This window comes from Streptomyces sp. NPDC058335 (genome assembly GCF_042723915.1).
GTDB lineage: Bacteria > Actinomycetota > Actinomycetes > Streptomycetales > Streptomycetaceae > Streptomyces.
The window spans coordinates 1-112,169 of record NZ_JBHXHX010000019.1 but is presented as its reverse complement, the minus strand read 5'-3'; the positions used below and the strand labels follow the sequence as shown (position 1 = coordinate 112,169).

103 protein-coding genes and 1 rRNA gene (1 of these 104 running past the window's edge) are annotated in these 112,169 nt (G+C 72.2%); 38 read left to right on the top strand and 66 right to left on the bottom strand.

The genetic code is table 11. The features are described from left to right. Window positions 1-247, top strand: partial view of a MaoC family dehydratase gene (locus tag ACFWJX_RS31560; protein WP_383249736.1) — the 3' portion only. 215 nt of this gene lie to the left of the window's left edge; the window shows 247 of its 462 coding nt (coding positions 216-462); the start codon falls outside the window, past its left edge; its stop codon occupies window positions 245-247. A 19-nt stretch (window positions 248-266) separates the two neighbouring features. Here ACFWJX_RS31560 and ACFWJX_RS31555 read toward each other — a convergent pair whose 3' ends face one another. From ACFWJX_RS31555 to ACFWJX_RS31545, 3 genes are all read right to left on the bottom strand, one after another. Next, window positions 267-893 carry a TetR/AcrR family transcriptional regulator gene (locus tag ACFWJX_RS31555; protein ID WP_383249735.1) on the bottom strand — a complete coding sequence of 209 codons (627 nt, stop codon included), beginning with the start codon at window positions 891-893 and terminating at the stop codon, window positions 267-269. Between the two features lie 109 nt (window positions 894-1,002). Further along, window positions 1,003-1,245, bottom strand: a complete 243-nt coding sequence (locus ACFWJX_RS31550) for a YiaA/YiaB family inner membrane protein (RefSeq protein ID WP_252553397.1) — start codon at window positions 1,243-1,245, stop codon at window positions 1,003-1,005. Window positions 1,246-1,303: 58 nt separating this feature from the next. Further along, on the bottom strand, window positions 1,304-2,455 hold the full coding sequence (locus ACFWJX_RS31545; protein WP_383249734.1) for an acyl-CoA dehydrogenase family protein: 1,152 nt from the start codon (window positions 2,453-2,455) through the stop codon (window positions 1,304-1,306). Between the two features lie 80 nt (window positions 2,456-2,535). Here ACFWJX_RS31545 and ACFWJX_RS31540 point away from each other — a divergent pair, with 80 nt between their 5' ends. The 3 genes from ACFWJX_RS31540 to ACFWJX_RS31530 all read left to right on the top strand — a co-directional run bounded on the left by ACFWJX_RS31540 (window position 2,536) and on the right by ACFWJX_RS31530 (window position 4,991). Next, on the top strand, window positions 2,536-3,177 hold the full coding sequence (locus tag ACFWJX_RS31540; protein ID WP_383249733.1) for a TetR/AcrR family transcriptional regulator: 642 nt from the start codon (window positions 2,536-2,538) through the stop codon (window positions 3,175-3,177). Window positions 3,178-3,231: 54 nt separating this feature from the next. Continuing rightward, a complete protein-coding gene (locus ACFWJX_RS31535) occupies window positions 3,232-3,954 on the top strand; it encodes an ArsR/SmtB family transcription factor (protein WP_383249732.1) in 723 nt (240 codons plus the stop codon). A 71-nt stretch (window positions 3,955-4,025) separates the two neighbouring features. Next, complete coding sequence (locus ACFWJX_RS31530; protein ID WP_383249731.1) at window positions 4,026-4,991, top strand: DMT family transporter; 966 nt, start codon at window positions 4,026-4,028, stop codon at window positions 4,989-4,991. 245 nt (window positions 4,992-5,236) lie between these two features. On the opposite strand, the gene ACFWJX_RS31525 is transcribed toward ACFWJX_RS31530, so the two are convergent. From ACFWJX_RS31525 to ACFWJX_RS31480, 10 genes are all read right to left on the bottom strand, one after another. After that, window positions 5,237-6,316: a Zn-dependent alcohol dehydrogenase gene (locus tag ACFWJX_RS31525; RefSeq protein WP_383249730.1), complete on the bottom strand. Its 1,080-nt coding sequence runs from the start codon at window positions 6,314-6,316 to the stop codon at window positions 5,237-5,239. Between the two features lie 10 nt (window positions 6,317-6,326). Then, window positions 6,327-7,715: an aldehyde dehydrogenase family protein gene (locus ACFWJX_RS31520; protein ID WP_383249729.1), complete on the bottom strand. Its 1,389-nt coding sequence runs from the start codon at window positions 7,713-7,715 to the stop codon at window positions 6,327-6,329. Window positions 7,716-7,829: 114 nt separating this feature from the next. After that, window positions 7,830-9,170, bottom strand: coding sequence for an ABC transporter ATP-binding protein (locus ACFWJX_RS31515; RefSeq protein WP_383249728.1), 1,341 nt, complete (start codon window positions 9,168-9,170; stop codon window positions 7,830-7,832). 193 nt (window positions 9,171-9,363) lie between these two features. Continuing rightward, window positions 9,364-9,999: a class F sortase gene (locus ACFWJX_RS31510; protein ID WP_383249785.1), complete on the bottom strand. Its 636-nt coding sequence runs from the start codon at window positions 9,997-9,999 to the stop codon at window positions 9,364-9,366. Between the two features lie 292 nt (window positions 10,000-10,291). Then, a complete protein-coding gene (locus ACFWJX_RS31505) occupies window positions 10,292-10,951 on the bottom strand; it encodes a hypothetical protein (protein WP_383249727.1) in 660 nt (219 codons plus the stop codon). 102 nt (window positions 10,952-11,053) lie between these two features. Next, a complete protein-coding gene (locus ACFWJX_RS31500) occupies window positions 11,054-12,298 on the bottom strand; it encodes an MFS transporter (protein WP_383249726.1) in 1,245 nt (414 codons plus the stop codon). A 43-nt stretch (window positions 12,299-12,341) separates the two neighbouring features. Further along, window positions 12,342-13,808, bottom strand: a complete 1,467-nt coding sequence (locus tag ACFWJX_RS31495; protein ID WP_383249725.1) for a CitMHS family transporter — start codon at window positions 13,806-13,808, stop codon at window positions 12,342-12,344. Window positions 13,809-13,932: 124 nt separating this feature from the next. Then, entirely contained in the window at window positions 13,933-16,164 is a 2,232-nt protein-coding gene (locus ACFWJX_RS31490) for a molybdopterin oxidoreductase family protein (RefSeq protein ID WP_383249724.1), read from the bottom strand. A gap of 102 nt (window positions 16,165-16,266) precedes the next feature. Then, window positions 16,267-16,881, bottom strand: coding sequence for a TetR family transcriptional regulator (locus ACFWJX_RS31485; protein WP_383249723.1), 615 nt, complete (start codon window positions 16,879-16,881; stop codon window positions 16,267-16,269). Further along, window positions 16,878-17,519 carry a hypothetical protein gene (locus ACFWJX_RS31480; protein ID WP_383249722.1) on the bottom strand — a complete coding sequence of 214 codons (642 nt, stop codon included), beginning with the start codon at window positions 17,517-17,519 and terminating at the stop codon, window positions 16,878-16,880. The genes ACFWJX_RS31485 and ACFWJX_RS31480 overlap by 4 nt, the downstream gene beginning before the upstream one ends. Window positions 17,520-17,679: 160 nt before the next feature. On the opposite strand from ACFWJX_RS31480, the gene hmgA reads away from it, so the two are divergent. Genes hmgA through ACFWJX_RS31465 form a run of 3 tightly spaced genes read left to right on the top strand, consistent with a single transcriptional unit; the run spans window position 17,680 to window position 20,937 of the window. Then, window positions 17,680-19,008 (top strand): homogentisate 1,2-dioxygenase, encoded by a 1,329-nt coding sequence (gene hmgA, locus ACFWJX_RS31475; RefSeq protein WP_383249721.1) that lies wholly within the window; start codon window positions 17,680-17,682, stop codon window positions 19,006-19,008. Between the two features lie 27 nt (window positions 19,009-19,035). After that, window positions 19,036-19,785: a GntR family transcriptional regulator gene (locus tag ACFWJX_RS31470; protein ID WP_383249720.1), complete on the top strand. Its 750-nt coding sequence runs from the start codon at window positions 19,036-19,038 to the stop codon at window positions 19,783-19,785. Window positions 19,786-19,797: 12 nt separating this feature from the next. Next, window positions 19,798-20,937, top strand: a complete 1,140-nt coding sequence (locus ACFWJX_RS31465; RefSeq protein WP_383249719.1) for a type ISP restriction/modification enzyme — start codon at window positions 19,798-19,800, stop codon at window positions 20,935-20,937. A 27-nt stretch (window positions 20,938-20,964) separates the two neighbouring features. On the opposite strand, the gene ACFWJX_RS31460 is transcribed toward ACFWJX_RS31465, so the two are convergent. Beyond that, on the bottom strand, window positions 20,965-21,678 hold the full coding sequence (locus ACFWJX_RS31460) for a TetR/AcrR family transcriptional regulator C-terminal domain-containing protein (RefSeq protein WP_383249718.1): 714 nt from the start codon (window positions 21,676-21,678) through the stop codon (window positions 20,965-20,967). Between the two features lie 63 nt (window positions 21,679-21,741). On the opposite strand from ACFWJX_RS31460, the gene ACFWJX_RS31455 reads away from it, so the two are divergent. From ACFWJX_RS31455 to ACFWJX_RS31445, 3 genes are read left to right on the top strand one after another with little or no spacing between them, the layout of a single operon-like run. After that, a complete protein-coding gene (locus ACFWJX_RS31455; protein ID WP_383249717.1) occupies window positions 21,742-22,746 on the top strand; it encodes an ATP-binding cassette domain-containing protein in 1,005 nt (334 codons plus the stop codon). Continuing rightward, entirely contained in the window at window positions 22,743-23,519 is a 777-nt protein-coding gene (locus ACFWJX_RS31450; protein WP_383249716.1) for an ABC transporter permease, read from the top strand. Before ACFWJX_RS31455 ends, ACFWJX_RS31450 begins: the two co-directional genes overlap by 4 nt. A 33-nt stretch (window positions 23,520-23,552) precedes the next feature. Beyond that, window positions 23,553-24,773 (top strand): CaiB/BaiF CoA transferase family protein, encoded by a 1,221-nt coding sequence (locus ACFWJX_RS31445; protein WP_383249715.1) that lies wholly within the window; start codon window positions 23,553-23,555, stop codon window positions 24,771-24,773. Window positions 24,774-24,782: 9 nt separating this feature from the next. Here ACFWJX_RS31445 and ACFWJX_RS31440 read toward each other — a convergent pair whose 3' ends face one another. From ACFWJX_RS31440 to ACFWJX_RS31430, 3 genes are all read right to left on the bottom strand, one after another. Continuing rightward, entirely contained in the window at window positions 24,783-25,058 is a 276-nt protein-coding gene (locus ACFWJX_RS31440; RefSeq protein ID WP_383249714.1) for a hypothetical protein, read from the bottom strand. 126 nt (window positions 25,059-25,184) lie between these two features. Next, window positions 25,185-26,003 carry an anti-sigma factor domain-containing protein gene (locus tag ACFWJX_RS31435; protein ID WP_383249713.1) on the bottom strand — a complete coding sequence of 273 codons (819 nt, stop codon included), beginning with the start codon at window positions 26,001-26,003 and terminating at the stop codon, window positions 25,185-25,187. After that, window positions 26,000-26,542: a sigma-70 family RNA polymerase sigma factor gene (locus ACFWJX_RS31430; RefSeq protein ID WP_383249712.1), complete on the bottom strand. Its 543-nt coding sequence runs from the start codon at window positions 26,540-26,542 to the stop codon at window positions 26,000-26,002. The genes ACFWJX_RS31435 and ACFWJX_RS31430 overlap by 4 nt, the downstream gene beginning before the upstream one ends. A 205-nt stretch (window positions 26,543-26,747) precedes the next feature. Here ACFWJX_RS31430 and ACFWJX_RS31425 point away from each other — a divergent pair, with 205 nt between their 5' ends. The 4 genes from ACFWJX_RS31425 to ACFWJX_RS31410 all read left to right on the top strand — a co-directional run bounded on the left by ACFWJX_RS31425 (window position 26,748) and on the right by ACFWJX_RS31410 (window position 33,337). Continuing rightward, window positions 26,748-28,301 carry a DUF4331 domain-containing protein gene (locus tag ACFWJX_RS31425; protein WP_383249711.1) on the top strand — a complete coding sequence of 518 codons (1,554 nt, stop codon included), beginning with the start codon at window positions 26,748-26,750 and terminating at the stop codon, window positions 28,299-28,301. 177 nt (window positions 28,302-28,478) lie between these two features. Next, window positions 28,479-30,056 (top strand): tetratricopeptide repeat protein, encoded by a 1,578-nt coding sequence (locus tag ACFWJX_RS31420; RefSeq protein ID WP_383249710.1) that lies wholly within the window; start codon window positions 28,479-28,481, stop codon window positions 30,054-30,056. Further along, window positions 30,053-31,663, top strand: a complete 1,611-nt coding sequence (locus tag ACFWJX_RS31415) for a nickel transporter (protein WP_383249709.1) — start codon at window positions 30,053-30,055, stop codon at window positions 31,661-31,663. The genes ACFWJX_RS31420 and ACFWJX_RS31415 overlap by 4 nt, the downstream gene beginning before the upstream one ends. 51 nt (window positions 31,664-31,714) lie before the next feature. Further along, the gene (locus ACFWJX_RS31410; protein WP_383249708.1) at window positions 31,715-33,337 is read left to right on the top strand and encodes a serine/threonine-protein kinase; all 1,623 of its coding nucleotides are present in this window, start codon (window positions 31,715-31,717) and stop codon (window positions 33,335-33,337) included. 4 nt (window positions 33,338-33,341) lie between these two features. Here ACFWJX_RS31410 and ACFWJX_RS31405 read toward each other — a convergent pair whose 3' ends face one another. Next, entirely contained in the window at window positions 33,342-34,148 is an 807-nt protein-coding gene (locus tag ACFWJX_RS31405; RefSeq protein WP_383249707.1) for an SGNH/GDSL hydrolase family protein, read from the bottom strand. Window positions 34,149-34,454: 306 nt separating this feature from the next. Between ACFWJX_RS31405 and ACFWJX_RS31400 the strand changes: the two genes are divergently transcribed. From ACFWJX_RS31400 to ACFWJX_RS31375, 6 genes are all read left to right on the top strand, one after another. Further along, on the top strand, window positions 34,455-35,660 hold the full coding sequence (locus ACFWJX_RS31400; protein ID WP_383249706.1) for a S8 family peptidase: 1,206 nt from the start codon (window positions 34,455-34,457) through the stop codon (window positions 35,658-35,660). Window positions 35,661-36,210: 550 nt separating this feature from the next. Then, window positions 36,211-37,041 (top strand): glycosyltransferase family 2 protein, encoded by an 831-nt coding sequence (locus ACFWJX_RS31395; RefSeq protein WP_383249705.1) that lies wholly within the window; start codon window positions 36,211-36,213, stop codon window positions 37,039-37,041. A 47-nt stretch (window positions 37,042-37,088) separates the two neighbouring features. Beyond that, a complete protein-coding gene (locus ACFWJX_RS31390) occupies window positions 37,089-38,093 on the top strand; it encodes a glycosyltransferase family 2 protein (RefSeq protein WP_383249784.1) in 1,005 nt (334 codons plus the stop codon). Then, a complete protein-coding gene (locus tag ACFWJX_RS31385) occupies window positions 38,090-38,890 on the top strand; it encodes a polysaccharide deacetylase family protein (protein ID WP_383249704.1) in 801 nt (266 codons plus the stop codon). The genes ACFWJX_RS31390 and ACFWJX_RS31385 overlap by 4 nt, the downstream gene beginning before the upstream one ends. Window positions 38,891-39,042: 152 nt before the next feature. Next, window positions 39,043-40,137, top strand: a complete 1,095-nt coding sequence (locus tag ACFWJX_RS31380; RefSeq protein ID WP_383249703.1) for a DUF5925 domain-containing protein — start codon at window positions 39,043-39,045, stop codon at window positions 40,135-40,137. A 15-nt stretch (window positions 40,138-40,152) separates the two neighbouring features. Next, window positions 40,153-40,920 carry a DUF72 domain-containing protein gene (locus ACFWJX_RS31375; protein ID WP_383249702.1) on the top strand — a complete coding sequence of 256 codons (768 nt, stop codon included), beginning with the start codon at window positions 40,153-40,155 and terminating at the stop codon, window positions 40,918-40,920. Between the two features lie 174 nt (window positions 40,921-41,094). Here ACFWJX_RS31375 and ACFWJX_RS31370 read toward each other — a convergent pair whose 3' ends face one another. Further along, complete coding sequence (locus tag ACFWJX_RS31370) at window positions 41,095-41,460, bottom strand: GntR family transcriptional regulator (protein WP_383249701.1); 366 nt, start codon at window positions 41,458-41,460, stop codon at window positions 41,095-41,097. A 70-nt stretch (window positions 41,461-41,530) separates the two neighbouring features. On the opposite strand from ACFWJX_RS31370, the gene ACFWJX_RS31365 reads away from it, so the two are divergent. Together ACFWJX_RS31365 and ACFWJX_RS31360 are read left to right on the top strand one after the other, a co-directional pair. Continuing rightward, entirely contained in the window at window positions 41,531-42,460 is a 930-nt protein-coding gene (locus ACFWJX_RS31365) for a GNAT family N-acetyltransferase (RefSeq protein ID WP_383249700.1), read from the top strand. Beyond that, window positions 42,441-42,941, top strand: coding sequence for a DUF402 domain-containing protein (locus ACFWJX_RS31360; protein ID WP_383249699.1), 501 nt, complete (start codon window positions 42,441-42,443; stop codon window positions 42,939-42,941). Before ACFWJX_RS31365 ends, ACFWJX_RS31360 begins: the two co-directional genes overlap by 20 nt. Here the strand turns inward: ACFWJX_RS31360 and ACFWJX_RS31355 are convergent. After that, window positions 42,938-43,558 (bottom strand): class I SAM-dependent methyltransferase, encoded by a 621-nt coding sequence (locus tag ACFWJX_RS31355; RefSeq protein ID WP_383249698.1) that lies wholly within the window; start codon window positions 43,556-43,558, stop codon window positions 42,938-42,940. The two genes, ACFWJX_RS31360 and ACFWJX_RS31355, sit on opposite strands and share 4 nt — an antisense overlap. A 140-nt stretch (window positions 43,559-43,698) precedes the next feature. Between ACFWJX_RS31355 and ACFWJX_RS31350 the strand changes: the two genes are divergently transcribed. Further along, window positions 43,699-43,833, top strand: coding sequence for a hypothetical protein (locus ACFWJX_RS31350; protein WP_086772750.1), 135 nt, complete (start codon window positions 43,699-43,701; stop codon window positions 43,831-43,833). Between the two features lie 19 nt (window positions 43,834-43,852). Here the strand turns inward: ACFWJX_RS31350 and ACFWJX_RS31345 are convergent, their stop codons facing one another. Beyond that, entirely contained in the window at window positions 43,853-44,332 is a 480-nt protein-coding gene (locus ACFWJX_RS31345) for a GNAT family N-acetyltransferase (protein ID WP_383249697.1), read from the bottom strand. Window positions 44,333-44,473: 141 nt separating this feature from the next. Between ACFWJX_RS31345 and ACFWJX_RS31340 the strand changes: the two genes are divergently transcribed. Further along, window positions 44,474-45,514 (top strand): lytic polysaccharide monooxygenase, encoded by a 1,041-nt coding sequence (locus ACFWJX_RS31340; protein ID WP_383249696.1) that lies wholly within the window; start codon window positions 44,474-44,476, stop codon window positions 45,512-45,514. 64 nt (window positions 45,515-45,578) lie between these two features. Here ACFWJX_RS31340 and ACFWJX_RS31335 read toward each other — a convergent pair whose 3' ends face one another. Both ACFWJX_RS31335 and ACFWJX_RS31330 read right to left on the bottom strand, forming a co-directional pair. Next, entirely contained in the window at window positions 45,579-46,481 is a 903-nt protein-coding gene (locus ACFWJX_RS31335) for an esterase/lipase family protein (RefSeq protein ID WP_383249695.1), read from the bottom strand. Window positions 46,482-46,653: 172 nt separating this feature from the next. Beyond that, a complete protein-coding gene (locus tag ACFWJX_RS31330) occupies window positions 46,654-47,097 on the bottom strand; it encodes a MarR family winged helix-turn-helix transcriptional regulator (protein WP_383249694.1) in 444 nt (147 codons plus the stop codon). A gap of 103 nt (window positions 47,098-47,200) precedes the next feature. Here ACFWJX_RS31330 and ACFWJX_RS31325 point away from each other — a divergent pair, with 103 nt between their 5' ends. After that, window positions 47,201-47,575, top strand: coding sequence for a cupin domain-containing protein (locus ACFWJX_RS31325; protein ID WP_383249693.1), 375 nt, complete (start codon window positions 47,201-47,203; stop codon window positions 47,573-47,575). Here the strand turns inward: ACFWJX_RS31325 and ACFWJX_RS31320 are convergent. From ACFWJX_RS31320 to ACFWJX_RS31310, 3 genes are all read right to left on the bottom strand, one after another. Next, window positions 47,553-48,692, bottom strand: coding sequence for an NADAR family protein (locus ACFWJX_RS31320; RefSeq protein ID WP_383249692.1), 1,140 nt, complete (start codon window positions 48,690-48,692; stop codon window positions 47,553-47,555). The two genes, ACFWJX_RS31325 and ACFWJX_RS31320, sit on opposite strands and share 23 nt — an antisense overlap. A gap of 74 nt (window positions 48,693-48,766) precedes the next feature. Further along, window positions 48,767-49,735, bottom strand: coding sequence for a hypothetical protein (locus tag ACFWJX_RS31315; RefSeq protein ID WP_383249691.1), 969 nt, complete (start codon window positions 49,733-49,735; stop codon window positions 48,767-48,769). Further along, complete coding sequence (locus tag ACFWJX_RS31310; RefSeq protein ID WP_383249690.1) at window positions 49,732-53,199, bottom strand: DNA polymerase III subunit alpha; 3,468 nt, start codon at window positions 53,197-53,199, stop codon at window positions 49,732-49,734. Before ACFWJX_RS31310 ends, ACFWJX_RS31315 begins: the two co-directional genes overlap by 4 nt. A gap of 189 nt (window positions 53,200-53,388) precedes the next feature. On the opposite strand from ACFWJX_RS31310, the gene ACFWJX_RS31305 reads away from it, so the two are divergent. Further along, window positions 53,389-54,420, top strand: a complete 1,032-nt coding sequence (locus ACFWJX_RS31305) for a DUF3533 domain-containing protein (protein ID WP_383249689.1) — start codon at window positions 53,389-53,391, stop codon at window positions 54,418-54,420. Window positions 54,421-54,513: 93 nt separating this feature from the next. Here ACFWJX_RS31305 and ACFWJX_RS31300 read toward each other — a convergent pair whose 3' ends face one another. The 6 genes from ACFWJX_RS31300 to ACFWJX_RS31275 form a co-directional block, all read right to left on the bottom strand. Then, a complete protein-coding gene (locus ACFWJX_RS31300; RefSeq protein ID WP_383249688.1) occupies window positions 54,514-55,560 on the bottom strand; it encodes a S1 family peptidase in 1,047 nt (348 codons plus the stop codon). 338 nt (window positions 55,561-55,898) lie between these two features. Next, window positions 55,899-56,801, bottom strand: a complete 903-nt coding sequence (locus ACFWJX_RS31295; RefSeq protein WP_383249687.1) for a S1 family peptidase — start codon at window positions 56,799-56,801, stop codon at window positions 55,899-55,901. A gap of 395 nt (window positions 56,802-57,196) precedes the next feature. Next, a complete protein-coding gene (locus tag ACFWJX_RS31290) occupies window positions 57,197-58,087 on the bottom strand; it encodes an LLM class flavin-dependent oxidoreductase (RefSeq protein ID WP_383249686.1) in 891 nt (296 codons plus the stop codon). A 52-nt stretch (window positions 58,088-58,139) separates the two neighbouring features. After that, window positions 58,140-58,901, bottom strand: coding sequence for an amino acid ABC transporter ATP-binding protein (locus ACFWJX_RS31285; RefSeq protein ID WP_383249685.1), 762 nt, complete (start codon window positions 58,899-58,901; stop codon window positions 58,140-58,142). Between the two features lie 42 nt (window positions 58,902-58,943). Then, window positions 58,944-60,701 (bottom strand): FAD/NAD(P)-binding protein, encoded by a 1,758-nt coding sequence (locus ACFWJX_RS31280; RefSeq protein WP_383249684.1) that lies wholly within the window; start codon window positions 60,699-60,701, stop codon window positions 58,944-58,946. Continuing rightward, window positions 60,698-61,555: an amino acid ABC transporter permease gene (locus ACFWJX_RS31275; RefSeq protein ID WP_383249683.1), complete on the bottom strand. Its 858-nt coding sequence runs from the start codon at window positions 61,553-61,555 to the stop codon at window positions 60,698-60,700. The genes ACFWJX_RS31280 and ACFWJX_RS31275 overlap by 4 nt, the downstream gene beginning before the upstream one ends. Window positions 61,556-61,967: 412 nt before the next feature. Here ACFWJX_RS31275 and ACFWJX_RS31270 point away from each other — a divergent pair, with 412 nt between their 5' ends. Beyond that, window positions 61,968-62,924 carry an ABC transporter substrate-binding protein gene (locus ACFWJX_RS31270; RefSeq protein WP_383249682.1) on the top strand — a complete coding sequence of 319 codons (957 nt, stop codon included), beginning with the start codon at window positions 61,968-61,970 and terminating at the stop codon, window positions 62,922-62,924. 25 nt (window positions 62,925-62,949) lie between these two features. Here the strand turns inward: ACFWJX_RS31270 and ACFWJX_RS31265 are convergent, their stop codons facing one another. Further along, window positions 62,950-64,140 carry a DUF5685 family protein gene (locus ACFWJX_RS31265; RefSeq protein ID WP_383249681.1) on the bottom strand — a complete coding sequence of 397 codons (1,191 nt, stop codon included), beginning with the start codon at window positions 64,138-64,140 and terminating at the stop codon, window positions 62,950-62,952. A 347-nt stretch (window positions 64,141-64,487) separates the two neighbouring features. Here ACFWJX_RS31265 and ACFWJX_RS31260 point away from each other — a divergent pair, with 347 nt between their 5' ends. Next, entirely contained in the window at window positions 64,488-64,928 is a 441-nt protein-coding gene (locus tag ACFWJX_RS31260) for a cell division protein SepF (RefSeq protein WP_383249680.1), read from the top strand. A 35-nt stretch (window positions 64,929-64,963) separates the two neighbouring features. Here ACFWJX_RS31260 and ACFWJX_RS31255 read toward each other — a convergent pair whose 3' ends face one another. Continuing rightward, window positions 64,964-66,160, bottom strand: coding sequence for an acyl-CoA dehydrogenase family protein (locus ACFWJX_RS31255; RefSeq protein ID WP_383249679.1), 1,197 nt, complete (start codon window positions 66,158-66,160; stop codon window positions 64,964-64,966). 173 nt (window positions 66,161-66,333) lie between these two features. Continuing rightward, on the bottom strand, window positions 66,334-67,929 hold the full coding sequence (locus ACFWJX_RS31250) for an MFS transporter (RefSeq protein WP_383249678.1): 1,596 nt from the start codon (window positions 67,927-67,929) through the stop codon (window positions 66,334-66,336). A 257-nt stretch (window positions 67,930-68,186) separates the two neighbouring features. Here ACFWJX_RS31250 and ACFWJX_RS31245 point away from each other — a divergent pair, with 257 nt between their 5' ends. Continuing rightward, window positions 68,187-69,353: a mannosyltransferase family protein gene (locus tag ACFWJX_RS31245; RefSeq protein WP_383249677.1), complete on the top strand. Its 1,167-nt coding sequence runs from the start codon at window positions 68,187-68,189 to the stop codon at window positions 69,351-69,353. A 238-nt stretch (window positions 69,354-69,591) separates the two neighbouring features. Further along, the gene (locus ACFWJX_RS31240; protein ID WP_383249676.1) at window positions 69,592-70,623 is read left to right on the top strand and encodes a phosphatase PAP2 family protein; all 1,032 of its coding nucleotides are present in this window, start codon (window positions 69,592-69,594) and stop codon (window positions 70,621-70,623) included. A gap of 48 nt (window positions 70,624-70,671) precedes the next feature. Here ACFWJX_RS31240 and ACFWJX_RS31235 read toward each other — a convergent pair whose 3' ends face one another. After that, window positions 70,672-70,887, bottom strand: a complete 216-nt coding sequence (locus tag ACFWJX_RS31235; protein WP_073497842.1) for an I78 family peptidase inhibitor — start codon at window positions 70,885-70,887, stop codon at window positions 70,672-70,674. Between the two features lie 422 nt (window positions 70,888-71,309). Here ACFWJX_RS31235 and ctaD point away from each other — a divergent pair, with 422 nt between their 5' ends. After that, on the top strand, window positions 71,310-72,989 hold the full coding sequence (gene ctaD / locus ACFWJX_RS31230; protein ID WP_383249675.1) for a cytochrome c oxidase subunit I: 1,680 nt from the start codon (window positions 71,310-71,312) through the stop codon (window positions 72,987-72,989). 57 nt (window positions 72,990-73,046) lie between these two features. Here ctaD and ACFWJX_RS31225 read toward each other — a convergent pair whose 3' ends face one another. After that, window positions 73,047-73,760, bottom strand: a complete 714-nt coding sequence (locus ACFWJX_RS31225) for a transglycosylase family protein (protein ID WP_383249674.1) — start codon at window positions 73,758-73,760, stop codon at window positions 73,047-73,049. A gap of 517 nt (window positions 73,761-74,277) precedes the next feature. Here ACFWJX_RS31225 and ACFWJX_RS31220 point away from each other — a divergent pair. Together ACFWJX_RS31220 and ACFWJX_RS31215 are read left to right on the top strand one after the other, a co-directional pair. Then, window positions 74,278-75,060 (top strand): hypothetical protein, encoded by a 783-nt coding sequence (locus tag ACFWJX_RS31220; RefSeq protein ID WP_383249673.1) that lies wholly within the window; start codon window positions 74,278-74,280, stop codon window positions 75,058-75,060. Between the two features lie 92 nt (window positions 75,061-75,152). Then, entirely contained in the window at window positions 75,153-75,626 is a 474-nt protein-coding gene (locus ACFWJX_RS31215; protein WP_383249672.1) for a hypothetical protein, read from the top strand. An 83-nt stretch (window positions 75,627-75,709) separates the two neighbouring features. Here ACFWJX_RS31215 and der read toward each other — a convergent pair whose 3' ends face one another. The 5 genes from der to aroH all read right to left on the bottom strand — a co-directional run bounded on the left by der (window position 75,710) and on the right by aroH (window position 80,261). Beyond that, window positions 75,710-77,188, bottom strand: a complete 1,479-nt coding sequence (gene der / locus ACFWJX_RS31210; RefSeq protein WP_383249671.1) for a ribosome biogenesis GTPase Der — start codon at window positions 77,186-77,188, stop codon at window positions 75,710-75,712. A gap of 124 nt (window positions 77,189-77,312) precedes the next feature. After that, window positions 77,313-77,975: a lysophospholipid acyltransferase family protein gene (locus ACFWJX_RS31205; RefSeq protein WP_383249670.1), complete on the bottom strand. Its 663-nt coding sequence runs from the start codon at window positions 77,973-77,975 to the stop codon at window positions 77,313-77,315. Then, entirely contained in the window at window positions 77,972-78,658 is a 687-nt protein-coding gene (gene cmk / locus ACFWJX_RS31200) for a (d)CMP kinase (RefSeq protein WP_383249669.1), read from the bottom strand. Before cmk ends, ACFWJX_RS31205 begins: the two co-directional genes overlap by 4 nt. 158 nt (window positions 78,659-78,816) lie before the next feature. After that, window positions 78,817-79,902, bottom strand: a complete 1,086-nt coding sequence (locus ACFWJX_RS31195) for a prephenate dehydrogenase (RefSeq protein WP_383249668.1) — start codon at window positions 79,900-79,902, stop codon at window positions 78,817-78,819. Then, window positions 79,899-80,261 carry a chorismate mutase gene (gene aroH, locus ACFWJX_RS31190; protein ID WP_383249667.1) on the bottom strand — a complete coding sequence of 121 codons (363 nt, stop codon included), beginning with the start codon at window positions 80,259-80,261 and terminating at the stop codon, window positions 79,899-79,901. The genes ACFWJX_RS31195 and aroH overlap by 4 nt, the downstream gene beginning before the upstream one ends. A gap of 210 nt (window positions 80,262-80,471) precedes the next feature. Here aroH and ACFWJX_RS31185 point away from each other — a divergent pair, with 210 nt between their 5' ends. Beyond that, window positions 80,472-80,876 carry a Rieske (2Fe-2S) protein gene (locus ACFWJX_RS31185; protein WP_383249666.1) on the top strand — a complete coding sequence of 135 codons (405 nt, stop codon included), beginning with the start codon at window positions 80,472-80,474 and terminating at the stop codon, window positions 80,874-80,876. A gap of 6 nt (window positions 80,877-80,882) precedes the next feature. On the opposite strand, the gene ACFWJX_RS31180 is transcribed toward ACFWJX_RS31185, so the two are convergent. The 11 genes from ACFWJX_RS31180 to ACFWJX_RS31130 form a co-directional block, all read right to left on the bottom strand. Continuing rightward, window positions 80,883-81,905: an ADP-ribosylglycohydrolase family protein gene (locus tag ACFWJX_RS31180; RefSeq protein WP_383249665.1), complete on the bottom strand. Its 1,023-nt coding sequence runs from the start codon at window positions 81,903-81,905 to the stop codon at window positions 80,883-80,885. After that, complete coding sequence (locus ACFWJX_RS31175) at window positions 81,902-82,624, bottom strand: NUDIX domain-containing protein (protein ID WP_383249664.1); 723 nt, start codon at window positions 82,622-82,624, stop codon at window positions 81,902-81,904. Before ACFWJX_RS31175 ends, ACFWJX_RS31180 begins: the two co-directional genes overlap by 4 nt. Before the next feature lie 141 nt (window positions 82,625-82,765). Continuing rightward, on the bottom strand, window positions 82,766-83,893 hold the full coding sequence (locus tag ACFWJX_RS31170; protein WP_383249663.1) for a pseudouridine synthase: 1,128 nt from the start codon (window positions 83,891-83,893) through the stop codon (window positions 82,766-82,768). Further along, window positions 83,893-84,558 (bottom strand): SMC-Scp complex subunit ScpB, encoded by a 666-nt coding sequence (scpB, locus tag ACFWJX_RS31165; RefSeq protein WP_383249662.1) that lies wholly within the window; start codon window positions 84,556-84,558, stop codon window positions 83,893-83,895. The genes ACFWJX_RS31170 and scpB overlap by 1 nt, the downstream gene beginning before the upstream one ends. Continuing rightward, a complete protein-coding gene (locus ACFWJX_RS31160) occupies window positions 84,555-85,544 on the bottom strand; it encodes a segregation and condensation protein A (protein ID WP_383249661.1) in 990 nt (329 codons plus the stop codon). Before ACFWJX_RS31160 ends, scpB begins: the two co-directional genes overlap by 4 nt. 18 nt (window positions 85,545-85,562) lie before the next feature. Next, complete coding sequence (locus ACFWJX_RS31155; protein WP_383249660.1) at window positions 85,563-86,126, bottom strand: hypothetical protein; 564 nt, start codon at window positions 86,124-86,126, stop codon at window positions 85,563-85,565. Further along, window positions 86,111-87,247, bottom strand: coding sequence for a ParA family protein (locus ACFWJX_RS31150; RefSeq protein WP_383249659.1), 1,137 nt, complete (start codon window positions 87,245-87,247; stop codon window positions 86,111-86,113). The genes ACFWJX_RS31155 and ACFWJX_RS31150 overlap by 16 nt, the downstream gene beginning before the upstream one ends. Window positions 87,248-87,648: 401 nt before the next feature. Further along, window positions 87,649-88,773, bottom strand: coding sequence for an alanine dehydrogenase (ald, locus tag ACFWJX_RS31145; protein WP_383249658.1), 1,125 nt, complete (start codon window positions 88,771-88,773; stop codon window positions 87,649-87,651). 133 nt (window positions 88,774-88,906) lie between these two features. Then, window positions 88,907-90,964 carry a tetratricopeptide repeat protein gene (locus ACFWJX_RS31140; protein ID WP_383249657.1) on the bottom strand — a complete coding sequence of 686 codons (2,058 nt, stop codon included), beginning with the start codon at window positions 90,962-90,964 and terminating at the stop codon, window positions 88,907-88,909. Window positions 90,965-91,137: 173 nt separating this feature from the next. Next, window positions 91,138-91,764, bottom strand: coding sequence for an NUDIX domain-containing protein (locus tag ACFWJX_RS31135; protein WP_383249656.1), 627 nt, complete (start codon window positions 91,762-91,764; stop codon window positions 91,138-91,140). Window positions 91,765-91,890: 126 nt separating this feature from the next. Beyond that, window positions 91,891-93,558: a CTP synthase gene (locus tag ACFWJX_RS31130; protein WP_383249655.1), complete on the bottom strand. Its 1,668-nt coding sequence runs from the start codon at window positions 93,556-93,558 to the stop codon at window positions 91,891-91,893. 533 nt (window positions 93,559-94,091) lie between these two features. Between ACFWJX_RS31130 and ACFWJX_RS31125 the strand changes: the two genes are divergently transcribed. Next, window positions 94,092-95,894: a glycoside hydrolase family 15 protein gene (locus ACFWJX_RS31125; protein WP_319252410.1), complete on the top strand. Its 1,803-nt coding sequence runs from the start codon at window positions 94,092-94,094 to the stop codon at window positions 95,892-95,894. Window positions 95,895-95,955: 61 nt separating this feature from the next. After that, window positions 95,956-97,593 carry a PucR family transcriptional regulator gene (locus tag ACFWJX_RS31120; RefSeq protein WP_383249654.1) on the top strand — a complete coding sequence of 546 codons (1,638 nt, stop codon included), beginning with the start codon at window positions 95,956-95,958 and terminating at the stop codon, window positions 97,591-97,593. 47 nt (window positions 97,594-97,640) lie between these two features. Here the strand turns inward: ACFWJX_RS31120 and ACFWJX_RS31115 are convergent, their stop codons facing one another. The 6 genes from ACFWJX_RS31115 to ACFWJX_RS31090 all read right to left on the bottom strand — a co-directional run bounded on the left by ACFWJX_RS31115 (window position 97,641) and on the right by ACFWJX_RS31090 (window position 103,871). Beyond that, window positions 97,641-98,762, bottom strand: coding sequence for a glycosyltransferase family 4 protein (locus ACFWJX_RS31115; RefSeq protein ID WP_383249653.1), 1,122 nt, complete (start codon window positions 98,760-98,762; stop codon window positions 97,641-97,643). A 417-nt stretch (window positions 98,763-99,179) separates the two neighbouring features. Next, a complete protein-coding gene (locus tag ACFWJX_RS31110; protein WP_383249652.1) occupies window positions 99,180-99,944 on the bottom strand; it encodes a hypothetical protein in 765 nt (254 codons plus the stop codon). A gap of 107 nt (window positions 99,945-100,051) precedes the next feature. Then, a complete protein-coding gene (recN, locus tag ACFWJX_RS31105; RefSeq protein ID WP_383249783.1) occupies window positions 100,052-101,770 on the bottom strand; it encodes a DNA repair protein RecN in 1,719 nt (572 codons plus the stop codon). Between the two features lie 103 nt (window positions 101,771-101,873). Next, on the bottom strand, window positions 101,874-102,779 hold the full coding sequence (locus ACFWJX_RS31100; protein ID WP_073498319.1) for an NAD kinase: 906 nt from the start codon (window positions 102,777-102,779) through the stop codon (window positions 101,874-101,876). Then, window positions 102,776-103,591, bottom strand: coding sequence for a TlyA family RNA methyltransferase (locus ACFWJX_RS31095; protein ID WP_383249651.1), 816 nt, complete (start codon window positions 103,589-103,591; stop codon window positions 102,776-102,778). Before ACFWJX_RS31095 ends, ACFWJX_RS31100 begins: the two co-directional genes overlap by 4 nt. A gap of 7 nt (window positions 103,592-103,598) precedes the next feature. Beyond that, window positions 103,599-103,871: a hypothetical protein gene (locus ACFWJX_RS31090; protein WP_383249650.1), complete on the bottom strand. Its 273-nt coding sequence runs from the start codon at window positions 103,869-103,871 to the stop codon at window positions 103,599-103,601. A 42-nt stretch (window positions 103,872-103,913) separates the two neighbouring features. Here ACFWJX_RS31090 and ACFWJX_RS31085 point away from each other — a divergent pair, with 42 nt between their 5' ends. Then, window positions 103,914-104,261, top strand: coding sequence for a sterol-binding protein (locus tag ACFWJX_RS31085; protein ID WP_383249649.1), 348 nt, complete (start codon window positions 103,914-103,916; stop codon window positions 104,259-104,261). Between the two features lie 60 nt (window positions 104,262-104,321). Here the strand turns inward: ACFWJX_RS31085 and ACFWJX_RS31080 are convergent, their stop codons facing one another. From ACFWJX_RS31080 to ACFWJX_RS31065, 4 genes are all read right to left on the bottom strand, one after another. Further along, a complete protein-coding gene (locus tag ACFWJX_RS31080) occupies window positions 104,322-105,191 on the bottom strand; it encodes an ABC transporter ATP-binding protein (protein WP_383249648.1) in 870 nt (289 codons plus the stop codon). Continuing rightward, window positions 105,188-106,207: a FecCD family ABC transporter permease gene (locus ACFWJX_RS31075; protein WP_383249782.1), complete on the bottom strand. Its 1,020-nt coding sequence runs from the start codon at window positions 106,205-106,207 to the stop codon at window positions 105,188-105,190. The genes ACFWJX_RS31080 and ACFWJX_RS31075 overlap by 4 nt, the downstream gene beginning before the upstream one ends. A gap of 77 nt (window positions 106,208-106,284) precedes the next feature. Beyond that, window positions 106,285-107,328, bottom strand: coding sequence for a FecCD family ABC transporter permease (locus tag ACFWJX_RS31070; RefSeq protein ID WP_383249647.1), 1,044 nt, complete (start codon window positions 107,326-107,328; stop codon window positions 106,285-106,287). Window positions 107,329-107,452: 124 nt separating this feature from the next. After that, window positions 107,453-108,487 carry an HAD-IIA family hydrolase gene (locus tag ACFWJX_RS31065; protein ID WP_383249646.1) on the bottom strand — a complete coding sequence of 345 codons (1,035 nt, stop codon included), beginning with the start codon at window positions 108,485-108,487 and terminating at the stop codon, window positions 107,453-107,455. Window positions 108,488-108,558: 71 nt separating this feature from the next. Between ACFWJX_RS31065 and ACFWJX_RS31060 the strand changes: the two genes are divergently transcribed. Beyond that, complete coding sequence (locus ACFWJX_RS31060; protein ID WP_383249645.1) at window positions 108,559-109,842, top strand: DUF1015 domain-containing protein; 1,284 nt, start codon at window positions 108,559-108,561, stop codon at window positions 109,840-109,842. An 85-nt stretch (window positions 109,843-109,927) separates the two neighbouring features. Here the strand turns inward: ACFWJX_RS31060 and ACFWJX_RS31055 are convergent, their stop codons facing one another. The 3 genes from ACFWJX_RS31055 to rrf form a co-directional block, all read right to left on the bottom strand. Then, window positions 109,928-110,677, bottom strand: a complete 750-nt coding sequence (locus ACFWJX_RS31055; protein ID WP_383249781.1) for a hypothetical protein — start codon at window positions 110,675-110,677, stop codon at window positions 109,928-109,930. Beyond that, window positions 110,569-112,077: a hypothetical protein gene (locus ACFWJX_RS31050; protein ID WP_383249780.1), complete on the bottom strand. Its 1,509-nt coding sequence runs from the start codon at window positions 112,075-112,077 to the stop codon at window positions 110,569-110,571. Before ACFWJX_RS31050 ends, ACFWJX_RS31055 begins: the two co-directional genes overlap by 109 nt. A 5-nt stretch (window positions 112,078-112,082) precedes the next feature. Then, window positions 112,083-112,169 (bottom strand): 5S ribosomal RNA (gene rrf, locus ACFWJX_RS31045); the annotation flags it as partial.

The following is a 112,169-nucleotide window of genomic DNA, read 5'->3' as shown; positions in this document are numbered from 1 at the left end:
GCTGCCGCTGTTCGGTCCCCAGCTGATCGCGGTCGAGGGCGTGAAGATGGGCGTCAACTACGGGTCGAACAAGGTCCGTTTCCCCGCGCCCGTCCCGGTCGGCTCGCGGCTGCGCGCCACCGCGGCCATCTCCGCCGTCGACGACGTTCCCGGCGGCGTCCAGGTCACCGTCGCGTTCACCGTGGAGCGCGAGGGCGGGGACAAGCCGGTGTGCGTGGCGGAGTCGGTGTCCCGCTACTACCTCTGAGCGGCAGGCCGCGGCACGGCTACTTCGCCGCGCCCACCATCCGCAGTACGAGGTCGGCGTACAGCGCGCCGACCTCGTCGGGGGTGCGCGGGCCGCCCACGTTGAACCAGCGGGCCACGTCGATGCACAGGGACAGCACCGCGAGGGTCGTCCCGTGCACGTCGATCACGTCGAACTCGCCGCTCGCCACGCCCTCCTCGATGATGCCGCGCACCTCGCCGTCGACCTGGCGGCGCAGCGCGAGGATCTCGGCGCGGGCTTCGGGTCCGAGGGCGTCCAGCTCGTACTGGACGACCCGTGCGGTGGTGCGCCTGCCCGCGTGCCAGCGGACGAAGGAGCTGACGGCCTCCGCGAGCCGGTCCGTCGCACTGCCCTCGGTGCGCGCGGCCGTGCGCAGGATGTCCAGCGCGCGGTCGTGGCCGATCCGGCTGATGCGGTGGAGCAGCTCTTCCTTGGTCTTGTAGTGGATGTAGAGAGCGGCCGGGCTCATCCCCGCGCGGCCCGCGATGTCGCGGGTCGTCGTCGCGTGGTACCCGCGCTCGGCGAAGGCCTCCACGGCGGCGACGAGCAGTCGCCGGGCCGCGTCAGGGGTGACCTCTTCCCACGGCTCGATCTCGCCGCCGGCCGTCTCCTCCGCCGTACTCATCGCTCGTTCGCCCCTCTCGGTACCCGGAGCACCACCATACCGCCGAAGGTGAGCGCCCGCTTAGGGTGCCCGTTCAGGACTTTCCGGCTGGGAACTTCCGGACGGGTTCTCAGAGCTTCTCGAAGGGGCTGTACACCCGGGCCGTGGCGTCCTGCCGGTCCCTGATCACCTTGGCCAGGGTGAAGGCGGAGGTGACGAGGTAGAGGACGGCGATGCCGAGGAAGGCGCGCACCCAGGAGTCGGCGTCCAGCCGGTAGATGCCGATGGCGGTCGCCGCCATGGCGACGGCGAAGGACGCGACCGCCTGACCGTAGAAGGCGGCGGTGTTCTGCTTGACCGGTGTCTCACTCATGGGAGAAGGGTCCGTCAGGTAGGCCCGCGCCACATCCGTCCGGCTACTCAGGACGTACTCAGAACGCCGAAACTCCCGTGAGCGCGCGCCCGATGACGAGTTTCTGGATCTGGCTCGTGCCCTCGTACAGGGTCATCACGCGTGCGTCGCGCAGCAGCTTGCCCGCCGGGTACTCGTCGATGTAGCCGTAGCCGCCGTAGACCTGGAGGGCGTTGTTGGCGGCGCGGACGGCCGCCTCCGAGGCGAAGAGCTTGGCCTTGGAGGACTCGACGGCGAAGGGCAGCCCGCGGTCGACGAGGTCCGCGACCCGCCAGGTCAGCAGGCGGGCGGCGTCCACGTCGACCGCGATGTCGCTGATCAGTTCCTGGACGAGCTGGTGGTGGGCGATGGTCCTGCCGAACTGCTCGCGCTCCCCCGCGTACCGCACGGCCGCGTCCAGAGCGGCCTGGGCTATCCCGACGCAGCCCGCCGCGACCGACATCCGGCCCTTGGCCAGGGCCGACATCGCGACGGAGAACCCCTTGCCCTCCGCTCCGAGCAGCGCGGACGCGGGCACCCGGACGTCCTCCAGCACCAGTTCGGCGGTGGCCTGGCCGCGCAGGCCGAGCTTGCCGTGGAGGGTGCGGCGGGTCAGTCCGGGGGTGCTGGTGGGGACGAGGAAGGCGGAGACACCCTTGTGGCCTGGGGCGTCCGTGGAGCGGGCGAAGAGCAGCACGACGTCGGCCCAGGTGCCGTTGGTGATGAACATCTTCGTGCCGCTGATGACGTACTCGTCGCCGTCGCGGACCGCGCGGGTGGTGAGGTTCCCGGCGTCGGAGCCGGTGCCGGGCTCGGTGAGGCCGAAGCAGCCGAGGTACGCGCCGGAGGTCAGCCCCGGCAGCCAGCGCCGCTTCTGCTCCTCGTCCCCCCAGGCCGCGATCGTCTTGGCGACCAGGCCGAGGGAGACGGAGACGATGCCGCGCACGGAGGAGTCGCCGCGGCCCAGCTCCTCCGTGACCAGGCAGTACGCGAGATGGTCCCCGCCGGAGCCGCCGTACTCCTCGTCGATCGTCAGGCCCAGGAAGCCGACCTCGCCGAGCTTCTTCACGAGGGACCGGTCGACCTCCTCGGCGCGGTCCCAGGCGACGGCGTGCGGGGTGATCTCGCGGTCGACGAAGTCCCGGGCCAGCCGCCGTACGGCTTCCTGCTCCTCGCTGAGTCCCAGATGCATGGCGCGTCACCCCACAGAGAATTGAATCCGGTTTAAATTAGCACTGCTAGTTTCCTGGTCGCAGCCCTACTATGTGCGCCATGGCCCGACCGCGCAAGCCCTTGCTGAGCATCGACCGCATCGTCGCGACGGCCCGCGCGCTCGTGGACGCGGAGGGCCTCGCGGCGCTCTCCACCCGGCGGCTCGCCGCCGAACTCGGGGTCAGCGGGCCCTCCCTGTACAACCACTTCCGCACGAAGGACGAGATCCTGGAGGCGGTCGCCGACTCGGTGAGCGCCCAGGTCGACCTGTCGATGTTCGAGGACGGCCGGCCGTGGCGGACCGCGCTGCACGACTGGGCGGTCTCCTACCGGGCCGCCCTGCGCGACCATCCGAACATCGTCCCGGTCCTCGCCCGCGGCCCCGGCCGCCGCCCGGCCGCGCTGCGGCTCGCGGACGCGGTCTACGGCGCGATGGTGGAGGCGGGCTGGCCGCCCGCGCAGGCCACCTCGATCGGCGCGCTGATGCGGTACTTCATCATGGGCTCCGCGCTCGGCTCGTTCGCCGGGGGTTTCGTGGACGACCGGAGCGCCTACGACCCGGCCGACTATCCGCACCTCGGGCAGGCCCATCTCCTCGCCGACCAGCAGGAGAAGGTCGACGACCGGGCCTTCGAGACCGGCCTCGCGGCGCTGCTGGACGGGCTGGCGCAGCAGTACGAGCAGCTGAGGCGCACCGCGTAGGACGGGATGGTCGGCGCGCGGACGTTTCGGCGCCCGCCGAACCGTCCGTGTCGCATGCTGGGAGCCATGACCACGAGGGATCCCCGCGCCGCGCTGCTGGCCCGGCTGGCCGCTCTGATCGCGGACGAGACACGCGCGGCGTGTCTGCTGGCGCTGCTGGACGGCCGGGCCTGGACCGCGGGCGAGCTGGCCCGGCACGCCGGTGTCGCCGCCTCGACGCTGAGCGAACACCTCGGCAAACTCGTCGCCGGCGGGATGCTCACCGAGGAACGGCAGGGCCGCCACCGGTACGTGCGGCTCGCCGACGCGCGGGTCGCCCAGCTCGTGGAGGACCTGGCCGCCCAGGTCGCCCCCGCCGACGCGGTACGGCCCCGGACCCTGCGGGCGTCGAGCGCCGGGTCCGCGATGGCACGCGGCCGGACCTGCTACGACCATCTCGCCGGGCGGCTCGGAATCGCCGTCACCGACGCCCTGACCGCGCGCGGGCTGCTCGTCCAGGACACCGGGTTCGCGCTCACGGACGCGGGGCTCGGCTGGTTCGCCGGCGTCGGCATCGCCCTGGACCGCGCGGGCCGCCGTCCGCTGGCCCGCGCCTGTCTGGACTGGACCGAGCGGCGGCCGCATCTCGCCGGGGTCGCGGGCGCCGCCCTGTGCCGGCACGCCCTCGACACGGGCTGGTGCGAGCGCATCGGCTCCGAGCGGGCGGTACGGGTGACGGCGACGGGCGAGCGGGCGCTGGGCGAGCTGCTCGGCATCGACGGCGCGGCCCTGCGGTGAGCCGCCCGCCGGGAAACTCCCGTCCGAGAGCCGCCAGCCTCCCCGCCCTTCGACTTCCTAGCCTGAGGAGCATGATGAACACCGCCCGTCGCCCGGAGCGCCGTACGGAACTGCTCGCCGCCGGTGCGGCGTCGGTCACCGTCGTGCTGTGGGCCTCCGCGTTCGTGTCGATCCGCAGTGCCGGCGCCGCGTACTCCCCCGGCGCGCTGGCCCTCGGCCGGCTGCTGGCCGGGGCCCTGACCCTGGGCGTGATCTGTCTCGTACGGCGGGAAGGGCTGCCGCCCCGGTCCGCCTGGCGCGGGATCGCGGTCTCGGGGGTGCTGTGGTTCGGCTTCTACATGGTGGCGCTGAACTGGGGCGAGCAGGAGGTGGACGCGGGGACCGCGGCCCTGGTCGTGAACATCGGGCCGCTGCTCATCGCCCTGCTCGGCGCGCGGTTCCTCGGCGACCGGCTGCCGCCGCGGCTGCTGGCCGGGATGGCGGTGTCGTTCGCGGGCGCGGTGACGGTCGGGCTGTCGATGTCGGGCGGGGGCGGTTCCTCACTGCTCGGGGTGGTGCTGTGCCTGCTGGCCGCCGTCGCGTACGCCGGTGGTGTCGTGGCGCAGAAGCCGGCGCTGGGGCGGGCCAGTGCCTTGCAGGTGACGACGTTCGGCTGCCTGGTGGGCGCGGTGATGTGCCTGCCGTTCGCCGGGCAGTTGATCGGCGACGCCGCCGACGCGCCGGTGTCGGCCACCCTCAACATGGTCTACCTGGGCGTCTTCCCGACCGCGCTCGCCTTCACCACCTGGGCGTACGCACTGGCCCGGACGACGGCCGGCCGGATGGGCGCGACGACGTACGCCGTGCCGTCGCTGGTCGTGCTGATGTCCTGGCTGGCGCTCGGCGAGGTGCCGGGCGTGCTCACGCTGGCGGGCGGGGCGCTGTGCCTGGCGGGGGTGGCGGTGTCCCGGTCACGGGCGGGGGCCGGGAGGTCCGCGACGGCGGAGCCGGCGGAGGAGTCGGAGCCTCGGCACAAGGAGGCCGAGGCACCGAAGTGACGGGGTCGCCCCCCCCGAGGCAGCCGAGACGCCCACGGAGCGACGGGGCCACGGCCGGACAGGCCAAGACGCCGGGACGCCCGCGCCGGACCCGGACAGCGAGACCCCAGGCCACCGAACCGAAGCCCGAGCAGGCCGAGACACCGAAGCCATGGGGCAGGCCACGGCCCGGGTGAGCCCAAATACCGGCGCCGCGGCCCGAGGGCGCCCCGGTGCGGCCCGGTGCCCCCGTGCCGCGACCGGTGTCAGAAGACGATCAGGGCCCGGCCGCCCTTGCCCGCGAGCATGTTGTCGAAGGCCGCCGGGATGCCCTCCAGGGCGATACGTTCCGTGACCAGGGAGCCCAGGTCCAGGCGGCCCGCGCGGACGTGTTCGGCCAGGACCGGAAGGTCGCGGGCCGGGTCGGAGTTGCCGTAGACGCAGCCGGAGAGGGTGCGGCCCCAGTGGAAGAGTTCGAGGGCGTTGAAGGTGACCTTCTGGTCCTTGCCGCCGATGCCGACGACCGTGGTGCGGCCGCCGCGGCGGGTGGACTCCCAGGCGGTGCGGATGGTGACCGCGCGGCCCACGCACTCCACGGCGACGTCGACGCCCTGCTTGCCGGTGAGGGCACGGATCTGGCGGGCGGTGTTCTCGGAGGCGACGACGTACTCGGTGGCGCCCGCCGCGCGGGCCAGCTCCTCCTTCTCCGGGGAGACGTCGACGGCGACGATCGTCGAGGCGCCCGCGATCCGGGCCGCCTGGAGGGCCGAGAGGCCGACCCCGCCGACGCCGAACACGGCGACCGTCTCGCCGGGCCGGACCTGGGCGGAGTGGTGGACGGCGCCGTAACCGGTGAGGACCGCGCAGCCGAGGAGCGCCGCGTCGGTGAGCGGGATGCCGTCGGGCAGCGGCAGGGTGCAGGAGACGGGGACGACGGTCTCCTCGGCGAACGCGGCGACGTTCAGCCCGGGGTGGAGATCGGTGCCGTCGGCGCTACGGGCGTACACGTCGGCGGAGCCGCTGAGCGCGTTGGCGCACAGCCAGACCTCGCCGAGCGAGCAGGCGTGACAATTCCCGCAGGCCGGCGCCCAGTTGAGGACGACACCGGCACCGGGCGCGAGACCGGTGACGCCCTCGCCGACGGATACGACCGTGCCCGCGCCCTCGTGGCCGAGGACGGCCGGAACGGGGACGCGCATGGTGCCGTCGGAAAGGGACAGATCGGAGTGGCAGACCCCGGCGGCGGCGAGCCGCACGCGCACCTGGCCGGGCCCGGGGTCGGGCAGCTGGATCTCGGTGATCTCCAGAGGGGCGCCCACGGCGGGAAGGACGGCGGCACGGACCACGGGAAACTCCTCAGAACTGAAGGGACTTGGTCTGGAGGTACTCGGCGAGACCGTGCGCGCCGAGTTCCCGGCCCACGCCCGACTGCTTGTAACCGCCGAAGGGGGCGAGGGGGTTGAAGCGGCCGCCGTTGATGTCGACCTGCCCGGTGTCCATCCGGCGGGCGAAGGCCACCGCCTCCGCCTCCTCACCGGCCCAGACGGCTCCGGCCAGGCCGTAGACCGTGCCGTTGGCGATGCGCAGGGCGTCCTCCTCGTCCTCGTAGCGCAGGATCGACAGGACGGGGCCGAAGATCTCCTCCTGGGCGATCGTCATCTCCGGGGTGACGTCGGCGAAGACGGTCGGGCTGACGAACCAGCCCCGCTCGTGCGGGGTTTCGGTGCCTCCGGCCACGAGGCGCGCGCCCTCGGCGACGCCCTTCTCGATGTAACCGCGCACCCGGGCCTGCTGCTTGGCGTTGACGACGGGGCCGATGCGGTCGCCGTACTTGGCGGCGGCGGTCGCGGCCAGCTCCACGGCCTCGTCGTACCGGTCGCGGTGGACCAGCATCCGGGTCCAGGCGCTGCACGTCTGACCGGAGTTGGACATCACGTTGGCGACGCCGACGTTGACCGCGCGGGCGAGGTCGGCGCTGGGGAGGATGACGTTGGCGGACTTGCCGCCGAGTTCGAGGGCCACCTTCTTGATCGCGGCCGCGGCCGTCGCGGCGACCTGCCTGCCCACGGCGGTGGAGCCGGTGAAGGAGACGAGGTCGACGCCGGGGTGCTCGGCGAGGGCCTGCCCGGCGACCGGGCCGAGGCCCGTGACGAGGTTGAAGACACCGGCCGGGAGACCGGCCTCGTGGACCGCCTCGGCGAAGAGCTGCGCGACGAGCGGGGTGTCCTCGGCGGGCTTGAGCACGACCGTGCAGCCGGCGGCGAGGGCCGGGGCGACCTTGGCGACGATCTGGTGCAGCGGGTAGTTCCAGGGCGTGATGGCGCCGACCACGCCGATCGGCTCGTGGTGGACGACCGAGTTGCCGACCTTCTCCTCGAAGGGGTGGGTGGCGGCCAGTTCGGCGTAGGAGCCGGCGACCGCGATCGGGACGGCCGCGTGGACCGCCTGGGAGAAGGGCGGCGGTGAGCCGAGTTCGGCGGTGACGGTCTCGGCGATCTCGTCCTTGCGGGCGGCCAGCACGTCGCGGAGGGCGGTCAGTCGCGCGGCGCGCTCGGCGGGCGGCGTCGCCGCCCAGGCCGGGAGGGCGGCGCGGGCGGCCCGTACGGCCGCGTCGACGTCCTCGGGTCCGGCGGCCGGGACCCGGCCGATGATCTGCTCGTCCGCCGGATTGACGACCTCGATCACGTCCCGGCCGGCGGCGGGGCGCCAGGCGCCGTCGAGGTAGATGCCGTCGTGTGCCTTCATCGGGTTCCCTCCGGGGCGGTCATCGTCGTCCGCGCCCTAAACTAGCGCCGATAGTTTCCCGGCACCAGGGGCGTCCGCCGACGGCGCCCCGCTCGGGCACGACAGCCGCGGGCGTCACTCGTCGAGGTCCGGCAGCCGGTCCGGGGCCGGGGAGATCCGTTCGCCGTGCTGGTCGAAGACGAACAGGTGGGCGATGTCGACGAGGAGCGGGACGTGCATGCCGTACCGCAGGTCGAAGTCGGGGGTGGTCCGCACCACCAGGTCGCCGGGCTGACGGCCGTCCGGGGAGGCCACCGCGGGCGGCTGTTCCGCGGGCTCGTCCAGCACCACGACAGGCCCGGCCCGCAGGCTGCCCGCCCGCGCCCGCAGCCGGCCCAGCACCCTGGTCTCCCGCCTGCGCCGCCGGGTCGGCCGGGCCTGCGGACGCGGCGCCTCCAGGTCCGGTACGACGGCGGGGCGCGAGCCGGTGTTGAAGTGCACGAGCACCTCGTGCCCCTGGAACTCGACGTGCTCCACCAGGCCGGTGATGTGGGTCTCGCCGGGACGTGCCTCGGCGAGGCCGCCGATGCGGACGGCCTCGGAGCGCAGACCGACGATCACCTCGCGGCCCTGCTGCACCCGCAGCAACTTGTGGTCCAGGGAGAGCGGTTCGGGCAGCCGCAGGGCCTGCTTGCCGAGACTGATCGTCATCGCCCCGTCGAGCGGGGCACGCACCACGCCACGCAGCAGGTTGATGCGGGGAGTGCCGATGAAAGCGGCTACGAAGACGTTACGGGGCAGGGCGTAGACCGAGCGGGGCGTGTCGACCTGCTGGAGGACACCGCCGCGCAGGACCGCGACCCGGTCGCCGAGCGACATGGCCTCGGCCTGGTCGTGCGTGACGTACACCGTGGTCACGCCCAGCTTCCGGGTCAGCGAGGCTATTTCGGCGCGCAATCGGTTACGGAGCTTGGCGTCCAGGTTGGACAGCGGTTCGTCCATCAGGAAGGCGGACGGGTGACGGGCGATGGCCCGGCCCATGGCGACACGCTGGCGCTCCCCGCCGGAGAGCTGGCCGGGGTAGCGGTCGAGGAGGTCCTCGATGCCGAGCATCCGTGCGGTGGCGTCCACGCGAGGGCTCGGGTCGGTTCTCGGGGCCTCGATGCGCAGCGGGAATCCGATGTTGTCGCGCCCCGTCATGGTCGGGTAGAGGGCGAAGTTCTGGAAGACCATCGCGATGTCCCGGCCGGACGGCGGCAGGTCGTTGGCGTACTCGCCGTCGAGCAGCAACTGCCCGTCCGTGATCTGTTCCAGCCCGGCGATCATCCGCAGCACGGTGGACTTGCCGCAGCCGGAGGGCCCGAGCAGGACGAGGAACTCGCCGGGCGCGATGTCCAGCGACAGCCGGTCCACCACGCGGGCGCTGCTGGCGTAGTAGACCTTGCTCACGTCGTGCAGGGAGATGGCGCGTGTCATGACAGGGGTCCCCAGAGTCTCACCAGGACGCGGGTGCTCCGCGAAGTCCCGCACGAGTACGGGGCCGTGAGTCACGGAAGTTAACGGACTGTGCGCACCCCGGGGAAGCCCCGTGCCCGAATCGGACCGGCGGTCCGCCGAGGGTGACGGCGGACCGCCGGTGCGGTGGGCCGGAGACGGCTCCGGTGCCGGATCAGCGGGTCGCGGTCAGATGGGCGAAGACGACGACGTTGCTGCTGTATCCCGTTCTGCGGTCGAAGAGGCCACCGCACGTGAGCAGCCGCAGCTCGGGACGCTTGCGCGGCCCGTACACCTCCTTGTCCGGGAAGCGGTCCTTGTCGAACACCTTGACGCGGTCGACGGTGTAGACGGCGGTACGGCCGTCGGCGCGCCGGGCCTCGATGCGGCTGCCGGGAGCCACCTCCGCGAGGGCGGCGAAGACCGCGGGACCGGTCCTGGTGTCACGATGGCCGACGGCGATGGCCGTGCCCCGCTCGCCGGGTGTGGGTCCGTCCCGGTACCAGCCCACGAGCTTCGGCTTGTCGAGCGGCGGGGTTTCGAGTTCCCGGTCGCGGCCGACCCGCAGCCCGATGACCGGCGCTTCGATCCCCAGCGAGGGCACGCGCAGGGTGGTCGCCCGGGACCGGGGCAGTGGCCGGGGCGCGGTCTTGGGCGTGGCCTTGGGCTTGGTCTTGGCCCTGGGGCTGATCCTGGGCGTGGCCCTGGAACTGTTCGCGGGCGTGGCCCTGGAACTGATCGCGGGCGTGGCCCCGGAACTGATCGCGGGCTTGGCCCTGGAACTGATCGCGGGCGTGGCCTTGGAACTGATCGCGGGCGTGGCCCTGGGGCGGGCCGACGGTGACCGCCCGGTCGGCCGGGGCCGTCCGTCGCTCGCGGAGTCCCGGCGGGCCGGGGTCGCCGGAGTGGCCCGGGGGGCCGAGGCCACCGGGGTGGGCGAGGTGGCCGGCCTCCGGTCGGGCGCCGGCGGTCCGGCGCGGGCCGCGACGATCGACTCGTCCGGCCCGTCGCACCTGACGCCGACCGTCACCAGGACGGCCACGATCGCGGCCGTCCTGGTGAGGCGATAGGCGCGGGTCCGGTACCAGGGCCTGCGTCGGCGCCTACGCGGCACCATGGGAACGGCGGCGGATCAGCCGCAGGTACGCGGCTGCGCCGACGACCACCAGCACCACGCCCGCGGCCGCGCTGAGCGGGGTGTAGGCCTGCATCGTGTCGACGAGACCGCCGCCACCGGCGTGGACACCGCCCTTCGGGCCGCCGTCGTGGCTGCCCGCGCCCTGGCCGTGGTCCTCGATCGGGCTGCTGGGGCCCTCAGCCCTGTCGTGCTTGCCCTTCTCGCCGTGGCAGTCGACGCGGAAGACCTTCTCCCTGGGCCCCGTGCCGCCCACGACGGTCCATGTGAGCCGGTACTGACCGTCGGCCAGTCCCAGCGTGTCGGTGTGTCCGGCTCCGCCGGCGAGGGTGATGGTGCCCGTCACGGTGGCGGCGGTGGGCAGTGGAGGCTGGGCCTGGATGGTGTACGCGACGCTGGTCACGTCGCCGAAGTTGGCGGCGTCCAGGTAGAACCGGCAGACCTCGGGGTCGTCCTTCGAGACGCCGTAGGGCACGCGCTCGTTGTGGATCCTGATGTCGGCCCCGTCTCCGGGAGCGGCCGCGGCGGTCGGTGCCGCGATCCAGGTGGCCCCTGCTGCGGTGAGTGCCGCGAGGGCCGTGACGCCGAGGCGGGTGCCGACGGCGGGCGGGAGCGTCAGGGTGGGCATGGATGTTCCTCCGAGTCAGACGATTTTCATACAAATCGCGCTTTCACCTGACTCTCTTTCACATCCGGTCCGCTCTCCGTCGGACCGGCCCCCGACGCGCCGTCAGTTGTCGCCCGACCGGCGCAACCCGGCGCGAGCCCGCCCACCTCCGGGAACGGTCCCGGCTTCCGGAGCGCCGTGCGACGCCGTCGCGCGCAGGGAACCGGCCGCCGAAAGCAGCAACAGCCCGCCCAGCATCACGAACGGCGCCGCCACGCCCGCGACGCCGGCGATCAGGCCCGCGGCGGCCGGCGCGGCGACCTGGCCGAGGCGGTTGCCGGTCAGCCGCAGCGCGAGGGCCGTGGAGCGAGCGCCGTCGGGCGCGGCCTGGACGACGGTGGTCATGGACAGCGGCTGCCCGACCCCGAGGCAGAAGCCGAGCGCCGCGAGCATCACCGCCAGCGCCCACACGGGCACCGGCACCGCCATCCCGGCGCACAGCAGGGCCGCCAGCAGGCAGGTCACGGTGAGCAACGCGGTCCGCCCGAGCAGCCGCAGCAGGGGCGTGAGGACCAGGCGGCAGGCGATGGTGGCCGCGGCCCGCAGACTGAGCAGCAGGCCGATCACGGTCGGCGTGATGCCACGGTGCTCGCCGACCACCGGCAGGTAGGCGGTGAGGATGTCGGTCGCGGACAGCACGGAGAGGCTGACGAGGATGCCCGCGGGCACGCCCCGGGCGCGCAGGATGCGTACGACGGGGACGCGGTCAGCGTGCGCCGTACGGGACTTGGCGGACGTGTCGCGGTGTTCGATGCGCCACAGGGAGGTGAACGCGACCGCGGCGACCGCGCCGGCGACGACGAGGGCCAGCGCGCTGCTCCCGGCCATGTCGGAGCCGCCGATGAGGGTGCCCGCGGCGATCGGGCCGACCAGTTGGCCGAGGGACGCGCCGATCGTGAAGTGGCCGAAGTTGCGGTCCTGTTCGTGCGGCGCGGACTGACGGGCGACGAGCGACTGGGCGCCGATGACGAAGCAGAGATGGCCGAGGCCCATGACGCCGCTCCACAGGGCCATCGACCACAGGGAGCCGGCGACGCCGCTCAGCGCGCAGCCGCCGGATATCAGGACCACGCCGAAGGGCAGCAGAGGCGCGCACCGGCCGTGGTCGGTACGGCGCCCCAGCGGGACGGCGGCGAAGAGCGGGAGCAGGGCGTACACGCCGGCGATGACGCCGATCGCCCGCTCGTCCGCGCCCAGCGCGAGGGCCCGGTAGGAGACGGCGGGCCGGGCCATCGACACCGCCCCCTGCGCGAAGCCGAAGGCGATGACGAGGCGGAGCAGCCAGCCGCGGTTCCCACCGGGCCTCATGGTGTTGTCCTCCGGGGAGAGCGTACGGATCGGATCACGCGGGTCAGATGATCCCGAACAGCATTCCCGCCGCGAGGATCACCAGGCTGGTCAGGGCGGCCCACTTCACGACGAACCGGGTGTGGTCGCCGAACTCGACCTTGGCCATGCCGACGAGGACGTAGACGGCGGGGACGAGCGGGCTCGACATGTGCAGGGGCTGGCCCACCAGGGAGGCGCGGGCGATCTCCAGCGAGGACACCCCGTGGGCCTGGCCGGCCTCGGCGAGAACGGGCAGGACGCCGAAGTAGAAGCCGTCGTTCGACATGAAGTAGGTGAGCGGGATGCTCAGCACACCGGTGACGAAGGCCATGTGCGGGCCCATGCCGTCGGGGATGTTGTCCACCAGCCAGTTGGCCATGTTGTCGACCATGCCGGTGCCGGTCAGGACGCCGGTGAAGACGGCGGCGGCGAAGACCATGCCGGCGACGTTGAGGACGTTCTCGGCGTGTGCGCCGAGGCGGGCCTTCTGGTCCGGCATGTGCGGGAAGTTGACGGTGAGCGCGAGGGCGGCGCCGAGCAGGAACAGCACCGGGATCGGCAGCCACTCCATGATCATGGCGGTGAGCAGCGTGACCGTGAGGAGCGCGTTGAACCAGTAGAGCTTGGGGCGCAGGGTGGTGCGGTTCGGGTCGAGTCCGGCGAGGCGCTCGTCGTCCTCGGGCTCCTCGGGCTCCTCGGGCTCCTCGTGCTCCTTGGCAGCAGGCTCGTCGGCGTCGGTGCCGGAACCCGAACCGCCCGTGGGTGCAGCCTTCTTGCCGATACCGCTGCCGATACCGCCACCCGTGCCGGCGCCCACGAGCACCGTCTCGGTCTCGGTCTCCTTCTCCTCGACCAGGACCTCGTCCAGCGTCAGCACACCGAGCCGCTTGCGCTCTCGGCGGCCGAGGACGTACGAGAGGGTGAAGACGCCCAGCAGGCCGACGGCCAGGGCCGGGATCATCGGGATGAAGATGTCGCTGGCGTCGAGCTTCAGCGCGGTGGCGGCGCGGGCGGTCGGGCCGCCCCAGGGCAGCGTGTTCATCACGCCGTTGGCCATCGCGGCGACACCGGTCATCACGACCAGGCTCATCTTCAGGCGCTTGTACAGCGGGTACATCGCCGAGACGGTGATCATGAAGGTGGTGGAGCCGTCGCCGTCGAGCGAGACGATCGCCGCGAGGACCGCGGTGCCGACGACGATGCGCAGCGGGTCGGCCTTGCAGAACTTCAGGATGGCCCGCACGATCGGGTCGAACAGGCCGACGTCGATCATCACACCGAAGTAGACGATCGCGAACATGAGCATCGCCGCGGTGGGGGCGAGGCTGGTGACGCCGTCGAGGACGTAGTCCCCGAGCTGGGCGCCCTTCCCGACGAAGACGCAGAACAGTGCCGGGATCAAGACGAGCGCCGCGATCGGCGACATCTTCTTCAGCATGATCAGGACCAAGAAGGTCGCGATCATGGCGAAGCCGAGGATGGTCAGCATGAATGGATACCTAACGTTCGCCCTTGAACATCCCACCTGAGGGTCGGCGGTGCGTTGACGTTAGGACCGTTCAAACGGTGTTAACAAGACGTTGACGTGCGAGCAATAAGCGCAAAACTCCTGGTCAGCCCAGTGGGCTGAGTTCGACGGGCACACCGTTGAGGACGGCGTTGCCGGACAGCGGGTCGAGCAGGCTGCCGTCGAGGAGCTGGTTGACGTTGACGCCGGGGTCGGCGGAGGCGTGGCTCAGCCGGGTGCCGGGGCGGTCGTGGCCCCAGCCGTGCGGGATGCTGACGACGCCCCGGCGCACGCCGTCGGTCACCTCGGCGGGGGCGGTCACCTCTCCCCCGGCGCCCTTGACCCGCACCGGCTCCCCGTCGCGCAGCCCGAGCCGTTCGGCGTCCTCGGGATGGACCTGCACGGTGCAGCGGTTGGTGCCGCCGGTGAGGGCGGGGACGTTGTGCATCCAGCTGTTGTTGGACCGCAGGTGCCGGCGTCCGACGAGGACGAGGCCGGCCGGGCGCTCGGCCGCCGCCCGCCGCAGTCGCGGGAGGTCGTCGGCGATCGGCTGGGGCAGCAGCTCGATCTTCCCGCTGCGGGTCTTCAGCGGCTGCGGCAGGCGCGGCCGCAGCGGTCCGAGGTCGATGCCGTGCGGATGCGCGAGCAGCCGCTCCAGGCCCAGCCCTTGGGGGCGTACGCCGAAGCCGTCGCCGTAGGGGCCGAGGCGCAGCATCAGGTCGAGCCGGCGCTCGGGGCCGCTCTCGCCGGCGAGCTGTGCGGCAAGCTGCTCGGGGTCCCGGCCGTGCACGGGTGAGTGCGGGTCCTCGACCGCCTTGCCGAGGGTCTGGCCGATGACCAGGTCGTCGACGGCGGAGGGGTCGGCGCCGTGCATCCCGGTGACGGCCAGGGTCAGCCGGGCGAGGATCTCGGTCTCGGCCATCCTGCCGGGCTCAAGGGGGACGGCGGGGCGGGTGTAGCGGACCTGGTTGCGGACGGCCAGGGTGTTGAACGCGAAGTCGTGGTGCGGGCTCTGGGAGGGCGGGGGCGGCGGCAGGACGACGTCGGCGTTGCGTGAGGTCTCGTTGAGGTACGGGTCGACGCTGACCATGAAGTCGAGCGAGTCGAGCGCCTTGTCGAGCCGGTCGCCGTCGGGCGCGGAGAGCACCGGGTTGGCGGCCACGGCTATCAGCGCCCGGACCGGCGTGCCCTCGTCCGTCGCGGTGTCGATCTCCTCGGCGAGCGCGGAGAGCGGCAGCTCGCCCTTGGCCTCGGGGTGCCGGCTCACGCGGGAGTGCCAGCGCCCGAGGGCGAAGCCCCGGCCGGGACCGGCGGGCCGGGGTGTCCGGTCGGTGGCGGCCTGCGGGAAGAGGGCACCGCCGGGCCGGTCGAGGTTGCCGGTGAGGATGTTGAGGACGTCGACGAGCCAGCTCGCCAGGGTGCCGTGGGGGACGGTGCAGCTGCCGATGCGGCCGTAGACGGCGGCGGTGGGGGCGGCGGCGAGTTCGCGGGCGAGGGTGCGGACGAGCACGGCGTCCACGTCGCAGGCGGCCGCCACCGACTCCGGGGTGAAGTCCCGTAGGGCGTCGCGCAGTTCGTCGACGCCCTGCACATGGGGGCTCAACTCCCCCAGCTCCACGAGCCCTTCCTCGAACAGCACCTGCGCCATCGCCGCGAGCAGCAGGGCGTCGGTGCCGGGCCGGATCGCGATGTGCCGGTCGGCGAGCTTGGCGGTGCGGGTGCGCCGCGGGTCGACGACGGTGAGGGTGCCGCCGCGGGACCTGAGCGCCTTCAGCTTGCCGGGGAAGTCGGGGGCGGTGCACAGACTCCCGTTGGACTCCAGGGGGTTGGCGCCGATGAGGAGCAGGTGGTCGGTGTGGTCCAGGTCGGGCACGGGGATGGCGTTGGCGTCGCCGAAGAGGAGTCCACTGGAGACGTGTTTGGGCATCTGGTCGACCGTGGAGGCGGTGAAGAGGCTGCGGGTGCCGAGTCCGGCGAGCAGCACCGGCGGGTAGAGGGCGCCGGCCATGGTGTGCACGTTGGGGTTGCCGAGGACCATGCCGACCGCGTGCGGGCCGTGGCGCTCGACGACCGGGCGGATGCCGGCCGCCACGGCGTCGAAGGCCTCCGTCCAGGTGGCCTCGCGCAGTTCGCCGTCCCGGCGGACGAGGGGCGTCCGCAGCCGGTCGGGGTCGCCGTCGACGGCACCGAAGGAGGCGCCCTTGGGGCAGATGAACCCGTTGCTGAACACGTCGTCGCGGTCGCCGCGGGCGCCGGTGACCCGGGTTCCCTCGATGGTCAGGGTCAGCCCGCAGGTGGCCTCGCACAGGGGACAGATTCGCAGGGCGGTGCGGGACACGGGTCCTCCAGGGAAGGCGGCGGCGATGGCGCTCTCGTCCGCGAGCATACCGACCGGTACGCATGCAGGGGAGGGCCCTGGCCCGACGGATCGCCGGACGCCTCAGTCCAGCACGCGTCCCAGATACGCCCGCAGCAGCTCCCGCGTCTCCTCGATCACCTTCGGATCGCCGTCGGGCGCCATCCGGAAGGCCAGGTGGACGAGGGTGTCCGCGGTCTCCACGGCGATCAGGAAGATACGCCGCAGGTCCTCGTCGGGGCTGCGTCCGAGATAGTCGGAGAGGAGGTCGGTGAGACGGTCGGCGACGCGGTGGTTGGGTTCGGCGCGCGAGCCGACCGGGATCTGGTTGCCGAAGTCGACGAGGGAGAAGCCGGGCGCGGTGCGCTTCATGGCCAGGTACTCGTCGAGGACGGCGTCCATGGCGGCCCGCCAGTCTCCCGGCCGCGCGTCCTTGAGCCGCTCGGTGACGCGCTCGGCGTACCGCTCCAGGTTGCGCTGGGCCAGCGCGTCGGCCATCTGCTTCTTGTTGCCGAAGAAGCGGTAGACGGACCCGATGGGGACGCCGGCGCGCTGGGCGACGGCACGGGTGCTCAGGGCGTCGTAGCCGACCTCGTCGAGGAGGTCGGCGCAGGCGTCGAGGATTCTGGTCAGCCGTTCGGCGCTGCGCCGTTGCACGGGCGCGCGACGGAGCGAGGTCGCGTGGGGCACGGGCTTCATGATGCCTTTCCGCCGCGGTCCGGTGAACCTTGCCCCTCGGTACGGGGAAAGGCGCCCGGCGCACTCAGTGCGGAAGGGGACGACGAGCCCGAATCGCCCACCGGCCCGGACTCCGACTCCGGCTCCGGCTCCGGATCCGAGGCGGTGATGTCGGCCGTGCTCTCCACCGGCTTCCCGTCGACGGCCCACACCGTGCCGTCGTCCGCGTACAGCCTGGCGGTGACCTGGTGGGTGCCGTGCGCGAGGTAGCCCTCGGGGATGCGGTACGAGGTGTCGCGGAGGTCGGCGAGGGGCCGGCCGTCGGCGAAGAGCCGGGCGATGCCCCGGCCGGTGACCGCCCGTGCCTCGGCGCCGGACGGCGAGAACCGGAAGTCGCGCAGATTCAGACGCACGTCCCAGCCGCCCTCGGCGTCGGGCTCCACCTCCAGGGCGACCTGCGGAGCACCCTTCTCCTCGACCTCCCGGTAGTGCCGCCCGTCGTCGTCCGTGTCGTCGAGCACCTTGCCGACGGACGAGGGCGAGATCGCGCTCTGCTGCCCCGTCGGCGCGGGCGCGTCATCGGATCCACAGCCCGCGGATCCGGTCACCAACAGGACACAGGCCGCGAGTGCGGGCAGGATTCGACGACTCCACGACATGCTCGCGAGCGTAGAACACCGGTACGACACCGGGATCCCCCTGGGGTCTGGTTCCCGCCATCGGTGATCGTCCTCCGAGAGGAGGACCCGCGTACCTCTTGCGTCCGGGAAACCGCAATCCTACGGTGAAGCAGAGGAATCACCGGTCGAGGGAGCACGTATGAACAGCGGGGACGCACGCAAGACGGCGGAGGGACTGACCTACCTCACGGGATTCGGCAACGAGCACGCCTCGGAGGCCGTGCCCGGCGCCCTGCCCGAGGGACGCAACTCGCCGCAGCGCGCCCCCCTCGGCCTGTACGCGGAGCAGCTCAGCGGCTCCGCCTTCACCGAGCCGCGCACCCACAACCGCCGCTCGTGGCTGTACCGCATCCGCCCCTCGGCGGCGCACCCGGCGTTCGCCCGCGCGGACAACGGCACCCTGCGCACCGCCCCCTTCACGGACACCGTCCCGGACCCCAACCGGCTGCGCTGGAACCCCCTCCCCGACCCCGCGCCGGGGACGGACTTCCTCCAGGGCCTGTGGACACTGGGCGGCAACGGCGACGCGACCCGGCGCGCCGGCATGGCCGTGCACCTGTACCACGCCGACGCCTCCATGGACCGGGTGTTCAGCGACGCGGACGGAGAGCTGCTGATCGTCCCGGAGCGCGGTGGACTGCTGCTGCGCACGGAGTTCGGCCTGCTGCACGCCGAGCCGGGCCACGTGGCCCTGATCCCGCGCGGGGTCCGCTTCCGGGTGGAACTGCTCGACGGGACGGCCCGCGGCTATGTGTGCGAGAACTACGGCGCCCCCTTCCGCCTGCCCGACCTCGGCCCCATCGGCGCCAACGGGCTGGCCAACCCGCGCGACTTCCGCGCGCCCGTCGCCGCGTACGAGGACGACGAGACCACGCCGGGCCCGGTCGAGGTGGTGAACAAGTACTGCGGCAACCTCTGGACGGCCACCTACGACCACTCACCGCTCGATGTCGTCGCCTGGCACGGCAACCACGTCCCGTACGTCTACGACCTGCGCCGCTTCAACGTCATCGGCTCGATCTCGTACGACCACCCGGACCCGTCGATCTTCACGGTGCTGACGTCCCCGTCCGACACCCCCGGTCTGGCCGGCGTGGACTTCGTGGTCTTCGCGCCGCGCTGGCTGGTGGGCGAGGACACCTTCCGGCCGCCGTACTTCCACCGGAACGTGATGAGCGAGTACATGGGCCTGATCGAGGGGGCCTACGACGCCAAGGCGGAAGGATTCGTGCCCGGCGGCGGTTCGCTGCACAACATGATGTCGGCGCACGGCCCGGACCGGGAGACCTTCGACCGGGCGAGCGCCGCCGAGCTGGTGCCGCACAAGGTCGACGACGGGCTGGCGTTCATGTTCGAGACGCGGTGGCCGGTCATCCTCACCCCGCAGGCGGCCGGCTCGGACCGGCTGCAACAGGGCTACGACGACGTGTGGTCGGGCCTCGAACGCCACTTCCGCCCCTTGCACTGAGGATTGCCGACAGGTACGGATGGCCCCGTGACCTCCTTCGCGCCGGACTCGATCGTCCTGAACCGCAAGCTGCCGCTCTGGTACCAGGTGTCGCAGTCGCTGCGCGCCTCGATACTCGGCCGCTCCCCCCGGGACCCCCTGCGGCTGCCCACCGAGGAGCAGTTGGCCGGGCACTACGGGGTGAGCGTGCTGACCATGCGGCAGGCGCTCAAGGAGCTGGAGGACGAGGGGCTGATCACCCGGCACCGCCGCCGCGGCACGTTCATCGAGCCGACGGCCCAGCGGGGCGCCCCGGTACGCCTGCTGGGCTCGGTCGACGCGATCGTGGCCCAGCAGTCGGGCATGGTGACGGAGCTGCTCTCGCACGGCGGGGCGGAGGTCCCGGCCGAGGTCGCCGAGTACTTCCCCGACCTGGCGGAGGTGGCGACGTACCACCGGCTGCGCGGCGACGAGAAGACCGGCGAGCCGACCAACCACGCCCGCAACTACGTCCGTCCGGAACTCGCCGCGGTGATCGACCCGGAGGACCTGGTGCGCTGGCCGATGACGAAGGTGCTGCGGGACGTCGTGGGCGCGGACATCGGCCGGATCACCGACACCGTCGAGGCCCGCCTCGCGGACCCGGAGACCGCCCGGCTGCTCGCGGTGCCGCTGCTGAGCCCGATCCTGCACTACACGGGCGTCACCTACGACAGCGGCGGCCGTCCGCTGGACGTGGCCGTCATCCACTACCGGGGCGACCGTTTCTCCTTCACGGTCACCCTCGACGCCCACTGAGCACGTCGTACGATGCCACGCGTGACGCACGACGAAGCTCCGCCGCTGGCGGACCTCATGCCGTGGTCCGTCGCACCGCCGCGGCTCGGCCGGGGGTGGCCGACGGACCCCGACCCGGCTTCTCTGAAGGCCCGTTGGGACGCCCTCCTCAAGGCGGAGGGAGCGGACCGCGAGGCCCTTTTCGAGCCGACCCGCTCACGCACCGCGCACACCGCGGTCGGCCGGCTGCCCGGCAGTGCCGCCGGGACCGGGCGGCTGATCCGCGCCACGGGCCCCTGCCCGGAGCCGGTCCGGGTCCTGGCCGCTCCCTTCGACGAGCGGTGGCTCATCCCCGACCACCGGCTGATCGACGCGGCCCGCCCCGAGCTGTGGCGGGTTGCGGACGCACGCCAGGTCTTCGTGGTGGAGTCGCCGGACGCCCCGTACCTCCTGGCGACCTCCCTCTTCCCGACGCTGCGCGCCGGCCGGATCCGCCCGCTGTACCGCCGCCCCGGCGCGAGGGAACCCAACCTGGCGCCGGGCCTGCTGGACCACCTCGGCCACTCCCCCGACCCGCTGGACTTCCTGGCCTGGGCCCTCGCCACCGTCCGCCCCGACCTCACGGTCCCCCTCACCCGGGACCCCGCGCTGTGGTCCCGCGGCGTCGAACTGGGCCACCGCGTGCTGTGGCTCCTGCGCCGCGACGGCGAACGCCCCAAGCTCCCCGGCGGCCGCCGCCCCTATGTCCGCGCCCCGCTCCCCGCCCTGCCCCTGACCGTCCGCTACGACCGGGACGAGGAGACCCTCCACCTCGACGAGGGCCGTATCTCCCCGGTCCCCCCGCAGGCCTGGGACTTCGAGGCGGGCGGTGTGCGGGTCCTGGAAGAGTGGTTCACGGCCCGCACGGCCCCCGGCGACCCGGGCACCTTGTCCGCCGTCCGCCCGCGGACCTGGTCCCAGCCCTGGACCTCCGAACTCCTCGAACTGATCACGGTGTTGTCCCTGCTGGCCGAACTCCGTCCGCAGCAGGAGGAGTTGAAGGTGACGGACCCCGTCACGGCGACGGACCTGCGCGCGGCGGGCGTACTGCCGGTGCCGCACCGGGCCCGCCGCCCCGCCTCGGTGCTGACCCTGGACGAGGAGGGCCCGGAGGGCCAGTTGGCCCTCCTGTAGGGGACTGCGAGGTGCCTGCAGGGGGTCTCATCCCTTGGGTGCGAAAGCGTCCAGCACCCTCTGGAGCGCGAACTCGAAGACCGCCTCCAGATCGATCGGCCCGGGGTCCTCGGAGAACGCCGCGGCCATCCGCGGGTAGGCGCCGGTGGCCACCTGTCTCCCCAGGTAGCCGATCCGCGCCGCGTTCTCCTGCTCCTCCGACCAGGGCAGCGACCGCGTCCGCTCGGCGGTGGCCAGCTCGCTGGAGACGTACATCGTCACGACCCCGTTGAGCATGCCGACGAGCTGCATCTTCATGCCGTACGTCGTGTCCAGGGGGTCCAGACAGGTCAGGCAGTGCTCCAGGTACCGCAGGGCGTTCGGGCTGAAGCCGTACACCGGGGACATCAGCCGGGGCAGCCACGGGTGCCGGTGCATCAGCTCGCGCGTCTGCCGCCCGACCCGCAGCATGTCGGCCCGCCAGTCCCCGCTCGGCTCCCACAGCTCGTGCTCGCCGCTGACGGCGTCGACCATCAGCTCGTACAGGTCCTCCTTGCGGGGGACGTAGTTGTACAGCGACATGGTGCCGCAGCCCAGCTCGGCGGCGACATGCCGCATGGACACCGCGTCGAGCCCCTCCGCGTCGGCGATCCGCACGGCCGCCGCCGCGATGTCGGCACGCGTGTACGCCGGCTTCGGCCCCCGGCCCGTCCGCTCGGGACGGGCCCAGATCACTTCCGGTACGGCCGCTCGGCCAGCCATCGATCATCACCTCGGCCACCATCGTAGTTACGTACACCGTACGTAGTGCGCTATGGTCGGGCCATGACTACTACGTACGCCGTACTTAGTGAGGGTCTGGAGAAGCGTTTCGGAGAGGTGCACGCCCTGCGGGGCCTCGACCTCGCCGTCCCGGAGGGCACGGTCTGCGGGATCCTCGGGCCCAACGGGGCGGGCAAGACGACCGCCGTACGCCTGCTGACGACGCTGCTGCGGCCGGACGCCGGATCGGCCCGGATCGCCGGGCACGACCTCGTCCGGGAGGCGGCGGCCGTCCGGCGGGTCATCGGCGTCACCGGGCAGGACACGACCGTCGACGGCGACCTCACCGGCCGGCAGAACCTGCGCCTGTTCGCCCGGCTGCACCGGGTGCGCGGGCCTGCCGAGCGCACCGACGCGCTGCTGGAGCGCTTCGGTCTGACCGAGGCCGCCGACCGTGCCGCGTCCGGCTACTCGGGCGGGATGCGGCGGCGCCTGGACCTCGCGGCGAGCCTGATCCGCCGCCCGCGGGTGCTGTTCCTCGACGAGCCGACCACCGGTCTCGACCCGGCCAGCCGCAACGACGTCTGGGCCGTCGTCCGCGAGCTGCGCGACGAGGGGACGACGGTCCTGCTGACCACCCAGTACCTGGAGGAGGCCGATCAACTGGCCGACGACATCGCCCTGGTGGACCGGGGCAGGGTCGCGCAGACCGGCTCGCCCCGGCACCTCAAGGCGCTGATCGGGTCCTACGCGGAGGCCGTCGTCGCGGACCGGGCCGCCCTCGCGCGGGCGGCGGCCGTCCTCGACCGGCTCACGGGCGGCGAGCCCTCGTTCGACCACGGGCGGGTCGCCGTCGGCGCGGTCACCCGCGACCTCACACTCACCCTGCCCCGGCTGGTCCGCGAACTCGACGCGGCGGGCGTGCCGTTGCTCGACGTCACCCTCAGACCGCCCACCCTCGACGAGGTGTTCCTGCGCCTCACCGACGACCGGCCCGCCGGTGACCACGGCACCGACGCCCGCCCCGCCCATCAGCCCCTCGCCGACGACAGGGAGACCGCCGCATGAGCACCCTCGCCTACGACGGCTCGGCCATGCTGGGCCGCCAGTTGCTGCGCGTCCGCAACAACCCGGCCCTGGTGATCCTCACCCAGACCATGCCGATCACCATGCTGCTCTTCTTCGGCTACGTCTTCGGCAGCGCGCTGGCGATGCCGGGCGCCGAGTACCGCTCCTTCCTCGTGCCGGGCCTCCTGGTGGCGACCGCCGCCAACGGCATCATGACCGGCATGTTCCAGGCGGCGCAGGACGTCCACCGGGGCGTGACGGACCGTCTGCGCACGCTTCCGGTGAGCCGGGCCGCGGTGCCGCTCGGGCAGGCGGGGGCCGATCTCCTCGTCACGGCGGTGGGGACCGTGCCGTTCCTGCTGGTCGGGCTGGCGGTGGGCTGGCGGGTCGAGGGATCGGCGCCCGCCGCGGCCGGTGCGCTGGGGCTGCTGCTCCTGTTCCGGTTCGCCTGCGTCTGGGTCGGCATCTTCCTCGGCCTGCTGTCCCGCAGCGAGGAGGCGGCCGGTCAGCTCGGCAGCGCGACCTTCATGCTGCCGCTGCTGTCCAACGCGTACATCCCGACCGGCGACCTGCCGGGCTGGCTGCGCACGCTTGCCGAGTGGAACCCGATCAGCGCGGTGACGACGGCCCTGCGCGACCTGTTCGGCAACGCGCCGGTCCCCGAGGGCTCCGCCTGGCCGGTGGCGCATCCGGTGGCCGGATCACTGGCCTGGTGCGCCCTGCTGATCGCGGTGTTCGCGCCGCTCGCCGTGCGGCGGTACGCCCGGCCATGACAGACCGGGGCCGCGCGGGACATGATCCACCCCATGGACCAGCAGCCCCTGCCCTCGCCGTTGCCCTCGACCCTGCCCCTCGAGGGCCTCACCGTCGTCGCCGTCGAGCAGGCCGTCGCGGCCCCGTTCGCGACCCGGCAGCTCGCCGACCTCGGCGCCCGGGTGATCAAGGTCGAGCGCATCGACGGCGGCGACTTCGCGCGCGGCTACGACACCGCCGCGCGCGGCCTCGCCTCGCACTTCGTGTGGTGCAACCGCGGCAAGGAGTCGATCGCGCTGGACCTGAAGGACCCGCGCGGCCTGGACGTCGTACGCCGGCTGATCGCCGACGCGGACGTGTTCGTGCAGAACCTGGCGCAGGGGGCGGCGGCCCGGCTCGGCCTGGACGCGGCCACCCTGTGCGCGGCGCACCCGCGCCTGGTCGCCGTCGACATCTCGGGCTACGGCGCGTCGGGTCCGTACGCGGACAAGCGGGCGTACGACATGCTCGTACAGTGCGAGGCGGGGCTGGTGTCGGTGACGGGGACGCCCGCGCAGCCGGTGAAGGCGGGCATCCCGGCGGCGGACATCGCGGCGGCCATGTACGCCTTCTCGGGCGTGCTGGCGGCACTGGTGCGGCGTGGGACGACGGGCCGGGGCGGACCGGTGGAGGTGTCGATGCTGGAAGCGCTCGCCGAGTGGATGGGGCATCCGCTGCACCACGCGATGCACGGCGGTACGGCCCCCGCGCGCACCGGCCTCGCGCACGCCGTGATCGCGCCCTACGACGCCTATCCGACGGCCGACGGCGGACGAGTGCTGCTGTCGGTGCAGAACGACCGGGAGTGGCGTCGGTTGGCCGAACAAGTGCTGGGACGGCCGGAGTTGGGCACCGATCCGGCGTACGCGACGAACGCGGCGCGAGTCGCGGGCCGGGAGCGCACGGACGCGCTGGTGGCGAAGGCGCTGGGCGCGCTGGACGCCGACGAGGCGCTGGCACGGCTGGAGGCGGCGGGCATCGCGTGCGCGCGCCTGCGGGATCTGCACGAGGTCGCGGAACATCCGCAGCTGGCGGCCCGTGAGCGGTGGCGGCAGGTGGACTCGCCTGCCGGGCCGTTGCGGGCGCTGCTGCCACCGATCACGCTGCCGGGCGGGGTGGAGCCGCGGATGGGAGCCGTGCCCGCGCTCGGGGAGCACACCGAAGCCTTGCTGCGTGCCGTGGGGATGACGGACGAGGAGATCGCAGCGCTGCGCCGGGACGGTGTGGCCTCCTGAGCGCGGGCCTCAGTGCTTGTTGTTGCTGCCGAACAGCGAACGGCGCAGTCGGCGCAGTGGCGCGAACAGCGAGACCCGGCTGACCCGGGCGCCCCTCGGACTGCGGCGGGCCGGCTCGCGCGAGGTCAGTTCCCGCATGAGGGAGGTCGCCTCGACCGTCTCCCGTTGGGGTATGGCGGGACCCGCCAGCACCGAGAGATGGCGGTCGAGCCGCGAACTGGTCGCGTTGCTCCCGCAGGTGATCGCAGGGACCCTCGCCCTGGTGTGCACTGCTATCTGTTCCATGTCACTCCCCACCCGTACGAGTCCACCCGGCACGGGCAGGGTAACCCTATCGTCCCGGCGAGGCACACATGTATCGCGGTCACAGGAATCACCTACCCCGTAAGGGGGTTGACGATCCCTGCGCCGTCACTCTCCGAATCCGAGCGATTTCAGGGTGAGTTGGGCAACCGGCTGAGTGGTGGGCTGCGGTGACCCACCGTCGGGCTCCACGGTCACAGCGAGTGACGCCGACGAGGGATCGAGCCCCGTGGCGACCAAGGGCGTGTCGGCGTCGAAGAGGCCGAGGGAGCGCGGTTGCGCGTCGGGGCGCATGACCCACAGCTGGTGCACCTGCCCGCCGGGCAGCCCGTCGTATCCGCTCAACGTGACGACGGCCTCGCCCTCCGTGGCGGAGGCGATCACTCCGATCGTGCGGCCCCGCGCGTCCTTGCCGGTGCTCGCACGGGCGTCCGGAGCTGCGAGAACGTGGGCGATCTCACGCGTCTGGGCCCGCTCGGCGTCCAGCCGGTCCTGGGTGCGGCCGGCCTGGACCGCGAAGAGGGAGGCGACGACGAGGGCGGCGGCGGCCGTCGCCGTGGCGAACGGCACGAACAGTGGGCGGCGCGCCCGGGGCGCACGGGAGCGTCCGGGCAGCGGCTGCGTACCCCAGACGTGCGGCGGCAGTTGAGGCGCGCGCTCCCGCAACGGCTCACGCGCGGGCTCCTGCGGCGTCGTCCGTACGGCGGCCATGACCCGGTCGCGCATCGCGGCCGGAGCCGGCGCGGCCGTCGACCAGGCCAGCCGGACGGCGTCCTCGGACAGGGCACGCACCTCGGTGGCGCAGCGGTCGCAGCCGCTCAAGTGCTTCTCGAAGCGGCGCCGCTCGCCGGGTTCGAGGGCGTCGAGGGCGTAGGGAGCGGCCAGCGAGTGCAGATCCTCCCGGCGGAGGAATCCAAGGATGCTCATACGGCACCTCCCAGGCAGTGGCGCAGCCGCGTGAGTCCGTCGCGCATCCGGGTCTTGACCGTGCCCAGCGGCAGCGAGAGCCGCTCGGCCACCTCACGGTACGTGTAGCCGTCGTAGTAGGCGAGGGTGACGGACTGGCGTTGCAGGGCCGTCAGCTTGTCCAGGCAGCGGCGTACCCACTCGCGTTCCAGGCCCGCCTCCACCTCCTCGGTCACCTGGTCGAAGGCGGGGTGGTGGGCGCGCTGGGCCTCGCGCTGCTCGCGTTCGCCCGCCGCGCGGGCGCTGCGCACCCGGTCCACGGCGCGGCGGTGCGCGAGGGTCAGGATCCAGGACAGGGCGCTGCCGCGCCGGGGGTCGAACTTGGCGGCGGAGCGCCAGAGTTCGAGCAGTACCTCCTGGGACACCTCCTCCGACTGTGCCGGGTCCCGCACCACGCGCCGCACCAGTCCGAACACCGGCCCGGACACGAGTCCGTAGAGCCGCTCGAAAGCGTTCTGGTCGCCTCCCGCGACGAGCACCAGCAGTTCGTCGGCCTCCATCCGGTCCCCCTCCCCACGGCCGCATCCCGGCCGTCCCGTCATACCAGGCACTCGCAACGGACACACCTCCGGAGGTGGTACGGATCAGGGGGGTGAAAACGCGGGTGAGCAGGAAAGAAAAAGTTTCTGGTCTCCGACCAATCCAACCGGCGCCCCCGGTCCGTATCACTGTCCGTCAGGCAAGTTGGCACTGAGGACGGACGGCATGACAGCTATCTCCAGGAGCGGATCCGGACGCACGGGCGTCGCGACCCTCATATGCGGGGCGCTGGCCGCCGGGGGGCTCGCAGCCGCCGGCGTCGCCACGCTGGAACCGGGGGAGGCCGCCGCCTCCAGCCACCGGGAGGCCCCGCTCATCTCGGGCACCCCGCAGTACGACAACACCGACGTGTACGCGTTCGTGAGCCCGGACAAGCCGGACACGACGACGATCGTCGCGAACTGGATCCCGTTCGAGGAGCCGGCCGGCGGCCCGAACTTCTTCCCGTTCGCGGAGGACGCCCAGTACGACATCCGCATCGACAACAACGGTGACGCGCAGGGCGAGTTGGTCTTCCGCTACACCTTCAGGACGCACGTCAAGAACAAGAAGACGTTCCTGTACAACACCGGGGCGGTCGAGAGCCTGGACGACCCCGACCTGAACGTGACGCAGACGTACGACCTCGAGCTGATCAAGCTGAAGAAGGAGAAGGTCGTCCACACGACGAAGCTCGCGGACGACGTGCCGGTGGCGCCGTCGAACGTCGGCAAGGCGTCGATGCCGGACTACGCCAAGCTGCGCAGCCAGGCGATCTACAAGCTCTCCAACGGCTCGCAGACCTTCGCCGGCCAGGCCGACGACCCGTTCTTCCTCGACCTGCGCGTCTTCGACCTGCTGTACGGCGGGAACCTCTCCGAGGTCGGCAACGACACGCTCAAGGGCTACAACGTCAACTCGATCGCCCTCCAGGTGCCGACGGACCTGATCGCCGAGTCCGAGCACCAGCCGGTCGTGGGCATCTGGTCGACCACCCAGCGCCGTAACGCGCAGGGCTACTACGCGCAGGTCTCCCGGCTGGGCAGCCCGCTGGTCAACGAGGTCGTCAACCCCATCAAGGACAAGGACAAGTTCAACGCGTCCGTGCCGAAGGACGACGGCCAGTTCCTGAAGAACGTCACCAACCCGGAACTGCCGAAGCTCATCGAGGCGATCTACAAGATCAAGGCGCCCGCCGAGCCGCGCAACGACCTGGTGGACGTGTTCCTCAAGGGCGTGAAGGGGCTCAACCAGCCGCCGCACGTGACTCCTTCGGAACAGCTGCGCCTCAACACCTCCATCAAGCCGACCTCCTCTCCCAAGCGGCTGGGCGTGCTGGACGGTGACAACGCGGGCTTCCCGAACGGGCGTCGGCTCACCGACGACGTGATCGACGCCTCGCTCCAGGTCGTCGAGGGCGAACTCCTCGGCGCGAAGAACGACTTGGGTGACGCGGTCGACAAGAACGACAAGACCTTCGAAAAGGCCTTCCCCTACGTCGCCCTGCCGACCGAGGGCTCGCGCGGACCGCTCGCCAAGGGCGTCGGCACGGGCAACGACGTCCGCAACCAGCTCGGCGACGCGCTCCAGCCGGCGGGCACCACGACCGGCACCGACACCACCCTGATCGCCACCTCGGCGGGCGCCGGCGCGGCCGGCATCCTGCTCATCGGAGGCGGCCTGATGTGGTGGCGCCGGATGAGCGGCGGTGGCGGCCGACGGGCGCACCGGGGTTACTGAGCCGCCGGCCGCCGGCCCTTCGCACGGCCCTCTGAACGGGCGGGCCGGGGAGAATCCTGCACTCCCCGGCCCGCCCCACCGACTGGCGCGGCCCGCGTACTCATCCCCCACGGCGCGGGCCGCGCCACCCCCACGCACTTGCGCAGGACGATCCACCCAGGCGACCGAGGAGAGGGCATGTCCCCGCGTACGAACGACGGCGAACCGGAGCATGAGCGGCCGGCCTCCGGGCCCGGGAGCGCCGCCCCGGTGGACGAAACGACGTCCGGGGAAGCGGCGGGCCCGCCCGCGGACCGGCCACAGGCGACCGGCGAGATCGGGGACACCGGAGCGACCGGGCAGACCGGGCAGAGCGGGGACACCGGAGCGACCGGGGTCGACGACGACCGGGTCGCCGCCGTCCGCCGGGTCGCCGCCGCGGGCCGCCGCTGGCGGTCCGTGCAGCTGGGGGCCTGCGCCGCGATGCTGGCCGTCGGCCTCACCGCCGGGGCGGTCGCGCTCGGCGCGGTGCGGGACGGCGGGCAGACGCCGGTCGCCGCGGCCGCCGCGGTCTCCCCCGGACTGCTCGCGGGCGCCGACCTGAGCACCGGCATCACCTCGCTCCAGGCCCATCTGCACGACCAGCCACGGGACTTCGGCGGCTGGGCCACCCTCGGCCTCGCCTACGTCGAACAGGCCCGCACCCAGGGCGACCCCTCCCGCTACCCGCAGGCCGAGCTGGCCCTCAAGCGCTCCCTCGCCCTGCGCCCGGACAACGACCAGGCCCTGTCCGGCCGTGCCGCGCTCGCCGCGGCCCGCCACGAGTTCGGCGACGCGCTCTCGTACGCCGACCGGGCCCTGAAGCAGAACCCCTACAACGAACGCGCCCTGTGCTCCCGCATCGACGCGCTCGTCGAGCTGGGCAGGTACGAGGAGGCGGCCGGGGCCGCCCGCACGGCCGACGAACGGCGGCCCGGCGTACCGGTGTTCACCCGCTACGCGTACGTCCACGAGCTGCGCGGCGACGTCACCACCGCCCGCCGGGTCCTGGACCAGGCCCTCGCCGCCTCGACCACTCCCGGCGACATCGCCTACGTGGCCACCCAGCTCGGCCAACTGGCCTGGAACCAGGGCGACGACGACACCGCCCTCACCCACTACGCCCGTGCCCTCGCCGCCGACGAGAACTACCTCCCGGCGCTGGAGGGCCGCGCCCGCGCCCAGGCGGCGAGCGGGCATCGGGCCGAGGCGATCAAGGGGCTGGAGAACGTGGTCGCCCGCTTCCCGCTCCCCGGCCCGCTGGTCGAACTGGGCGAGCTGTACGAGGCCCGCGGCGGCAAGGGCGACGCCGCGAGGGCCGTGGCCCAGTACCGGCTCGTCGACGCCTGGACGGCGCTCGCCCGTGCCAACGGCGTCAACGCCGACCTCGACACCGCGCTCGCGGCAGCCGACCACGGGGACAAGGCGGCGGCACTGCGCGCGGCCCGCGCCGAGTGGGACCGCCGCCGGACCGTGCACACCGCGGACGCCCTCGCCTGGGCCCTGCACGTCAACGGCAGGGACGACGAGGCGCTCCCCTACGCCCGGCAGGCCACGGCAACCGGTTACGGCAACGCGGCCCTCCTCTACCACCGGGGCGTGATCGAACGCGCCACGGGCCACCCGGACGACGCCCGCACCCACCTCGCCGCGGCGCTGAAGCTCAACCCGGGCTTCTCGGTCCTCGGTGCCCGCGAGGCCCGTACCGCACTGAAGACGCTGGAGGCGGCCAGGTGACGCTCCGTCGTGTGTTCGCCTCCGGCGCGGCCGTCCTGACGGCCGGGTGCGCGCTCGCCCTGATCCCTTCCGCCGGTGCGAGCGCGCACCCCCTGGGCAACTTCACCGTCAACCGCTACGACGGTCTCGTGGCCGCCCCCGGGCAGCTGCGCGTCGACCATGTCGAGGACCTCGCCGAGATCCCGGCGACCCAGGCGAAGCCGGACGTCGAGCGGCTCGGTCTCGCCGAGTGGGCGCGGCAGCGGTGTGCCAGGGCCGCCGAGGACAGCCGCCTCACCGTCGACGGCCGTACGGTCGCCCTCGCGGCCGGTGCCGCCAGGGCGGACCTGCGGCCCGGTCAGGCGGGGCTCGACACCCTGCGCGTGGAGTGCCGGCTGACCGCTCCGCTGCCCGAGGACGCCTCGGTCTCCCTCTCCTTCCGGAGTGCGGGAGCCTCCTCCGGGCCCGGCTGGCGCGAGATCACCGCGCGCGGCGACCGGACGACGCTCACCGACTCGGACGTACCGCAGGAGTCGGTGTCCGGCGAACTCACCGGATATCCGGCCGAGTTGCTGTCCTCCCCCGCCGACACCCCGGCCGCGTCGCTGCGGGTGCGGCCCGGCGGCCCGGCCCTCGCCGAGGCGGACGGCGACGCGCCCGCCGCGTCCGTGCTGCCCCGCGGCGCGGACCGCTGGACCCGGGCCCTGGACAGCCTCGTCGCCCGGCAGCACCTCACCCTCGGCTTCGCCGCGCTGGCCCTGGTCCTCGCGGTCGGCCTCGGCGCGATGCACGCGCTCGCGCCGGGGCACGGCAAGACCCTGATGGCCGCGACGGCGGCCGCCCGTGGCGACCGGGCCCGCTTCAGGGACGTCCTGCCCCTGGCCGCGTCGGTCACCGTCACCCACACGCTCGGCGTGGTCGCCCTCGGCCTCCTGGTCACCGCCGGCTCGGCCGCCGCCCCCTCGGTGGTCGCCTGGCTGGGCCTGGCCAGCGGCGCCCTGGTCCTGTTCGCGGGCGCGACCCTCGTACGACGGGCCTGGCACCACCGGAGTCACGGCACCGGACACGGACACGCGCACCCCCACCCGCACGAGCCGGTGAAGCCGCCCGCCCGTCAGCCGGCCCTCGTCGGCGCGCCCCCGGAGCACCCGCACCAGGTCCACGAGCACCCACGCGACCACGACCACAGCCACGATCACCACCACGCTCACGACCTCAGCCACGATCACGGGCAGACCCACACGCACACCCACGGCGGGGTGCCCCACTCCCACCCCACCGCCCCCACCCTGCGCGGCACGATCCTGCTCGGCTTCGCCGGGGGGCTGGTCCCCAGCCCCTCCGCCGTCGTCGTGCTGGTCGGTGCGGCGGCGCTCGGGCACGCCTGGTTCGGGCTGCTGCTCGTCGTCGCGTACGGGGTCGGGCTGGCGCTCACCCTGACGGCCGCCGGGTTCGCCGTCGTCCGGCTGGGCGCGGGCGCGGCCCGGCTGCTGGACCGGGGCCCACGCTGGACCGGCCGGCCGGGCGTGGCGCTGGTCCGCCGGAACCTGCCCCTGTGGTCGGCGCTGGTGGTCGTGGCCCTCGGGGTCGGGCTGGTGCTCAAGGGGGCCGCATCCGTACTGGTCTGAGCTACGTTGGGGAGGTATCCACCCGGATGCGAAGGGGGAACGGGGTGCACGGTGACCGAAGAACCGCGCAGTGAGCGTCTGATCGCGGGCCGCTACCGTCTGCTGTCCCCGCTCGGCGAGGGCGGTATGGGCACGGTGTGGCGGGCCCGGGACGAGGTGCTGCACCGCGAGGTCGCCGTCAAGGAGGTCCGCGCCCCGGCCGGGCTGCCGGACTCGGACGTCGAGCGGCTGTACGCCCGGCTGGAGCGTGAGGCCTGGGCCGCGGCCCGGGTCGCGAACCGCAATGTCGTGACGGTGTACGACGTGGCCGTGCAGGACGGCCGCCCGTGGATCGTCATGGAGCTGGTGCGCGGCATCTCGCTCGCCGAACTGCTGGACGCCGAAGGACCGTTGGAGCCTGCCCGAGCCGCGCACATCGGGGCCGAGGTGCTGGCCGCGCTGCGGACGGCGCACGAGGTGGGCGTGCTGCACCGGGACGTGAAGCCGGCCAACGTGCTGATGTCCAACGACGGCCGGGTGGTGCTCACCGACTTCGGTATCGCCTCCGTCGAGGGCACCTCGGCGCTCACCATGACCGGCGAGGTCATCGGCTCGCCCGAGTTCCTCGCGCCGGAGCGTGCGCTGGGCCGCACGCCGGGTCCCGAGTCGGACCTGTGGTCGCTGGGCGTGCTGCTGTACGCGGCGGTCGAGGGCAACTCCCCCTTCCGGCACGACACGCCGTTGAGCACCCTGCGCGCGATCGTCGACGAGGAGCTGCCGCCGCCGCGCCGGGCGGGCGCGCTGGCCCCCGTGATCGAGGGGCTGCTGCGCAAGGATCCGGCCGAGCGGGTGCCGGCCGAGGTGGCCGAGCGGGACCTGCGGGTCGTCGCCTCGGGCGGGACCGCCCGGTCCGGCGCGCTCCGGGCGACGTCGCCGTATCCACCGACGGGCACCGGGCGTCCCCCGACATCGCGCACCGAGCCGGTTCCGGCGCCGGTCCCGGATCCGGCCGCGTCCTGGCCGGGTCCGCAGGGGGTCACCAGCCGGACCGAGCCCGGCCGCGACCGGCGTACCGCCGGGGTGCTGATCGCCGGCGTGGCGGCGCTGGCGCTGGCGGTCGGTGGGCTGACGTACGCGCTGCTCGACCGGGAGGGCGGGGGCGACGGTGGCGACGGGGATGTGGTCAACAGCCAGTCCCAGGGCGTGACTTCCTCGGCGACGCCGCGGGAGAGCGAGACCCCGGGCAGCGAGGAGCCCTCGCCGAGCGCGAGCCCGAGTCCGAGCGACAGCGCCACGAGCGAGGCTCCGCCGCAGTCCGTCGCGGTCACGGTCACCGGCTCCCATACGGACTACTCGGGGTCCTGCCCGCCGCCGGACGCGCAGGCGCCCACCTTCACGGTGACCATCACGGTGGGCCGGCTGCCCGCACAGGTGTCCTACCGGTGGGTGTCGGAGGAAGGGGAACTCGTGGACTCGGTCTGGAGGACCCTGGACCTTCCGGCGGGCGGCGGGAAGTCGGGGCAGGACAGGGTGGTCGTGACCACGCACGCCGAGAGCGGGACGTACCGCAACGCGATCGGTGTCGAGGTGCGTGAGCCGAGTCGTACGACGTCGAACTCGGTGCCGTTCTCGGTGACGTGCGAGACGGAGGCCCCGTCGGGCGAGGCCTCCCCCTCCGCGTCACCCTCGGAGTGACGGCTCAGGCGGCGCTGTTGAGGACCGGCAGGTAGCCGCCCGACTGGCCGGAGGCGGTCGGGTGGTAGGACTCGCCGATGTTGAGCCAGTTGACGCTGTGCAGCCAGGAGCTGCCGGAGCAGATCTCGTGGCCGGTGAAGGTGGTGCGGACGTCGCCGAAGGCGAAGCCGTGGGCGGCGGCGCGTTTGGCGATGGCGGTGTTGAGGTGGTCGGAGGCGTTGTTGATGGCGGTGCGCTTGGTCTCGGACAGGCCCAGGCAGGTCGTGCCGAGCTTGTAGAAGCGGGGGTAGCCGATGACGACGACGCGGGCGGCGGGCGCCTTGGAACGGATCGCCGAGTAGACGCTGTCGAGCTTGCCGGGGAGCGTGGAGTCGACGTAGGCGCGGGCGGTGTCGATGCGGCTGACGCAGGTGCTGTCGGAGCTGGTGACGCAGGTGGTCATGACGTCGGCGAAGCCGGCGTCGTTGCCGCCGACGGTGATGGAGACGAGGCCGGTGGAGGCGTTGAGCGGGGCGAGCTGCCCGGCGAGAACATCACCCGTTCGAGCGCCCGAGCAAGCGGTGAACGAGAACGACGTGGGGGCGTGTGCGGCGTTCCAGAGGTACGGAAACGCCTTGGTGCTGCGCTTGCAGTCGCCGCTGGAGCTGACGTAGCTGCCGGCTCCGACGCCTGAGGAGTAGGAGTCGCCGAGGGCCACATAGCCGCCGGCTGCGGCGAGTTGGGCTCCGTGCGCCGAGCCTGCCCCGGTGAGGGCTGCGCCGGCGGCGAGGAGGATCGAGCTGACGAATACGGCAATTCGGGAACGTCTCATGGAACCTCCCTTAGCAGGATCTCTGCCACAACCGTCGTAGCAACTACGCGTGTTGACGGGAAGTGTCCATGCCAAGTCTTTTCAGGTTGTCAGGTGATTAATCACCCCGCTCTTGTTACGTGACCATGTCAAATTTGTTGACTGTCCTTCAACACCCTTGTTCTACGCAGGTAGATGACGGAGGCTTTGCTTCGGCCGAGAGCGGTACGCCGCGACGCTCGACGCCGTGTGCGCAAACTCCGCGCGCACACCCCCACTGACGCGCGCACCACCCCGCGCGCGCCGCCTCAGGAGGACTCCCTCGTCATGGCACACCTTCGCAGCAACAAGGTCCGCGTCTCCGCCGCCGCCACCGTGGCGGCCGCCGCCCTCGTCGGCGGGCTCACCGCACTCCCCGCCCAGGCCGCCCCGGCCGAGGGCAGGGTCCTCGCGGCCGGCTCCCCCACCGCCGTCAAGGACAGCTACATCGTCACCCTGAAGCAGGACGCCGGCTTCAAGGCGTCCTCGGCGACCGGCAAGGACCTCGTCAAGAGCTACGGCGGCACGGTGAAGAAGACGTTCGGCGCCGCGCTGAACGGCTACACCGCGACCCTGTCCGCCACCGAGGCGAAGAGACTGGCCGCCGACCCGGCGGTCGCCGCGGTGGAGCAGAACCAGACCGTCCACATGGACGCCACGCAGTCGAACGCCCCCTGGGGCCTGGACCGCATCGACCAGACCTCGCTCCCGCTGTCCGGCACCTACACCTACCCGGACACCGCCGGCGGCGGTGTGACGGCCTACGTCATCGACACCGGTGTGCGCATCACGCACTCCCAGATCAGCGGCCGGGCCGTCAACGGCTACGACGCCGTCGACGGCGACAACGTCGCCCAGGACGGCAACGGCCACGGCACCCACGTCGCCACCACGATCGCGGGCACCACCTACGGCGTCGCCAAGAAGGCGAAGATCGTGGCCGTCCGGGTGCTGAACAACGCCGGCTCCGGCACCACGGCCGGTGTGATCGCGGGCATCGACTGGGTGACCGCGAACCACTCCGGCCCCTCGGTCGCCAACATGTCCCTCGGCGGCGGCGTCTCCACCACCCTGGACGCGGCCGTGCGCCGCTCCATAGCCAGCGGCGTCACCTACGCCGTCGCGGCGGGCAACAGCAGCACCACCGCCACCTCGTCCTCCCCGGCCCGGGTCACCGAGGCCATCACGGTCGGCGCCACCACCAGCACCGACGCCAAGGCCAGCTACTCCAACTACGGCTCGGTCCTGGACATCTTCGCCCCCGGCTCGTCCATCACGGCGGGCTGGTACACCAGCGACACCGCCACGAACACCATCTCCGGTACGTCGATGGCGACCCCGCACGTCGCGGGCGCCGCCGCGATCTACCTGGCGGGCCACACCTCGGCCACCCCGGCCCAGGTCGCCACGGCGCTCGTCAACGGAGCGACCACCGGCAAGGTCACCAGCGCGGGCACCGGTTCCCCGAACCGTCTGCTGAAGATCGTCCCGTGATCCGGCGCCGCTGACACGGCAACCGGTTTCACCCCGTTCCCCGGAGGCGCGCCCCGCCTCCGGGGAACGTTTGTGTCAGGTCCCTGATCGTCAATGTCCGTCTCGACCACGGGACGACCCGTTCTGTAACGGTCAAACGAACAAAAAAGGTGAGGCCTCGTTCCAGGTCTTGCCATACAGGCGTATTCGTCAATACCGTCAGACATCTCACCCGCATCGGACCGTCGGTAAGCGGCTCTAGGGGAGGGCTCAAGGACCGCGACGGAATCCGGCGCGGGGCGCGGTAGGGGGGTGCCGTGCCCGGTGGCCGTACATGGCCGACCGGGTCGTGCCGCGCAGTCGGCTGCCGTCTTTTCCGGTGACCGGCCAGCTTTGCCAGCTCACCCGGCGTGCGCGGAGAGATCTTCCGCCGTGCCGAGTCGCAGGGTCTACGGAGAGGTCTTCCGTCATGCCGTGCGGCCGGGGTGACAAAACAACCCCCCTTTCGAACCGGACTTACATCCGGGCCGCCCGGGGGTGGGCGGTCCACCGGACGAGAGGGACCAGACTCATGAGTTCCGTTCTTCAACCGGCGACATCGGGCCAGGATCGTCAGGCTCCGTCGACCGCCGGAAAGTACCGGCCCATCTCCTCTCACCTGGCCATCACGCCACCGGTGAGCGTCGTGATCCCGGCGATGAACGAGGCCGAGAACCTGCCGTACGTCTTCAAGACCCTGCCGGACTGGATCCACGAAGTGGTGCTGGTCGACGGCAACTCCACCGACGACACCATCGCGGTCGCGCGTGAACTGTGGCCCGGCGTCAAGGTCGTCGGACAGCAGGGCCGGGGCAAGGGCGACGCCCTGATCACCGGCTTCGAGGCGTGCAGCGGCGACATCATCGTGATGGTCGACGCGGACGGCTCGGCCGACGGCAACGAGATCGTGTCGTACGTCTCCGCCCTCGTCTCGGGCGCGGACTTCGCCAAGGGCTCCCGCTTCGCCAACGGCGGCGGCACCGACGACATGACGTTCATCCGCTGGCTGGGCAACCGCGTCCTGTGCGCCATCGTCAACCGCAAGTTCGGAGCCCGCTACACCGACCTGTGCTACGGCTACAACGCGTTCTGGCGGCACTGCCTGGACAAGATCGAGCTGGACTGCACCGGCTTCGAGGTCGAGACCCTGATGAACATCCGGGTCGTCAAGGCCGGGCTGAAGGTGCAGGAGATCCCCAGCCACGAGTACCTGCGCATCCACGGCGTCAGCAATCTGCGCGCCGTGCGCGACGGGCTGCGGGTGCTGCGGGTGATCCTCAGCGAACGGTCCAACCGGCGGGCGCTGCGGCGCGACGGCCGCCGCTCGCGGATGCTCCACTCGGTCCGGGGAGAGGTGTCTTGAGCACGAGCGACGCCTCGGCCGGTCCTTCCGCCGGTATCGCCGCCGGTATCGCCGTCCGCGTCTCCGTCGTCGTCTGCGTCTACACCGAGGACCGCTGGGAGGACATCCTCGCGGCGGTCTCCTCGGTGCGCGCGCAGAGCCGGCCGGCCCTGGAGACCCTGCTGGTCGTCGACCACAACCCGGTGCTCCTGGACCGGCTGACCAGGGAGTACAAGGAGGTCCCCGGGGTGCGGGTGCTGCCGAACGCGGGCCCGCGCGGTCTGTCGGCCGGCCGCAACACCGGCATCGCGGCCTCCCGCGGCGAGGTCGTCGCCTTCCTCGACGACGACGCGGTCGCCGAACGCGACTGGCTGAGCCGGTTCGCCGCCGCCTACGACGACCCTCGGGTGATGGCCGTGGGCGGCCGGACCGAGCCGGTGTGGGCGTCGGGGCGGCGGCCCGACTGGTTCCCCGACGAGTTCGACTGGGTGGTGGGCTGCTCCTACCGGGGCCTGCCGCCCGGCCTGGTCCGGGTGCGCAACATCCTCGGCGGCAACGCCTCGTTCCGGCGGACGGCGTTCGACCTCGCGGGCGGCTTCGCCACCGGCATCGGCCGCGACGGCGACAAACGGCCGCTGGGCGGCGAGGAGACCGAGTTGTGCATCCGGCTCAGCCGCGCCAGACCCGACGCGATCCTGCTCGTCGACGACCGCGCGGTGATCCACCACAAGGTGCCCGAGGCGCGCGAGCGGTTCGCGTACTTCCGCACCCGCACCTACGCCGAGGGACTGTCCAAGGCGCTCGTCGCCCGCAGTGTCGGCGCCGGCAAGGGTCTGGAGTCCGAACGCCGGTACGCCACACGCGTGTTGCCGGCCGGGGTGGCCCGAGGGCTGCGCGACCAGGTGCTGGCCCGCCGCGGCGGAGCCCGGCGGGCGGGCGCCATCGTCGCCGGGGTGCTCACGGCCGCCGGCGGCTATGTGGTGGGCAGCGTGCGGGCGCGGCGCGAGGGGACGACGTTCTCGGTCGTACGGATCGACGCGCCCGCGGGGGCGGACCGGGAGGCCGCCGCATGACGGAGGCGCGGATCCCGATCCTGATGTACCACGCGGTCGCGGCCGACCCGAACGACGCGACCCGTGCCCTCTCGGTCTCCCCGGAGGCGTTCGCCGAGCAGATGGCGCTGATCGCCGACCGGGGCCACACCCCGCTCACCACCGCGGACCTCGCGGCCCGCTGGCGCGCCGGCCGGCCGCTGCCCGCCCTGCCCGTCCTGATCACCTTCGACGACGGCTACGAGGGCGTGCACCGCCACGCCCTGCCCGCCCTGGCCGAGCACGGCTTCCCGGCCACCCTGTTCGTGTCCACCGGCTGGCTCCGGGGCGCGTACGACACCGGCGGCGGCCTCGACACCATGCTCGACTGGCGGCAGGTGCGCGAACTGGCCGACGCGGGCGTCGAGATCGGCGGCCACAGCCACACCCACCCGCAGCTCGACCAGCTCGGCGACAGCGCGCTGCGCGCCGAGCTGACCCGCTGCCGGGACATCGTCGCCGACGAACTGGGCGCCCTGCCCGTGTCGTTCGCCTACCCGTACGGATACTCCAGCAGACGGGTGCGCACCGCCGTACGGGAGAACGGGTTCGCCCAGGCGCTGGCCGTCGGCAACGCGCTGGCCCGGCGCGCGCAGGGGCCGTACGCCCTGCGGCGGGTGACCGTGCGGCGCGGGACCGGCGCCGAGGAGTTCGAGCGGCTGCTCGACGGCCGCGCGGTAGCCCGTACCTTCGCCCGCGACCGCGCCCTCACCAAGGGATACGCGATGGTCCGCAGGACCCGGCAGATCCACCGCAGGGCGGTCGGGGCCCTGGTCTGAACCGGAGGGCGCTGCCGGGGGGGGCGCGGGCGGGGCGAGTGGGCCCCGGCCGCGTCCCCCGGCGCACCGCGCCCGCCGGACAGATCCGACACACCGGCGCGCAGTGCGGAAACCGGGTGCAGACGGGCCGCCGGTGCCGGATCATGGCGGGCATGTCCGCGCACCCACACGACGCCCTGCCGATGCGGCTCAACGTCGACGACTCCGACTCCCCGTCCGACGTCGTCGACGCGCTGTTCCTCGGCCGCTTCGCGACGGGCGAGCAACCGTACTCCCACGCGGTGAACATCGACCGCGTGCGCTCCGGCGCCACCCTCGTCCCGCCCCACGCGCGCGTGCTGCGCGTCGCCCGCGACGACGACCGCAGCGCCACCCTCGCCGAGGGCGACGGCTGGACGCTGCTGGTCTCCCGCTGGAACCGCGGCGCGGACGTCACCGTCACCGCGACCACCGCCGAACTCGCCGCGAAGGTCCTCGACGAGGCGACCGACGGCGCGGCGGACGAGCCCGAACCCCAGCCGGAGAACGTGACCATGGGCTTCTGGTACGTCTCCCCGCGGCGCGGCCCGCACCGCACCACCCGTCAGATCTCCGCGGGCACCTGGGACGAGATCCGCCCCAACTACACGGCCCCCGTCGCCGAGGCGATGGACCACCTGATGGGGACGACCCCCGACAACATCGCCGGCCGGCTGCTCCTGCTGCACGGCCCGCCCGGCACCGGCAAGACCTCCGCGCTGCGCACGCTGGCCCGCTCCTGGCGGGACTGGTGCCAGGTCGACTGCGTCCTGGACCCCGAGCGCCTGTTCTCCGACGTCGGCTATCTGATGGACATCGCGATCGGCGAGGAGGACGGCCCCGGCAAGGGCCGCTGGCGACTGCTCCTCCTGGAGGACTGCGACGAGCTGATCCGCGGCGAGGCCAAGCACACCGCCGGCCAGGCCCTCTCCCGGCTGCTCAACCTCACCGACGGCCTGCTCGGCCAGGGGCGCAACGTGCTGGTCGGGGTGACCACCAACGAGGACCTGGAGCGGCTGCACCCCGCGGTCGTGCGGCCCGGCCGCTGCCTGGCCCGGATCGAGGTCGGCCCGCTGACCCGCCGGGAATCGGTGGACTGGCTCGGCACCGAGGAGGGCGTCGGCCGCGAGGGCGCGACCCTGGCCGAGCTGTACGCATTGCGCCGGGGCACTTCCCCCACCTCGCTGCCGGAGCCCCGCGGCGGAGTCGACGCGGGGCTCTACCTGTAGTGCTTTGATGGATGCATGACCCTGTTCGTCGGCACGTCGGGCTGGCAGTACAAGGACTGGAAGGGCCTCCTGTACCCGGCCGACGTGCCCGTGCGGCGGTGGCTGGAGGAGTACACGGCGCACTTCGCCACCGTCGAGATCAACAACGCGTTCTACCGGCTGCCCTCACGGGAGACCTTCGCGTCCTGGGCCGAGCGGGTCCCGCCGGACTTCGTCGTCACGGTCAAGGCGAGCCGTTACCTCACCCACATCAAAAGGCTCCGGGAGCCCGAGGAGCCGGTGCAGCGCCTGATGAGCCACGCGGCCGGGCTCGGTGACCGTCTCGGACCGGTCCTGCTCCAGCTGCCGCCGACCCTGCGCGCCGACCCGGACCTGCTGGACACCTGCCTCGCCCGCTTCCCGTCCGGCACCCGGGTCGCCGTCGAACCCCGCCACGACTCCTGGTGGACCCCGCGGGTCCGTGCGGTCCTGGAGCGCCGGGGCGCCGCCCTGTGCTGGGCCGACGCCCACTCCCGCCCGGTGACCCCGCTGTGGCGGACCGCCGACTGGGGCTACGTCCGCTTCCACCAGGGCCGCGCCCAGCCCTGGCCGCACTACGGCCGACGCGCGCTGGAGACCTGGATCGACCGCATCGCCACGACCTGGCCGACCGACGCCGACGTGTACGCCTACTTCAACAACGACCCGGGCGGCGCGGCGGTGGAGAACGCGGTCCTGTTCGGAAAACTCGCGGAGCGGGCGGGGCTGAGGCCTACGCGGGCGGTCGCGGTGGGGGCGGGGTGAGCGGCTGAGGGACTGGACGGCTGGGCGGCTGGGCGGCTGAGGGACTGGACGGCTGGGCGGCTGGGCGGCTGGGCGGCTGGGCGGCTGGGCGGCTGGGCGGCTGGGCGGCTGGGCGGCTGGGCGGCTGGGCGGCTGGAAGCAACGTGCCGCCGGGCGGGGCCGTGGCGCGGCGGTTCAGCCGTTGGCCGCCCGTAGGGCGTCCTGGACCGCCGCCAGGGCCTGTTCCTCGTCCAGGCCCAGCCGCCGGGCGCGCTCCGCGTAGGCCTGCGCTGCGGCGGCGAGTTCGCGTTCCGCCGCCGAGCCCGAGGCGGCGACGAACGTGCCGTTGCGCCCGCGGGTCTCGATCACGCCGTCCGTCTCCAGCGCCCGGTAGGCCTTGGCGACCGTGTTCGCCGCGAGGCCCAGCGACTCGGCCAGGCCCCGCACGGTGGGCAGCCGGTAGCCCACGGGCAGCGCCCCCGTCCGGACCTGTGCGGCGATCTGCGCCCTCAGCTGCTCGTACGGCGCGACGCCCTCAACGATGTCGATCTTCAAGGTCACCGCCCGATTGTCCCGCACCCACCGGAAAATGGGAGGCATCCCGGCAGGCCGGACGCATAACGTGCGCCACATGACCGTCATCGTGCGCGATCTGCGCCCCGAGGTGCCGTCGGACGTCGAAGGCTTCGTCCGGGTACGGCGGGCCGCCCTGCCCTTCATGGTGTTCACCCCGGAGTCCGTGGTCCACGACCTCACCCGCACCCACCCCGACGCCCGTTTCCGGCAGCTCCTCGCCGAGGCGGACGGTGAGATCGTCGGCACGGCCCAGGTCGGCCTCGCCCATGACAGCCCCGAGCCCGGCCAGGGCTTCGTCAACGTGTACGTGCACCCCGGGCGCCTGTGCCAGGGAACCGGATCGCTGCTGGCCCGCGTGGGCGAGGAGCACCTGGCCGCGCACGGGGCGACGCGGGTGTTGGCCTGGGTCCTGGACGAGCCGGACAACCGCGGCTTCGCCGAACGGCGCGGCTACCGGGCGAGCCGCTCCGCGCACTTCCTCCGCCTGGACCTGGCGAACGGCACGCTGCCGCCGCTCCAGGACCCCCCGCCCGGCGTCGAACTGCGCACCGCCGCCGACTTCGCCGACGACCCCCGTCCGTTGTTCGCGCTGGACGCGGAGGCGACCGCGGACGAACCCAGCGACGTCGAAGCCGAGTTCACCGACTACGAGGCCTGGCTGGAGGAGACCTGGCGGCATCCACTGCTCGACCTCGGTCTGACCACGGTCGCCGTCGTCGACGGCCGTCCCGCCGCGTTCACCGCGGCCCGCACGGACGGCGCGACCCGCTACACCACCGGCATGACCGGCACGGCCCGCGCCCACCGCGGCCAGGGCCTGGCCAAGCTCGCCAAGAACGCCTCGCTGCACCGTGCCCGTGCCGCGGGGTACCGGGAGGCGTTCACCGGCAACGACACGGGCAACGGCCCGATGCTCGCCGTCAACAAGTGGTTCGGTTACGAGATCTGTGCGACAGAGGTGCGCTATGCCCGTGAACTCGGCTGACCCCGCCCGGCTCGTGGACGTCGTCCTCGTCAAGGGCGGCCGGACGAAGATCCGCTACCCCGCCGAGCTGCTCGCCGACGACGGCACCAGGATCGCCGTCCGGGCCCCCTGGGCGGGGGCGGGCGTACGGGACTTCGGCTTCGTGCGGTTCGAGCCCGGTGACGTCTTCACGGAGTACTACTGGCGCGACCGCTGGTACTCCGTGAAGGAGGTCCGGGGCGCGTCCGGCGCGCTGAAGGGCTGGTACTGCGACATCACCCGCCCGGCGAGGCTCACCGGCACCGAGCTGGTCGTCGAGGATCTCGACCTGGACCTGTGGCGCTCCGCCGACGGCGGCGACGTACGGCGGCTGGACGAGGACGAGTTCGCGGAGAGCGGGCTGGCCGAGCGGGACCCGGAGGCGGCGGCCGCAGCGGTGGCGGCGCTCGACGAGCTGGAGGCACTGGCCCGCGGCGACCGCTTCGAGGAGCTGGCCGGCTAGGCCGGCACGGTCGCCACCACCGCGTACCGCTCGTCCTCCACCGCTCTCCCCCACAGCCTCGGGTCGTCCGACAGCCGCTCCACGCGCGTGTGCCCGGCGAGCGGGGTCAGCAGGGCGGTGAGCCGGTCCGCCGGTATGCCGACGGGGCTGACGGTGCCCCACACACCCTCGACCAGCACGAGTCGGCCTCCGGGGCGCAGCAGGTCGCGCCAGTGCCGCAGGGCGCGGCCGGGGTCGGGCAGGGTCCACAGCACATGCCGTACGAGCACGGTGTCGAAGCGCTCCTCCCCCACCGGGGGTGCCGTCGCGTCACCGACGAGGAACACCGCGTCTCGTCCGGCGAGTTTGGTGCGGGCCCGGTCGATCATCGCCGGGGAGAGGTCGACGCCGGTGACGCGGTGTCCGCGCTCGGCGGCGAGGAGCGACAGGCTGCCGGTGCCGCAGCCCAGGTCGAGCAGGTCGCAGGCCCGGTCCGGAAGCCAGTCGCGCAGCCGGTCCGCCCAGGCGGCGCGCACGTCGGGGTCGCGCAGCCCGTGGTCCGGTTCCTCGTCGAAGGCGGTGGCCTGCGCGTCCCAGTCGACACGCTCCGGAGTTGTCCCGTCACGATGGTTTGTCATACCCGCAAGAGTGACACTTACCACTGACAACCGAATCGTGACAGCCGCCACTGACAGAACAGGTGGCGATGAGGAACTCTCCCTGAACGGGTCTACCTCCGTGAGAACGCGGAACTCGGTGGACCCTCAAGGAGGCAGCCATGCGCCGTACGACCGTGCAGAAGCCCCTGAAGAAGACGGAATCCCGCAGGATCCGTGAAGAGACCGACGAGCGTCCCGCCGGACGTCCCGAGGTGCGCAAGGACATCGCACGCACCTGGTGGCCGGACGGGTGAGGCGCGCCCGCGGCCCGTGTCAGTCGAGCCGTTTGCGGTAGTGGATGCGGTCATAGGGTCCGTCGACCCGGCGTTCCACGACCTCGTAGCCGTACTTGGGGTAGATCCGCTGGTTCTCCCACATCAGCGCGTTCGTGTAGAGCCTGACCTCGGGCAGGCCGAGCGCACGCGCGCGTGCGTCGACGAAGTGCAGCAACCGCCGCCCCACGCCCGCACCATGGGCGTCGGGGTGCACGGCGATGCTGTCCAGGAGCAGATGGCCCCGGCCGGTGGCCTTGTCCGCCCCCGGGTCCCTGAACTCCTCGACCACCACCAGGCCGATGACGGGATCGCCCGTGACGAACACCTTCCCGGCGGTCACGTTCGCCGCGTGGTCCGCCTCCATGGGCTGCGGCACGACGCCGATGCGCTCGATGTAGTGCCGGTACGCCGCGTCGGTCACGCTTTTCACGGCCGGTACGTCGGCCTGTGCCGCGGGCCGGATCTCGTCGCTGGTCATGCCGTGCACGCTATCTACCTGATCCCCGTCTCAGCAGCTCCTTAAGGGGACCCTAAAGATCGCCGACGGCGGCCCCCGGCAGGCGTTTTCAGGGTTTCTTGGTTCCGGCACACATCAGCACCGGTTCCGAGGAGATCTCCCATGCCCGCACGCCGCAAGGCCGCCGTCGCCGCCCTGGGCCTGGCCCCGCTGGCCCTGACCGCGCTGTCCGCGAGCCCCGCGGCCGCGCACGGCTCGATGGGCGACCCGGTCAGCCGCGTCGCGCAGTGCTACGCGGAGGGCCCCGAGAGCCCGAAGTCGGACGCCTGCAAGGCCGCGGTCGCGGCGGGCGGGACGCAGGCGCTGTACGACTGGAACGGCATCCGCATCGGCGACGCCGGCGGCCGGCACCAGGAGCTGATCCCGGACGGCAAACTGTGCAGCGCGAACAACGCCGTGTTCAAGGGCCTCGACCTGGCCCGCGCGGACTGGCCGGCGACGAGCGTGCGCGGGGGGTCGTACACCTTCAAGTACCGGGTGACCGCCCCGCACAAGGGCACCTTCAAGGTGTACGTCACCAAGAGCGGTTACGACCCGGCGCAGCCGCTGGCCTGGTCCGACCTGGATCTGGAGCGTCCGGTGGCGACGGCCACCGATCCGGTCGCGGCAGGCGGTTTCTACACGTTCTCAGGGGCGCTGCCCGAGCGCTCGGGGCGGCATGTGCTGTACGCGGTGTGGCAGCGCTCGGACAGCCCGGAGGCGTTCTACTCCTGCTCGGACGTCACCTTCGGCGGAGCGGAAAGCGGTTCGGCAAGCGGTTCCACGGGCGTTTCCACGGCCGGTTCCTCAACCGGTTCCACAAGCGGTTCGACCGGCGGCTCCGCCCCGGCGCCCTCCCTCCCGGCCGCCTCCGCGCCGTCCGAGGAGCAGATCGAGGACGGTGCCGGCAAGTCGACGATCGAGCACCACGGTCACGGCGACGACGACCCCGCCACCACGACGGACCCGACCCCACCGGCCCCTGCCGCCGAGGCCAACGAGCCGAAGGCGGCCGGGGCCGGTGAGAGCCTCGCCGAGACCGGCGGCGACGGCAGCACGCCGTATCTCGCGGCCGGCGGGGCGGCCGTACTGGCGCTGGGCGCGGGCGTGCTGTTCGCGTCGGTGCGGCGGCGCGCGGTGGACGGTGGCCGGGGCGGCCGCTGACCCGACGGACTCCGGGGCCTGACCGGCGGCTCAGGCCGGTCAGGCCCCGGCGGAACCGCCTCCGTCAGCCGAAGACGGAGGCACAGGTGGTGGCGGTGGCGCGGGCCGGGTCGAGCGCGTTGGCCACCTCGTGGAAGGCGATCCGGTCGGTGAGTCCGAGCAGCGCGTGCTCGGAGAGGTCGAGCGGGCAGAGGTCCTGGATGAGGATGTTCCTGACGTTCGCCCCGCTCAGGTACTGCGTCCGGTGCGGTGTCACCACCTCGTCGTAGCGGGTCGCGATGACCGTGTAGCGGACGCCGGGGACGGTGTCGCCGCCCTCGTTCAGCTTCGTCATGAAGTCGGAGCCGACGATCTGCTGGGCGAGTGCGGGGGTGGCGGCGGTGAGGAGGTCCTCGGCGCCGGGGAAGAAGGGCAGCAGGTTGGTGAGCCCGGCGAGGGTGGTGCCGTGGTTGTTGGGGGCGATACCGACGAGGGCGTTCACCTTGGCGGCTCCGCCGAGGAACTTGAGGTAGTAGCGGGGCATCATGCCGCCCTGCGAGTGGCCGACGACGTCGGCCTTGGTGGCGCCGGTCGCGGCGAGCACCTTGTCGACGTAGGCGGACAGTTGTTCCGCCGACTTGTCGATGGGCCCGAGGGCGTGGAAGAAGGGGACTCCGGGCAACTGGCCGTAGTCGAGGGAGAAGACGCAGTACCCGCGGTGCATGAGATAGGGCGCGAGGCCGAGCCAGTTGTCGACGGAGTTGCCGAGGGTGCCGTGGACGAGGACGACGGGGCGGGGATGTGCGGCGGAGGGCTTGCAGCTGTAGTCGTTCCACCCACTCTCGGCTTCGCTCGAGCGGGGGGACCCCCAGCTCGTGGCGGTGGCGGCAGTGGCCGCGTGGGCAGTTGTCGCGGCGGGGACGACCGTGGCCGAGACCGCCAGCAACAGGGCGGAGACCGGTCTGAGCAGGCGTTTCCAGGGCAGCATCGCGTGATCTCCTTGCGGCTCAAGGGAGGTTCGACGGCCTTACGCCTGGTGATCCGGATCACGAGGATGCTGTTCACTCGTCAAGTTACGGGCGAGTAGCTGAAGTGTGAAGTTACGCGTCGGTAAAAACTTCCAGCGGTAGTCGGCGACGACCGGGGCATCCGACGCGCAGTCACCAGGTGGGCCTGAGGGGACCGTAGGGGGCGATTCGCGCCAAACGGTCGCACAACACGCGCACTTCACTCTCCCCGAGGACCTCGGCCCATGCCCGTACGGCGTCGGCGGCCGCCTCTTCCGCGGCGCGGGTGCACTCCCAGCCACGCTCGGTGAGGACGACCAGCCGGGCCCGCGCGTCCACGGGATGCGCCCGCCGTTCGGCGTACCCCTTGCTGACCAGCTCGTCGACGAGCTGACTGGCCGCCTGCTTGGTGACCCCGAGGTGCGTGGCCAGCTCGGTGACGGTCGCCCCGTCCGGGGCGAGCCGCGCGAAGGCGAAGCCGTGGGCGGGCCGCCCCTCGAACCCGCGGGCGTGGACGCCGTCGTTGATGCGCCGCGTGAGGTCGCCGGCGGCGGCGAGCAGGGCGGCGGTCAGGGCGAGGGCTTCGGAGTTCTGCACGCCTGCATTGAAACACCCTTGACGTATTGGTCAAGCTGCTTGACCATATCCACAGTCCAACTAGTCAAGCGCCTTGACCAAAACCGACCCTCAGGAGACATCCATGCCGTTCATCCGCTCCTCCGACGCCGTGACCCACGAGATCCACGGCGCCCGCTTCGTCTCGTACGCCGCTCCCCGTACCGGCAGCAAGGAGCTGGCCGCCTGGCGGGGCGAGGTCCCGCCGGGGACGAAGGCTCCCGCGCACACCGTCAGCCGGGAGGAGATCCTCCACGTCCTCGTCGGCGAGCTGTCCCTCACACTCGACGGCCGCACCGAGCGGGTCGGCGCGGGAGACACCGTGATCGTCAACGCCGGGTCGACCCTGAGCGTCGAGAACCCGACGGATCACACCGCGATCACCTGGGTCACCACCTCCGTCGGCCTGACGGCGGAACTGGCCGACGGAACCGTGATCACTCCCCCGTGGGCGAACTGATCCCGGCGGCGAACAGCTCGGAGCGGACCAGTTCCAGCAGGCGGCCGACCCAGTTGCGGCCCGTGTCGTCGCGGGCGGTCCTCCAGTACGGGGACTCGTCGTAACCGCTGTAGCTGATGCGCGCGTCCCCGGTGCCGAGCAGGATCTCGGCCAGTGCGGGGTGCTGGGTGAACTTGGCGCGCAGCAGACCGGCCATGACGGCGAGACGTACGTCGCTCCAGTCCTCGCGGCGCGGGGCCAGGGCGCCCAGTTCGTGGGCGGCGTCGGCGGTCGGGGCGTCGCGGACGGCGAGGCGGTCGGCCTCCTCGGCGGTGGACAGGGCCCAGTAGCCGTGGTGGACGGAGGGGTAGGTGCCGTCGGCGTGGTGGAGGATGACGGGGAAGTCGTTGCGCAGGGCGGAGAGGCCGGGGTCGGCGGGACGACCGTTGGGGAAGTGGATCTGGTTCAGGATGATGGCCGGGCTTCCCGGCGACGTCGGATCGTCCGCGTGCCGGACGGTCTCCCGCTCCCGCGCTCGGGCGACGGCCTTCTCCCGGTCCCGGAAGTAGTCCAGCGCCTGCCGGTGCATCTCGGCGGTCGCCACCGGACCGTCCCCGTCGACCGGTTCGCCGAGGTCTGTGAACAGGATCCGCAGGGGCCGGTCCTGGCGGTCCATGTCGCCGAGGCAGTAGATGCGCAGATGGGGCGCGATGGCGAGATAGGCGTCGCGGAGGAGGGACCGGTCGGCGTCGGTGGACGTCTCCCTGAAGCGCTCGATCGCGTCCCGGAAGCGGTCACGGACCGTCGGCCGACCCGCCAACTCCTCGATCTTGTCCGCGACTTCGAGGAGGAACCCCTCCTGGGTCAGAGGTGCGGGAGACCGGGACTCCCACTTGTTCTCCGGCTCCTCCCGGGCAGGCGCCGCCGGATTTGTGACGGCGACCAGCCCCCGGTCCAGCATCCGCTCCAGACCGGCCAGGTCGGTGGTCCGCTCGCAGCGCACCGTCCCGTCGGCGTAGACGAGCAGGTCCTCGACGACGTAGGTGTCACGCCACTCGTCCCGGTGCCAGACGTGACACCAGGCCCCGTCGATCCGCTCCCCGTCCACCGTCCGGAACGTCGGGCCTCTCCATGTCATTCGCACACTCTATCGAGCCGGGACGGGTGCACCTCCTTGAGGACGGGCCACCTCGCCCCGCCGCGGAGCCCTCCTCACGCCGCCAGCGCCCCCGGCATCACCGCCCTCGGGCCGAACTTCGCCCGCGCGCGGTCGGCGACCTCCTCGATGCGGCGGGCCTTCTCGTCGACGGGGTCGAAGGTGAGCTGGTGGGAGGCCTGTTCGGCGGGGGTGAGGCCCTCGGCGCGCAGGACGATCGCGCGGACGCGGGCGCGCTGGAGGCCGAGCGCCTCGTACAGGCCGTACGCGGTCCTCGTCAGGTCCGCCGAATGCGCGGTCGGTTCCCCGAGGGTGCGGCTGCGGGTGGTGGACGACCGGTCGGCGTAGCGGACGGTGAGGGTCAGGGAGCGGCAGACCTTCTCCACGGCACGCAGCCGGGAGCCCAGTTCCTCGGCGGCCGACAGCAGTGCCCTGCGGTGCCGGTGGGGGTCCAACTCGTCGCGGTCGAAGGGGCGTTCGGCGGCAAGGGAACGGGCGACCGCGTTGGGGACGACCCGGCCGCGGTCGACGCCGTTCGCCTTCTCGTGGAGTTCGCGGCCCGCCTTCGCGCCGACCAGCCGCTGGAGGGTGGCGAGCGGCGCGGTGGCGACCCTGCCGAGGGTGTCGAGGCCGTACTCGCACAGGGTGCGGGCGGTCGCGGTGCCGACGCCGGGGAGCGCGGCGACGGGTTTCCCGTCGAGGAACTCCCGTACCCCGTCCTCGGTCACGGCGCAGGTCACTCCGGGCCGGGCGTCCCGTAGTGCCATGCGGGCCAGCATCGGACCCGGCCCGGCGCCGATCATGCAGTCGACCCCGTGCAGGGCGAGCGACCGCACCCGGATCACGGACGCCAGCTCGACCGCGCTGCGCCCGAAGTACCGCTCGGCGCCCCGCACGTCGATCAGCGCCCCGTCCGGTGGCAGCGCCTCGACGACGGGGGTGAACTCCTCCAGGAGTCCGAGCAGCCCCGGCAGGACGGCCTCGTGCATCGGAGGCAGCTGGAAACGTACGCAGAGGATGGTCATCCCGCACTCCCCGGACTCTGGTGCCACAACTTCCTTACTGTCGAAGGCCCTTGTGAGGCCTCCTGGCCCGCGGGGCGCAGATCCGCCCACGGGTGCATCTGGTAGCCGGTGGGCAGGTGGATGCGCCGGCCGTGGGTCGGATCGCCGCCCTGCCCGTCCGGGTCTTCCGGTCCCTCCGGGTCTTTCGGTGCGGGCGGCGGTTCCGCGAGCCGTGCCGCGACCTCGTCGAGGCCTCCCTCGGCGCGGAGTTCGACGAGTTCGGCGAGGTTCCAGGCGGCGGCGCCCACCACGCTGAGGCTGCGCGGCCCGCGCCGTTGCACCACTCCGCGCACCAGCAGCAGCCAGGAGTGGAAGACGGTGTGGGCGCAGGCGTCGTGGGAGTCGTCGAAGAAGGCGAGGTCGACCAGCCCGGTGCCGTCGTCCAGGGTGGAGAAGATGACTCGCTTGCCGGAACGGATCGGCGGGGTCTGGGTGGCCGCCTTGGCGCCCGCGACCAGCACCGTCTCGCCGTGCCGTGTCTCGCGCAGCTGTCGCGCCGACACCACGCCCAGCTCGTTCAGGAACTCCCGGTGGTCGTCCATCAGATTGCGCGAGGCGTCCATCGACAGCACCCCCAGCTCGGCGCTGAGCCGCTCCGCCGAGGAGAGGTCGGGCAGCCCGGCCGGGGCGGTCTTCCGGCCTCCCGCCAGGGGGAGTTGGCCACCGCCGCCGCCCCGCGATCCCCGGTGAAGCTCGGTCAGATGCAGTTGCAGGTCACGTCGGTTGGCGCCGAAGGCGTCCAACGCGCCTACTTGGGCCAGCCGTTGGGCGAGCGGACGGCTGGGCCGGGCCCGTTCCCAGAAGTCGAGCAGTGAGGCGTACGGCTGTCCGTCCGCGATCCGCTTCGCCTCGGCCTCGCTGATGCCGTGCACATCGGAGAGGGCGAGCCGCAGCCCCCAGACGCCCGAAGCTGCTGATTCAGACACCAGTTCGATACGGTGGGCGACGCCCGACCGGTTCACGTCCAACGGCAGGATCGGCACCCCGCGCCGCCGCGCGTCCGCCAGCAGCAGCCGCTTCGGGTACATCCCGGGATCGTGCGTGAGCAGCCCGGCGTAGAAGGCGGCCGGGTGGTGCGCCTTCAGCCAGGCCGACTGGTACGTCGGTACGGCGAAGGCGACCGCGTGCGCCTTGCAGAAGCCGTAGGACCCGAAGGCCTCGACGATCTCCCAGGTCCGCCGAATCGTTTCCGCGGCATAGCCGTTCTCCGCCGCCCGCTGCCCGAACCACACCTTGATCCGCCCCTGCGACTCGGGATCGGACAGCCCGCGCCGGATCCGGTCGGCCTCGCCGCGCCCGCAGCCGGTCATGATCGCGACGATGTCGATGATCTGCTCGTGGAAGACGACGACCCCGTACGTCCCCTTCAGCGGCTCCGCCAGATCCGGGTGCGGGTAGCGGACGGGCGCCCGCCCGTGCCGCGCCTCGATGAACGGCCGCACCATGTCGGCGGCGACCGGCCCCGGACGGAACAGCGAGATGTCGACGACCAGGTCGTGGAAGGTGGCCGGCTGGAGCCGCCCGACCAGATCGCGCTGCCCCGGCGACTCGATCTGGAAGCAGCCCAGCGTCTCGGTGGAACGGATGAGCCGGTACGTCGCCGGGTCGCCGGGGGGCACCGCGTCCAGGTCGATCCGCTCCCCCGTCGCGCGCTCCACCTCCGTGACCGCGTGCGCCATCGCCGACTGCATCCGCACCCCGAGCACATCCAGCTTGAGCAGCCCGAGGTCCTCGACGTCGTCCTTGTCGAACTGCGCCATCGGGAACCCCTCGCCACTGGTCGGCATGACCGGCGTACGGGAGAGGAGGGAGGCGTCGGAGAGCAGGACCCCGCAGGGGTGCATGGCGACTCCGCGCGGGAGGGCGTCGAGGGCCTCGACCAGCTCCCACAGCTTTCCGTACTTCTCCCGCTCCGCCGCGAGCGGCTTCAGTTCGGGCAGCTCCGCCAGGGCCGCGCGGGCGTCCCGCGCCCGGATGTGCGGGAAGGACTTGGCGACGCGGTCGATCTCGGCGGGGTCCATGGACAGGGCCGCGCCGACGTCCCGGATCGCGTGCCGGACGCGGTACGTCTCCGGCATCGCGACCGTCGCGACCCGCTCGGTGCCGAACCGGCCGATGATCGCGCGGTAGACCTCCAGCCGGCGCGCGGACTCCACGTCGATGTCGATGTCCGGCAGCACCACCCGTTCCTTGGACAGGAAGCGTTCCATCAGGAGCCCGTGCTCGACCGGGTCGGCGTGGGCGATGCCGAGGAGGTGGTTGACCAGCGAGCCCGCCCCGGAGCCGCGCGCGGCGACCCGGATGCCCATGTCCCGTATGTCGTACGCGACCTGAGCGACCGTCAGGAAGTAGGAGGCGAAGCCGTGGTGGGCGATGATGTCCAGCTCGTGGTGCATCCGCTCCCAGTAGTCGCGCCGCCCGTCGTAGCCGCGCCGGACCATTCCCGCCGTCGCCCGCGAGGCCAGCGTCCGCTGGGCGGTGCGGCGGCCGGCGCCGACGAGGTGCGGTTCGGGGAAGTGGACGGTGCCGATGCCGAGGTCGTCCTCCGGGTCGACCAGGCACTCGGCGGCCGCCGCCCGGGTCTGCTCCAGCAGCCGGGGGGCGGTGTCCCGCCGGAAGCCCGCGGCCTCCACGATCCGTTCGGCGGCGCGCAGCATGGCGTCGGCGTCCTTCAGCCAGGCCTCGCCGGAGTCCAGCTCCTTGGCCGGGTCGATGGGCACCAGACGGCGAGCGGCGTCCAGGACGTCGGCGACCGGGCCCAGGCCGGGGTCGGCGTACCGGACGGCGTTGCTGAGCACCGGGCGGATCCGCTGTTCGGCGGCGAATCCGACGGTACGGGCGGCGAGGCGCAGGGAGCCGGGTCCGGTGCCCGTCCGGCCGTGCCAGACGGCCTCCAGGCGCAGGGCGTCGCCGTAGGTCTCCCGCCAGGGGACGAGGAGCCGGGCCGCGCGGTCCGGCCGGCCGGCGGCGAGGGCGCGGCCGACGTCGGAGGCGGGGCCGAGCAGCACGGTCAGACCGTCGCCGCGGTTGTCCTCCCAGGCCAGCAGGGGGGTGTCCGGGGCGGTGTGGGCGGCGGTGACGAGGCGGCACAGGTCGGCCCAGCCCCGGGCGCCGTCGCGGGCGAGAAAGGTGACACGGGGTGTCGACTCGTCGACGAAGGCGCCTCCGCGGACCGGGGTGCGGCGCCTCTCCTTGCGTACCGGCTCGGGAGCGGCCACCGCCAGGTCCACCCCGAACAGCGGACGTACGCCCGCCTTCGCGCAGGCCTTGGCGAAGCGGACCGTACCGGCGAGGGTGTCGCGGTCGGTGAGGGCGAGGGCGTCCATGCCCCGCTCGGAGGCGCGCTCGGCGAGCCGCTCCGGGTGGGAGGCGCCGTGGCGCAGGGAGAACCCGGAGACGGTGTGCAGATGCGTGAAACCCGGCACACGCACCTCCCGCACTCGTGAGTCCGAACGAGCCCGCCGGGTCCGGGTGCCAGGTCCCGGAAACAGGCTCTCGAACGTTTGTTCCCAACTCGCTCACCCCCACCATAGACCAAATCCCGAACATGTGTACGACATCCGTTCGGCCGCCTCCCACCTGCGCAAACGTCCCCGGCACCGGACGGTGGGGACATGTCACAGGCCGTCGGCGCACCCGACCGTTCCTTCCTCGCGGAGGTGAAGGACGCGGTCACTCCGCGCGCCACCCTGCTGGTCATCGGCGTGCTCGCCCTCCACCTGCTCTTCATCGCCTCCTACGTGGGCGCGCTGCACGACCCGAAGCCCAAGGACGTGCCCTTCGGGGTCGTCGCACCGGGGGCCGTGGCCGAGCGGACGGTCACCCGGCTGGAGCGGCTCCCGGGCGCGCCGCTGGATCCGCGCACGGTGGCCGACCGGGCGACGGCCCGGAAGCAGATCCTGGACCGGAAGATCGACGGCGCGCTGGTCGTCGACCGGACCGGCACCACCGACACCCTCCTGGTCGCCACCGGCGGCGGCCGCGTGCTGGCCACCACCCTGGAGGCGCTCACCGCCCGCGTGGAGAAGTCCGAGGGCCGCACGGTACGCACCGTCGACGTGGTCCCGGCCGCCACCGGCGACGCCAACGGACTGTCGTCCTTCTATGTGACCGTGGGCTGGTGCGTGGGCGGCTACCTCTGCGCGTCGATCATGACGATCAGCGCGGGCGCCGCCCGTTCCACGCCGAGACGTGCGGTGATCCGGCTCATCGCCATGGCCGTCGTCGCGCTCGTCGGCGGACTCGGCGGCGCCCTGATCGTCGGGCCGGTCCTGGGCGCGCTGCCCGGCAGCTTCCCGGCCCTCTGGGGGCTCGGCGCCCTGCTCATCTTCGCCGTCGGCGCGGCCACACTCGCCTGCCAGGCCCTCTTCGGGCTCGCCGGCATCGGCCTGGTCATCCTGATCGTGGTGATCCTGGGCAACCCGAGCGCGGGCGGTGCCCTCCCGCCCCCGCTGCTCCCGCCCTTCTGGAAGGCGATCGGTCCGGCCCTGCCGCCGGGCGCGGGCACCTGGGCCGCACGGTCGATCGCGTACTTCCAGGGCAACGCCGTCACAGCCGCCCTGCTGGTCCTGTCGGCGTGGGCGGTCGCCGGAACCGCGATCACCCTGCTGGCGACGGCACTGCGCACACGGCGGGCCGCCGCCTAGCCCACCTCTCCACGACGCGGAAGTCCCGCCCCTCGCGCGCGGGGCGGGACTCCTCTTGGCCGGGACCGGAGGCCGGGGCCGAAGGCCGGGGCGTCAGCCGATCTGGGTGCCCGTCGCCGACAGCGCCTCCGTCACCGGCTGGAAGAACGTCTCCCCGCCCGAGGTGCAGTCGCCGCTGCCGCCGGAGGTGAGGCCGATCGCACTGCTGCCCGAGAAGAGGGAGCCGCCGCTGTCGCCGGGCTCGGCGCAGACGTCGGTCTGGACGAGGCCGTTGACGATGTCGCCGTTGCCGTAGTTCACGGTGGCGTCCAGGCCGGTGACCGTGCCGTCGTGCACCTGGGTCGTCGAGCCGCTGCGGGTGACCTTCATGCCGACGGTGGCCTCGGCGGCGCCGGTGATCGCCTGGGCGGAGCCGTTGTAGAGGTTCACCTCGCTCGGGTGGTCGACCTCGGCCGTGTACTTGACCAGGCCGTAGTCGTCGCCGGGGAAGCTGGAGGTCTCGTTGGTGCCGATCTCGGCGCCGGAGGAGTCCGACCAGGTCGAGATCGACTCGGTGCAGTGACCGGCGGTCAGGAAGTACGGCTCGCCGCCCTTGACCACGTTGAAGCCGAGCGAGCAGCGGCCGCCGCCGCCGGTGATCGCGTCGCCGCCCGCCACGAGGGGCTTGAACTCCCCCTTGCTGCGCTGGAGTTCGGCCTTGGCGCCGAGCCCTTCGACGACCTTGGTGAGCTTGGCCCACTCGGCGGCGGAGACCGTACGGTCGGCGGTGACGACGACCTTGTTGGTGGTCGGGTCCGTCACCCAGGCGGTGCCCGGGATGGTCGCGTCCTTCTTGAGCGTCGTACGGGCGCTCGTCAGCTCGGCGAGGGAGTTCTGAACGAGTCTGGCCTCGGCGCCGGCCGCCTCGACGGTCTTCGCGGCGGCCTCGTCGAGCACGTTCACCACGAGGCTCCTGCTCTGCGCGTCGTAGTAGATGCCGGCCGCGTCGGCGCCGAGGTCCTCGCCGAGCGTCGAGCCGAGCTTTCCGGCCGCGAGGGCGGAGAGGAGCCGGGGCTCAGGGGTGTCCGGGGTTTCGCTAGCGTTCGCAGTCTGGAAGGTGACTCCTGCGGCTACGAGAGCGGCGATGCCCGCTCCCGTCATGACGGCCCGTCGCCTGGGTATGCGTCGGTGCTTCAACTCGGGTCCTCCTGTGGGGGGCGGACCGGACGGCTGTGGGGGCCGTCGCGGCCCGGAAGGCTGGGTTGACGGGCGTTCACTCTTCCGAACCGCACAGGGCGCACACAAGGTCGAACGGAGGACGCGCACAGGGTGAGCACCGCGCGCCCTCCGCACCTTCACCACCCCGGGAGCCAACACTGGGTAAATCGCCGGTAGTTCGCTTTGCAAATACTACGCGGGTCACATGGACCGCTCGGCGGGCACGCGAGAGCCCCCGCACGCCGGTCGCGTGCGGGGGCTCTCCTGCGGGACGGAACGGGTTAGAACACGCTGACGCCGTACGCGTTCAGCGCCTCCACCACGGGCTGGAAGAACGTCGTGCCGCCGGAGCTGCAGTTGCCGCTGCCGCCGGAGGTCAGACCGTAGGCCACACCGTTGCTGCCGTAGAGCGAGCCGCCGGAGTCGCCGCCCTCGGCGCAGACGTTGGTCTGGATCATGCCGTAGACGACGTCGCCGCCACCGTAGTTGACGGTCGCGTTGAGCGCGGTGACCCGTCCGCTGTGGGTGCCGGTGGTCGAGCCGTCACGGTAGACGGTGGTGCCCACGGTCGGGTTGGCCGCGCGGGTGATGTCCACACCGCCGGCGGTGCCCGCCTTGGCGACCGAGGTGTTGGTGTACCGGACGATGCCGTAGTCGTTCGTCGGGAAGCTGGAACCCGCCGTGGTGCCGAGCGTCGTGGTGTGGGACGAGTTGGACCACCACGTGCCGGCGCCGTCGGTGCAGTGACCGGCGGTCAGGAAGTAGTAGTTGCCCGCACTGTCACGGACGTTGAAGCCGAGGGAGCAGCGCCAGCTACTCGCATAGATGGCGTCGCCACCTTGGATGTACTTCTGGAACTTGCCCTCGGTGCGCTTGATCGTCAGAGCGTCGGCGTCGCCGCCGGCCTGCTCCTTGATCTTGGCGATCTCGGCCTGCGAGACCGTGCTGTCGACGGTGACGACGAGTCGGTTGGTCTTGCTGTCGACCGCCCAGGCGGTGCCCGGGACGTCGGCCTTGAGCACCGAGTTGCCGGCGCTCTTGAGTTCCGCGGCACTGAAGGGGGTGGTGTCCGCGGCGTTCGCGTGGGGGATGGCGATGGCGGCGGCGGCCACGAGGCCGGTGGAGACGGCGATCAGCCGGGTGCGTCTCGTGATGCCGCTGGTGGTGGTGCGCTTGATCCTCACGTTTCGTTCCCTCCCAGGGGAATTCGGCGGGCCCGCGTGGGGTCGGGGCCCGTGAGGCGCAGTCGGGAGGCATCAGGCGTCCGGATTCCGTCCGGGGTTCCCTCCGGATTCCGGACACACCATGCTCCTGACAAGCGCTGAGGGGGAGTATTCGGCCGAACGGCCGGTCGGCGCAAGGGCGCCTTTCGGCCGTCAAGCTTTGCATCAACTGTGCGGGCCGGGCACCGACGGCCTGCCGGCAGCGTGGTCCGCCGTACGGCGCAAAGCGCCCCGGTACGGACTGAGTCGAGCAGTACGGGGGACGTCGACACCCCGGAACCGGCGCCTCGAACCTCACCCCCCGCACCTTCGGCCACCCGCGCCCCTGGATGTCCGGAAGTCGCCCCTCCGGAACCTCACGCCGGTCCTCCCGCGATCTGCCCGACCGGCCGGGCCAGGCCCAGGTGCTCCCGCAGGGTGCTGCCCGGATAGAAGGTGCGGAACAGACCCCGGTGCTGGAGCAGCGCCACCGTGCCGTTGACCAGCCGCTCCAGGTCGCGGCGCGGTTCGGCGGGGATGAGGTGGAAGCCGTCGACGGCACCGTCCCGGTGCCAGGAGGCGATCAGGTCGGCGAGGTCGACGGGGCCGCCCCGGTAGAGCGGGCCCCGCGCGCTCCGACGGGGACCGCCCCCGCCATGACCGGGCTCGGCGGCGTGCTCGCCGTCGCCGAGGTCGATCAGCAGGGCCGCCAGCACCCGCAGGGAATCCGGCTCCCGACCGAACTCCGCCGCCTCGGCGCGCAGTTGATCACGCATCGACCGGGCCTGCGCACGGCTCGTCACCCGCGCCAGTACGACATCGGCGTACCGGGCGGCGGCGCGGCGGGCGGGTCCGTCGGTGGCATCGGCCACGCAGCACACGGGGTGCCCCTGCGGGGAGCCGGTGAGGCCGGCGTGGAGAAGCGTCTCGCCGCCCGACACGTCGATCCACCGGCCCGCCCGTCCCCGGCTGACCCGGTCCAGATCGGCGACCGCGGCCACGACGTCAGCGGAATCGGCGTGCGGGCCGGTGACCGTGGGCACCAGGCCGACGCGGTGCGTGGCGGGCGCCGCCCGCGACAGCACGGCCACCGCGTCGAGACCGGGTCCGGGTCCGGGTCCGGCGGAGCTGTCGTCCAGGGTGACGAAGTCGAGCCCGCCCCGCTCGGCGAGCCGGATCAGCTCGACGTGTGCGCCGACGTCGTACACCCCCGGCAGATCGACGGCGGCCGCCAGATGCGGCAGACCCCGTCCGGACGATGACGTCATCGGCACACCCGCCTTCCCCGGCACGCGGAACCCCGGCCCACCGGACCTCGCCTCACAGCACCTTGGAGAGGAACAACCGCGTCCGCTCCTCCCTCGGCCGCTCCAGCACCTCCGCCGGCGGCCCCTGCTCGACGATCCGGCCGTCGTCCATGAACACGACCGTGTCGGCGACCTCACGGGCGAAGCCGATCTCGTGCGTGACGACGATCATCGTCGTGCCCTGGAGCGCCAGGTCCCGGATCACGTCGAGGACTTCGCCCACCAGCTCCGGGTCGAGCGCGGACGTGGGCTCGTCGAACAGCAGCAGCCTGGGTTCCAGCGCGAGCGCCCGCGCGATGGCGACCCGCTGCTGCTGACCGCCGGACAGCTGCCTCGGGTAGGCGTCGGCCTTGTCGGCGAGGCCGACCCGCTCCAGCAGCCGGCGCGCCGCCTCCACCGCCTCCTCGCGCGGCCGCTTCAGCGCGGACACCGGTGCCTCGATGACGTTGTCGACAACGGTGAGGTGCGGGAACAGGTTGAAGTTCTGGAAGACGAACCCGATCCGGGTGCGCTGGCGCAGCACCTCCCGTTCGGGCAGCTCGTACAGCCGGTTGCCGGACCGCCGGTAGCCGACGAGCACGCCGTCCACGCTGATCGCGCCCCGGTCCACCTTCTCCAGGTGGTTGATGGTGCGCAGCAGCGTCGACTTGCCGGAGCCGGAGGGGCCGAGGACGACGGTGACCTCCCCGGCGCGCACCGACAGGTCGATGCCCTTGAGGACCTCCAGCGAGCCGAAGCTCTTGTGGACCGACCTGATGTCGACCATGACACTCATGGCGTGATTCCTTCGTGTGAAAGGTGCGTTGACGGACGTGGGTCAGCCGACGGCGGAACAGCCCAGGTCACGCAGGAAGACCAGGGCGGCCCGCGCGGTGGCGTCGTTCTGCCGGAACGCCGGCCCGCCCGTCCGCGGCCTGGTGAACGCGCCCGGCGTCCGCCCGTCGGTATGCGGCCCGAGCGCGAAGCGCCGGGGATGCGGCTCACCGTTGCGGTCCAGGATCCGCCCGTCGAGGCGGTCCACCCGCAGCAGCCCGTCCGGGGTCTCGGCGGCGCCCTCCTGGTGCAGTTCGCGCAGCAGCGGGTCGCGGGCGCGCCGGACCGTCGGCTCGGGCAGCCGGGCCTCGACCAGCGCCCGTGCCTCGACCGTGGTCCCGGGCACGGTGGGACTCGACGCCCGGAACACACCGTCCTCGGCGCGTACGGCCATGTCGGCGCCGACGAAGTTCAGCACCCCCGCCCGGGACAGTGCGAGCAGTTGTCGCAGCCGGGGTCCGGGCGGACCGGAGGCCAGGTAGCTGAAGAAGCCGTGCCACCAGGACCCGATGTCCCCGAGCCGCACGAGCTGACCGTAGACGGACAGCAGCCCGAGGAAGACGGCCAGGTCGGGGCTGCGGCCGGGGTCATGGCGACGGCTCAGGTCGGCCTCGACGTACGCCCGCAGCCCTTCCTGGAACTCCTCGGAGGACCCGTACCGCACCCCGTCGAGCGGCCGGTCGAGTGCCGCCAGGTCGAGCCGGTCGCCCGGGTCGGGCACGGCGGACGCCACGAGGGTCTCCCGCTCGGCGGCGTCCCCGGCGGCGGCGTACTTCTCCTCGAAGTCGGTCCAGGCGATCGCCGTGCGCTCGGGGTGGGCGGCGAACAGCCGGTGGTAGTGGGCGAACCCCAGCTCCTTCTCCACCAGCGGCCACACGTCCCGCCGGAAGTCGAACCCCTGTGGCCGGGCGAGCAGTTCGGCGGTCTCGGCGGGGCCGAAGAACCTCGGCAGCGGCGGCCGTTCCCCGCTCCAGTCGTACCCGATCTTCGCGTGGTACGGCACTCCGCGCCGCGAGCCGACGTACAGCACGGGCTCCCGCCCCGAGGGGACGTAGGTGTCGCCCTCGTAGCGGCCGCCGCGGCCCTCGGTGAGCAGCACCATCAGGTCGACGAAGGCGAGGCCGAAGCCGCGGACCAGGACGGGTTCGCCGGGCCGCAGCGCGGACAGGTCGCTGTCGGCGGTGAAGTCCGGCGGGAGGTGCACCAGTCCGTGCTGGTCGGCGTATGCCGACAACGCCCGCTGCTCGTGGTCGAGTCGGGCGTCGAGGTGGCCGAGGGCGAGGACGACGAGGTCGGCCGGGAGCGGCCGGGGGCGGTCCTCCAGCCACACCTGTTGGCGGCCCTCGCGCGGTCCGCTGACGCGCAGGGCGCGGCGCGGGTGGTGGTGGACGGTGACGGACGGGGGCAGCGCGGCCACCGCCTGCTCGTGCACCCAGCGCAGATAGCCGCCCTGGAGCTGCCGGTCGGCGAAGGTACGACCGTCGATGCCGGCCCACTCGTGCAGGGTGGGCCCCTCCCGGACGGGTCCGGCCATGTCCACCGTGTCGTCGGTGAACATGGTGACGTCCTCGGCGTGCGAGTTCATCCACAGCAGCGGTGACTGCGCGGCCCGCCAGATGCGTCCGGCGCCCGGCGGATGCGGGTCGACGAGATGGATGTCGAGACCCGAACCGCCGTACAGCTCGGGCGCGTTGGCGGCGATCCGCTCGATGAGACCGGTCCCCCGCGGTCCGGCCCCGACGATCACCAGGGAGTGTCTCATCGGGTGCGCTCCGCACCGCGCGCGTAGTACTTCTCCACGTAGTGCTGGCCGACGCCGAGCAGCGAGGTGACGACCGTGTACCAGACGGTGGCCACCATCAGCAGCGGGATCACCTGGTAGGTGCGGTGGTAGACGAGCTGCACGGAGAACAGCAGGTCCTGGACGGCGATGACGCTGACGATGGAGGTGCCCTTGAGGGTGCCGATCAGCATGTTCCCGGCCGGCGGCACGATGGAGCGCATGGCCTGCGGCAGGACGATCCGCCACCAGCGGCGCCACCGGCTGAGCCCGAGCGCCTGCGCGGCCTCGATCTGCCCGCGGTCGACGGAGAGGATCCCGCCGCGCACCACCTCGGCGGCGTAGGCGGCCTCGTGCAGGGTGAGTCCGATGATCGCGACGGCGACGGGGGTGAACAGGTTCACCGTCTTCACCCCGAACAACTGCGGGTACAGCGCCCCGATGTTGAACCACAGCAGCAACTGCACCAGGATCGGGATCGACCGGAACAGCCAGACGTATCCCCAACTGACCGAGCGCAGAACCGGGTTGGCGGACATCCGGCCCGCGGCGAGCAGTGTGCCCAGGGCGAAGCCGAGCACCATCACCACTGCCGTCAGCCAGAGCGTGAGCCACAGCCCGCGCAGCACGGAGTCGGAGGTGAAGTAGTCCGCGACGAGGTCCCACCGGAACGCCTCGTTGCGCAGGACGGAGTTGACGGCGAGGCCGAGCAGGACCAGGACGGCGACGGCGGCCGTCCACTGTCCGAGACGGCGGTGCGGGACGATCCGCAGGGTGTCCGCGTGCTCCGGTATGTCCGGTGCGGCGGAGGCTTTGGCGAGGGTGTCGGAAGACATGCGAAGGCTCCGTGACTTCGAGTCGAACACGGGTGGGTGCCTTCACACCGATGCGCCGCGCGGCGCCGTACGGCCGAGCCCCTCAGCAGGGCCGTGCACCGAGAGTACGGCGGCGTTTCCCCTCGCTGTCAAGGCCGTCCACACTGTGAGCCGTACGTCTCAGGTCAGTTGACGCACCACCGGATGCCTGTTCCACTTGGCCCATGCATCCACAGCAGTGGCTGGTCACGCGCTCCCACATCGACTTCGGTCGAGTGTGGTCCTCTTCCTGTTGAGCTGACCCCCTGCGTGCCCTGATTCCAGGGCACCCCTTTTCGCGTTCTCCCCTCCCCCAGCTCTGCCTTCACCCGCGCCACCTCCCCTCGGCTCGCGCTTCCCGCCTTCCTTTCCGCTGTCTTGGAGACCGCACACGATGCGTACGTCCACGCGCTCACTCAGGCGCATTTTCGCCCCTTTCGCCCTGATCACGTCGGCGACCCTGCTGCTCACCGCCTGCGGCTCCGGTGCGGACGGCAGCGGGTCCGGCGGCACCGCCCAGGCGGCCGTCAAGTCCGGCGCGATCCCCACCGAGGACGTCGTCTCCGCCATCCGGAAGGACACGAAGGCCGCGGCGCTGCTGCCCCCCGGGGTGAGCGGCCTGACCGTCGCGGTCAGCGTCGGCGGCACCCCGCCGGGCACCAGCTACCTGGACGACGGCAAGACCCTGGCCGGCCAGGACGTCGACTTCGCCCAGGCCGTCGCCAAGGTGCTGGGGCTCGGACTCCGCACCGAGCAGGCGAGTTTCGAGGCGATCCTGCCCGCGCTCGACAGCGGCAAGTACGACGTCGGCATCGGCAACTTCGGCGTCACCACCGAGCGCCTCAGGACCATCGACTTCGTCACCTACATCAACGACGGCCAGGGCTTCGCCACCCGCGCGGACAGCAAGCTCACGAAGGTGACCGACCTGAAGCAGCTGTGCGGCCTGAACATCGCCACCGGCGCGGGCACCACGTTCGAGGCCACGCTGGAGGACAACAAGCACGTCTGCTCCGACGCCGGTAAGAAGGCGTACAAGGTGCAGACGTACAGCGAGCAGGGAGCGATCTGGTCGTCGGTCCAGCAGGGCCGCAGCGACGTCGTGATGTCCACCATCAACGGACTGCGCTACGCCGTCGCCCAGCAGGACGGCCTGAAGTTCCTCAACGAGTTCCGCCGTCTCGACGTCGGCTTCGCCTTCGAGAAGGGCACGAAGCTGGCCCCCGCCTTCCGGGCGGCCGTCGACGAACTCATCGCCGACGGCACCTACGCCAGGATCCTCGAGAAGTGGGGCACGACGGGCTCGGCGATCGAGAAGTCACAGATCTCCCCGCCCGAACTGAAGGAGTGACGGGACTGACCGGAGAAGGGCCGGACTAGCAGTCGCAGCCGCAGCCGTCGCAGCAACAGCTGTCGCAGCAGTTCCCGCAGCAGTCACAGCCCTCGCAGCAGTCGCCGCAGTCGCAGCGCTGGCACAGACCCTCCTTGGGCTCCCGGGTCCACGGGTCCTCGTACGTGCCGCAGCACATCTGGCACGTACAGGCGAGGCCCGACCACACCAGACACCCGGTGAGGAGGCCGCGCCGGTCGCGGTGCGGCGGCCGTGGGGGCGGCGGCGGACTGCCGGGACCCGACGGGGCGTACGGGTTGCCCGGCGGCGGCCCGTACAGCTCCGGCCCGTGCTGTTCCGCCGTGTGCGCGTGTCCGCACGAGGCGGTGCCGAAGGCCCGGTCCACCGAGGTGCGCAGTTCGTGCACGAGCAGCACATGGGCGAGCTTGGCGTCGGTGAACTCGGCGTCGCGCAAGGCCAGGCGAATGCCGTGCACCGCGTCGTCGGCGAGCCGCCGGGCCTCCACGAGGGAGGTCCCGGTGGCCGTGAGCGGGTTCCAGGCGCCCGAGGCGGCGTCGGTCTCCCGGTCCTCCACGGCGTCGAGGAGATGAGCGAGCCGGCCGAAGAGACGGCCGGCCTCGGCGAGCGGCTGGGCGTTGCCGGGCCGGCCCGCCAGGACCGCGGTGTGCGCGAAGGCCGCGGCGGTGGCCGTCTCGGTCGGTTCGGTGACGGTCAGCAGCGGTGTGCCGGGGCCGGCGAGGCCCTCGATGCCGACCTGCCGGTCCACGGCGTCCACCAGGACCGCCGTGTCGAAACCGACGGCGGAGCCGCCGCGCGCACCTGCCCGCCCCCAGCTCGTGGCCACCCGGCGCGCGGCCAGGGCGACCGGACGGCGTGCCAGCAGTCCGTCCCCGTCGGCGACATGGTCACGCACCTTGGCGGCGGCCAGCACCAGCGAGACGGCCGCCGCGAGACGGGCCCCCTCACCCTGGGCGACGGACGCGGAGCGCATACCGCGCAGCGGACAGGGCCCCGCCGTACGCCGCCATCCGTCGGTCCGTTCGGCCTGAGCCTCCGTCAGGACCGAGACGAGCAGGCCGTCGTAGTTGGTGACGATCCGCGCGAACTGTCCGTGGTCGCGCCGCAGGGCGAGGCAGAGCCCGCACAAGTGCGCCATCCACTGGGTTTTGAGCCCTTCACCGAGCCGGTGCCGGCACGGCCTCACGATCCCGAACATGTCCGATCCCCCGTGATTGTCTGTTGATCCCCACGACATCGAGCGGCCATGAGCACCGCCATGGGCTGCCGCATCGTATCGACCGATTGTCACGCGGGAACGGCTCGCCCCGTTCACCCGTCCGCACCGCCACTCACCCGTACGCCGTGAAGAATCATATTTCACTCACAGTCAGCAGCCGTGTGGGTCACGACCCTTGGGGCACTTGGACTCTCGACGGATCCGCTGTGCACCAGTACCGTCACAAACCCCCCGCGCGGCGTCTATCCACTTGGCGCGACATCCGCATCATGGACGACCATGGGGAATGCGGAAAGCAAGAATGACCGCTGTGAGAGGAGGCGTCCATGGGATCGGTACGCAAGGCAAGTGCCTGGCTTGGCCTCGTCGACGACAACAACGATGACGAGCGTTACTACGACGACGACTATTCCGAGGAGACCGACTCCGGGGACGCCTGGGTCACCGACCCGCGGGTCAAGGTCGCCAACGACACGGCCGAGCAGAAGGGCCGCCGGATCGGCACCGTGACCCCGGACAGCTTCCGGGACGCACGGGCGATCGGCGAGCTGTTCCGCGAGGGCGTCCCGGTCATCATGAACCTCACGGCCATGGAGGCCGGCGACGCCAAGCGCGTCGTCGACTTCGCGGCCGGGCTGATCTTCGGCCTCCGTGGTTCCATCGAGCGGGTCTCGACCCGCGTGTTCCTGCTCAGCCCCGCCAACACCGAGATCGTCAACGGCGACCCGGCCGCGCACCGCGCGGACGGCTTCTTCAACCAGAGCTGAGGCACGGCCGCTCGCCGGCCCTGCCCCTCCCGGGGTCAGCGGAAGGCGTCGAGTCCGGTGAGCGCCTTGCCCAGTACGAGCTGGTGCATCTCGACGGTGCCCTCGTAGGTCAGCACCGACTCGAGGTTGGTCGCGTGCCGCATGACGGGGTATTCGAGGGAGATCCCGTTGGCCCCGAGGATCGTCCGCGCCGTACGGCAGATCTCGATCGCCTCCCGTACGTTGTTGAGCTTGCCGAAACTGACCTGCTCGGGACGCAGACGGCCGGCGTCCAGGCGCCGCCCCAGATGGTGGGCGAGCAGAATCCCCTTGTGCAGTTCCACCGCCATGTCGGCGAGTTTGGCCTGGGTGAGCTGGAAGCCGCCGATCGGCCGCCCGAACTGCTCCCGTGACTTCGCGTAGTCGACGGCGGTCTCGAAGCAGGCCCGCGCCGCACCCATGGCGCCCCACACGATCCCGTACCGGGCGTGTGACAGACAGCTGAGCGGGCCCTTGAGTCCGACGACCTCCGGCAGCACGGCGTCGGCGGGCAGCCGTACGCCGTCCAGCACGAGTTCGCTGGTGACGCTGGCCCGCAGGGACCACTTGTGCTTGATCTCCGGCGCGGAGAAGCCGGGGGCGTCGGTGGGCACGACGAAGCCCCTGATGCCGTCCTCCGTCTGCGCCCACACCACGGCGACGCCCGCGACGGAACCGTTGGTGATCCACATCTTGCGTCCGTCGAGGACCCAGTCGGAGCCGTCCTTCTTGGCGCGGGTCCGCATGCCGGCCGGATCGGAGCCGTGGTCTGGCTCGGTCAGCCCGAAGCAGCCGATGACCTCACCGGTGGCCATGCGCGGCAGCCAGTTCCGCTTCTGCTCCTCGCTCCCGAACCGGTGGACGGCGTACATCGCGAGGGAGCCCTGGACGGAGACGAGTGACCGGATCCCGGAGTCGGCGGCCTCCAGTTCCAGACAGGCCAGTCCGTACTGCACGGCACTGGCCCCGGCGCAGCCGTATCCCGTGAGGGACATCCCGAGCGCCCCGATCCCGCCCAGCTCGCGGGCCAGCTCCCGGATCTGCGGCAGCTCGCCCTTCTCGTACCAGTCGGCGACATACGGCAGCACCCGGTCGCCGGCCCAGCCGCGCACGGTGTCCCGTACGGCGAGGTCCTCGTCGCTGAGGAGATCGTCGATCCCGAGGGGGTCGGACGGATCGAAAGGAGGCAGCACGGACCCCGAGGACGACGACATGATTCCCTCCGAAACCAGAAAACTAGCACCGCTAGTCACGCAACTCCCCCGACGTTACGACGCCCGGCGAACCCCGTCCAGCCCCCACTCCCTGCAACGCACGGAGAGCCGCCGCCTGAACCGAACCCCCACGGGCGTCAGGGGCGCCGCGTGGGTGGGAGACAGAACGGCCGTCAGGCCGAGACCCGCGACGGCACGGCTTCCCGGGGCGACGGCAGCTCCACCGCGGGTGCCTCGCACTGCATCACCCGCGGCAGCCGCAGCGCCATGACCGCGCCAAGGAGCAACAGCCCCGCGCTCACCACCAGCGTCACATGCAGTCCGTGCACGAAACAGTCCCGAGCCGTCTGCCGCAGGACCTCCCCGGCCGGCCCCCCGAGCCGCCCGGCGACCTCGTAGGCCTCGCCCAGTGAGTTCCCCGCCGCGGCCGACGCCGCGGCCGGCACCCCCGGCACCGACGACAGCCCCGGCGCGTAGGCCGCGTTCATCACGCTGCCCAGCAGCGCGATCCCGATCCCGGCGCCCAGCTGGTACGAGGTCTCGCCGATCGCCGCCGCCCCGCCCGCCTGCTCCGGCGGAGCCTCGCTCAGCATCGACTCGTACGCCCCGAACAGCGTCGTCTCCAGCCCGAACCCCAGCAGCAGGAACCCCGTCAGCAGCAGCCCCGCGTTGTCCGTCCCGCCCATCGAGGTCAGCAGGACGACCGCGGCGGCCGTGAGGCAGAACCCGGCGCACACCATCCGCCGCGGCCCGAAGCGCCGCAGCAGCCGCGCGCCGGCGAGCCCGGCGGCCATCGCCGCGAAGGTCAGCGGAAGCAGTCGTAGGCCCGTCTCCAGCGGGGACAGGTCCAGCACCAGCTGGAGATACTGCGCCGCGATCAGCTCCAGACCGACCAGCGCCAGCATCGCCAGCACGATGCACCCGACCGCCGTACTGAACGCGGGCCGCGCGAACATCCGCAGGTCCACCAGGGGATGCCTGCGCCGTCGCTGACGCCGTACGAACAGCACGATCAGCAGCGCGCCCACCGCCAGCGGCACCAGGGTGAAGAGACCCAGTTCGCCGCCGCCCAGCCGCTTCACGCCGAGGACGGCGCCGAACAGTCCGGCGGCGGCCATCAGCGCGCCCACGACGTCCCACGGCCCCTCCCCGGAGCCCTTGGACTCGGGCAGCAGCAGCCGCCCCACGGGCAGGCTGACCAGCATCAGGGGGATGTTGACGAGGAAGACCGAGCCCCACCAGAAGTGCTCCAGCAGGAAGCCGCCGAGCAGCGGACCGACCGCCGCGCCGACCGCGGCCACCGCACTCCAGATGCCGATCGCGAGCGCCCTCTCCCGCCGGTCGGGGAAGACCTGGCGCAGGATCGACAGCGTGGCGGGCATGATCATCGCGCCGCCGACGCCGAGCAGCGCCCGCGCGACGATGAGCACCTCGGCGGTGCCGGCGAACGCCGCCATCGCGGAGGCCACGCCGAACAGCGTGTAACCGAGCAGCAGGATCCTTCTGCGGCCGACCCTGTCGCCGAGGGTGCCGAAGAGGATCAGCAGCGAGGCGCAGACGAGGGGATAGGTGTCGACGATCCAGAGCAGTTCGATCCCGCCGGGCCGGAGGTCCTCGGTGACGGCGGGCACCGCCACGTGCAGCACGGTCGCATCGACGGCGACCAGGAGCAGGCTGACGCACAGCACCACCAGCACGACCCAGCGGTTGGCACCGGCCCCGGCCGCCCGACGGCGGAGCCGAACGGCGGCCGTGGTCGTCCCGGACATGAACGTACCTCCCAGAGTTTCCTCGGGTTCGGCGGGCTCGCGGGGTGGGGACTCCCCGGGGCTCGGCCGGAGAGGAGCGGTGGTCTCCGGCCCGCGCACTGAACGACGAGTGACACGCAGCGTACGCGAGTTCGCGCGTCGTCCACGTGGCGGACCTCTCACAGCCCCCGGACAACCATGTGGCGTACGCCACTCCCCTCACGGCCCGTCGCACCCCGGCGCACGCTCCGCTTCCGGGCCCCGCCGATAATCGCACCGTGACCGATCTCGAGACCCGTGTGGCGCCGTCCGGCCCCGCGGCCCTGCGCCGGGCTGCCCCCGCCCTCCTGGGGTACGCGGCCGTGCGCGTCCTCGGGCTGCTCGCCCTCGCCGCGTGGAGCGCCGCGCGGGACAAGAGCGCCTACACCTTGTTGACGGCCCGCTGGGACTCCCTGTGGTACACCCGGGTCGCCGAGCTGGGTTACGGCTACGAGGTGCGCCTGCCGAACGGCGACATCCACTCCAACCTGGCCTTCTTCCCGCTGCTGCCGTGGCTGGAGCGGCTGGTCTCGGCGGTGACCCCGTTGTCGTACGCCGACGCCGGTTTCGCCGTCTCCCTGTTCGCCTCGCTCGCCGCGGCCTGGGGGATCTTCGCGGTCGCCGACCGTCTGTACGGGCTGCGGGCCGGGGTGTGCGCGGTCCTGCTGTGGGCGGTGCTGCCGGTCGGGATCGTGCAGTCGATGGCGTACAGCGAGTCACTCTTCACCGCGCTGGCCGCCTGGTCGCTGTACGCGCTCCTCACCGGCCGCTGGGTGACCGCCGGTCTGCTGGCTTCGCTGGCCGGCCTGACCCGTCCGGTCGGACTCGCCGTGGTGGCCGCGGTGTGGGTTGCGGGCGTGGTCTCGTTCGTGCGAGAGCGGAGCACGGCGGACGCGGAGGGCGCGCGCATCGCACCACGCGCCCTCGGTCTCCTCCTCGCGCCCCTGGGCGCGACCGGCTACGTCCTCTGGGTCGGCCGCCGCACCGGGAAGGGCCCTCTCGGCTATCTCGACGTCCAGGCGGGCTGGCGCAACGGTTTCGACGGCGGTTACGCCTTCGCCCGCTTCATCATCGACAAGTTCACGTCAATTCCGTCCGCCTTCGCCGGTCTCGCCCTGATCATCGGCGTCGCCCTGCTGATCCGCCTGTACGTCGCCGGTGCGCGCGGGCGCCAACCGCTCCCGCTGCTGGTGTACACGGGGATCGTCCTCGCGCTCGCCCTGTGCGCCTCGAGCTACTTCGGCTCGAAACCGCGTCTGCTGCTGCCCGCCTTCCCGCTGCTGTTCCCCCTCGCCCTGCCCCTCGCCCGACTGCGGCCCTGGCGATCGGCGCTGGTCGTGGGCGGTGTCGCGGTGGCGTCGGCGGTGTACGGCGCGTGGTGGCTGAACGGCTCCGGCCCGCCCTGACCGCTCCGGGCGGTCGGGTGAGCGGGCGGAGAATGGCGGCCATGCATTCGGTGAACGCATTCATAAGTCAGCTAAAACTGCCCTCCGGAATGATCAAAGGAATTGAACGGAACAGTGTTCGGGGATTGCTGATTCCAGCGGAATAAGTGCCCTTCTGAGAGCAATCCCACATCACATCGTCATCACAAAGCCGTGGATTCGGCGGGGAACTGCACTCACCCGCTGTAACGTCGATTGGGTGCGTACCGAACAAAACCTCACCCGTCTGGACCGGGTGTTCGCAAGGCTGGACCGTGAGCCGGAACGGCCGGCCCACATCGACGTGCCGCAGATGAGCAGGCACCGGGTCGCGCTGTTCTCGGCGACCCTGGCCTTCTACCTGGCCATCGTGTGGCTCGTGGTGACCACCTCGTGGCTGGTCCGCCTCGACTGGCAGGTCATGTTCTTCCGGCCGTACCAGCAGTGGTCCGAAATCCACTGGTTCGTCGACTACTACGTGGTCCTCGGCCAGCGCGGGCCCACCGCCGTCATGATCTGCGCCTGGCTCGGCTGGAGATCCTGGCGCCAGCACACCCTGCGGCCGCTGCTCACGCTCGGTGCGTCGCTGCTGCTGCTGAACATCACGGTGGGCGCCGCCAAGATCGGCATGGGCCGTCTCGGCCCCCACTACGCCACCACCATCGGCTCGAACGAGATGGGTCTGGGCGGCGATATATTTCCCAGCGGCCACACCGCCAACGCGGTCGTGACCTGGGGAATCCTGGCTTATCTGGCCTCCACCCCGCGAGCCCGCCGCTGGCTGTCGGCCCTCTCCGCGGTGACCTCGCTGGGTGTCGGTCTCGCCACGGTCTACCTCGGTACGCACTGGCTGAGCGACGTGGTCCTCGGCTGGGCCGCCGGTCTGCTGATCCTGCTGGCGCTGCCCTGGTGCGAGCCGCTGATCGCGCGCGCCGAGACCTGGATCTTCACGCTGCGCGACCGCTGGCGCGCCCGCCGCACCGGTACGGCGCCCGCGTCGGCCCCGACCCCGGTCCCGGTGGCCGTCCCGCTCAAGCAGCGCGCCCCGGCCGGCCGGACGGACGAGACCACCGCCGCCTGCGAGGCGGCGACCCGTCCGCCCAGGGCGCCGGTCTACCTCGCCCCCGGCCCGCACACGGGCCGCGCGGACCGTGCCCCCGTCGGCAGCCGCCGCCCGCCGCACGCGGACCGGCTCCCGCACGGCCCGAACACCCCGTCCACCCCGGCCGCCCGTCCCCTGACCGGCGGCTGACCTGCTCGCGCGGGGCCACCGGTACGCACAGACCCGGCCCCGCGCGTCTCAGCCCTTCCAGGCCCGCGTCACCCGGCCCTCGCGCACCTCGAAGTTCAGCCGACCCACCCGGTACTCCATCGTGATGATCGTCCCGGGTGCCAGCGAGCGCACCGTCGACCACCCCCGCTCACGGGCGAGCCGCTCGGCCCGGTCGTTCTCGAGGCCGACATATCCGTCCGGACTGTCCTGGGGCTCCGCTGGCGGAGTGGGAATCGGTGCCATACCCGTAACGCTAGGCCGGGGCAGCCGTTCCGGGAACCCCGAACGGGAGATGTGGATCACTCCGGTCACACTTCTGTCACAGGATCACGACACGCGTTTCCGTTCGCATCCGTCACACGAACGGGCGGTTCCGTACGCCTTCCGCAGGTATTCGACCGGCATTTCCGCGTGTCGTACCGGCCCCTTCAATTACCCGGCGGAAAGTTCCCGGAGAACCGTTCCCGGACCCCGTTCCATTCCGATTCCGCCGGGTTCCGCGGGAGCCGAGTCCTCATAGGAAATACACGGCTCCCCCACACAACCTCCGTACGCCCTCTGTCGGGCGCGTGGCGGCGCCAGCATCATGGCGACAGCTCGCGGGCACCCGTGCGGCACGGGCGCCGCAGGGCCCGGGGCACGACGAGCGAAGGGGCGAGCGAGCGATGGGGACGGAGACCGTACCGGCGACGGCACGCGCCGTGGGCGGGAGGCGGGGACGGGTGGTCGTCGACTGGCTGACCACCACCGACCACAAGAAGATCGGGCACCTCTACCTGATCACGTCGTTCGCGTTCTTCCTGATCGGCGGGGTCATGGCGCTGATCATGCGGGCCGAACTGGCCCGCCCCGGGCTGCAGATCGTGAGCAACCAGGAGTTCAACCAGTTGTTCACCCTGCACGGCACCATCATGCTGCTGCTGTTCGCGACCCCGACCTTCGCCGGCTTCGCCAATGAGCTGATGCCGCTCCAGATCGGCGCCCCCGACGTGGCCTTCCCCCGGCTGAACATGCTGTCGTACTGGCTGTTCCTGTTCGGCGGACTCATCGTGACGGGCTCGCTGCTGGTGCCCGACGGGCCCGCCGCCTTCGGCTGGTTCGCCTACGCGCCGCTCAACAACGCGACGCACTCCCCCGGCATCGGCCCCGACCTGTGGATCATGGGGCTGGCGCTGGCCGGCTTCGGCACGATCCTCGGCGCGGTCAACTTCATCACCACCATCATCGGGATGCGCGCGCCCGGCATGACGATGTTCCGGATGCCGATCTTCACCTGGAACACGCTGTTCACGTCGATCCTGATCCTGCTGGCGTTCCCGGTGCTGGCGGCGGCGCTGCTGGTGCTGGAGGCGGACCGGCGGTTCGGCTCGCAGGTGTTCGAGGCGGCCAACGGCGGAGCGCTGTTGTGGCAGCACCTGTTCTGGTTCTTCGGGCATCCCGAGGTGTACATCATCGCGCTGCCGTTCTTCGGGATCATCACGGAGATCATCCCGGTCTTCAGCCGCAAGCCGATCTTCGGCTACCTGACCCTGGTCGGCGCGACGATGGCGATCACCGGGCTCTCGGTGGTCGTATGGGCCCACCACATGTTCGCCACCGGCGCGGTGCTGCTGCCGTTCTTCTCCTTCATGTCGTTCCTGATCGCGGTGCCGACGGGCGTGAAGTTCTTCAACTGGACCGGAACCATGCTGAAGGGCTCGGTGTCCTTCGAGACGCCGATGCTGTGGGCGACCGGCTTCCTGGTGACGTTCCTGTTCGGCGGTCTGACCGGGGTCATCCTGGCGTCACCGCCGCTGGACTTCCACGTCACCGACTCGTACTTCGTCGTCGCGCACTTCCACTACGTCGTCTTCGGCACGGTGGTCTTCGCGATCTTCGCCGGGTTCTTCTTCTGGTGGCCGAAGTTCACCGGCAAGCTGCTCGACGAGCGGCTCGGCAAGATCCAGTTCTGGACTCTGTTCGTCGGCTTCCACACCACGTTCCTGGTGCAGCACTGGCTGGGTGCCGAGGGCATGCCGCGCCGCTACCCGGACTATCTGGCCGCGGACGGCTTCACCGCTCTCAACACCGTTTCCACGATCGGCGCGTTCCTGCTCGGCCTGTCCACGCTGCCGTTCCTCTACAACGTGTGGAAGACCGCCAAGTACGGCGAGAAGGTCGAGGTCGACGACCCCTGGGGCTTCGGCCGCTCCCTGGAGTGGATGACCTCCTGCCCGCCGCCCCGGCACAACTTCACCGCGCTGCCCCGGATCCGCTCGGAGTCCCCGGCGTTCGACCTGCACTATCCCGAGTTCGCGGCGGAGATCCCGCAGCCGGAGCCGGAGAAGCACCAGGCGGGCTCGTGAGCGGGGCCGGGCGGCCCTGTCCGGTGTGCACGCCGGACAGGGCCGCGGGGCCGGGCGTCAGAAGTTCAGCCGCAGGCCCGGCATGATCAGGTCGGGGTTCCCGCCGATGGCCGTCCTGTTCGCGGCGTAGACGCGCTGCCAGGTGGTCCCCCGGCGCGCGGCGATCGTGCTGAGCGTGTCGCCGGTACGGACGGTGTAGTCGCCGTCGCCGCGGGGGGAGGTGCCACGGGAGCCGTGCCCGGTGGAACGCTCGGCGGCGTCGGCCGCCTTCGAGGAGCCGTTCCTGGCCGAACCGTTCGTCGACGAGCCGCTCTTCGAGGAGCCGTTCGTGGAGGAGCCGCTCTTCGAGGAGCCGCTCTTGGCCGGACCGCTCTTGGCCGTGGGCACGCTCCCGGAGGCCCCGGCGCGTGTCGAGCAGGTCGGCCACGCGCCCCATCCCTGGGAGCGCTGCACCTTGGTGGCGACGGCGATCTGCTGCTCCCTGGTGGCCCGGTCGGCGGTCGGCGCGTAGGCCGTGCCGCCGAAGGCGCGCCAGGTGGACGCGGAGAACTGGAGTCCGCCGTAGTAACCGTTGCCGGTGTCGATGTGCCAGTTGCCGCCGCTCTCGCACCGGGCGATGCGGTCCCACACTCCGGCGTCCGCCGCGGCGGCGTTGCCGCCGGCTGCCAGCAGTCCGAGGGGGGCGAGAAGCGCCGCCCCGGCGAGGACCGCTGTCGTACGCGCCTTGGCGGCGCGAGCGTCGACGCGGGTGTCATCGGCACATTCGGACATGTAGATCCCTCTCTACGAACCCGGGTCTCCCCCTGGTCGGAGCACGCCGTCCGCGCGGGAACGCGGTCGTCGTGCTCCGCCCCGTCCGGCGGCGGTGGTACTGCGCGCTGTCCCGCTCTGCGCGGCCGGCGGACGTACCCGGGCGGTGCTCGCTGCACACGGCCGAGCAATCTAGGTCTCCGACAGCCCGTTATCAATCAACTCGCCTTCGCCGCAGGCCAGTTCGCCGTTACCGCCGGTATCGGCGAGATCAGGACACCCACTTCATTCCCTGATTTCCGGATTTGTCGACCAACCTCCCGGTTGCCCTGTGCTCCACCTCACACATCCAACGACCGTAACCCTCTCGTTACTTGACGTTGAGTGGCCGATTCCGCACGTCAGGTGACCCAGCGCGCAGGCGGGTTCGATTCGCTTCGCCGTGCAGCGTGACCCCCGCCACAGCTCGCCCGTTGTCTTCTGCATGAGCCGGGGAGCCACCCGGCCCGCCCACGCACCGCATCCGAGGGAGTCACCCGTGCCGCGCATGCTCGACGTCAGCGACGAGGTACGCGCCGAGATCGGCGCCGAAGAAGCCGACCGGCTGCTCGCCGGAGAGAACGCCCCGGGCAGTTACGACTGCACGTCCTGCCGCACCCCGGGCGACTCCGAGCACGAGCGCACCAGCACCGTCCTGTTCATCGGGGACGACACCGCCGTCCTCGCCTTCGCCCACGCCTCCTGCCTGCCCTCGCAGGTCGTCCAGGTCACCGAGGAGCAGCTCCAGGGCGCCGTCCGCTCGATCAGCGGCGACACCGTCGACCTGGACCCCGACAAGGTCGTTCCCGAGCAGGCCGTGCTCGGCGTGACGAGCGGACTCGTCCTGATCTCCGGGGAGTTGCACCCGGCCCTGGTCGTGGAACCGACCGCGCCCATCGTGCGGCCCGGCGCCACCGACATCGGTGACGACTTCCTGCCGCTGCTCATCGAGCAGGGCTTCATGCCGCTGTCCGAGCTGTCCGAGGTGCCGCCCGTGCAGCACGGCTGGTCCGTGCTGCTGGCGATGGGTCAGCTGCACGCGGTGCTCCAGCCCTCGGTCAACGGCGGCCAGCCGATGGCCTGGTGGCAGGCCCACCAGCCGTTGCAGGTGACGGAGGGCTGGCGGGCCGCCGCCAACAAGCACCAGCAGGTGCTGATGTTCGCGGCACCGGTGGGCTCGATCGGCCGCCAGCCCAGGGAGGACCTGCTGCGGGGCGCGCTGGACAAGGCGGCGGCGAACGGAAAGCTGGTCGGGGCGGCGCTGCCCCTCGCCGGAACCTGAGCCCGCAGGGCGGGGGACGCGGCCGTACCGCCGCGCCCCCGAAGGCCGTCCACCGGCCGCATCCCTTGACCTCACACGTCGTTTGGACATACGTGCACACCTACGACGTTCCCCGCCGCCAGTCCTACCCGATCCCGTCCGCGCGACCGGCCCAGGACTCCCATGGCGGCCCTTCGGCCACGCCGATCTACGACACGCTCTACGCCGAGTACGTCAAGTCGTTCCGCTCCCTGCCGGGTGACCGCAGCGGCGAGGACGAACTGGGGTTCACCGCCTTCGGGAACATCCCGTACAGCACGGGGTCGTACGCGGTGCCGCGGCCGGGGTCGTTCAGCAGCTCGTACAGCGCCTACAGCGCGGGCGCGCAGAGCGCCCGGCTCGGACAGCCGTCGCAGGGACAGTCACAGGTACAGGCACAGCCGCAGTCGCAGTCCCAGTGGCAGCGGGTCGGCCCGCTCGGGCAGGTCGGGCAGGTCGGGCAGGTCGGGCAGGTCGGGCAGCAGCACACGCCCACCGGGATGCACCACATCCCGGCGCTGCCCCCGGCGCCCCGGCGGAGCGGCTGAGGCAGACAGGCAGACAGGCGTGACACGGCCGGAGGGCGGCACCCACTGCGGGTGCCGCCCTCCGGCCGTGTCGTCTCGTCAGGTCATTTCTTCTTGCCGCGCTTCTCGCGCACCCGCACCGAGATGTGGATCGGCGTGCCCTCGAAGGCGAACTCCTCGCGCAGCCGGCGTTCGATGAAGCGCCGGTAGCCCGCCTCGATGAAGCCGGAGGCGAACAGCACGAACCGCGGCGGCTTGGTGCCGGCCTGGGTGCCGAAGAGGATGCGCGGCTGCTTGCCGCCCCGAATCGGGTGCGGGTGGGCCGACACCAGCTCGCCGAGGAAGGCGTTCAGCCGGCCCGTGGGGACGCGGGTCTCCCAGCCGGCCAGGGCCGTCTCGATCGCCGGGACCAGCTTCTCCATGTGCCGTCCGGTGCGCGCCGAGACGTTCACCCGCGGCGCCCACGCCACCTGGGCCAGCTCGGTCTCGATCTCCCGCTCCAGGTAGTAGCGGCGCTCCTCGTCGAGGGTGTCCCACTTGTTGAAGGCGAGCACGATCGCGCGGCCCGCGTCCACCGCCATGGTGACGATCCGCTGGTCCTGCACGGAGATCGACTCGGAGGCGTCGATCAGGATGACCGCCACCTCGGCCTTCTCCACAGCGGCCGCGGTGCGCAGCGAGGCGTAGTAGTCGGCGCCCTGCTGGAGGTGGACCCGCTTGCGGATGCCGGCCGTGTCGACGAACTTCCAGGTGACACCGCCCAGTTCGATCAGCTCGTCGACCGGGTCACGGGTGGTGCCCGCGATCTCGTTGACGACGACGCGCTCCTCGCCGGCCACCTTGTTCAGCAGCGAGGACTTGCCGACGTTCGGGCGGCCGATGAGGGCGATGCGGCGCGGGCCGCCGACCGCCGTGCCGAAGGTCTGCTCGGGCGCCTCCGGAAGCGCCTCCAGGACGGCGTCCAGCATGTCGCCGGTGCCGCGGCCGTGCAGCGCGGAGACGGGGTGCGGCTCGCCGAGGCCCAGGGCCCACAGGTAGGCCGCGTCCGCCTCACCGCTGAGGCCGTCCACCTTGTTGGCGGCCAGCACGACGGGCTTGCCGGCCTTGCGCAGCAGTCGTACGACCGCCTCGTCGGTGTCGGTCGCGCCGACCTTGGCGTCGACGACGAAGACGACGGCGTCGGCGGCCTCGATCGCGTACTCGGCCTGTGCGGCCACGGAGGCGTCGATGCCGAGGACGTCCTGCTCCCAGCCGCCGGTGTCGACGACCTTGAAGCGGCGGCCCGCCCACTCGGCCTCGTAGGTCACGCGGTCACGGGTGACGCCCGGCTTGTCCTCGACGACCGCCTCGCGCCGCCCGATGATCCGGTTGACGAGGGTCGACTTGCCGACATTGGGGCGGCCGACGACGGCGAGGACCGGCAGCGGTCCGTGCCCTGCGGCCTCGATCGCTCCCTCGACGTCCTCGACGTCGAAGCCCTCTACCGCGGCGAGCTCCATGAACTCCGCGTACTCGGCGTCGCCGAGTGCCCCGTGGTCGTGCTCGAAGGAGTCCGAGCCGTCGGGCTGGATGTGGTCGTTCATGAAGTCCGTACCTCTGCGTTCATTCGTGGTGATCGGTGGAGCACCCGTTTTCGGCGGTTTGATCCACTACTCAGTGTCGCCCAGCGTCCGCCCGGACGCCCGGCGTTTCCGTTCTGTCGTGCCGCTATCCCGCGTCCGCCGGCCGGCCGGTGAGCCGTCTGGCGTGCTCCAGGTGGGCGGCCAGTTGCTTCTGGATGCGCTCGGTGGCCTCGTCCAGCGCCTTGCGCGTACGCCGCCCGCTGCCGTCGCCCGCTTCGAACGGGTCGCCGAAGACGACGTCGACGCGGGACCGCAGCGGGGGCAGCCCCTTGAACAACCGTCCGCGCCGCTCGGTGCTTCCCAGTACGGCCACGGGGACGATCGCCGCCCCGCTGCGCACCGCGAAATAGGCGAGCCCCGCGCGCAGCGAGGCGAAGTCGCCCTCGCCCCGCGTGCCCTCCGGGAAGATACCGAGAACGCCGCCGGACTCCAGCACGCCCAGCGCGCGGGTGATGGCCTTGCGGTCGGTGGTGTCCCGGTCGACCTTGAGCTGCCCGATGCCCGTCAGGAACGGGTCGAGGGGGCCGATGAACGCTTCCTTCTTGATCAGGAAGTGCGTCGGCCGGGGCGCCACGCCCATGACCATCGGCCCGTCGATGTTGTGGGAGTGGTTGACGGCGAAGATCACGGGACCGGTCGCCGGAACCTTCCAGGCGCCCAGCACCCGCGGCTTCCAGAAGCCGTACATCAGGCCGACGCCGATGCGCCGCCCGACCTCCGCACCCCGCTCCGAGGGCAGTTCTCTCACTTCGCCGCCCGCTTCTCCCCGACGAGGGTGACCACACACTCGATGACCTGGGTCAGCGTCAGCTCGGTGGTGTCCACCTCGACGGCGTCGTCCGCCTTGGCGAGCGGGGAGGTCTTGCGCGAGGAGTCGGCCGCGTCCCGCTTGATCAGCGCCTCGCGGGTGCTGATCACGTCCGCGCCCTTCAGTTCACCGCTGCGGCGGGCCGCGCGGGCCTCCGGCGAGGCGGTGAGGAAGATCTTCAGATCGGCGTCGGGCAGCACGGTCGTCCCGATGTCACGCCCCTCGACGACGATGCCCCGCTCGGCGGAGGCCGCCAGCGATCGCTGAAGCTCGGTGATCCGCGCCCGCACCTCCGGTACGGCGCTCACCGCACTGACCTTGGAGGTGACCTCCTGGGTGCGGATCGGGCCGGCCACGTCCGTGCCGTCGACCGTGATCGTCGGGTCCGCCGGGTCGGTGCCGGAGACGATCTCGGGCTTCCCGGCGACGGCGGCGATCGCCGTGGGGTCCTCGATGTCGATCCCGTTGCTGACCATCCACCACGTGATCGCCCGGTACTGGGCACCGGTGTCCAGGTAGCTCAGCCCCAGCTGGGCGGCCACGGCCTTGGACGTGCTCGACTTGCCCGTGCCGGAGGGACCGTCGATGGCGACGATCACGGGCTGGGCGGCGCCGTTTTCCACGGGAGGACACCTTCCTGGTGCGAGGCGGTGGGCTACGGGACGAGAATGCGCCCCGCACAAGGTTACTGGGTGCGGGTCACTCATCCGGCCGACGGCCACCGGGAGGGCACTTCCCGACGCACGCGGCCCCCGGCGGCGCCCACCCGGACACCGGTTGCCTACTGCCGCAGCGCCCACCCCCGCTCCCGCAGCGCGGCGCCCAGCACACCCACCGCCTTGGGCTCGACCATCAACTGCACCAGACCCGCCTGCTGCCCCGTCGCATGCTCGATGCGTACGTCCTCGATGTTGACGCCCGCCCGCCCGGCATCGGCGAAGATGCGGGCCAGCTGCCCCGGCTGGTCGTCGATGAGCACCGCCACCACCTCGTACGCCCGCGGAGCGGACCCGTGCTTGCCGGGGACCCGGACCTGACCGGCGTTGCCCCGCCGCAGGACGTCCTCGATGCCGCCGACGCCCTCGCGGCGCTTGTCCTCGTCGGAGGACTGGAGGGCCCGCAGCGCCCGGACCGTCTCGTCGAGGTCGTCGGCGACGTCGCCGAGCAGGTCGGCGACCGGCCCGGGGTTCGCGGAGAGGATGTCGATCCACATGCGGGGGTCGGAGGCGGCGATCCGGGTGACGTCCCGGATGCCCTGCCCGCACAGCCGTACGGCGGCCTCCTCGGCGTTCTGGAGGCGTGCGGCGACCATGCTGGAGACCAGGTGGGGCATGTGGGAGACGAGCGCCACCGCCCGGTCGTGGGCGTCGGCGTCCATGACCACGGGGACGGCACGGCAGTGCGAGACCAGCTCCAGGGCGAGGTTGAGTACCTCGGTGTCGGTGTCGCGGGTCGGCGTGAGCACCCAGGGGCGGCCCTCGAAGAGGTCGGCGGTCGCGGCCAGCGGACCGGACTTCTCGCGTCCGGACATGGGGTGGGTGCCGAGGTAGGCCGACAGGTCGAGGCCCAGCGCCTCCAGTTCCCGGCGCGGTCCGCCCTTGACACTGGCGACGTCGAGGTAGCCGCGGGCCACACCCCGGCGCATGGCGTCGGCGAGCACGGCGGCCACATGGGCGGGCGGGGCGGCGACGATGGCCACGTCGACCGGGCCCTGGGGGGCGTCGTCGGTGCCGGCGCCGAGCGCCGCGGCCGTACGGGCCTGCTCGGGATCGTGGTCCTCCAGGTGGACGACGACGCCCCGCTGGGCGAGGGCGAGGGCCGCGGAGGTGCCGATGAGTCCGGTTCCGATGACGAGCGCGGTTCTCACTGGGCGATGTCCTTGCGCAGGGCGGCCGCGGCGCCGAGGTAGACGTGGTTGATCTCCGAGCGGGGCCGGTCCGACTCGATGTGCGCGAGGAGGCGGACGACCCTCGGCAGGGCGCCCTGGATGTCGAGTTCCTGGGCGCAGATCAGCGGTACGTCGACGATGCCCAGCTTGCGCGCGGCGGCGGCCGGGAAGTCGCTGTGCAGGTCGGGTGTGGCCGTGAACCAGATGCTGATCAGGTCGTCGGCGCTGAGGGAGTTCCGCTCCATGACGGCGGTGAGCAGCGCCCCGACCTGCTCGTCCATGTGTCCGGCTTCGTCCCTGTCCAGCTGGACGGCCCCCCGGACCGCTCGTACCGCCACGGCGCTGCTCCTCGCTGATGTTGGTGACGACTCTCTCCGTCTGTGTTCGCCGTCCAGCGTAGTCAGCCCGGACCGGCCCGGAACACGGCGCCCGCCCGCTGAGACGCGTCCCGTACGCGCTCCGCCGCCGCCGGTCCGCGTCGGGTGTTCTGTGTCACTCTGTCCCTCGGACTCATCCTCTGGTTCCTTCCGCACTTTCGGAGTGACGACATGACCCTCCCCGCCTCTCGCCGGACGGTTCTCCTCGCGACGGGCGCGGCGGCGCTCGCCGTCGGCTGCGGGGAACAGGACGACAGCGGCGACTCGTCCGGAGCCTCCCCCTCCCCCGGTCAGGAGCTGGCGAGTACGGCCGACATCCCGGTCGGCGGCGGCAAGATCTTCAAGGACGAGAAGGTCGTGGTGACGCAGCCGACGCGGGGCGACTTCAAGGCGTTCTCGGCGATCTGCACCCATCAGAGGTGCATCGTCGCGACCGTCGCCGACGGCACCATCAACTGCGCCTGCCACCGGAGCAGCTTCGGGATCGCCGACGGAGCGGTGGCGGGCGGCCCGGCGACCGAGCCGCTGCCCGCGCGGAAGATCACGGTGAAGGGCGACGCCATCACGCTGGCGTGAGCGGGGTCAGTGGTCCCACAGCGCCCCGAGGGTGACCAGTTCGCTCTGGTGCTCGATCCGGTCCGCCCACTCCGTCGGCCAGGCGTCGGACCCGGCGTGCGCGCCCGCGAAGGCGCCGGCCAGGCAGGCGATGGAGTCGGAGTCGCCGGCGGAGCAGGCGGCCCGGCGCAGCGCGGTGACCGGTTCGTCGGGAAAGAGCAGGAAACACAGCAGCCCGGTCGCCAGCGCCTCCTCGGCGATCCAGCCCTCCCCCGTGGCCAGGCACGGGTCCGTCTCCGGTGAGGGGCTGCGCAGAGCCTCCTGGAGCCGCTCCAGGACGCCCAGGCAGTCGTCCCAGCCCCGCGCGATGAAGTGTTCCGGCGTCGGGTCCTGGGAGCGGGTCCACAGGTCGCCGAGCCAGCGGTGGTGGTAGCGGGTGCGGTTGTCGAGGGCGTACGACCGCAGCAGCCCGACCAGGCCCACCGGTTCGGCGCCCTCCGCGAGCAGCCGTACGGCGTGGGCGGTCAGGTCGGAGGCGGCGAGCGCGGTGGGGTGGCCGTGGGTGAGGCCGGACTGGAGCTGGGCGGCACCGGCCCGCTGCTCGTCGCTGAGGCCGGGGGCGAGGCCGAGGGGCGCGACGCGCATGTTGGCGCCGCAGCCCTTGGAGCCGATCTGACTGGCGTCCTGCCACAGCCGCCTGTCGTCCCTCAGCAGGTCGCAGGCGGTCAGGCAGGTCCGGCCGGGGGCGCGGTTGTTCTCGGGCGACTGGTACCAGTCCACGAACTCCTCGCGCAGCGGCCGCTCCAGCCGGGCCGGAACGAGCAGCCCGCGGTCCATGGCCGTGCGCAGGGCCCGCGCGACGGCCAGCGTCATCTGGGTGTCGTCGGAGACGAAGGCCCGCCTGGGCAGCTCCATCTCCCGCCAGGGCCCGCACTTGGCGAGGATGGAGGGGACATCGTTGAACTCGGTCGGAAACCCGAGCGCGTCCCCCAGCGCGAGGCCCAGCAGGGCCCCCGTCGCGGCGCGCTTCCTGACGGTCGTGGTGGTCATGCGGAACGTCCTTCCCGGGGCGGTCGCAGCAGGGGTGGGTGCAGGGTGGTGGCGGTGCCCGCGCGGTAGAGGGCGGCCGGTTTGCCGCGGCCGCCGGTCAGCCGCGCGCCGCCGCCGGGGACGGGCTCGACGAAGCCGGGGGTGGCGAGCACCTTGCGGCGGAAGTTGGGCCGGTCCAGGCCGGTGCCCCAGACCGTCTCGTAGACCTGCTGGAGCTCGCCGAGGGTGAACTCGGGCGGGCAGAAGGCCGTGGCGAGGCAGGTGTACTCGAGCTTGGCACCGACCCGTTCGTGGGCGTCGGCCAGGATCCGGTCGTGGTCGAAGGCGAGCGGCTCGGTGCCGTCGTACGGCAGCCAGCGCGCCTGGGCCGCGTCGCCGCCGCCGCGCGGTTCGGGAGCGTCGGGGAGCAGGGCGGCGAAGGCGACGGAGACGACCCGCATCCGGGGGTCGCGGTCGGGTTCGCTGTAGGTGCGCAGCTGCTCCAGGTGGAGCCCGGAGACGTCGGCGAGGCCGGTCTCCTCGGCGAGTTCGCGCCGGGCCGCGGTCTCGGCGGACTCGTCCGGCAGCACGAACCCGCCGGGCAGCGCCCAGTGGCCGAGGTACGGCTCCTGCCCGCGCTCGACGAGCAGGACGTGCAGGGCGCCCGCCCGCAGGGTGAGGACGGCGAGGTCCACGGTGACGGCGAAGGGTTCGAAGGCGTACTTGTCGTAGCCCCGCATCCGCCTCACCCCCTTTAATAGTCGTACCGACTATAAACCTGGCCGGTGTCCGGGCACAAGAAAGCGGCCGGCCCGGAAATCCGGAACCGGCCGCTCCCACAAGGCGCCTGGAGGTCGAGGCTCTCCAGACGTCGAGGCTCTCTAGAGGTCCACTTCCTGCATCAGCATGCCGACCTCGGTGTTCGACAGCCGGCGCAGCCAGCCCGACTTCTGGTCGCCCAGGGTGATCGGGCCGAAGGCCGTGCGCACCAGCTTGTCGACCGGGAAACCGGCCTCCGCGAGCATCCGGCGCACGATGTGCTTGCGGCCCTCGTGGAGGGTGACCTCGACGAGGTAGTTCTTGCCGGTCTGCTCGACGACCCGGAAGTGGTCCGCCTTCGCGTACCCGTCCTCCAGCTGGATGCCGTCCTTGAGCCGCTTGCCCAGGTCACGCGGGATCGGGCCCACGATGTGCGCGAGATAGACCTTCTTCACGCCGTACTTGGGGTGCGTCAGCCGGTGGGCCAGCTCACCGTGGTTGGTGAGCAGGATGACGCCCTCGGTCTCGGTGTCGAGCCGCCCGACGTGGAACAGCCGGGTCTCACGGTTGGTGACGTAGTCGCCGAGGCACTGCCGGCCCTCGTTGTCCTCCATCGTGGAGACGACACCGGCGGGCTTGTTCAGCGAGAAGAACTGGTACGACTGCGTCGCCACGGTCAGGCCGTCGACCTTGACCTCGTCCTTCTCCGGGTCGACCCGCTTGCCCTGCTCCAGGACGATCTCGCCGTTGACCTCGACCCGCGCCTGCTCGATCAGCTCCTCGCAGGCCCGCCGGGAGCCGTAGCCGGCGCGCGCGAGGATCTTCTGGATCCGCTCGCCCTCCTGCTCGGCACCCGGGAAGGTCTTGGGCAGCTTGACGTCCTTCTTGTTCGCGTACCGCTCGCGGTTGCGCTCCTCGGCCCGCGTCTCGTACTCGCGCGAGGTCGCCGGGACCGACGGCCCGCGCTGCTGGGGCTTCTTCGGACCGCCCTTGGCACCGCCGCGGGCCGCGCCGCCGCGACCGGCCTTCGGGCCCTCGTGCGACGCGCCGGGGCCCACGTCGTAGCGGCGCTCCTCGGGGCGGGGCTTGCTGGGCCGGCCCTGAGCCTCGCCCTGGCCGCCACGACCGCCCTGGCCACGGCCCTGAGCCTGCCCCCGACCCTGGCCCTGCTTCTGGCCCCTGTTGTTGCCGGCGCCGCGGGGGTTGCCGCGCCCACCGCTCTTGCCGCTACCGCTACCGCTGCTTCGCATCAGATTTCCGTCGTCGTCGTGTCCGTCGTGGGACCGTCGTCCGCATCCGGGGCGTCCGGATCGAACGACGGTACGGCTTCCTGGGTCTCGGCCTCGATCGCCTCCGCCTCCGGGAGGAAGGGCGCGAGCTCCGGGAGCTCGTCCAGACCGCGCAGGCCCATCCGCTCCAGGAAGTAGTTCGTCGTCCTGTACAGGATCGCACTTGTTTCGGGTTCCGTGCCCGCCTCCTCGACCAGACCGCGCTGGAGGAGGGTGCGCATCACGCCGTCGCAGTTCACTCCGCGGACCGCGGAGACCCTGCTGCGGCTGACCGGCTGGCGGTAGGCGACCACCGCCAGGGTCTCCAGCGCCGCCTGGGTGAGCCGGGCCTGCTGACCGTCCAGGACGTACCGTTCGACGGCCGGGGCGTACTCGGCGCGGGTGTAGAAGCGCCAGCCGCCCGCGACGAACCGCAGCTCGAAGCCGCGCCCCTGCACGGTGTACTCGTCGGCCAGCTCGCGCAGCGCGTCCGCGACCTGGCGGCGCGGGCGCTCCACGATCTTCGCGAGATGCTCCTCGGCCGCGGGCTCGTCCACGACCATCAGGACGGCCTCCAGGGCGGGCTTGAGGTCGAGGCCGGCGGCGGTACGCGGCCCGGCCGGGGCCTCTGTGGTGTCCTCGCTCACGGCTTCTTCTCCTCCTCCGTCTTCTCCGGCGGCCGGTCGAACTCGTCGGTCACCCTGGGCGGGTCCTCCCCGTGCCCGCCCGTCCAGCGCACCAGGAGTTCCCCGAGGGCGGTCTCCTGGTCGAGGGCGACGGCCTTCTCCCGGTACAGCTCCAGCAGGGCCAGGAATCTCGCCACGACGGTGAGGGTGTCGTCGGTGTCCTCGACGAGCGTGCGGAAGCTCACCTCGCCGAGCTGCCGCAGCCGCGCGACGACGATCCCGGCCTGCTCCTGCACGCTGACCAGCGGGGCGTGGATGTGGTCGACGTACACCTGCGGCTTGGGCCTCGGCTGCATCGCCTTGACCGCGAGCCTCGCGAAGCCCTCCGCGCCGATGCTGATGACGACCTCGGGCAGCAGCTCGGCGTGGTGCGGTTCCAGGCCGACGGTCCGCGGATAGCGGCGGGCCTCCACCTCCAGCCGCTCCTGGAGGATGTCGGCGATCCGCTTGTACGCGCGGTACTGCAGCAGCCGGGCGAAGAGCAGGTCACGGGCCTCGAAGAGGGCGAGGTCCGCCTCGTCCTCGACCTCCGCGGCGGGCAGCAGACGGGCCGCCTTCAGATCGAGCAGCGTCGCGGCGACGACGAGGAACTCGGTCGTCTGGTCGAGGTCCCAGTCGGGGCCCATCGCCCGGATGTGCGCCATGAACTCGTCGGTGACCTTCGACAGCGCGACCTCGGTGACGTCCAGCTTGTGCCGGGAGATCAACTGGAGCAGCAGGTCGAAGGGGCCCTCGAAGTTGGCGAGCCGGACCTTGAAGACGCCGTCGGGGGGCTCCGGGGGGCCGTCGGCCGGGTCCCTGACCGGTACCGGTACCGGAACGGGTTCCGGTACGGCCGTCTCGGGCTGCTCCTCCGGTTCCGGAGGTGCCGCTCCCGGTCCCCGCCCCAACGCACGCCGACGGCCGGCTGGTGCGCCGGAACGGGGGGCGGGATCGTTCGAGGTCATGGCCCCCGCAGGCTACCGCTACCGTCCGCGAAGCCGTCGTACGAGAATGCTGGCGTCTCCGCGGCTCTCCAGGTCGGCGAGGACCACGGCGACCGCCTCGCGGACGATGCGCCCGCGGTCGACCGCGAGTCCGTGTTCGCCGCGGAGCACCAGACGGGCGTGCTCCAGGTCCATCAGTTCCTCGGCGGACACGTACACGGTGATCTTCTCGTCGTGCCGCTCCCGGCCACTGGGCCGGCGGGCGGCGGCCCGCCCGCGCTTGCGCGACTGGGCGTCGGCCTGGGCGGCAGCACCTTCCTGCGGGCCCTGACGCGGGCCGGAGCGTTCCCCGGTGCCCCGGGTGCCGCCCTGCTCGGCGCCGGCCGCCGCGTGTTCGGCGCCCTCGCCGTCCCCGCCCTGTGCGGGCACGGCGTGCGGCGCGTTCTCGGCGGAACCGGGCGCCGCACCGTCGCTGTCCCCCGCCGGAGCGGGAACCCGGGCCTCGCCGTTGGCGGGGCGCCGGGGTGCGGACGGCTGGAGCGCCATTCCCCCTGTCGTACGGAAGAGTTCGTCGGCCCCCGGCAGACTCACTCGGCGGGACACCGGGCGAGCACCTCCCTGGCGAGCTGGCGGTAGGCGGCGGCACCGACGGAGTTGGAGGCGTAGGTGGTGATCGGCTCACCGGCCACCGTGGTCTCCGGGAAACGGACCGTGCGCCCGATGACCGTGTGGTAGACGTGGTCGTCGAAGGCCTCGACGACCCGCGCGAGCACCTCACGGCTGTGCACCGTGCGCGAGTCGTACATGGTCGCCAGGATCCCGTCGAGCTCCAGCTCCGGGTTGAGGCGCTCCTGGACCTTCTCGATGGTCTCCGTCAGCAGGGCGACACCGCGCAGCGCGAAGAACTCGCACTCCAGCGGCACTATCACCTTGTGGGCGGCGGTGAGCGCGTTGACGGTGAGCAGGCCGAGCGAGGGCTGACAGTCGATCACGATGTAGTCGTAGTCGTCCATCAGCGGCTTCAGTGCCCGCTGGAGCGTCGACTCGCGCGCGACCTCGGAGACCAGCTGGACCTCGGCGGCGGACAGGTCGATGTTGCTGGGCAGCAGGTCCATGTTGGGGACCGCCGTCTTCAGGAGCACCTCGTCGGCCGACATCCCCCGCTCCATGAGCAGGTTGTAGACCGTGAGGTCGAGCTCCATGGGGTTGACGCCCAGACCGACCGACAGCGCGCCCTGCGGGTCGAAGTCCACGAGCAGTACCCGGCGTCCGTACTCCGCGAGCGCCGCACCCAGGTTGATGGTCGACGTGGTCTTGCCGACGCCGCCCTTCTGGTTGCACATGGCGATGATCGTCGCGGGACCGTGGTTGGTCAGCGGTCCCGGGATCGGGAAGTACGGCAGCGGGCGACCGGTCGGGCCGATGCGCTCGCGGCGCTGGCGGGCAGCGTCGGGCGCGAGTGTGGCCGCGTACTCGGGGTCGGGCTCGTACTCGGCGTCGGGGTCGTAGAAGTGCCCTTCGGGCAGTTCGTCGTAGTCGGCGAAGTGGTTGCGGGGCGCGCCACTTCCGTCGCCGGCCATGGCGTTCACGTGATGGCCATCCATGCTCTGGTGTGCTGACAGAGCCGTGTGGGGGTTTGACTGGCTCTGGTGGGCTGCGAAGGTTCGGACAGCGACGGAGCCGACAGCCTCGAGCCCCGTGGAGCCCTGACTCCGCGTAGGCATTCCTGGTTGACCACCCCCGGGAGAAAATGTCGACTCATTCACAAGTCGTCTTACCTCCTTGGTGACCAGGAAACTTCTAGACAAGGTCAGCGTGGCACCATGCCGACGGTTGGCGACTCTATGGCGTGTCGGGTGTTCGCAGCAACACAATCCGCCGTACCCGACTCGATGTGTCGACAATGAAACATCCGACTGTCAAGGGCGTACGACCGTCGCACAGCAGGCTTCACCGGCGTGCGAATCGGTCGAAGGGTTACGTTCGACGCGAGTTGACCGAGAGCCGCAAAGTGACCATACACACATCGGGCCGGACCTTGTCGGGCAAGGTCCGGCCGTTGGTGCGCCATTGACGCGGCGTGTTGACGTATCGCCTTTACGGCGAGGTGACTTGCCCGGACCGGTCAGCCGAGGAGCGTTTCCAGCTCCACGTGCGCCAGGCCGTGCGCCTCGGCGACCTCGCGGTAAACGACCTGGCCGTCGTGGGTGTTGAGGCCCTTGGCGAGCGCGGGGTCACGGCGCAGCGCCTCGACCCAGCCGTTGTTGGCGAGCGAGACGATGTAGGGCAGCGTGGCGTTGGTGAGGGCGTTGGTGGAGGTGTTGGGCACCGCGCCCGGCATGTTGGCGACGCAGTAGAAGACCGAGTTGTGCACCGGGAAGGTCGGCTCGGCATGGGTGGTGGGACGGGAGTCCTCGAAGCAGCCACCCTGGTCGATCGCGATGTCGACAAGGACACTCCCGGGCTTCATCCGGGACACCAGCTCGTTGGTGACCAGCTTCGGGGCCTTGGCGCCCGGGATGAGCACGGCGCCGATGACGAGGTCGGCCTCGAGGACGGCCTTCTCCAGCTCGAAGGAGTTGGACATGACGGCCTTGACCCTGGTGCCGAAGATCTTGTCGGCCTCACGCAGCTTGTTGATGTCGCGGTCCAGCAGCGTCACGTCGAAGCCCATGCCGACGGCGATCTGGGTGGCGTTCCAGCCCGACACACCGCCGCCGATGACGACGGCCCTGGCCGGGGTGACGCCGGGGACGCCGCCGGGCAGGACGCCACGGCCTCCGTTGGCGCGCATCAGGTGGTAGGCGCCGACCTGCGGGGCCAGCCGGCCCGCGACCTCGGACATCGGGGCGAGCAGCGGCAGGGCGCGGCTCGGCAGCTCGACGGTCTCGTAGGCGATCGCGGTGGTGCCGGAGGCGACGAGGGCGTCCGTGCACTCCTTGGACGCGGCCAGGTGCAGGTAGGTGAAGAGGGTCTGGTCCTTGCGGAGGCGGTGGTACTCCTCGGCGACCGGCTCCTTGACCTTCAGCAGCAGGTCTGCGGTGGCCCACACCTCGTCGGCGGTCTCCAGGATCCGCGCCCCGGCGGCGACGTACTCGTCGTCCGTGATCGACGACCCGACACCGGCGTTGCGCTCGATGACGACCTGGTGGCCGTTGCGCACCAGCTCGTGCACGCCGGCGGGGGTGATGGCCACCCGGAACTCGTTGTTCTTGACCTCGCGGGGGATGCCGACCTTCACGTCGATCACGGTCCTTGGCTCAGAGGGTGGGGAGATAGCAACGCATACCCGGAGGTCACGGACGCACCGGGATGCACCGCAGGAGAACGTGCGGCAGAGCCAGTCTAATGAAGGTGTTCCCGCTGTCTAGCCTTTCATTGCATCAATCTTCAGCGGGTGTACTGCGGATTTCGCAGGCGTTAGCTCCATGTTCCGGCTCCGGATCACGGTCTCCGGGCTCTTCTTCCAGGATGCGCTCGGCCGCGGCCCGGTGCAGACGGGCGGCCGCGGGGTCGCCGAGGTGCTCCAGCGTGTCGGCCAGCCGGAGCTGGAGAGCGGCCTGGAGACGCGTGTCGTCGGCGCGCCGGGCCCACTCCACCGCCTCCTGGCAGGTGCGCAGCGACTCCTCGGGCCGGCCGGCGTACTCCTGCACCCGTGCCAGTTCGCTCAACGCCCGCGCGGCCGCGGCGACATCGCCGTTCTTGCGGTGCCCGGCGGCCGCGGCCCGCCAGCCCCGCTGCGCCTCGCCGTACCGTCCGGCGTAGGTGTGGGCGGTGGCGATACGGCCGTACAGCCGGGCGGCGTCGGCGCGCTCGTCGCGGGCCTGCCGCTGGGCGAGGGCCCGGCCGAACCAGTCGGCGGCCCGGTCGTAGTCCCCCAGCTCCAGATGCGCGCCGCCTACGGATTCCATCGCGCGGCCGGTCGCATACGGGTCGTTCGCCTCTCGTCCGGCGTCCAGCGCGGCCCGGTAGCGCACCAGGGCCTCCGCCGTCCGCCCGGTGTGCGCGTCGACGTCGGCCAGGTTCAGCAGGGCGGCGGCCTTCTCGCGGGGCAGATCACGTCGCTCGGCCACGTCCAGGACGAGCTGGTGGATGCCGTACAGGTCGGGCGCTGCCCCCTGGGTGCCGAAGTGCGCGACCATCGCCCTGACCAGCTGGGACATCAGGCGCCTGGCCAGTGTGTCCAGCTCGCCGTCGGCGACCGCGAGGCGGGCCGAGGCGAGCAGGGCGGGCCGGCGGGCGCGCAGCCAGTCGGCGGCGGCGCGCGGGGTGGCGAAGCGCAGGGCCTGGGGCATGCCCTGCAGCTTCTCCCGGGCCTGCGGGTTGTCCGTCTCGGTGATCGCCCGGCAGGACTGGAGCAGCCGTACCGTCCGCTCCAGCATGCGGGCGCGGGCCAGCTGGAGCTCGGCCGGGCGCTCATGGGTCTCGGCGGCCGTCCGCAGCAGGGGCTGGAGGCAGCCGGGGATCTCGTACTGGTCGGGCGGCGAGGGGACGGTCCGCAGCAGGCCCAGGGCGACGAAGTCGTCCAGGGTGGTGCGCGCGGCGCCGATCGAGCAGCCGGCGAGCGCGGAGGCGGTGTGCGGGTCGACGAGGCCGGCCGGGGCCAGGCTGAGCAGTCGCAGTATCCGCGCGGCGGCCGAGGGCAGGGTGGCGTGCACGAGCCGGAAGATCCGGCTGAGGGGGGATCCGTCGTCGCCCTCGGCGTGCAGCTGCTTGGCGAGGTCGGCGACCGCCGACTTGGGCCGGGCGGCGAGCCAGCCGCCGGCGAGGATCAGCGCGGCGGGGTGCCCCTGGCAGGCCTCGACGAGACCCTCGGCGGACCGCGGGTCCACGGTGATGCGGACCGAGCCGGTGTGGCGGGTCAGCAGGTCGAGGGCGGACTTGGTGTCCAGGCCGCCCAGGGTGCAGGGCCGCACGTCGGAGATCCCGGTGAGCGGGCCCGCCGAGACGGCGACGACCAGGCACTCGGGGGTGTCCGGGAGGAGCGCGTCGACCTGTTCGGCACCGGCCGCGTCGTCGAGCAGGAGCAGCACGCGCCGCTCGGCGAGGGCCTCGCGCAGAGTGGCCGAAAGGTCGTCCTCACCGGCGCCGGGCGGGACCGGCCGGCCGAGTGCGGCAAGTAGTTCGCGGGCGGCGCGCTCGACGGGAACAGGTGTGCCGTCGGGTTCGCCGAGCCGGACGCGGAGCACGCCGTCCCCGTAACGCTCGGCGACCTGACGGACGAACTCCTCGGCCAGGGCGGTACGGCCGGAACCGGGCCGTCCGGCGATGAGGAGCACGCGCGCGCGGGGGGCCTTCTTCCCGGAGAGGGTGTCCAGTCCCGCGCGCTCGATGTCGGCGCGCAGTTCCTTCAACTCCCGGGTACGGCCCAGGAAGTGGCCCTCCGTCGCAGCGTGTCCGGACAGCTGCACGCCGCCTGTGTCCACTGCCTGATCCGTCACGGGCCACACTCCCGTCCCACCGCACGCGCAAGCCCGCCGGGACTCCGGATCGGGCGATTCCTGAGCCTAGTTCACGCTCTGCGACGTTCCGTGAGGAGCACGGCGGTGACGTCCCCCGATCGGATCAGCCGATCGTCACACCGCACGGGTCGGTGAGAGGTGCGCCGAGGCGGTCAGGCCTCGAAGGGACGGGCCGGCCACGGTGCCTGCGCCGGGCGCAGCGCGTCGATCCCGTCGCCGCTCCGGGCGGCGACCAGCGCGAGGACGCCCACGACGAGGCAGTTGTTGTGCAGCTCTCCGGCGAGTACCCCCCGGACGAGTTCGTCGACCGGCACGCGCGCGTGCTCCATGTCGGCCTCCTCGTCCTCGACCTCGAAGCACTCCCCGTCGGCCTCCGACAGCCCCCGGGCCAGGAAGATGCGTACGGCCTCGTCGCAGCCGCCGGGGCTGGTGTAGACGTCGGTCAGCACCCGCCAGTCCTCGGCCTTGACGTGCGCCTCCTCGTACAGCTCGCGCTGGGCGGCGTGCAGCGGGTTCTCGCCGGGCACGTCGAGCAGGCCGGCCGGGATCTCCCACAGCTTCTGCCGCACGGGGTGGCGGTACTGGTTGATCAGCAGGACACGGCCCTCGTCGTCGAGGGCGAGGACGGCCACGGACCCGGGGTGGACCTGGTAGTCACGGCTCACGACGGAGCCGTCGGGCATGACCACCTCGTCCGTGCGGACGGAGGTCTTGTTGCCCACGAAGGGGGTCTCCGTCGCCCGGATCTCCCACGCCTGCGCGGTGTCCTTGATCGTCATGCCCTGTCCTTCCACACGTACAAAAGGAATCCGGCCAGAGGAAAACCGGCCAAATCGAACGATAAAAAAGAGGCCGGGGTGCTCACCTTTGAGGAGAAGCACCCCGGCCACCGTACAACTGGTGTGTTACTTCGAAGTCTTCCGCTCGACCGCGGCCTTCACCAGCCCGGCGAACAGCGGGTGCGGACGCGTCGGCCGCGAGCGCAGCTCCGGGTGGGCCTGCGTGGCGACCAGGTACGGGTGGACGTCACGCGGGTACTCCACGTACTCGACGAGCTTGCCGTCCGGCGAGGTGCCGGAGAACAGGATGCCCGCCTTCTTCTCCAGCTCCGCGCGGTAGGCGTTGTTCACCTCGTAGCGGTGACGGTGCCGCTCCTCGACGTACTCCTTGCCGTCGTAGACCTCGCGCACGATCGAGCCCTCGGCCAGCTTGGCCGGGTACATGCCCAGCCGCATGGTGCCGCCCATGTCGCCCTCGCCGGCGACGATGTCGAGCTGCTCGGCCATCGTGGAGATGACCGGGTGGGCGGTGGCCGGGTCGAACTCGGTGGAGTTCGCGTCCGAGATGTCGAGCAGGCCGCGCGCCGCCTCGATCACGATGCACTGGAGGCCGAGGCACAGCCCGAGCAGCGGGATCTTGTTCTCGCGGGCGTAGCGGATCGCACCGACCTTGCCGAGCACACCGCGGTCGCCGAAGCCGCCGGGGATGCAGACGCCGTCGACGTCGGCGAGCTGCGCCTTGGCGCCCGCCGGGGTCTTGCAGTCGTCCGAGGTGACCCACTTGATCTTCACGCGGGCCTTGTTCGCGAAGCCTCCGGCGCGCAGCGCCTCGGTGACCGAGAGGTAGGCGTCGGGCAGGTCGATGTACTTGCCGACCAGGGCGAGCGTGATCTCGTGGTCGGGGTTGTGGACGCGGTCGAGCAGGTCGTCCCAGGTCGTCCAGTCCACGTCACGGAACGGCAGGTCCAGCTTGCGGACGACATAGGCGTCCAGGCCCTCGCCGTGCACGGTCTTCGGGATGTCGTAGATCGAGCGGGCGTCGGGGCAGGCGACGACGGCGGCCTCGTCGACGTCGCACATCAGCGAGATCTTCCGCTTGATCGCGGTGGGGACCTCGCGGTCGCAGCGCAGCACGATCGCGTCGGGCTGGATACCGATGTTGCGCAGAGCGGCCACGGAGTGCTGGGTGGGCTTGGTCTTCAGCTCGCCCGAGGGACCGATGTAGGGCAGGAGCGAGATGTGAACGACGAAGACGTTGTCCCGGCCGACCTCGTGGCGGACCTGGCGGACGGTCTCCAGGAACGGCAGCGACTCGATGTCGCCGACCGTGCCGCCGACCTCCGTGATCACCACGTCCACCTCGTCCGTCGCCATACGACGGATGCGGTGCTTGATCTCGTTGGTGATGTGCGGGATGACCTGCACGGTGTCGCCCAGGTACTCGCCGCGGCGCTCCTTGGCGATCACGGTCGAGTAGATCTGGCCGGTGGTGACGTTGGCGGAGCCGTCGAGGTCGCGGTCGAGGAAGCGCTCGTAGTGGCCGATGTCCAGGTCGGTCTCGGCGCCGTCGTTGGTGACGAACACCTCACCGTGCTGGAAGGGGTTCATCGTGCCGGGGTCGACGTTGAGATACGGGTCGAGCTTCTGCATCACGACGCGCAGGCCCCGCGCCTTGAGCAGCATGCCGAGGCTGGAGGCGGTCAGCCCCTTGCCGAGAGAGGAGGCGACACCCCCGGTGACGAAGATGTGCTTGGTCGTCGTGGCGGAGCTGTTTCGGTAAGCAGCGGTCGGCATGGCCAAGAGGGGGCTCCCGTGGTCGCGATCTGGGGGTGCGGAGCGGCTCCCGGAGGCTTTCACCAGCGGTTCGTGCCGGAGATTTCCGGGGGTGCCGTCGCTGCGGTTCGGGGGTTTCGTGCCCACCGGTCCACGGGCTACCAGGGTATCAGCGCCTCGGGGGGATGGCTTCCGACCACGCTCCGCACACGGTCCGGCACCCGCAGGCACACGCTCACCGGGTCCTCACCCACTGCTCACCCGTTCGGCCCACCCGCGTTGCCCGGAGCGGCACGCAGATCATCTACGTGCGTCGTATCCTGCTCGGACACTCGCTGCCGAGCCCGGCCGGCAAGACGGCACACCCCAGCCCGTACCCACCGGAACAATGAGAGCTCGTCAGTTCGTTGAGCAAGAATTGGCGTTTTGCCAACACGGCTGAGCGACTGCTTTGCTTCACCGCTCAACGACGCATGACAACAACGTCCCCCTTGACCGCACCAAGCGACAGCCCCCTCATGGGGGCCTACGTGGCCGTTCGACTGGAGTTGCACGTGGCCGGGCGCATCGAAGACTACGCACTCATCGGAGACATGCAGACAGCCGCTCTGGTCTGCCGCGACGGGACGGTGGACTGGCTCTGCCTGCCCCGCTTCGACTCCCACGCGATCTTCGCCGGGCTGCTGGGCACCGAGGAGCACGGCTTCTGGCGGCTCGGGCCTGCGCACGCCTCCGACGCCGAGCCACCGCGAGCGGCCCGGCGCGGCTACCGGGGCGACTCGCTGATCCTGGAGTCCGAGTGGGACACCCCGCGCGGCACGGTCCGGGTGACGGATTTCATGCCCCCGCGTGACGGCGCCCCGCAGCTGATCCGGATCGTCGAGGGCGTCTCGGGCCGCGTCCCCATGCGCTCGACCCTGCGGATGCGCTTCTCCTACGGCCGGGTCGTGCCGTGGGTGCACAAGCACGAGGGCCGTACGGTCGCCGTCGCCGGTCCCGACTCCGTGTGGTTCGACACAGAGGCCGAGACCTACGGAAAGTCACTGACGACGTACGCCGACTTCACGGTCGCCCCCGGTGACCGGATCGCGTTCACGATCTCGTGGGAGCCCTCGCACAAGGAGCCGCCCGCGCTGCCGGAGCCGGAGCAGTCGCTCCAGGCCACGGAGGACTTCTGGCGCGAGTGGGTCGAGCACTGTACGTACCACGGGCCCTACCGCGAGGCGGTGATCCGTTCGCTGATCACCCTGAAGGCGCTGACGTACGCGCCCACCGGCGGCATCGTGGCGGCCCCCACCACCTCCCTGCCCGAGGACATCGGCGGTGTCCGCAACTGGGACTACCGCTACACCTGGCTGCGCGACGCGGCCATCACCCTGTCCTCGCTGCTGCGCACCGGCTACCGCGAGGAGGCCCGCGCCTGGCGCGAGTGGCTGCTGCGCGCGGTCGCGGGCGACCCCGAGAACCTCCAGATCATGTACGGCATCGCCGGCGAGCGCGAGCTGGGGGAGGCGGAGCTGGACTGGCTGCCCGGCTACGAGAGCTCCGCCCCGGTCCGGGTGGGCAACGGCGCGGCGCACCAGCTCCAGCTGGACGTGTACGGCGAGGTCACCGAGGCCCTGCACCTGGGCCACATGACCGGGCTGGCCCGCAACGACTACGCCTCGCTACTCCAGCTGAAGCTGATCCGCTACCTGGAGCGGCACTGGGACGAGCCGGACGAGGGCATCTGGGAGGTGCGCGGCCCGCGCCGCCACTTCGTGCACTCCAAGGTGATGGCCTGGGTCGCCGTGGACCGCACGATCAAGCTGATCGAGTCCGGTGACGCGGACGGCCCGCTGGAGCGCTGGCGCGAGCTGCGTGACGACATCCACCGGGACGTGTGTGAGAAGGGTTACGACAAGGAGCGCAACACCTTCACGCAGTCCTACGGCTCGAAGGAGCTGGACGCTTCCCTGCTCCTCATCCCGCAGATGGGCTTCCTGCCCCCGGACGACAAGCGCGTGATCGGCACCATCGAGGCGATCCAGCGCGAGCTGTCCACGTCGGACGGCTTCATCCTGCGCTACCCGACCGAGGGCGACAGCGAGGGCGTCGACGGGCTCCCCGGCGACGAGGGCGCCTTCCTGGCCTGCTCGTTCTGGATGGCGGACGACCTGGCGATGATCGGCCGGGTGGACGAGGCCCGCAAGCTCTTCGAGAAGCTCCTGGCCCTGCGCAACGACCTGGGCCTCCTCGCCGAGGAATGGGACCCCCGCCTGAAGCGCCAGGTGGGCAACTTCCCCCAGGCCTTCAGCCACGTCCCCCTCATCGACACGGCCCTGCGTCTGACGGCCTCGGGGGCGTACGGCGGCTGAGGCACCTGCGTGGTCGGCCGGGAGATGTGGCCGGGCCGCGTCCGCGGGTAGCGTCCGCTGCATGGACAGCCGCGCGGACCAACGATTCGACAGCCGGGGCGCCGGCATCACCGTGCAGCGGGCGCTGGAGCTGCCCGGCCTGCGCAGCGGCCTGCCGGAGATCCTGGCGGGCGCGGAGCGGCTGGGCCGCACGGTGCGCTGGGTGCACGCCGGCGAGGTCCCGAACATCGCCTCCCTGCTCAAGGGGGGCGAACTGCTGCTGACCACCGGCTACGGTCTCGGCACCCGTCCCGCCGAACAGCGGGCGTTCGTGCGCACCCTGGCCGAGCGTGGCATCGCGGCCCTGGTCATCGAGCTGGGCCCGCGCTTCACCCGGCTGCCCGCGGCGCTGGTGGAGACGGCCCGCTCGACCGGTCTGCCGCTGGTGCAGCTGCACCGCGAGGTGCCGTTCGTCGCGGTCACCGAGGAGATCCACACCGAGATCGTCAACGGCCACTACACGCTCCTCCAGCAGGCGGAGGAGGTGCACCGGCGCTGCACCCAGGCGCTGCTGGGCGGCGGTGGCATCCCCCAGGTGCTGGGCATCCTCGCGGACTTCAGCGACAACCCGGTGTTCCTGGAGACCACCGACGGGCAGCTGCTGTACGCGGCCGGGTCCGGACCCGAGGGGGCCGACCCGCTCCAGGTGTGGGAGGGGCTGCGCGGCCCGCACAAGGACGCGCCCGCCGGTTCGGTGCTGGTGGACGTGCCGGGCGGCGGACCGGGGGCGGGTGCGGTGCGCGCCCGGCTCGCGCTGCTGCCGGTGCGCTCGCCGCTCGCGCCGGTGCACCGGATCGCCGCCGAGCGGGCGGCCGGGATCCTCGCCGTGGTGCTGATGCAGGCACGGCAGGAGGAGGAACTCGCGGCGCGCGGGCGGGGCGACTTCCTCACCGACCTCGCCGAGGGCCGTATCGCGGCCGAGGACGCTCCGGCGCAGGCGCGCGTCCTCGGTTTCAAGCCCGGCGGCAGCCCGCTGCTGCCGGTCGTCATGCGCCTGGGCGACGCGCTCTCCCCCGGCGGGGGCTGGGCGGTGCTGGCGCGGGCGGTCGCGGAGGAGCTGGCGTCGGTGGGGGTCCCGGTCCTGCTGGGCGTACGGCCGGTGGAGGGCCGGGTGCCGCTGCTGCTGGGCCTGCGCTCGGAGTCGGAGCGGTCGGCGGTCGCCGACCGGGTCGCGGCGGCGCTGCGGGCCGGGGTGGAACGGGCCGGGATCCAGCGTCCGGGTGCCCAGCCGCCGGTCGTGGTGGTCGGCGTCGCGGGCGGCTGGGCGGCGGCCTCTGCGGGCCTCCGCCATGCGGCGGAGACGGCGACGGCGGCGCAGGGACTGTCGGACCGGCCCTGGTACGACGCCCGCCGCCTCGACATCGACCTGCTGCTGTGGCGGCTGCGCGACCATCCCGACCTGGCGGCCTTCGTGGACCGCGCGATCGGTCCGGTCCGCGACCACGACCACCGCTCCCGGCCGCCCCTGCTGCCCACCCTGGAGACCTATCTGGCGCACGCGGGGCGCAAGGCGGAGACGGCCCGCGAGCTGCACCTCAACCGGCAGACGCTGTACAACCGTCTCGCCCGCATCGGCGAGTTGCTGGGCACCGACCTCGACGACCCGCAGACGGTCCTGGCGTTGAGCCTGGCGCTGCGGGCCCGACGTCTCGTGCCCTGAGGTTCCGCCGCCGGGCGGTTGCCGCGGAGCCGGGTCGGAGGCCTGCGTCAGATCATCGGCAGCGGCTGCGTCAACTCGTCGTACACGCTGAGGACCTGGGCCACGGTCTCGTCCTCGCTCGGCCAGGTGGCCGCCTGCCGGATGCCCGACTCCCGGAGCAGCTCGCAGCGTCCGGGTGCGGCGAGGAGGCGTACGACGGCGTCGGCGAAGGCGTCCGCGTCGCCGTGCGGCACGAACTCGGCCGCGTCGCCGACGAGTTCGCGCACGCCGCCGGTCAGCGCCGCGACGAGCGGCACGCGCGCGTGGAGGGCCTCCTGAGCGAGCACCGAGCGCGACTCCCCGGCACCGGGCAGCAGGGCGAGATCGGCGGCGGTCAGCAGTTCGCTCACGTCGTCCCGCCGCCCGAGGAGCCGGACGGGCAGTGCCTCGTCCTCGATACGGCGCTGGAGTTCCGCCCGCAGCGGCCCCTCCCCGGCGACCACGACCAGCGGCACGGGGTCCAGCCGGCCCCACACCCGGGCGGCGTCGAGGAGGACGTCGTACCCGCGGGCGCGGTCGAGGGAGCCGACCGCCATCAGCAACGGGCGGCCGATCGCGCCGAGTTCGGCCCGCACCTTCGCACGCGGCCGCTCGGGGTCCTCCTCGGCCCTACGGGGTCCGGGGAGACCCACCGCGGCGAGCCGGGCGTCCCGGGCGCCGGTGCGGCGCGCCCGGTCCACGAGGTCGGAGGTGGTGCCGAGCACCACGGCGGCCGCCTTGGCGACCCGCCGCTCCAGCAGGCGCAGCAGATGGGCGCGGGCGCCCTCGGCGTGGGCCCGGTTGTGCCAGGTGACGACGAGCGGGGTGCGCCGCCCGCCGAGCGCGAGCACGGCCCGGAACGAGGCGTGCAGTCCGTGCGCGTGGACCAGGTCGGCGTCCGTGCAGGCCGCCCGCAGCGCCGCCACGGACGTGGGATCGCTGCTGCGCGGCACGGGCACGTGGTCGGCTCCGGCGCCCGTGAAGTCGTAGGCGTGATCGGACTCGGCGGGGGCGCACACCGTCACCCGCACGCCCCGCGCGACGAGCCCCGCGGCCAGGGAGCGCACATGGGCGCTGCTGGCGGCGTTGCCGCCGCCCAGCACCTGCACGGTGCGCAGCGGCGACTGGCCGTGCGGTGAGTGGCTGCTCACGTGGCCGGGGCTCCTGGTTCGGCGTCGGTCGGTCACGAAGGAACGTACAGAAGGGACTCGGGCGGAGGGGTGGACCGCTCGCGCTCCTCCATGTCCTCCGCCCAAGGATGCCAGGACGTACGGGTGTTCCGTGCCGCCGAGCACCCTCGGCCCCGGCAACACACCCCCGCTTATCACCCACACGAGTGAAGGAGGGCGGGGTTCCGTTCGACGGGGGAGCCGGTCGGCGGGACTCGGCGACGGCCTGCCGGGGGCGGCGAGGACCCTCCCGGGTGCGCGGCGGGAGCCGGGCCGGCGCGCAGGTCGCGGCCCGCCGACACACGAGGCCGGGCCTCCCGGCGTGTCCGGAGGGATCTGACGCGTGGGTCACGGCCGACCGCGTCGCCCCACTCACACCGGCGCGCGCCCCCGCGCCCCCTACCGCCAGGCGACCCGCGCCACCTCGCTCACCCGCTCCCCGCACACCGCCGCGCCCACCACCGCGGCCGCGTGCGCCACAAGGCCCGGACGCCCGTTGCCCACCACGACCGCCGCCCCCAGCAGCGCGCCCAGCGCGTGCGCCCCGGTGTCACCGAGCATCGCGCGCTCCCCCAGGTCGTCGGACAGCACCGCCGCCGCGACCCCCGTCGCCACGGCGGCCAGCTCACCGGCGGGCCCCGCCCGCAGCAGCCCCGGCGCGCCCAGCGCGAGCACGGCACCGGCGGCTCGTCCGGGCCGTACGTCCACGAGGTTGGCGAAGTGCGCCGCCCCGGCGATCACGACACCCGCGAGCACCTTGTCCAGGGGCCGCTCCTTCAGCAGGGCCCCGGCCAGCAGCCCCGCCGCGCAGATCCCGCCCAGCTTGACGGTCCCGCTGGTGACCTCGCCCTGCCGCAGCGCCCCCAGGTGCGCGCGGAAGCCGCGCCGCGGATCACCGGCGCCCACGAGGTCGTCGTACGCCCCACAGGCCCCGGCGGCGAGGACGGCCCCGGCCACGGCCGGACGCACCCGTGCCGCCCCGAGCGCGGCCGCGAGGACGGCGGCCGGGCCGACGTACAACTCCACGGTCCGCCCGGCGAAGTTCGTCCGCTGCCAGCGCGCCCGCCCGCCGGGCGCCGCCGCGCGCAGGGCCGCCGCTCCCGCGCGCGTGAAACCGGCCGCGACCACGAACGCGGCGCTCCTGCCGCTCCTCCGTGTGATCATCGGCCCACTCCGGAGATGCCGAACCCGAGAGGGCCGGACGCCGGGGACGTCGAAGGGCGGGACCGACCACCCGTGGGTCGCCGTCCCGCCCTCTCCGCCCGGACCCGTCACGCGTCCGCGCGTGCCGTCTCCAGCAGTTCCTCCGCGTGGGCCCGTGCCGTCTCGGAGTCCTCCTGGCCCGCGAGCATCCGGGACAGCTCCCGGATCCGGTCCTCGCCCTCCAGGACCTTCACGCCGGACCGGGTCACGGACCCGTCGTTGGTCTTCTCGACCAGCAACTGCCGGTCGGCGAAGGCGGCGACCTGCGGCAGGTGGGTGACGACGACGACCTGCGCGGTCTTCGCGAGCCGCGCCAGGCGCCGCCCGATCTCCACCGCGGCCTTGCCGCCCACGCCCGCGTCGACCTCGTCGAAGAGGTACGTCGGCACCGGGTCCGTCCCCGCGAACACGACCTCGACGGCCAGCATCACGCGCGACAGCTCACCGCCGGACGCGCCCTTGGCGATGGGCCGCGGCGGCGCCCCCGGATGCGGCGCGAGCAGCAGCTCGACCTCGTCGGCGCCGGACGGCCCGTAGGCGACGGTACGGCCGCCGACCGCCACGCCCACCGGGTCCTCGGTCTGCCGGATGTCGAACGACACGCGCGCGTGCGGCATCGCCAGCGAGGCCAGCTCGGCGGTCACGGCGGCGGCGAACCGCTCGGCGGCCTCCGTCCGCGCGTCGGTCAGCGCCTGCGCCAGCCCGCTCAGCTCGGCCCGCAGGGCGTCGCGCTCGGCGGTCAGCTCGTCGATGCGCTCGTCGTCGCCGTCGAGTTCGCCGAGCCGCGCGGCGCCGCGTTCGGCCCAGTCGAGGACCTCGTCGACGTCCTTGCCGTACTTCCGGGTCAGCGCGGTCAGTGCGGCCCTGCGCTCCTCGACGGCCGCCAGCCGCAGCGGATCGGCGTCGAGATCGTCGGCGTACCCCGCCAGCTCCCCCGCGACATCGCCCAGCAGGATCCCGATCTCGCCGATCCGGTCGGCCAGCGCGGCCAGCGCCGGATCGTGCGACCGCACGGCCTCCAGGGCCCGCTGGGCGCCCGCGACGAGCGTGGCGGCGTCGATGCCCTCGGGGTCCTCGGGATTGCCCGCCAGAGCCCCGTGGGCGGCCGTGGCGGCCGAGGACAGGGCCTCCGCGTGCCCGAGCCGCTCCGCCTCCTCCGCCAGCTCCGTGTCCTCGCCCGCGCGCGGTTCGACACCGGCGATCTCGTCGAGGCCGTAGCGCAGCATGTCGGCCTCCTGGGCCCGTTCACGCGCGCGCGTGGTGATCTCGTCGAGCTGGCCGGCGACGGCCCGCAGCCGCCGGTAGGCCTCGGTGTACTTGGCGAGCGGCGCGGCGACCGCCTCGCCCGCGTACCGGTCGAGCGCCTGCCGCTGCCGGGACAGCTTCAGCAGCCCCTGCTGGTCGGTCTGTCCGTGCACGGCCACCAGCTCGTCCGCGAGTTCGGCGAGCACCCCGACGGGCACACTCCGCCCGCCGACATGCGCCCGCGACCGCCCCTCGGCGGAAACGGTACGGCTGATCAGCAGCGCCCCGTCGTCGAGTTCGGCCCCGGCCTCCTCTGCCCGGACGGCCACCGAGGTGCCCGCGGGCACGGTGATCCGCCCCTCCACGACCGCTTTGTCGGCGCCGAGCCGCACGAGCGCGGCGTCGGCGCGCCCGCCCAGCAACAGCCCGAGGCTGGTGACCACCATGGTCTTGCCCGCGCCCGTCTCACCCGTGACCGCGGTGAAGCCTGGCGACAGCTCGACGACAGCGTCGTCGATGACTCCGAGCGACCGTATCCGCATCTCCTCCAACACGGACACGACCTTACGAGGTCGGGGGGAGGAAGTGCGAGGCACCCCGTCAACCGGACGAGCGGACCTCCCTCCCCCGACACCGTACGTACGGTCAGTGCCGGGCTCCGCGCCACCCCGAAACGGGCAGCGCGAACTTGGCCACCAGCCGGTCGGTGAAGGACGCGTGGTGCAGACGGGCCAGCCGCACGGGCACGGCACCCCGCCGCACCTCGACCCGGGCCCCCGGCGGCAGATCGAAGGTCCGCCGGCCGTCGCACCACAGGACCCCCGGCGGAATGTGCGGCAGCAGTTCCACCGCGAGCACCGAGTTCGGCGAGGTCACCAGCGGCTTGGCGAACAGGGCGTGCGCGCTGATCGGCACCATCAGCAACGCCTCGACCTCGGGCCACACCACGGGCCCGCCCGCGGAGAAGGCGTAGGCGGTGGATCCGGTCGGCGTCGACAGCACGATCCCGTCGCAGCCGAAGCCGGTGACCGGCCGCCCGTCGATCTCCAGCACCACCTCGAGCAGCTTCTCCGCGCCGGCCTTCTGCACGGCCGCCTCGTTCAGCGCCCAGTCCGTGTGCACGATGTCCCCGTTGCGGTGCACGACGACGTCGACGGTCATCCGCTCCTCGACCTCGTACGACTTCGTCACCACCCGGTCGACGACCTTGTCGAGGTCGTCCCGCTCGGCCTCCGCCAGGAAGCCGACGCTGCCGAGGTTCACGCCGAGCATCGGCACCCCGGACGCCCGCGCGAACTCCGCGCCGCGCAGCAGGGTCCCGTCACCGCCGAGGACGATGAGCAGCTCGCAGCCCTCCAGGCACTGCGGGGTGGCCTCGCAGACCAGCTCCACCTCGTCCGGGAGGGGCAGGTCGGCGGCCTCGTACTCCAGGACGCGCACCCCGATGCCCTCGCGCAGCAGCCCCTTCACCACCAGCTCCGCACTGCGGATCGCGGCGGGCCGCCCGGTGTGGGCCAGGAGGAAAACAGTACGAGCTCGGTTCTGTGTCAACGCGGCCCCTCCGCCACTGCACGGTCAACATCGGCCGGGTCCAGGGCAGGCGCCCCGGCCCGGAGCCACAGGAAGTACTCGACGTTGCCCGAGGGTCCGGGCAGCGGACTGGCGGTGACACCCTGCACGCCGAGTCCCAGGTCCCACGCCTTCCGGGCCACGCCCCGCACCGCCTCGGCCCGCAACTGCGGGCTGCGCACGACGCCCCCGCTGCCCAGCCGTTCCTTGCCCACCTCGAACTGTGGCTTCACCATCATCACCAGGTCCGCGTCCGGCTTGGTGCACCGTGCCAGGGCCGGCAGCACCAGCCCGAGCGGGATGAAGGACAAGTCCCCCACGACAAGATCCACTGGCTCCCCATCGATCGCTTCGAGCGTCAACTCGCGTACGTTCGTACGGTCCTTGACGGTGACGCGTTCATCGCTCTGGAGAGACCAGGCGAGTTGCCCGTAGCCGACGTCGACCGCGACCACGTGCGCGGCCCCCGCCCGCAGCAGCACATCGGTGAAACCCCCGGTGGACGCGCCGGCGTCCAGCGCCCGCCGCCCCTCGACGAGGAGCCCCTGCGGCACGAACGCCTCCAGGGCACCGGCGAGTTTGTGCCCGCCCCGCGACACGTAGTCGGGATCGCTGTCGTCGACGGAGACGACGATCGCCGCCGCCGTCTCCACCTGTGTGGCGGACTTGGTGGCGACGGTCTTCCCGACCGAGACCCGCCCCGCGGCGATCAGCTGACCGGCGTGCTCCCGCGAGCGCGCGAGCTTCCGACGCACCAGCTCCGCGTCCAGACGACGACGTGCGACTCCTGCCACGTTCGGTTCAGCTCCTACTGCCGTACGACGATGGGGGCACCGGAGGTCCCGGGCGGGCGTCGAGCGCGGTGAGCGCGTCGCGCAGCCCCCGGTGTACATCCTCGTACACCTCGAGGTGTCCGTCCGTGGCGAGGTGGTCGGCGTCGGCCAGCCGGTCCAGGTGGGCGTCCACCTCGGCGTCGCCGGTGGGGATGCGGGGCACCTGGAGGGGGGCGGGAGCGGACGGGTCGTACTCCTGCTCCTGGGGCGCGGCCTCCGTCTCCGGAACTCTGTCGCTCATGCCCCGACGCTACCCCGAACCGCTGCGGTACCGTCGAGCGCGATGGCCACGATCGAGGAGTGCCGCGCCGCACTCGAGAAGCTCTCGGAGAACATGGGCAGCGCCGAGGGGGACGTGCGGGCCGCCGCCACCCTGGACCGCTCGGTGAGCTGCTGGATCACCGACCTGGACGTCACGTTCGTCGGCCGGATGACGGGCGGCCGGATCGTGGTGCGGGACACCTTGCAGGGTCCTCCTCGCGAGCGGGCCGGCATCAGGCTGCGGATGACCGGCGACGACCTGGTCGCGCTGGTCGACGGTGAGCTGAACTTCGCGAAGGCGTGGGGTTCGGGGCGGGTGCGGCTGGAGGCAGGTCTCAGGGACCTGCTCCAGCTCAGAAAACTCCTCTGACCGTCAGGCGGTTCCCGCGGCCGTCAGGAGGCCTGGTCGGCGGTCGGACTTCCGTGACCGTCAGGAGGCTTCCGTGACCGGCACGCGCGCGCGTGCCTTCCGCGCGGCCGGCACCACCAGCGGTGTGCCCGTCTCCGGGTCGTCGATGACCTGGCAACGCAGCCCGAAGACCTCCTCGACCAGACCGGCCGTGACGACGTCCTCGGGTGCGCCCTGGGCGATGACCGTGCCCTCCTTGAGCGCGATGAGGTGGGTGGCGTACCGGGCGGCGTGGTTGAGGTCGTGCAGGACGGCGACCAGGGTGCGGCCCTGTTCCTCGTGCAGCTCGGCGCAGAGGTCGAGGACGTCGATCTGGTGCTGGATGTCGAGGTAGGTGGTCGGCTCGTCGAGCAGCAGCAGCGGGGTCTGCTGGGCGAGGGCCATGGCGATCCACACGCGCTGGCGCTGACCGCCGGACAGCTCGTCGACGTACCGGTCGGCGAGTTCGGCGACGCCGGTCTGGGCCATCGACTCCTGGACGACCCGCTCGTCGTCGGTCGACCACTGGCGCAGGATGCCCTGGTGCGGGTAACGGCCGCGGCCCACCAGGTCGGCGACGGTGATGCCGTCGGGCGGGATCGAGGACTGCGGGAGCAGGCCCAGCGTCCGGGCGACCTTCTTCGCGGGCATCGACTGGATGACCTGCCCGTCGAGCAGCACCCGGCCCTCGCTCGGCTTCAGCATCCGCGACAGCGCCCGCAGGAGCGTCGACTTGCCGCAGGCGTTGGGGCCGACGATCACGGTGAACGAGTTGTCGGGAATCTCCACCGACAGCTTTTCGGCGATGACCCGCTGGTCGTAGGCGAGGGTGACGTTCTCGGCGGACAGGCGGTTCACGGTGCTCCTTTGGTTGTTCGGCCCGCGGCTGACACGGGTGGCGGTGCTGCTCATATCCGGCCCGCCTTACGCTCGGTGACCAGCAGCCACAGCAGGTAGACACCGCCGAGCACGCCGGTGACCACGCCCACGGGCAGCTGTCCGTCACCGAACAGCCGCTGGGCGGCCCAGTCGGCGGTGACCAGGAGGGCGGCGCCCATGAACAGGGCGGGCACGAGGTTCGGTCCGGGTGAGCGGGTCAGGCGCCGGGCGAGCTGCGGCGCGGTGAGCGCCACGAAGGCCACGGGTCCCGCGGCGGCGGTGGCGGAGGCGGTGAGCAGCACGGCGCACACCATGAGCAGCAGCCGTACGCGCTCCACGCGCACCCCGAGGGCGTTGGAGACGTCGTCGCCCATCTCCATCATGCGCAGCCCGCGCGCGTTGGCGAGGACGAGCGGGACGAGCACACAGCACAGGACGAGCAGCGGCCAGACCTGCTTCCAGTCCCGGCCGTCGAGCGAGCCGGTCATCCACACGACCGCGCGGGCGGCGTCGACGAGGTCGGCCTTGGTGATCAGATAGCCGTTGACCGCGGTCGCGATCGCGGACACCCCGATGCCGACGAGGACCAGACGGTAGCCGTGCACGCCCCGCTTCCAGGCGAGCAGGTAGATGGCGGCGCCGGTGACCAGTCCGCCGATGAGCGCTCCGACCGCGACCTGGTTGGCGGAGCCGGACATCAGCACGATCACCACGAGCGCGCCGGCCGTCGCCCCCTGACCGAGCCCCAGTACGTCCGGGCTGCCCAGCGGATTGCGGGAGACGGCCTGGAACACCGCGCCGCCGAGCCCCAGCGCGGCACCGACCAGCAGGCCCACGATCACCCGCGGCAGCCGCAGGTCGTTGACGATGAACTCCTGACCCTCGGTGCCGTTGCCCACGAGCGTCTTCAGTACGTCGCCGGTGGAGATCGGGAAGTCGCCGGTGCCGATCAGCACGACGCTCGCGGCGCACGCGGCCAGCGCCAGCACGACCACGACGATCAGGGCACGCGGGTCCACCCGCAGGGACAGTCCGCCGGGGGTGCGCAGGGCACGGCGGGTTCCCGTGGTTCGGGTGGCGGCAGGCGCGGTCCGCGTGGGCTCCGGCGCCGTCTTGGATGCGGTCTTCACAGCTGGGCCGTCCTCCGCCGTCGTACGAGAAAGATGAAGACCGGGCCGCCGATGATCGCGGTGATGATCCCGACCTGGACCTCGGAGGGGCGGGCGACGACCCGGCCGAGCACGTCGGAGCCCAGCAGCAGCACGGGCGACAGGATCGCGGCGTACGGCATGATCCAGCGCAGGTCGGGCCCGGTGAAGGAGCGGACGACGTGCGGGACCATCAGCCCGACGAACACGATCGGCCCGCAGGCGGCGGTCGCGGCACCGCACAGCACGGTGGCGGCGAGCATGGACAGCGCCCGGGTGCGGTTGAGGTGCGCGCCGAGGGCCTTGGCGGTGTCGTCGCCCATGGCCATCGCGTTCAGCGGCCGGGCGAGGGCGAACGCGAGCAGGGTGCCGACCGCGAGGAAGGGCAGCACCTGCCAGATCATGTCCTCGGTCGCCGAGGCCAGCGATCCGACCGTCCAGAAGCGCATCCGGGCGAGCGCCGCCTTGTCCATGATCATCACGGCCTGGACGTATCCGAAGAGCGCCGCGCTGAGCGCGGTCCCGGCGAGCGCGAGCCGCACCGGCGTGGCCCCCCGGCTGCCGCCGAGGAACCAGACCAGCGCACCGACGGCCGCGGCGCCGAAGAACGCGAACCACACGTAACCGCTGAGGCTGGTCACGCCGAAGTAGGTGATGGCCGTGACCACCGCGGCCGAGGCGCCCGCGTTGATGCCGAGCAGCCCGGGGTCGGCGAGCGGATTGCGGGTCAGGGCCTGGAGCACGGTTCCGGACAGTCCCAGCGCGGCGCCGACCAGCAGTCCGAGCACGGTCCGTGACACCCGCTCCCCCACGACGACATCGCCGTACGTCCCGGTGTCCTGGAACAGCCCGTGCCACACCTGGTCGAGAGACAGCTCCTTGGCGCCGATGGCGATGCTCGCCACCGCCACCAGCAGCAGGATCGCGAGGGAAGCGAGCAACCCAAGGGAGCGTATCGCCCGGCGGGTTGGGGGCGCGGGGGCGGTCTCCGCGCGCTGTTCGGGAACACTGTCGACCAACACGCAGTTAGGTTAGCCTACCCTGCGATCTCGTCTCGATCCCTGGTCACGGCTACGCCAGGGCCGTCACGGCCAGCGGGCGACCCGCGCACCACACCGGTCACGGCGGCGGACCACGCCGCCGGACTCACAGCCCCAGCCGAGCCAGCGCCTTCCCCCCGTCCAGCCCGCACGGACCCTCGCCCGCCGCGGTCCAGGCCGCCGCGCACAGCGCCCGCAGCCCGTCCAGGACGGCGCCGTCACCATCGAGTTCCAGCCTGCCGCGCATCGCGTCCGCCGACGCCGTCCAACCCCCGCACCGGAAGCCGCTCCCCTCCTCCGCCACCTCCGGCTGCCCGGTCAGCAGGCCGCGCAGATCCGCGTCCACGTACGTCGGCCGGTGCTGCGGCGGGGCCGCGAGGAGCAGCGCGCCGTCGGTCACCCCGGTCAGCACGAGCAGCGAGTCCACCCCGCCGTTGAACGCGCCCTCGATGTCGGTGTCCAGCCGGTCCCCGACCACCAACGGCCGCTCGGCGCCCGTCCGCAGGATCGTCTCCCGGTGCATGGGCGGCAACGGCTTGCCCGCGACCTGCGGCTCGGCACCGGTCGCGATCCGCACGACCTGCACGGCGGCGCCGTTCCCGGGCGCGATCCCCCGCCCGCTCGGAATCGTCAGGTCGGTGTTGGACGCGAACCACGGCACCCCGCGCGCGACGGCGTACGACGCCTCGGCGAACCGCCCCCACGGCAGGTCGGGCCCGCCGTACCCCTGCACCACGGCCGCCGGCTCGTCGTCCGCCGACTCGACGGGCTCGAGCCCGCGCTCGCGCAGCGCGACCCGCAGCCCCTCCCCACCGATCACCAGGACCCGCGCGCCCGCCGGAACCTGCTCACTGATCAGCCGGGCCACCGCCTGTGCCGAGGTGATGACGTCGTCCGCCCCGGTCGGTATGCCCAGCTCGGTGAGGTGCTCCGCCACGGCGTCGGGCGTGCGCAGCGCGTTGTTGGTGACGTACGCCAGCCGCATTCCGCCCCCGCGCGCGGTCGCCAGCGACTCGACGGCGTGCACGATCGCGTTCCCGCCCGCGTACACCACTCCGTCCAGGTCGAGCAGCGCCGTGTCGTACGCCTCGCTCAGGGCCTGGCCACTGCCCTCGGGCCTCGTCCTGACGCTCCGGCTCATTCCACATCGCTCCTCGTTCGATCGCTTTCCCCGATCATCCCGCATGCCACTGACACACGTACGATGCCGGGATGAACTCAGCAGGTCACTCGGAAGCGACGGCGCCCCGAGGCCTGGAACTCACCCCGTTCCGAGGCCTGCGCTACGACCCCGACCGGGTCGGAAGTCTCGCCGCCGTCACCTCCCCGCCGTACGACGTCGTGGTCCGCCCCGACGGCCTGCACCACCTCCAGGACGCGGACCCGTACAACATCGTCCGGCTGATCCTCCCTCAGGCGACCACGCCCAGCGCCCGCAACGACCAGGCCGCGGACACCCTGCGCCGCTGGCTCGCCGAGGGCGTCCTCACCACCGATCCCGTACCGGCCCTGTACGTCTACGAGCAGCGGCACGCCGACGGCATGCTCCAGCGGGGCCTCATCGGCACCCTGCGGGTCTCCGAGCCCTCGGCCGGCGTGGTCCTCCCCCACGAGGACGTGATGCCGCACATCGTCGCCGACCGCGCGGCCCTGATGCGCGCCACCCGGGCCAACCTCGAACCCCTGCTCCTGACCTACCGCGGCAACGGCACGGCGGCGGAGGTCATCGAGTACGTCGCCGAACAGGACCCACTCCTGTCGACGACCACGGAGGACGGCTTCAGCCACCGCCTCTGGCCGATCACCGACCCCGCCGAGGTGGCCCGCGTCCAGGCCGACCTCGCCCGCCATCAGGCCCTGATCGCCGACGGCCACCACCGCTGGGCGACGTATCTGCGTCTGCGCGCGGAGCACGGCTCCCCCAGTCCCTGGGACGACGGCCTGGTCCTCCTGGTCGACACCGCCCGCTATCCCCTGCGCGTCCGCGCCATCCACCGCCTCCTGCACGGCCTCCCCGTCAGCGGGGCTCTGGCCGCGGTCCAGGGCCTGTTCCGCGTCCAGCGTCTCGACGTGCCCCTGCCCCGGGCCCTCGACGCCCTCGCGGACGCGACCGCCGAGGGCAACGCCTTCCTGCTGGCCGGCGACGGCGCCTTCCACCTCCTGGACCGCCCGGACCCGGCCCTCCTCGCCCGTACGGTCCCCGCCGACCGCCCGCAGGCCTGGCGCACCCTGGACGCGACCGTCCTGCACACCACGCTCCTGGACCAGGTGTGGCACGTCCCCGAGGACGACCCGAGCCGCATCGCCTACATCCACGACACGGCCGCCACGGTCGAGAAGGCCGAACGCGACGCCGCTACGGCCGTGCTGCTGCACCCGGTCCGCGAGGAGGTCGTCCGCGACCTCGCCCGCCAAGGCGTCACCATGCCCCGCAAGTCGACGTCGTTCGGCCCGAAACCGGCCTCGGGCCTGGTCCTGCGCGCACTGGACCTCTGACCCGGAAACCCGACCGGGAGAACGAAAAAGGGGCTCGGCCCCGGTATGACACCGGGGCCGAGCCCCTCTTTCTCACGTACGCATGTCAGTCCTGGTCGTCGGCCTTGCCCTCGACCGGCTGCTCACCTGCGACGACGACATCCTCGTCGCCGTCCTCGGTCAGCGCGTCCACGAACTCCACGCCGTCCAGCTCGGCCAGCCGGTCCGAGGCGTCGGTGCTGCTGTCCCGGTCGGCCTCGACGGCCTTCGCGAACCACTCCCGCGCCTCGCCCTTACGGCCGGCGGCGAGCAGCGCGTCGGCGTACGCGTACCGCAACCGCGCGGTCCACGGCTGCACCGAGTTCGACGCCAGCTCCGGGCTCTGGAGCGTCACGATGGCCGCGTCCAGCTGATCCATGTCACGCCGGGCACCGGCCGCGACAAGCCGCATCTCCACCTGCCCGGCCTTGTCGAGCTTGTGCACCTCGGGCGCGCCGGCCATCTCCAGCGCCTTCTCCGGCCGCCCGAGCCCGCGCTCGCAGTCGGCCATCACGGGCCACAGTTCCACGGACCCGCTCATCCGCCGGGCGGCACGGAACTCGGCCAGCGCCTCGCTGTACTTCTGGGTGGCGTACGCCGCGAACCCGGCCGCCTCCCGTACGGCGGCGACGCGTGACGCCAGCCGCAGCGCCACCTTGGAGTACGCGTAGGCGTTCTCGGGCTCCTCGTCGATGAGCCGCGCGACCATCACCAGGTTCTTGGCGACGTCCTCCGCCAGCCCCTTGGGCAGGCTCTGCAGCTCCTGCCGTACGTCCTTGTCGATCTCGTCGCCGGTGACGTCCTCGGGGATCGGCAGCCGCTTGATCGGCTCCCGGTCCCGGTCCCGGTCGTCACGGAACCGGCCACCGCCGGTGCCACCGCCACGCCGGTCGTCCCGACGGTCGTCACGCCCACCGCGGTCGTCACGGCCGCGGAAGCCACCGGGTCGCCCGCCACGGTCGTCACGCCCCTGGAAGCCACCGGGCCGACCACCGCGGTCGTCCCGTCCGCGGAACCCACCGCGATCGCCGCCGCGGTCCCCGCCACGCTCGCCACCACGACTGTCGTCACGCTGCCGGAAACCACCACGGTCCCCGCGGTCGTCGCTGCGGCGGTCCGCCGGACGCTCGTCACGACGGTCGTCACGACGGAAGGGCGGCCGCTCACCACGGTCGTCACGACGGAAGGGGGGACGCTCGCCACGGTCGTCACGGCGGAAGGGCGGGCGCTCGCCACGGTCGTCACGACGCGGCCCGCGGTCACGGTCGTCACGCCGGACGAATCCACCGCGGTCGTCGCGTCGGTCGTCGCTGCGGCGGTCCGCCGGACGCTCGTCACGACGGTCGTCGCGACGGAAGGCGGGACGGTCACCACGGTCGTCACGACGGAAGGGCGGGCGCTCGCCACGGTCGTCACGACGGAAGGGCGGGCGCTCGCCACGGTCGTCCCGACGCGGCCCGCGGTCACGGTCGTCACGCCGGACGAAACCACCGCGGTCGTCGCGTCGGTCGTCGCTGCGGCGGTCCGCCGGACGCTCGTCACGACGGTCGTCGCGACGGAACGCGGGACGCTCGCCACGGTCGTCACGACGGAAGGGGGGACGCTCGCCACGGTCGTCACGACGGAAGGGCGGGCGCTCGCCACGGTCGTCACGACGCGGCCCGCGGTCGTCACGCTGGAACGCCGGACGAGAACCCCGATCACCCTCACGACGATCGTCACGACGGCCGTAACCACCACGGTCACGATCACCCTGACCGCCACGGTTGTCATCACGACGTCCTGCAGCGGGACGGTCGTCACGCCTGTCGTCGCGACGGAAGCCACCACGATCACCACGGTCGTCGCCGCGGCGGTCGTCCCGGCGGTCGTCACGCCGTGCGTAACCGCCACCGCCGACGCCGGCACTTCCAGTGCCGCCCCCACGGTTGTCGTCGCGTCGGCCGGCAGCGGGGCGATCGTTGTCGCGACGGAAGCCGCCACGGTCACCGCGGTCGCTGCGGAAGCCTCCGCGCTCGCCACGGTCTCCGCGGTCCCCACTGTCCCGTCGCCGCTGGTCGCGCTCCGGTCGATCGTCGGGAGAGTTGGTGGACATGGGTGACTCCTGTCTTCGGTACCGCAAGTCATTCTCGCGCAGCCGGGTACCCGGCGCTTCCTGGAAAAACAAAAGGACCCCTGGTCCCCAGCGTGAACGCTGGGGACCAGGGGTCCTTCCAAAGATTGTTCGGCGGCGTCCTACTCTCCCACAGGGTCCCCCCTGCAGTACCATCGGCGCTGTAAGGCTTAGCTTCCGGGTTCGGAATGTAACC

What these genes read in the sequence shown, in the direction of transcription:
- ACFWJX_RS31465 (WP_383249719.1), top strand. Translation starts at nt 19,798, where the DNA reads ATGCCACGCGTGACGCACGACGAAGCTCCGCCGCTGGCGGACCTCATG.
- ACFWJX_RS31170 (WP_383249663.1), bottom strand. Translation starts at nt 83,893, where the DNA reads ATGCGAAGCAGCGGTAGCGGTAGCGGCAAGAGCGGTGGGCGCGGCAAC.
- ACFWJX_RS31080 (WP_383249648.1), bottom strand. Translation starts at nt 105,191, where the DNA reads ATGAGCAGCACCGCCACCCGTGTCAGCCGCGGGCCGAACAACCAAAGG.
- ACFWJX_RS31225 (WP_383249674.1), bottom strand. Translation starts at nt 73,760, where the DNA reads ATGTCCGAATGTGCCGATGACACCCGCGTCGACGCTCGCGCCGCCAAG.
- ACFWJX_RS31495 (WP_383249725.1), bottom strand. Translation starts at nt 13,808, where the DNA reads ATGCTGACCATCCTCGGCTTCGCCATGATCGCGACCTTCTTGGTCCTG.
- ACFWJX_RS31460 (WP_383249718.1), bottom strand. Translation starts at nt 21,678, where the DNA reads ATGGCTGGCCGAGCGGCCGTACCGGAAGTGATCTGGGCCCGTCCCGAG.
- ACFWJX_RS31480 (WP_383249722.1), bottom strand. Translation starts at nt 17,519, where the DNA reads ATGTCGTGGAGTCGTCGAATCCTGCCCGCACTCGCGGCCTGTGTCCTG.
- ACFWJX_RS31345 (WP_383249697.1), bottom strand. Translation starts at nt 44,332, where the DNA reads ATGACCAGCGACGAGATCCGGCCCGCGGCACAGGCCGACGTACCGGCC.
- ACFWJX_RS31350 (WP_086772750.1), top strand. Translation starts at nt 43,699, where the DNA reads ATGCGCCGTACGACCGTGCAGAAGCCCCTGAAGAAGACGGAATCCCGC.
- ACFWJX_RS31545 (WP_383249734.1), bottom strand. Translation starts at nt 2,455, where the DNA reads ATGCATCTGGGACTCAGCGAGGAGCAGGAAGCCGTACGGCGGCTGGCC.
- ACFWJX_RS31375 (WP_383249702.1), top strand. Translation starts at nt 40,153, where the DNA reads ATGACCCTGTTCGTCGGCACGTCGGGCTGGCAGTACAAGGACTGGAAG.
- ACFWJX_RS31555 (WP_383249735.1), bottom strand. Translation starts at nt 893, where the DNA reads ATGAGTACGGCGGAGGAGACGGCCGGCGGCGAGATCGAGCCGTGGGAA.
- ACFWJX_RS31485 (WP_383249723.1), bottom strand. Translation starts at nt 16,881, where the DNA reads ATGAAGCCCGTGCCCCACGCGACCTCGCTCCGTCGCGCGCCCGTGCAA.
- ACFWJX_RS31180 (WP_383249665.1), bottom strand. Translation starts at nt 81,905, where the DNA reads ATGACCACCACGACCGTCAGGAAGCGCGCCGCGACGGGGGCCCTGCTG.
- ACFWJX_RS31380 (WP_383249703.1), top strand. Translation starts at nt 39,043, where the DNA reads ATGTCCGCGCACCCACACGACGCCCTGCCGATGCGGCTCAACGTCGAC.
- ACFWJX_RS31315 (WP_383249691.1), bottom strand. Translation starts at nt 49,735, where the DNA reads ATGACCATCCTCTGCGTACGTTTCCAGCTGCCTCCGATGCACGAGGCC.
- ACFWJX_RS31450 (WP_383249716.1), top strand. Translation starts at nt 22,743, where the DNA reads ATGAGCACCCTCGCCTACGACGGCTCGGCCATGCTGGGCCGCCAGTTG.
- ACFWJX_RS31060 (WP_383249645.1), top strand. Translation starts at nt 108,559, where the DNA reads ATGAACTCAGCAGGTCACTCGGAAGCGACGGCGCCCCGAGGCCTGGAA.
- ACFWJX_RS31120 (WP_383249654.1), top strand. Translation starts at nt 95,956, where the DNA reads ATGGACAGCCGCGCGGACCAACGATTCGACAGCCGGGGCGCCGGCATC.
- ACFWJX_RS31535 (WP_383249732.1), top strand. Translation starts at nt 3,232, where the DNA reads ATGCTGGGAGCCATGACCACGAGGGATCCCCGCGCCGCGCTGCTGGCC.
- ACFWJX_RS31385 (WP_383249704.1), top strand. Translation starts at nt 38,090, where the DNA reads ATGACGGAGGCGCGGATCCCGATCCTGATGTACCACGCGGTCGCGGCC.
- ACFWJX_RS31335 (WP_383249695.1), bottom strand. Translation starts at nt 46,481, where the DNA reads ATGCTGCCCTGGAAACGCCTGCTCAGACCGGTCTCCGCCCTGTTGCTG.
- ACFWJX_RS31520 (WP_383249729.1), bottom strand. Translation starts at nt 7,715, where the DNA reads ATGAAGGCACACGACGGCATCTACCTCGACGGCGCCTGGCGCCCCGCC.
- ACFWJX_RS31065 (WP_383249646.1), bottom strand. Translation starts at nt 108,487, where the DNA reads ATGAGCCGGAGCGTCAGGACGAGGCCCGAGGGCAGTGGCCAGGCCCTG.
- ACFWJX_RS31320 (WP_383249692.1), bottom strand. Translation starts at nt 48,692, where the DNA reads ATGACATGGAGAGGCCCGACGTTCCGGACGGTGGACGGGGAGCGGATC.
- ACFWJX_RS31500 (WP_383249726.1), bottom strand. Translation starts at nt 12,298, where the DNA reads ATGAGGCCCGGTGGGAACCGCGGCTGGCTGCTCCGCCTCGTCATCGCC.
- ACFWJX_RS31530 (WP_383249731.1), top strand. Translation starts at nt 4,026, where the DNA reads ATGATGAACACCGCCCGTCGCCCGGAGCGCCGTACGGAACTGCTCGCC.
- ACFWJX_RS31420 (WP_383249710.1), top strand. Translation starts at nt 28,479, where the DNA reads ATGTCCCCGCGTACGAACGACGGCGAACCGGAGCATGAGCGGCCGGCC.
- ACFWJX_RS31395 (WP_383249705.1), top strand. Translation starts at nt 36,211, where the DNA reads ATGAGTTCCGTTCTTCAACCGGCGACATCGGGCCAGGATCGTCAGGCT.
- ACFWJX_RS31440 (WP_383249714.1), bottom strand. Translation starts at nt 25,058, where the DNA reads ATGGAACAGATAGCAGTGCACACCAGGGCGAGGGTCCCTGCGATCACC.
- ACFWJX_RS31265 (WP_383249681.1), bottom strand. Translation starts at nt 64,140, where the DNA reads ATGTTCGGGATCGTGAGGCCGTGCCGGCACCGGCTCGGTGAAGGGCTC.
- ACFWJX_RS31185 (WP_383249666.1), top strand. Translation starts at nt 80,472, where the DNA reads ATGACCCTCCCCGCCTCTCGCCGGACGGTTCTCCTCGCGACGGGCGCG.
- ACFWJX_RS31505 (WP_383249727.1), bottom strand. Translation starts at nt 10,951, where the DNA reads ATGCCCACCCTGACGCTCCCGCCCGCCGTCGGCACCCGCCTCGGCGTC.
- ACFWJX_RS31515 (WP_383249728.1), bottom strand. Translation starts at nt 9,170, where the DNA reads ATGACACGCGCCATCTCCCTGCACGACGTGAGCAAGGTCTACTACGCC.
- ACFWJX_RS31430 (WP_383249712.1), bottom strand. Translation starts at nt 26,542, where the DNA reads ATGGAGGCCGACGAACTGCTGGTGCTCGTCGCGGGAGGCGACCAGAAC.
- ACFWJX_RS31250 (WP_383249678.1), bottom strand. Translation starts at nt 67,929, where the DNA reads ATGTCCGGGACGACCACGGCCGCCGTTCGGCTCCGCCGTCGGGCGGCC.
- ACFWJX_RS31355 (WP_383249698.1), bottom strand. Translation starts at nt 43,558, where the DNA reads ATGACAAACCATCGTGACGGGACAACTCCGGAGCGTGTCGACTGGGAC.
- ACFWJX_RS31550 (WP_252553397.1), bottom strand. Translation starts at nt 1,245, where the DNA reads ATGAGTGAGACACCGGTCAAGCAGAACACCGCCGCCTTCTACGGTCAG.
- ACFWJX_RS31305 (WP_383249689.1), top strand. Translation starts at nt 53,389, where the DNA reads ATGTCACAGGCCGTCGGCGCACCCGACCGTTCCTTCCTCGCGGAGGTG.
- ACFWJX_RS31130 (WP_383249655.1), bottom strand. Translation starts at nt 93,558, where the DNA reads ATGCCGACCGCTGCTTACCGAAACAGCTCCGCCACGACGACCAAGCAC.
- ACFWJX_RS31255 (WP_383249679.1), bottom strand. Translation starts at nt 66,160, where the DNA reads ATGTCGTCGTCCTCGGGGTCCGTGCTGCCTCCTTTCGATCCGTCCGAC.
- ACFWJX_RS31110 (WP_383249652.1), bottom strand. Translation starts at nt 99,944, where the DNA reads ATGATCACACGGAGGAGCGGCAGGAGCGCCGCGTTCGTGGTCGCGGCC.
- ACFWJX_RS31085 (WP_383249649.1), top strand. Translation starts at nt 103,914, where the DNA reads ATGGCCACGATCGAGGAGTGCCGCGCCGCACTCGAGAAGCTCTCGGAG.
- ACFWJX_RS31400 (WP_383249706.1), top strand. Translation starts at nt 34,455, where the DNA reads ATGGCACACCTTCGCAGCAACAAGGTCCGCGTCTCCGCCGCCGCCACC.
- ACFWJX_RS31445 (WP_383249715.1), top strand. Translation starts at nt 23,553, where the DNA reads ATGGACCAGCAGCCCCTGCCCTCGCCGTTGCCCTCGACCCTGCCCCTC.
- ACFWJX_RS31150 (WP_383249659.1), bottom strand. Translation starts at nt 87,247, where the DNA reads ATGCCTACGCGGAGTCAGGGCTCCACGGGGCTCGAGGCTGTCGGCTCC.
- ACFWJX_RS31425 (WP_383249711.1), top strand. Translation starts at nt 26,748, where the DNA reads ATGACAGCTATCTCCAGGAGCGGATCCGGACGCACGGGCGTCGCGACC.
- der (WP_383249671.1), bottom strand. Translation starts at nt 77,188, where the DNA reads ATGAACGACCACATCCAGCCCGACGGCTCGGACTCCTTCGAGCACGAC.
- ACFWJX_RS31160 (WP_383249661.1), bottom strand. Translation starts at nt 85,544, where the DNA reads ATGACCTCGAACGATCCCGCCCCCCGTTCCGGCGCACCAGCCGGCCGT.
- ACFWJX_RS31275 (WP_383249683.1), bottom strand. Translation starts at nt 61,555, where the DNA reads ATGTCTTCCGACACCCTCGCCAAAGCCTCCGCCGCACCGGACATACCG.
- ACFWJX_RS31540 (WP_383249733.1), top strand. Translation starts at nt 2,536, where the DNA reads ATGGCCCGACCGCGCAAGCCCTTGCTGAGCATCGACCGCATCGTCGCG.
- ACFWJX_RS31435 (WP_383249713.1), bottom strand. Translation starts at nt 26,003, where the DNA reads ATGAGCATCCTTGGATTCCTCCGCCGGGAGGATCTGCACTCGCTGGCC.
- ACFWJX_RS31360 (WP_383249699.1), top strand. Translation starts at nt 42,441, where the DNA reads ATGCCCGTGAACTCGGCTGACCCCGCCCGGCTCGTGGACGTCGTCCTC.
- ACFWJX_RS31270 (WP_383249682.1), top strand. Translation starts at nt 61,968, where the DNA reads ATGCGTACGTCCACGCGCTCACTCAGGCGCATTTTCGCCCCTTTCGCC.
- ACFWJX_RS31340 (WP_383249696.1), top strand. Translation starts at nt 44,474, where the DNA reads ATGCCCGCACGCCGCAAGGCCGCCGTCGCCGCCCTGGGCCTGGCCCCG.
- ACFWJX_RS31300 (WP_383249688.1), bottom strand. Translation starts at nt 55,560, where the DNA reads ATGACGGGAGCGGGCATCGCCGCTCTCGTAGCCGCAGGAGTCACCTTC.
- recN (WP_383249783.1), bottom strand. Translation starts at nt 101,770, where the DNA reads ATGCGGATACGGTCGCTCGGAGTCATCGACGACGCTGTCGTCGAGCTG.
- ACFWJX_RS31285 (WP_383249685.1), bottom strand. Translation starts at nt 58,901, where the DNA reads ATGAGTGTCATGGTCGACATCAGGTCGGTCCACAAGAGCTTCGGCTCG.
- ACFWJX_RS31175 (WP_383249664.1), bottom strand. Translation starts at nt 82,624, where the DNA reads ATGCGGGGCTACGACAAGTACGCCTTCGAACCCTTCGCCGTCACCGTG.
- hmgA (WP_383249721.1), top strand. Translation starts at nt 17,680, where the DNA reads ATGAACAGCGGGGACGCACGCAAGACGGCGGAGGGACTGACCTACCTC.
- ACFWJX_RS31405 (WP_383249707.1), bottom strand. Translation starts at nt 34,148, where the DNA reads ATGAGACGTTCCCGAATTGCCGTATTCGTCAGCTCGATCCTCCTCGCC.
- ctaD (WP_383249675.1), top strand. Translation starts at nt 71,310, where the DNA reads ATGGGGACGGAGACCGTACCGGCGACGGCACGCGCCGTGGGCGGGAGG.
- ACFWJX_RS31290 (WP_383249686.1), bottom strand. Translation starts at nt 58,087, where the DNA reads ATGACGTCATCGTCCGGACGGGGTCTGCCGCATCTGGCGGCCGCCGTC.
- ACFWJX_RS31325 (WP_383249693.1), top strand. Translation starts at nt 47,201, where the DNA reads ATGCCGTTCATCCGCTCCTCCGACGCCGTGACCCACGAGATCCACGGC.
- ACFWJX_RS31365 (WP_383249700.1), top strand. Translation starts at nt 41,531, where the DNA reads ATGACCGTCATCGTGCGCGATCTGCGCCCCGAGGTGCCGTCGGACGTC.
- ACFWJX_RS31280 (WP_383249684.1), bottom strand. Translation starts at nt 60,701, where the DNA reads ATGAGACACTCCCTGGTGATCGTCGGGGCCGGACCGCGGGGGACCGGT.
- ACFWJX_RS31455 (WP_383249717.1), top strand. Translation starts at nt 21,742, where the DNA reads ATGACTACTACGTACGCCGTACTTAGTGAGGGTCTGGAGAAGCGTTTC.
- ACFWJX_RS31135 (WP_383249656.1), bottom strand. Translation starts at nt 91,764, where the DNA reads ATGACGATCAAGGACACCGCGCAGGCGTGGGAGATCCGGGCGACGGAG.
- ACFWJX_RS31090 (WP_383249650.1), bottom strand. Translation starts at nt 103,871, where the DNA reads ATGAGCGACAGAGTTCCGGAGACGGAGGCCGCGCCCCAGGAGCAGGAG.
- ACFWJX_RS31260 (WP_383249680.1), top strand. Translation starts at nt 64,488, where the DNA reads ATGGGATCGGTACGCAAGGCAAGTGCCTGGCTTGGCCTCGTCGACGAC.
- ACFWJX_RS31235 (WP_073497842.1), bottom strand. Translation starts at nt 70,887, where the DNA reads ATGGCACCGATTCCCACTCCGCCAGCGGAGCCCCAGGACAGTCCGGAC.